101 protein-coding genes are annotated in these 104,306 nt (G+C 61.0%); 58 read left to right on the top strand and 43 right to left on the bottom strand.

Translation table 11 applies throughout. The annotated features are described in order from the left end of the window. Nucleotides 1-421: 421 nt before the first annotated feature. Nucleotides 422-3,169, bottom strand: a complete 2,748-nt coding sequence (polA, locus tag ACK59Z_RS01805) for a DNA polymerase I (protein ID WP_064615130.1) — start codon at nt 3,167-3,169, stop codon at nt 422-424. A 75-nt stretch (nt 3,170-3,244) separates the two neighbouring features. On the opposite strand from polA, the gene ACK59Z_RS01800 reads away from it, so the two are divergent. Next, nucleotides 3,245-3,532 carry a DUF2782 domain-containing protein gene (locus ACK59Z_RS01800; RefSeq protein ID WP_003252997.1) on the top strand — a complete coding sequence of 96 codons (288 nt, stop codon included), beginning with the start codon at nt 3,245-3,247 and terminating at the stop codon, nt 3,530-3,532. A gap of 69 nt (nt 3,533-3,601) precedes the next feature. Continuing rightward, nucleotides 3,602-4,552 carry a homoserine kinase gene (locus ACK59Z_RS01795; protein WP_003252998.1) on the top strand — a complete coding sequence of 317 codons (951 nt, stop codon included), beginning with the start codon at nt 3,602-3,604 and terminating at the stop codon, nt 4,550-4,552. Nucleotides 4,553-4,663: 111 nt separating this feature from the next. Here the strand turns inward: ACK59Z_RS01795 and ACK59Z_RS01790 are convergent, their stop codons facing one another. Next, nucleotides 4,664-5,572, bottom strand: a complete 909-nt coding sequence (locus ACK59Z_RS01790) for a zinc ABC transporter substrate-binding protein (protein ID WP_003253000.1) — start codon at nt 5,570-5,572, stop codon at nt 4,664-4,666. A gap of 66 nt (nt 5,573-5,638) precedes the next feature. Here ACK59Z_RS01790 and zur point away from each other — a divergent pair, with 66 nt between their 5' ends. The 4 genes from zur (at nt 5,639) to ACK59Z_RS01770 (ending at nt 8,503) form a co-directional block, all read left to right on the top strand. After that, a complete protein-coding gene (zur, locus tag ACK59Z_RS01785; RefSeq protein WP_004575253.1) occupies nt 5,639-6,124 on the top strand; it encodes a zinc uptake transcriptional repressor Zur in 486 nt (161 codons plus the stop codon). Further along, nucleotides 6,121-6,894, top strand: coding sequence for a zinc ABC transporter ATP-binding protein ZnuC (znuC, locus tag ACK59Z_RS01780; protein ID WP_003253004.1), 774 nt, complete (start codon nt 6,121-6,123; stop codon nt 6,892-6,894). The genes zur and znuC overlap by 4 nt, the downstream gene beginning before the upstream one ends. Beyond that, complete coding sequence (gene znuB / locus ACK59Z_RS01775; RefSeq protein WP_004575255.1) at nt 6,887-7,669, top strand: zinc ABC transporter permease subunit ZnuB; 783 nt, start codon at nt 6,887-6,889, stop codon at nt 7,667-7,669. Before znuC ends, znuB begins: the two co-directional genes overlap by 8 nt. 126 nt (nt 7,670-7,795) lie before the next feature. Continuing rightward, nucleotides 7,796-8,503 carry a PA5502 family lipoprotein gene (locus ACK59Z_RS01770; protein WP_011953148.1) on the top strand — a complete coding sequence of 236 codons (708 nt, stop codon included), beginning with the start codon at nt 7,796-7,798 and terminating at the stop codon, nt 8,501-8,503. Nucleotides 8,504-8,563: 60 nt separating this feature from the next. On the opposite strand, the gene katE is transcribed toward ACK59Z_RS01770, so the two are convergent. Beyond that, nucleotides 8,564-10,699 carry a catalase HPII gene (gene katE / locus ACK59Z_RS01765; RefSeq protein ID WP_088512659.1) on the bottom strand — a complete coding sequence of 712 codons (2,136 nt, stop codon included), beginning with the start codon at nt 10,697-10,699 and terminating at the stop codon, nt 8,564-8,566. Nucleotides 10,700-10,926: 227 nt separating this feature from the next. Here katE and ACK59Z_RS01760 point away from each other — a divergent pair, with 227 nt between their 5' ends. The 3 genes from ACK59Z_RS01760 (at nt 10,927) to ACK59Z_RS01750 (ending at nt 13,440) form a co-directional block, all read left to right on the top strand. Further along, the gene (locus ACK59Z_RS01760) at nt 10,927-11,934 is read left to right on the top strand and encodes a methionine ABC transporter ATP-binding protein (RefSeq protein ID WP_409292156.1); all 1,008 of its coding nucleotides are present in this window, start codon (nt 10,927-10,929) and stop codon (nt 11,932-11,934) included. Then, on the top strand, nt 11,934-12,605 hold the full coding sequence (locus tag ACK59Z_RS01755; protein ID WP_003253016.1) for a methionine ABC transporter permease: 672 nt from the start codon (nt 11,934-11,936) through the stop codon (nt 12,603-12,605). The genes ACK59Z_RS01760 and ACK59Z_RS01755 overlap by 1 nt, the downstream gene beginning before the upstream one ends. A gap of 64 nt (nt 12,606-12,669) precedes the next feature. Then, nucleotides 12,670-13,440, top strand: a complete 771-nt coding sequence (locus ACK59Z_RS01750) for a MetQ/NlpA family ABC transporter substrate-binding protein (RefSeq protein ID WP_003253017.1) — start codon at nt 12,670-12,672, stop codon at nt 13,438-13,440. A gap of 93 nt (nt 13,441-13,533) precedes the next feature. On the opposite strand, the gene ACK59Z_RS01745 is transcribed toward ACK59Z_RS01750, so the two are convergent. Genes ACK59Z_RS01745 through ACK59Z_RS01725 form a run of 5 tightly spaced genes read right to left on the bottom strand, consistent with a single transcriptional unit; the run spans nt 13,534 to nt 17,417 of the window. Then, nucleotides 13,534-14,166 (bottom strand): SCO family protein, encoded by a 633-nt coding sequence (locus ACK59Z_RS01745; protein ID WP_108192121.1) that lies wholly within the window; start codon nt 14,164-14,166, stop codon nt 13,534-13,536. Next, complete coding sequence (cyoE, locus tag ACK59Z_RS01740; protein ID WP_108192120.1) at nt 14,163-15,056, bottom strand: heme o synthase; 894 nt, start codon at nt 15,054-15,056, stop codon at nt 14,163-14,165. The genes ACK59Z_RS01745 and cyoE overlap by 4 nt, the downstream gene beginning before the upstream one ends. Beyond that, nucleotides 15,041-16,120: a heme A synthase gene (locus ACK59Z_RS01735; RefSeq protein ID WP_108192119.1), complete on the bottom strand. Its 1,080-nt coding sequence runs from the start codon at nt 16,118-16,120 to the stop codon at nt 15,041-15,043. The genes cyoE and ACK59Z_RS01735 overlap by 16 nt, the downstream gene beginning before the upstream one ends. 9 nt (nt 16,121-16,129) lie before the next feature. After that, a complete protein-coding gene (locus ACK59Z_RS01730; protein ID WP_003253026.1) occupies nt 16,130-16,711 on the bottom strand; it encodes a hypothetical protein in 582 nt (193 codons plus the stop codon). Beyond that, complete coding sequence (locus ACK59Z_RS01725) at nt 16,680-17,417, bottom strand: SURF1 family protein (RefSeq protein ID WP_098089579.1); 738 nt, start codon at nt 17,415-17,417, stop codon at nt 16,680-16,682. Before ACK59Z_RS01725 ends, ACK59Z_RS01730 begins: the two co-directional genes overlap by 32 nt. A 52-nt stretch (nt 17,418-17,469) precedes the next feature. Between ACK59Z_RS01725 and ACK59Z_RS01720 the strand changes: the two genes are divergently transcribed. Further along, on the top strand, nt 17,470-17,673 hold the full coding sequence (locus tag ACK59Z_RS01720) for a twin transmembrane helix small protein (RefSeq protein ID WP_003253030.1): 204 nt from the start codon (nt 17,470-17,472) through the stop codon (nt 17,671-17,673). 31 nt (nt 17,674-17,704) lie between these two features. On the opposite strand, the gene ACK59Z_RS01715 is transcribed toward ACK59Z_RS01720, so the two are convergent. From ACK59Z_RS01715 to coxB, 4 genes are read right to left on the bottom strand one after another with little or no spacing between them, the layout of a single operon-like run. Then, nucleotides 17,705-18,592, bottom strand: coding sequence for a cytochrome c oxidase subunit 3 (locus ACK59Z_RS01715; protein ID WP_003253033.1), 888 nt, complete (start codon nt 18,590-18,592; stop codon nt 17,705-17,707). Between the two features lie 16 nt (nt 18,593-18,608). Next, nucleotides 18,609-19,175, bottom strand: a complete 567-nt coding sequence (locus tag ACK59Z_RS01710; protein WP_003253035.1) for a cytochrome c oxidase assembly protein — start codon at nt 19,173-19,175, stop codon at nt 18,609-18,611. A gap of 9 nt (nt 19,176-19,184) precedes the next feature. Further along, on the bottom strand, nt 19,185-20,774 hold the full coding sequence (gene ctaD / locus ACK59Z_RS01705; RefSeq protein ID WP_003253037.1) for a cytochrome c oxidase subunit I: 1,590 nt from the start codon (nt 20,772-20,774) through the stop codon (nt 19,185-19,187). A 43-nt stretch (nt 20,775-20,817) separates the two neighbouring features. Continuing rightward, nucleotides 20,818-21,945: a cytochrome c oxidase subunit II gene (gene coxB / locus ACK59Z_RS01700; protein WP_003253039.1), complete on the bottom strand. Its 1,128-nt coding sequence runs from the start codon at nt 21,943-21,945 to the stop codon at nt 20,818-20,820. A gap of 369 nt (nt 21,946-22,314) precedes the next feature. On the opposite strand from coxB, the gene ACK59Z_RS01695 reads away from it, so the two are divergent. After that, entirely contained in the window at nt 22,315-22,956 is a 642-nt protein-coding gene (locus ACK59Z_RS01695) for a hypothetical protein (protein WP_003253042.1), read from the top strand. Between the two features lie 417 nt (nt 22,957-23,373). Here the strand turns inward: ACK59Z_RS01695 and ACK59Z_RS01690 are convergent, their stop codons facing one another. The 6 genes from ACK59Z_RS01690 to prlC all read right to left on the bottom strand — a co-directional run bounded on the left by ACK59Z_RS01690 (nt 23,374) and on the right by prlC (nt 31,735). Next, nucleotides 23,374-24,906, bottom strand: a complete 1,533-nt coding sequence (locus ACK59Z_RS01690) for a SulP family inorganic anion transporter (RefSeq protein WP_004575261.1) — start codon at nt 24,904-24,906, stop codon at nt 23,374-23,376. Between the two features lie 192 nt (nt 24,907-25,098). Then, the gene (locus ACK59Z_RS01685) at nt 25,099-25,818 is read right to left on the bottom strand and encodes a carbonic anhydrase (RefSeq protein WP_003253046.1); all 720 of its coding nucleotides are present in this window, start codon (nt 25,816-25,818) and stop codon (nt 25,099-25,101) included. A gap of 303 nt (nt 25,819-26,121) precedes the next feature. Then, nucleotides 26,122-27,180, bottom strand: a complete 1,059-nt coding sequence (locus ACK59Z_RS01680; RefSeq protein WP_003253048.1) for a PA0069 family radical SAM protein — start codon at nt 27,178-27,180, stop codon at nt 26,122-26,124. Between the two features lie 70 nt (nt 27,181-27,250). Beyond that, entirely contained in the window at nt 27,251-29,245 is a 1,995-nt protein-coding gene (locus ACK59Z_RS01675) for a M3 family metallopeptidase (RefSeq protein ID WP_409292152.1), read from the bottom strand. Nucleotides 29,246-29,369: 124 nt separating this feature from the next. Then, the gene (locus ACK59Z_RS01670) at nt 29,370-29,651 is read right to left on the bottom strand and encodes a YheV family putative zinc ribbon protein (protein ID WP_003253053.1); all 282 of its coding nucleotides are present in this window, start codon (nt 29,649-29,651) and stop codon (nt 29,370-29,372) included. Continuing rightward, nucleotides 29,648-31,735, bottom strand: a complete 2,088-nt coding sequence (gene prlC / locus ACK59Z_RS01665; RefSeq protein ID WP_409292149.1) for an oligopeptidase A — start codon at nt 31,733-31,735, stop codon at nt 29,648-29,650. Before prlC ends, ACK59Z_RS01670 begins: the two co-directional genes overlap by 4 nt. Before the next feature lie 66 nt (nt 31,736-31,801). Between prlC and ACK59Z_RS01660 the strand changes: the two genes are divergently transcribed. Further along, nucleotides 31,802-32,350, top strand: a complete 549-nt coding sequence (locus tag ACK59Z_RS01660) for a gamma carbonic anhydrase family protein (protein WP_004575263.1) — start codon at nt 31,802-31,804, stop codon at nt 32,348-32,350. Between the two features lie 59 nt (nt 32,351-32,409). Further along, complete coding sequence (locus tag ACK59Z_RS01655; protein WP_004575264.1) at nt 32,410-33,060, top strand: HAD family hydrolase; 651 nt, start codon at nt 32,410-32,412, stop codon at nt 33,058-33,060. Between the two features lie 104 nt (nt 33,061-33,164). Here the strand turns inward: ACK59Z_RS01655 and ACK59Z_RS01650 are convergent, their stop codons facing one another. Beyond that, complete coding sequence (locus ACK59Z_RS01650) at nt 33,165-34,238, bottom strand: aminopeptidase (RefSeq protein WP_108192116.1); 1,074 nt, start codon at nt 34,236-34,238, stop codon at nt 33,165-33,167. Nucleotides 34,239-34,323: 85 nt separating this feature from the next. Here ACK59Z_RS01650 and ACK59Z_RS01645 point away from each other — a divergent pair, with 85 nt between their 5' ends. Further along, the gene (locus ACK59Z_RS01645) at nt 34,324-34,737 is read left to right on the top strand and encodes a hypothetical protein (RefSeq protein WP_108192115.1); all 414 of its coding nucleotides are present in this window, start codon (nt 34,324-34,326) and stop codon (nt 34,735-34,737) included. 55 nt (nt 34,738-34,792) lie between these two features. Beyond that, nucleotides 34,793-35,206 carry a hypothetical protein gene (locus ACK59Z_RS01640; RefSeq protein WP_014859486.1) on the top strand — a complete coding sequence of 138 codons (414 nt, stop codon included), beginning with the start codon at nt 34,793-34,795 and terminating at the stop codon, nt 35,204-35,206. A 35-nt stretch (nt 35,207-35,241) separates the two neighbouring features. Here ACK59Z_RS01640 and ACK59Z_RS01635 read toward each other — a convergent pair whose 3' ends face one another. Continuing rightward, the gene (locus tag ACK59Z_RS01635; RefSeq protein ID WP_003253067.1) at nt 35,242-35,475 is read right to left on the bottom strand and encodes a DUF1161 domain-containing protein; all 234 of its coding nucleotides are present in this window, start codon (nt 35,473-35,475) and stop codon (nt 35,242-35,244) included. Between the two features lie 75 nt (nt 35,476-35,550). After that, nucleotides 35,551-35,976 carry an OsmC family protein gene (locus ACK59Z_RS01630; RefSeq protein ID WP_003253070.1) on the bottom strand — a complete coding sequence of 142 codons (426 nt, stop codon included), beginning with the start codon at nt 35,974-35,976 and terminating at the stop codon, nt 35,551-35,553. A gap of 152 nt (nt 35,977-36,128) precedes the next feature. Here ACK59Z_RS01630 and ACK59Z_RS01625 point away from each other — a divergent pair, with 152 nt between their 5' ends. Beyond that, a complete protein-coding gene (locus tag ACK59Z_RS01625; protein WP_392491275.1) occupies nt 36,129-37,133 on the top strand; it encodes an LLM class flavin-dependent oxidoreductase in 1,005 nt (334 codons plus the stop codon). 72 nt (nt 37,134-37,205) lie between these two features. Here the strand turns inward: ACK59Z_RS01625 and ACK59Z_RS01620 are convergent, their stop codons facing one another. Next, entirely contained in the window at nt 37,206-37,427 is a 222-nt protein-coding gene (locus tag ACK59Z_RS01620) for a DUF1161 domain-containing protein (RefSeq protein ID WP_003253075.1), read from the bottom strand. Nucleotides 37,428-37,527: 100 nt separating this feature from the next. After that, entirely contained in the window at nt 37,528-37,743 is a 216-nt protein-coding gene (locus ACK59Z_RS01615) for a dodecin (RefSeq protein WP_003253076.1), read from the bottom strand. Between the two features lie 150 nt (nt 37,744-37,893). Between ACK59Z_RS01615 and ACK59Z_RS01610 the strand changes: the two genes are divergently transcribed. Further along, nucleotides 37,894-38,217: a YqjD family protein gene (locus ACK59Z_RS01610; protein WP_003253078.1), complete on the top strand. Its 324-nt coding sequence runs from the start codon at nt 37,894-37,896 to the stop codon at nt 38,215-38,217. Here the strand turns inward: ACK59Z_RS01610 and ACK59Z_RS01605 are convergent. Then, nucleotides 38,214-39,110, bottom strand: a complete 897-nt coding sequence (locus ACK59Z_RS01605; RefSeq protein ID WP_108192113.1) for a LysR family transcriptional regulator — start codon at nt 39,108-39,110, stop codon at nt 38,214-38,216. The genes ACK59Z_RS01610 and ACK59Z_RS01605 overlap by 4 nt on opposite strands. Nucleotides 39,111-39,220: 110 nt before the next feature. Between ACK59Z_RS01605 and trpB the strand changes: the two genes are divergently transcribed. Together trpB and trpA are read left to right on the top strand one after the other, a co-directional pair. After that, a complete protein-coding gene (trpB, locus tag ACK59Z_RS01600) occupies nt 39,221-40,438 on the top strand; it encodes a tryptophan synthase subunit beta (RefSeq protein WP_108192112.1) in 1,218 nt (405 codons plus the stop codon). Beyond that, nucleotides 40,435-41,244 carry a tryptophan synthase subunit alpha gene (trpA, locus tag ACK59Z_RS01595; RefSeq protein ID WP_014859484.1) on the top strand — a complete coding sequence of 270 codons (810 nt, stop codon included), beginning with the start codon at nt 40,435-40,437 and terminating at the stop codon, nt 41,242-41,244. Before trpB ends, trpA begins: the two co-directional genes overlap by 4 nt. 120 nt (nt 41,245-41,364) lie before the next feature. Here the strand turns inward: trpA and ACK59Z_RS01590 are convergent, their stop codons facing one another. Next, on the bottom strand, nt 41,365-41,697 hold the full coding sequence (locus tag ACK59Z_RS01590) for a DOPA 4,5-dioxygenase family protein (RefSeq protein WP_003253084.1): 333 nt from the start codon (nt 41,695-41,697) through the stop codon (nt 41,365-41,367). Between the two features lie 52 nt (nt 41,698-41,749). On the opposite strand from ACK59Z_RS01590, the gene ACK59Z_RS01585 reads away from it, so the two are divergent. Next, nucleotides 41,750-42,367, top strand: coding sequence for an NAD(P)-dependent oxidoreductase (locus ACK59Z_RS01585; RefSeq protein WP_409292145.1), 618 nt, complete (start codon nt 41,750-41,752; stop codon nt 42,365-42,367). Between the two features lie 31 nt (nt 42,368-42,398). Here ACK59Z_RS01585 and ACK59Z_RS01580 read toward each other — a convergent pair whose 3' ends face one another. After that, nucleotides 42,399-43,298, bottom strand: a complete 900-nt coding sequence (locus ACK59Z_RS01580) for a choline sulfate utilization transcriptional regulator (RefSeq protein ID WP_409292143.1) — start codon at nt 43,296-43,298, stop codon at nt 42,399-42,401. Nucleotides 43,299-43,406: 108 nt separating this feature from the next. On the opposite strand from ACK59Z_RS01580, the gene betC reads away from it, so the two are divergent. The 3 genes from betC to ACK59Z_RS01565 all read left to right on the top strand — a co-directional run bounded on the left by betC (nt 43,407) and on the right by ACK59Z_RS01565 (nt 47,572). Next, nucleotides 43,407-44,924, top strand: a complete 1,518-nt coding sequence (gene betC, locus ACK59Z_RS01575; RefSeq protein ID WP_017147851.1) for a choline-sulfatase — start codon at nt 43,407-43,409, stop codon at nt 44,922-44,924. A 14-nt stretch (nt 44,925-44,938) separates the two neighbouring features. After that, a complete protein-coding gene (choX, locus tag ACK59Z_RS01570; RefSeq protein ID WP_108192110.1) occupies nt 44,939-45,862 on the top strand; it encodes a choline ABC transporter substrate-binding protein in 924 nt (307 codons plus the stop codon). A 144-nt stretch (nt 45,863-46,006) separates the two neighbouring features. Then, the gene (locus ACK59Z_RS01565; protein ID WP_108192109.1) at nt 46,007-47,572 is read left to right on the top strand and encodes a SulP family inorganic anion transporter; all 1,566 of its coding nucleotides are present in this window, start codon (nt 46,007-46,009) and stop codon (nt 47,570-47,572) included. Between the two features lie 128 nt (nt 47,573-47,700). On the opposite strand, the gene aroE is transcribed toward ACK59Z_RS01565, so the two are convergent. Continuing rightward, nucleotides 47,701-48,525: a shikimate dehydrogenase gene (gene aroE, locus ACK59Z_RS01560; protein WP_003253098.1), complete on the bottom strand. Its 825-nt coding sequence runs from the start codon at nt 48,523-48,525 to the stop codon at nt 47,701-47,703. A gap of 25 nt (nt 48,526-48,550) precedes the next feature. Next, nucleotides 48,551-49,462, bottom strand: a complete 912-nt coding sequence (gene hemF / locus ACK59Z_RS01555; protein ID WP_409292139.1) for an oxygen-dependent coproporphyrinogen oxidase — start codon at nt 49,460-49,462, stop codon at nt 48,551-48,553. 134 nt (nt 49,463-49,596) lie between these two features. Between hemF and ACK59Z_RS01550 the strand changes: the two genes are divergently transcribed. Beyond that, nucleotides 49,597-50,574 carry an NADPH:quinone reductase gene (locus ACK59Z_RS01550; RefSeq protein ID WP_108192108.1) on the top strand — a complete coding sequence of 326 codons (978 nt, stop codon included), beginning with the start codon at nt 49,597-49,599 and terminating at the stop codon, nt 50,572-50,574. A gap of 127 nt (nt 50,575-50,701) precedes the next feature. On the opposite strand, the gene ACK59Z_RS01545 is transcribed toward ACK59Z_RS01550, so the two are convergent. From ACK59Z_RS01545 to dprA, 3 genes are all read right to left on the bottom strand, one after another. Continuing rightward, a complete protein-coding gene (locus tag ACK59Z_RS01545) occupies nt 50,702-51,019 on the bottom strand; it encodes a hypothetical protein (protein ID WP_014859479.1) in 318 nt (105 codons plus the stop codon). Nucleotides 51,020-51,398: 379 nt separating this feature from the next. Continuing rightward, nucleotides 51,399-51,956: an L-threonylcarbamoyladenylate synthase gene (locus tag ACK59Z_RS01540; RefSeq protein WP_003253107.1), complete on the bottom strand. Its 558-nt coding sequence runs from the start codon at nt 51,954-51,956 to the stop codon at nt 51,399-51,401. A 42-nt stretch (nt 51,957-51,998) separates the two neighbouring features. Then, nucleotides 51,999-53,096, bottom strand: a complete 1,098-nt coding sequence (gene dprA / locus ACK59Z_RS01535; RefSeq protein ID WP_019750121.1) for a DNA-processing protein DprA — start codon at nt 53,094-53,096, stop codon at nt 51,999-52,001. A gap of 206 nt (nt 53,097-53,302) precedes the next feature. On the opposite strand from dprA, the gene def reads away from it, so the two are divergent. From def to ACK59Z_RS01510, 5 genes are read left to right on the top strand one after another with little or no spacing between them, the layout of a single operon-like run. Continuing rightward, the gene (gene def / locus ACK59Z_RS01530; protein WP_003253111.1) at nt 53,303-53,809 is read left to right on the top strand and encodes a peptide deformylase; all 507 of its coding nucleotides are present in this window, start codon (nt 53,303-53,305) and stop codon (nt 53,807-53,809) included. 60 nt (nt 53,810-53,869) lie between these two features. Continuing rightward, a complete protein-coding gene (fmt, locus tag ACK59Z_RS01525) occupies nt 53,870-54,802 on the top strand; it encodes a methionyl-tRNA formyltransferase (RefSeq protein WP_003253113.1) in 933 nt (310 codons plus the stop codon). Further along, nucleotides 54,799-56,109, top strand: coding sequence for a 16S rRNA (cytosine(967)-C(5))-methyltransferase RsmB (gene rsmB / locus ACK59Z_RS01520; protein ID WP_409292136.1), 1,311 nt, complete (start codon nt 54,799-54,801; stop codon nt 56,107-56,109). Before fmt ends, rsmB begins: the two co-directional genes overlap by 4 nt. Nucleotides 56,110-56,132: 23 nt before the next feature. After that, nucleotides 56,133-57,506 (top strand): Trk system potassium transporter TrkA, encoded by a 1,374-nt coding sequence (gene trkA, locus ACK59Z_RS01515; protein WP_010951472.1) that lies wholly within the window; start codon nt 56,133-56,135, stop codon nt 57,504-57,506. Nucleotides 57,507-57,517: 11 nt separating this feature from the next. Further along, the gene (locus tag ACK59Z_RS01510) at nt 57,518-57,832 is read left to right on the top strand and encodes a tetratricopeptide repeat protein (protein WP_060538151.1); all 315 of its coding nucleotides are present in this window, start codon (nt 57,518-57,520) and stop codon (nt 57,830-57,832) included. A gap of 98 nt (nt 57,833-57,930) precedes the next feature. Here the strand turns inward: ACK59Z_RS01510 and ACK59Z_RS01505 are convergent, their stop codons facing one another. Continuing rightward, a complete protein-coding gene (locus tag ACK59Z_RS01505; protein ID WP_003253121.1) occupies nt 57,931-58,818 on the bottom strand; it encodes a lysophospholipid acyltransferase in 888 nt (295 codons plus the stop codon). A 41-nt stretch (nt 58,819-58,859) separates the two neighbouring features. Continuing rightward, a complete protein-coding gene (locus ACK59Z_RS01500) occupies nt 58,860-59,411 on the bottom strand; it encodes a DNA-3-methyladenine glycosylase I (protein WP_108192107.1) in 552 nt (183 codons plus the stop codon). Nucleotides 59,412-59,494: 83 nt separating this feature from the next. Here ACK59Z_RS01500 and glyQ point away from each other — a divergent pair, with 83 nt between their 5' ends. The 4 genes from glyQ to ACK59Z_RS01480 are packed head-to-tail and all read left to right on the top strand — an operon-like array spanning nt 59,495 to nt 63,857. Continuing rightward, on the top strand, nt 59,495-60,442 hold the full coding sequence (gene glyQ, locus ACK59Z_RS01495; protein ID WP_003253126.1) for a glycine--tRNA ligase subunit alpha: 948 nt from the start codon (nt 59,495-59,497) through the stop codon (nt 60,440-60,442). Further along, nucleotides 60,439-62,493 (top strand): glycine--tRNA ligase subunit beta, encoded by a 2,055-nt coding sequence (gene glyS / locus ACK59Z_RS01490; RefSeq protein WP_108078761.1) that lies wholly within the window; start codon nt 60,439-60,441, stop codon nt 62,491-62,493. The genes glyQ and glyS overlap by 4 nt, the downstream gene beginning before the upstream one ends. Before the next feature lie 3 nt (nt 62,494-62,496). Further along, nucleotides 62,497-63,024, top strand: coding sequence for a D-glycero-beta-D-manno-heptose 1,7-bisphosphate 7-phosphatase (gene gmhB, locus ACK59Z_RS01485; RefSeq protein WP_003253129.1), 528 nt, complete (start codon nt 62,497-62,499; stop codon nt 63,022-63,024). A 47-nt stretch (nt 63,025-63,071) separates the two neighbouring features. After that, nucleotides 63,072-63,857 (top strand): 1-acyl-sn-glycerol-3-phosphate acyltransferase, encoded by a 786-nt coding sequence (locus tag ACK59Z_RS01480; protein ID WP_010951467.1) that lies wholly within the window; start codon nt 63,072-63,074, stop codon nt 63,855-63,857. Between the two features lie 173 nt (nt 63,858-64,030). Here ACK59Z_RS01480 and ACK59Z_RS01475 read toward each other — a convergent pair whose 3' ends face one another. Together ACK59Z_RS01475 and ACK59Z_RS01470 are read right to left on the bottom strand one after the other, a co-directional pair. After that, the gene (locus ACK59Z_RS01475; protein ID WP_010951466.1) at nt 64,031-65,650 is read right to left on the bottom strand and encodes an MFS transporter; all 1,620 of its coding nucleotides are present in this window, start codon (nt 65,648-65,650) and stop codon (nt 64,031-64,033) included. A 97-nt stretch (nt 65,651-65,747) separates the two neighbouring features. Next, entirely contained in the window at nt 65,748-67,394 is a 1,647-nt protein-coding gene (locus ACK59Z_RS01470) for a GMC family oxidoreductase (protein ID WP_108192106.1), read from the bottom strand. A gap of 234 nt (nt 67,395-67,628) precedes the next feature. Here ACK59Z_RS01470 and ACK59Z_RS01465 point away from each other — a divergent pair, with 234 nt between their 5' ends. Beyond that, a complete protein-coding gene (locus ACK59Z_RS01465) occupies nt 67,629-68,516 on the top strand; it encodes a LysR family transcriptional regulator (protein WP_003253138.1) in 888 nt (295 codons plus the stop codon). Here the strand turns inward: ACK59Z_RS01465 and ACK59Z_RS01460 are convergent. Genes ACK59Z_RS01460 through ACK59Z_RS01450 form a run of 3 tightly spaced genes read right to left on the bottom strand, consistent with a single transcriptional unit; the run spans nt 68,505 to nt 71,513 of the window. Next, nucleotides 68,505-69,323, bottom strand: coding sequence for a sulfite exporter TauE/SafE family protein (locus ACK59Z_RS01460; protein WP_011953116.1), 819 nt, complete (start codon nt 69,321-69,323; stop codon nt 68,505-68,507). The two genes, ACK59Z_RS01465 and ACK59Z_RS01460, sit on opposite strands and share 12 nt — an antisense overlap. After that, nucleotides 69,320-70,588 (bottom strand): FAD/NAD(P)-binding oxidoreductase, encoded by a 1,269-nt coding sequence (locus ACK59Z_RS01455; RefSeq protein ID WP_108192105.1) that lies wholly within the window; start codon nt 70,586-70,588, stop codon nt 69,320-69,322. Before ACK59Z_RS01455 ends, ACK59Z_RS01460 begins: the two co-directional genes overlap by 4 nt. Nucleotides 70,589-70,628: 40 nt before the next feature. Further along, a complete protein-coding gene (locus tag ACK59Z_RS01450) occupies nt 70,629-71,513 on the bottom strand; it encodes an MBL fold metallo-hydrolase (protein ID WP_003253146.1) in 885 nt (294 codons plus the stop codon). A 222-nt stretch (nt 71,514-71,735) separates the two neighbouring features. On the opposite strand from ACK59Z_RS01450, the gene ACK59Z_RS01445 reads away from it, so the two are divergent. Both ACK59Z_RS01445 and ACK59Z_RS01440 read left to right on the top strand, forming a co-directional pair. Beyond that, the gene (locus tag ACK59Z_RS01445; protein WP_108192104.1) at nt 71,736-73,028 is read left to right on the top strand and encodes a sigma-54-dependent Fis family transcriptional regulator; all 1,293 of its coding nucleotides are present in this window, start codon (nt 71,736-71,738) and stop codon (nt 73,026-73,028) included. A 131-nt stretch (nt 73,029-73,159) separates the two neighbouring features. Beyond that, complete coding sequence (locus ACK59Z_RS01440; RefSeq protein ID WP_409292132.1) at nt 73,160-73,567, top strand: RcnB family protein; 408 nt, start codon at nt 73,160-73,162, stop codon at nt 73,565-73,567. Between the two features lie 64 nt (nt 73,568-73,631). Here ACK59Z_RS01440 and gyrB read toward each other — a convergent pair whose 3' ends face one another. From gyrB to dnaA, 4 genes are read right to left on the bottom strand one after another with little or no spacing between them, the layout of a single operon-like run. Beyond that, nucleotides 73,632-76,052 (bottom strand): DNA topoisomerase (ATP-hydrolyzing) subunit B, encoded by a 2,421-nt coding sequence (gene gyrB, locus ACK59Z_RS01435; RefSeq protein WP_003253152.1) that lies wholly within the window; start codon nt 76,050-76,052, stop codon nt 73,632-73,634. Nucleotides 76,053-76,056: 4 nt separating this feature from the next. Further along, complete coding sequence (gene recF, locus ACK59Z_RS01430; protein WP_003253154.1) at nt 76,057-77,160, bottom strand: DNA replication/repair protein RecF; 1,104 nt, start codon at nt 77,158-77,160, stop codon at nt 76,057-76,059. A gap of 15 nt (nt 77,161-77,175) precedes the next feature. Further along, the gene (dnaN, locus tag ACK59Z_RS01425) at nt 77,176-78,279 is read right to left on the bottom strand and encodes a DNA polymerase III subunit beta (protein ID WP_003253156.1); all 1,104 of its coding nucleotides are present in this window, start codon (nt 78,277-78,279) and stop codon (nt 77,176-77,178) included. Nucleotides 78,280-78,319: 40 nt separating this feature from the next. Next, on the bottom strand, nt 78,320-79,837 hold the full coding sequence (dnaA, locus tag ACK59Z_RS01420) for a chromosomal replication initiator protein DnaA (protein ID WP_003253158.1): 1,518 nt from the start codon (nt 79,835-79,837) through the stop codon (nt 78,320-78,322). Nucleotides 79,838-80,432: 595 nt separating this feature from the next. Here dnaA and rpmH point away from each other — a divergent pair. The 22 genes from rpmH (at nt 80,433) to ACK59Z_RS01310 (ending at nt 102,240) form a co-directional block, all read left to right on the top strand. After that, the gene (rpmH, locus tag ACK59Z_RS01415) at nt 80,433-80,567 is read left to right on the top strand and encodes a 50S ribosomal protein L34 (protein ID WP_003253163.1); all 135 of its coding nucleotides are present in this window, start codon (nt 80,433-80,435) and stop codon (nt 80,565-80,567) included. 13 nt (nt 80,568-80,580) lie between these two features. Beyond that, on the top strand, nt 80,581-80,985 hold the full coding sequence (gene rnpA, locus ACK59Z_RS01410; protein WP_003253166.1) for a ribonuclease P protein component: 405 nt from the start codon (nt 80,581-80,583) through the stop codon (nt 80,983-80,985). Further along, on the top strand, nt 80,978-81,223 hold the full coding sequence (gene yidD / locus ACK59Z_RS01405; RefSeq protein ID WP_003253169.1) for a membrane protein insertion efficiency factor YidD: 246 nt from the start codon (nt 80,978-80,980) through the stop codon (nt 81,221-81,223). Before rnpA ends, yidD begins: the two co-directional genes overlap by 8 nt. Nucleotides 81,224-81,225: 2 nt before the next feature. Then, nucleotides 81,226-82,908: a membrane protein insertase YidC gene (gene yidC, locus ACK59Z_RS01400; RefSeq protein ID WP_003253171.1), complete on the top strand. Its 1,683-nt coding sequence runs from the start codon at nt 81,226-81,228 to the stop codon at nt 82,906-82,908. A gap of 88 nt (nt 82,909-82,996) precedes the next feature. After that, a complete protein-coding gene (gene mnmE, locus ACK59Z_RS01395) occupies nt 82,997-84,367 on the top strand; it encodes a tRNA uridine-5-carboxymethylaminomethyl(34) synthesis GTPase MnmE (protein ID WP_003253174.1) in 1,371 nt (456 codons plus the stop codon). 633 nt (nt 84,368-85,000) lie between these two features. Further along, nucleotides 85,001-86,893, top strand: a complete 1,893-nt coding sequence (gene mnmG, locus ACK59Z_RS01390) for a tRNA uridine-5-carboxymethylaminomethyl(34) synthesis enzyme MnmG (protein ID WP_003253177.1) — start codon at nt 85,001-85,003, stop codon at nt 86,891-86,893. Continuing rightward, nucleotides 86,890-87,540 (top strand): 16S rRNA (guanine(527)-N(7))-methyltransferase RsmG, encoded by a 651-nt coding sequence (gene rsmG, locus ACK59Z_RS01385; RefSeq protein ID WP_003253179.1) that lies wholly within the window; start codon nt 86,890-86,892, stop codon nt 87,538-87,540. Before mnmG ends, rsmG begins: the two co-directional genes overlap by 4 nt. An 18-nt stretch (nt 87,541-87,558) precedes the next feature. Further along, nucleotides 87,559-88,350, top strand: a complete 792-nt coding sequence (locus ACK59Z_RS01380) for a ParA family protein (protein WP_003253182.1) — start codon at nt 87,559-87,561, stop codon at nt 88,348-88,350. 9 nt (nt 88,351-88,359) lie between these two features. Then, nucleotides 88,360-89,232, top strand: coding sequence for a ParB/RepB/Spo0J family partition protein (locus ACK59Z_RS01375; protein ID WP_003253185.1), 873 nt, complete (start codon nt 88,360-88,362; stop codon nt 89,230-89,232). A 149-nt stretch (nt 89,233-89,381) separates the two neighbouring features. Beyond that, nucleotides 89,382-89,789 (top strand): F0F1 ATP synthase subunit I, encoded by a 408-nt coding sequence (locus tag ACK59Z_RS01370; protein ID WP_003253187.1) that lies wholly within the window; start codon nt 89,382-89,384, stop codon nt 89,787-89,789. A 16-nt stretch (nt 89,790-89,805) separates the two neighbouring features. Beyond that, complete coding sequence (gene atpB, locus ACK59Z_RS01365; RefSeq protein WP_003253188.1) at nt 89,806-90,675, top strand: F0F1 ATP synthase subunit A; 870 nt, start codon at nt 89,806-89,808, stop codon at nt 90,673-90,675. 144 nt (nt 90,676-90,819) lie between these two features. Further along, nucleotides 90,820-91,077 (top strand): F0F1 ATP synthase subunit C, encoded by a 258-nt coding sequence (gene atpE / locus ACK59Z_RS01360; RefSeq protein ID WP_003097235.1) that lies wholly within the window; start codon nt 90,820-90,822, stop codon nt 91,075-91,077. A 56-nt stretch (nt 91,078-91,133) separates the two neighbouring features. Then, nucleotides 91,134-91,604 (top strand): F0F1 ATP synthase subunit B, encoded by a 471-nt coding sequence (locus ACK59Z_RS01355; RefSeq protein ID WP_003253189.1) that lies wholly within the window; start codon nt 91,134-91,136, stop codon nt 91,602-91,604. Between the two features lie 12 nt (nt 91,605-91,616). Continuing rightward, nucleotides 91,617-92,153, top strand: coding sequence for a F0F1 ATP synthase subunit delta (locus ACK59Z_RS01350; RefSeq protein ID WP_003253191.1), 537 nt, complete (start codon nt 91,617-91,619; stop codon nt 92,151-92,153). 21 nt (nt 92,154-92,174) lie between these two features. After that, entirely contained in the window at nt 92,175-93,719 is a 1,545-nt protein-coding gene (gene atpA, locus ACK59Z_RS01345) for a F0F1 ATP synthase subunit alpha (RefSeq protein WP_003253193.1), read from the top strand. A 48-nt stretch (nt 93,720-93,767) separates the two neighbouring features. Beyond that, a complete protein-coding gene (gene atpG, locus ACK59Z_RS01340) occupies nt 93,768-94,628 on the top strand; it encodes a F0F1 ATP synthase subunit gamma (protein ID WP_003253195.1) in 861 nt (286 codons plus the stop codon). A gap of 27 nt (nt 94,629-94,655) precedes the next feature. Continuing rightward, nucleotides 94,656-96,032 carry a F0F1 ATP synthase subunit beta gene (atpD, locus tag ACK59Z_RS01335; RefSeq protein WP_003253197.1) on the top strand — a complete coding sequence of 459 codons (1,377 nt, stop codon included), beginning with the start codon at nt 94,656-94,658 and terminating at the stop codon, nt 96,030-96,032. Between the two features lie 43 nt (nt 96,033-96,075). Then, entirely contained in the window at nt 96,076-96,495 is a 420-nt protein-coding gene (locus ACK59Z_RS01330) for a F0F1 ATP synthase subunit epsilon (protein ID WP_003253199.1), read from the top strand. 119 nt (nt 96,496-96,614) lie between these two features. Further along, entirely contained in the window at nt 96,615-97,982 is a 1,368-nt protein-coding gene (gene glmU / locus ACK59Z_RS01325; protein ID WP_409292129.1) for a bifunctional UDP-N-acetylglucosamine diphosphorylase/glucosamine-1-phosphate N-acetyltransferase GlmU, read from the top strand. A 189-nt stretch (nt 97,983-98,171) separates the two neighbouring features. Then, nucleotides 98,172-98,948, top strand: coding sequence for a DeoR/GlpR family DNA-binding transcription regulator (locus ACK59Z_RS01320; protein ID WP_003253204.1), 777 nt, complete (start codon nt 98,172-98,174; stop codon nt 98,946-98,948). Nucleotides 98,949-98,951: 3 nt separating this feature from the next. Further along, complete coding sequence (gene glmS, locus ACK59Z_RS01315; RefSeq protein WP_004575180.1) at nt 98,952-100,787, top strand: glutamine--fructose-6-phosphate transaminase (isomerizing); 1,836 nt, start codon at nt 98,952-98,954, stop codon at nt 100,785-100,787. Nucleotides 100,788-101,331: 544 nt separating this feature from the next. Then, the gene (locus ACK59Z_RS01310; protein WP_003253225.1) at nt 101,332-102,240 is read left to right on the top strand and encodes a LysR substrate-binding domain-containing protein; all 909 of its coding nucleotides are present in this window, start codon (nt 101,332-101,334) and stop codon (nt 102,238-102,240) included. Between the two features lie 66 nt (nt 102,241-102,306). Here the strand turns inward: ACK59Z_RS01310 and ACK59Z_RS01305 are convergent, their stop codons facing one another. After that, nucleotides 102,307-104,010 (bottom strand): BCCT family transporter, encoded by a 1,704-nt coding sequence (locus ACK59Z_RS01305; protein WP_108192101.1) that lies wholly within the window; start codon nt 104,008-104,010, stop codon nt 102,307-102,309. Nucleotides 104,011-104,306 lie beyond the last annotated feature (296 nt).

Genomic DNA, 104,306 nt, shown 5'->3' with positions numbered 1-104,306 from the left:
GGTGGGCGACTTTTTGGTAATTGGGGGTGGGCCTTGGAGGGCGGGGGTTTCCCCGGGAAGGCGGGGGGGAATTGAACAGGGCAGCGGGGGATAACCCCGCGCCTACGGAGGCTCACTACAAGCCATCCGGCAAATTCCGGGCAAAAAAAACCCCGGACTTCGTATGGGGAGGGGGAAGTTCGGGGTCCAAGTCCGGACCGCTAGGGCGGGGTCCAGATATCTGCCAACACTTAACACAACATAGGAGCATCGAAGGGCTTCACCAGCCATTCAGTTACTCTGAGTTCCGCTTCACCGGTTTAGTTCCGAAGCCCACAAAACTATTTGCGATAGTTTCATGAAACGTAAGCACCCACAGCACTGAGCGATGCTCGGATCCGCGTCACTACGCCGCAGATCCTACACAGTTTTACCTGCTCAATCAGTGAGCTTCGTCCCAATTCGCACCAACGCCTGCTTCAACAAGCAGCGGCACATCCAGCTGCGCGGCCTGGCTCATGTGCTGGCGAATTTCATCTTTCACCTGCTCCACCAGGTCTTCGCGTACCTCAAGCACCAGTTCGTCGTGCACCTGAAGGATCACCCGGGCATCCAGCCCGCTCTCGCTCAACCAGTTATCTACCTTGACCATGGCCCGCTTGATGATGTCGGCAGCAGTACCCTGCATCGGGGCGTTGATGGCCGTGCGCTCGGCGCCCTTGCGCAGGGCAGGGTTCTTGGCATTGATGTCTGGCAAGTACAGCCGGCGGCCAAACAGGGTTTCGACAAAGCCTTGCTCGGCCGCCTGGGCGCGGGTGCGCTCCATATAGGCCAGCACGCCCGGGTAGCGGGCAAAATAACGGTCGATGTAGTCCTGTGACTGCTTGCGGTCGACGCCTATCTGCTTGGCCAGGCCAAAGGCGCTCATGCCGTAAATCAGGCCGAAGTTGATGGCCTTGGCGCTGCGGCGCTGGTCGGTGGTCACGTCTTCCAGGGCCACACCGAACACTTCGGCTGCCGTGGCGCGGTGCACGTCCAGGTCATTGCGGAAGGCATGCAGCAAGCCTTCGTCCTTGGCCAGGTGGGCCATGATGCGCAGCTCGATCTGTGAATAGTCCGCCGCCAGAAGCTTGTAACCCGGACTGGCGACGAACGCCTGGCGAATACGCCGCCCTTCAGCGGTGCGGATCGGAATGTTCTGCAGGTTCGGGTCGCTCGACGACAACCGGCCGGTGGCCGCCACCGCCTGCTGGTAGGACGTGTGGATGCGCCCGGTGCGCGGGTTGATCTGCCCCGGTAACTTGTCGGTGTAAGTGCTCTTGAGCTTACTCAGGCTGCGGTACTGCATCAGCACCTCTGGCAGCGGGTACCCTTGTTCGGCCAGTTCGTCGAGCACTGCTTCGGCGGTGGATGGCTGGCCCTTGGCGGTCTTGCTCAGCACCGGCATGCCCAGCTTGTCGTAAAGAATCGTGCCCAGCTGCTTAGGCGAGCCGAGGTTGAACGTCTCACCGGCGAGCTCGTAGGCACGCAGCTCCAGCTCAGCCATCTTCACGCCCAGCTCACCGCTCTGTACCTTCAACAGCTCGGCATCGACCAGCGCACCCTGGCGCTCGATCCTGGCCAGCACCGGCACCAGCGGCATCTCGATATCCGTCAGCACCGGTTGCACGCTCGGCGTCTGTGCCAGGCGGGCCTGCAATGCATGGTGCAGGCGCAGCGTGATGTCGGCGTCTTCGGCGGCGTAGGGGCCGGCCTTGTCCAGGGTGATCTGGTTGAAGGTTAGCTGTTTGGCACCCTTACCGGCGATGTCCTCGAAGGCGATCGTGGTGTGGTCGAGGTACTTCTGCGCCAGGCTGTCCATGTCATGACGGGTGGCCGTGGAGTTCAGCACGTACGACTCGAGCATGGTGTCATAGGCCACGCCGCGCATCTCGATGGCGGGGGAGCCATTGGCGAGGATGTTGATGTCGTACTTGGCGTTCTGCCCGACCTTGGCCTTGGCCGGGTCCTCCAGCAAGGGCTTCAGCGCCAACAGCACGGCCTCGCGATCCAGCTGGACCGGCGCGCCTTCATAATCGTGGGCCAGCGGCACATAGGCCGCTTCGTGCGGCTCGACAGCGAAGGACAGGCCGACCAATTGCGCCTGCTGGGCGTCCAGGCCGGTAGTCTCGGTGTCGAAGGCGAACAGCGGTGCCTGGCGCAGCTTCTCCAGCCAGGCGTCGAAACGGGCCTGGTCGAGAATGGTTTCGTATTTGGGCTCGACCTTGGCCGCAGGCTCCACGGCCGGGGCAACATCATCACCGGCCTTGGCGGCATCGCGCTGCACTTCGGCGACCCAGCTCTTGAACTCCATCTCGGTGTACAACGCCAGCAACGCCTCGCGGTCAGGTTCACCGCACACCAGCGCCTCGACCTCGACATCCAGCGGCACGTCAACCTTGATGGTGGCCAGCTCGTAGGACAGGAATGCCGCGTCGCGGTGCTCCTCCAGTTTGGCCGGCAAGGTCTTGGCGCCGCGAATGGCCAGCGTTGGCACCTTGTCCAGGTTGGCGTAAAGGTCGCTGAGACCGCCGCCGATGCCGGTCAGCAGCCCCACTGCCGTTTTTTCGCCCACGCCCGGCACGCCCGGGATGTTGTCGACCTTGTCACCCATCAGGGCCAGGAAGTCGATGATGTGTTCCGGGCCGACGCCGAACTTCTCGTGCACGCCAGCCACGTCCAGCACGCTTCCGGTCATGGTGTTGACCAAGGTAATGTGCCCGTCCACCAGCTGCGCCATGTCCTTGTCACCGGTCGAGATGATCACCGGGCGACCCAGGGCGGCGCTGCTGCGCGCCAAGGTGCCGATCACGTCGTCAGCCTCGACACCCTCCACGCACAGCAGCGGGTAGCCCAGCGCCTTGACGCTGGCGTGCAGCGGTTCGATCTGTACCCGCAGGTCATCCGGCATGCTGGGGCGGTTGGCCTTGTACTCAGCGAACATGGCATCGCGGAAAGTGCCGCCCTTGGCGTCGAACACCACGGCGAACAGGCTGTCGGGATATTGCTTGCGCAGGCTCTTGAGCATGTTCAGCACACCCTTCACCGCACCGGTCGGCATGCCCTTGGACGTGGTCAGCGGTGGCAGCGCGTGGAAGGCGCGATAAAGGTAGGAGGAACCGTCCACCAGGACGAGGGGCGCTTGGCTCATGAGCAGAATCAACCTTTTCGACGGGTCCGGCGCTAGAATAGCCAGAATCATTGACGACAAAGGGACTAGGTTATCATGCGCACACTCAATCGCCTGTTACTGCTCGGCCTGTTGGCAACCACGCCTGTCGTCACCCTGGCGGCGGACGACGCCCCCTCGGCCGATCCCGAGGTGACCATTCGCACGGAAGGCGACAAAACCATCCAGGAATACCGGCAAAACGGCTTCCTGTATGCGATCAAGATCACGCCGAAAAACGGCAAGCCTTACTTCCTGGTACGCGCTGATGGCACTGATGCCAATTTCATTCGATCCGACCAGCCGGACATGCTGATTCCGTCCTGGAAGATCTTCGAGTGGTAAGCTGACGCGCACCGTTCACATCAACCCGGCACTTCCCGGCGGAAGTGCCCGTATGGGCAATTTTTCATCATGTCAGTCTTCACCCCCGTGACCCGGCCTGAGCTGGAAACCTTTCTGGCGCCGTACGAGCTGGGCCGTCTGCTCGACTTCCAGGGCATTGCCGCCGGTACCGAGAACAGCAATTTCTTCGTCAGCCTCGAACAGGGGGAGTTCGTCCTGACGCTGATCGAGCGTGGGCCCAGCGAGGACATGCCGTTCTTCATCGAGCTGCTCGATACCCTGCACGGTGCCGACATGCCGGTGCCCTATGCCATTCGTGATCGCGACGGCAACGGCCTGCGCGAGCTGTGCGGCAAGCCGGCATTGCTGCAGCCCAGGCTGTCGGGCAAACACATCAAGGCACCCAACAACCAGCACTGCGCCCAGGTCGGCGAGCTACTGGCACACATTCACCTGGCCACCCGAGAGCACATCATCGAGCGCCGCACTGACCGCGGCCTGGACTGGATGCTGGCCTCGGGTGCCGAGCTACTGCCACGCCTGACTGCGGAGCAAGCCGCATTGCTGCAGCCGGCGCTGGACGAAATCAGCGCACATAAGGCGCAGATCCTGGCCTTGCCGCGGGCCAACCTGCATGCCGACCTGTTCCGCGACAACGTGATGTTCGAAGGCACCCATTTGACCGGTGTGATCGACTTCTACAATGCCTGCTCCGGGCCGATGCTGTATGACATCGCCATCACCGTGAACGACTGGTGCCTGGATGAGCAGGGAGCGGTGGATGTGCCACGCGCCCAGGCACTGCTGGCAGCCTACGCGGCGCTGCGGCCGTTCACTGCAGCCGAAGCCGAGCTGTGGCCGGAAATGTTGAGGGTAGGCTGCGTACGTTTCTGGCTGTCGCGCCTGATTGCCGCCGAATCGTTTGCCGGGATGGATGTGATGATCCACGATCCGAGCGAGTTTGAAGTACGTCTGGCGCAGCGCCAGCAGGTGGCTTTGCACCTGCCGTTCGCGCTGTAGACCACGTCTGCTTCTTCGCGGGTGAACCCGCTCCCACAGGGATAGCGACAGCCTTGAGGCCTGCGCAGTACCTGTGGGCACGGATTCACCCGCGAAGGGGCCGGTACAGGCTTACAACTGTTCCAGGCAGCCTGCCAGGTCACCGCCCAGCTTCTCCAGCAAGCGCTCATACCCTTTGCCATCCACCGGATCGGTGCCACCCAAGGCATCCAGCTCGGCAAGGCGTACCGGCAACCCGGCAGTCAGGGTCTCGGCCAATCGCGGCCGCAGTGGCGGCTCGCTGAACACGCAGGTCTTGCCCACTTCCTGAAGACGCTTGCGCATGGCCGCCACATGTTGCGCCCCAGGCTGCACCTCGGATGCCACGCTGAACACGCCCGCGTGCTTCAAGCCATATTCAGCTTCAAAATAGTCGAAGGCTTCGTGGAAGACGAAGTACGGCTTGCCGGCAATACCGGCCACGCGCGCCTTGATACGCCCATCCAACGCATCCAGGCGTTCATCGAAGGCCTTCAGGTTGCTCTGATAGCGAGCCGCATTAGCCGGGTCGACCTGGGCCAGGTCAGCTGCCATTTTTGCCGCGATTACTCGCGCATTGACCGACGATAGCCACAAATGCGCATCCAGGCTGCCTGGGCGGTGATCGTGGTCATGATCGTCATGGTCTGCTTCCTCATGGGAATGGCTGTCCTCGCCAAAGTGGCGCAGCTTCATGCCCGGCAGCGACTGCACAGCCACTGTGGCCTTGCTGCGGCTTCCCAGCACACGCGGAAGGAAATTCTCCATGTCAGGGCCGATCCAGTAAAGCAGGTCGGCATCGCCTACCCGCCGCACGTCCGAGGGGCGCAGCGCATAGTGGTGGGGTGAAGCGCCGGGCGGCAGCAGCACGTCAGGGCTGCCAACACCCTCCTGCACGGCAGCGGCAATCTGCTGCAGTGGCTTGATACTGGTGAGCACACGCACGTCGGCCTGCGCGGATAATGCGATGAAAGCGACAAACAGAGCCAGGAATCGGGACACGGTGGATACTCGAATCTTCAGAAACAGGTAACATAATAACGTCTCTGTCCAGAACCGTCGCTGCCCATGTCCATCACACCGCTGGCCAACCGTCCTCACGACCACTCCCATTGCGTACACAGCGCACTGGCTGAAGCCGACGCCTTGTGCACCCGCCAGGGCCTGCGCCTGACAGCCCTGCGCCGCCGTGTGCTGGAGCTGGTGTGGCAGAGCCACAAGCCACTGGGCGCCTACGACATCCTCGCTGTGCTCAGTGAGCAGGACGGCCGCCGCGCCGCGCCGCCCACGGTGTACCGTGCGCTGGACTTCCTGCTGGAAAACGGCCTGGTACATCGCATCGCATCGCTCAACGCCTTCATCGGCTGCAGCCACCCCGAGCACGTGCACCAAGGCCAGTTCCTGATCTGTCGGGCCTGCCATGTGGCCATCGAGCTCGAGCAGAGCAGCATCAGCGAGGCCATCATCAACAGCGCCAAAGGCGTGAGTTTCACGGTCGAGACCCAGACCGTGGAAGTGGTCGGCCTGTGCGGTAACTGCCGGAGCGCGGCATGAGCGACGCCCTGATTCGCCTGGAGCAGGTCGGCGTCACCTTTGGCGGTGAGGCGGTGCTCGACAGCATCGACCTGTCGGTCGCCCCAGGCCAGATCGTCACCCTGATTGGCCCCAACGGGGCGGGTAAGACGACCTTGGTGCGGGCCGTACTTGGCCTGCTCAAGCCACATCGCGGCAAGGTATGGCGCAAACCCAAGCTGCGCATTGGCTACATGCCGCAGAAAATTCAGGTTGATGCCACGCTGCCGCTGTCGGTGCTGCGCTTCTTGCGCCTGGTGCCCGGCGTAGACCGCGCGGCAGCCTTGTCGGCGCTGCAGGAAGTGGGCGCCGAGCAGGTCATCGACAGCCCGATCCAGACTATTTCCGGCGGCGAAATGCAACGCGTGCTGCTGGCCCGCGCCTTGCTGCGCGAACCCCAGTTGCTGGTGCTCGACGAACCGGTACAAGGTGTGGACGTGGTCGGCCAGACCGAGCTTTACAACCTCATCACCCGCCTGCGCGACCGCCACGGCTGCGGCGTACTGATGGTATCCCATGACCTGCACCTGGTCATGAGCGCCACCGACCAGGTGGTGTGCCTGAACCGCCACGTGTGCTGCTCGGGTCACCCTGAGCAAGTCAGCGGTGATCCGGCGTTCGTCGAGCTGTTCGGCAAGACCGCACCGAGCCTGGCCATCTACCACCACCATCACGACCACAGCCACGACCTGCATGGCTCGGTGGTCGCCCCTGGCACCCATGTTCACGGAGAGCACTGCAAGCATGGCTGATTTTCTTCTCTACGCCTTGCTTGCCGGCTTGTCCCTGGCACTGGTTGCAGGCCCACTGGGCTCCTTCGTGGTATGGCGGCGCATGGCCTATTTTGGCGACACCCTGTCTCACGCCGCGCTGCTCGGTGTGGCCCTGGGCTTTGCCCTGGATGTCAGCCCGGCGCTGGCGGTAACCGTGGGCTGCCTGTTGCTGGCGATCCTGCTGGTGACATTGCAGCAACGCCAGCCGCTGGCCTCCGACACCCTCCTGGGTATCCTGGCCCCCAGCACCTTGTCGCTGGGCTTGGTGGTGCTGAGCTTCATGCACGATGTGCGCATCGACCTGATGGCTTACCTGTTCGGCGATCTGCTGGCCATTAGCACCACCGACCTGGCCTGGATCCTCGGTGGCAGTGCACTGGTCCTGCTGCTGCTCGCTGTGCTGTGGCGGCCGCTGCTGGCGGTTACCGTGCACGAAGAACTGGCCATGGTAGAAGGCCTGCCCGTGGCCGGCTTGCGCATGGCGCTGATGCTGCTGATCGCGGTGGTGATTGCGGTTGCCATGAAAATCGTTGGCGTGTTGCTGATTACCTCACTGCTGATCATTCCTGCCGCTGCGGCACAGCGTCACGCCCGCTCACCAGAGCAGATGGCCCTGGGTGCCAGCCTGCTGGGTGTTACCGCAGTGTGCGGCGGCCTGGCCATGTCCTGGTTCAAGGACACCCCCGCCGGGCCCTCGATCGTGGTCTGCGCCGCGGTGCTATTCTTGCTGAGCCTGGCTCTGCCAAAACGCTGAAAAGCAAGGCGTGTGCAGGCACGCCTTGCAACCTTCGGCCCGTAAAGGGTCTGTAAGGCCTATTTTCGAGCGTGCGCACCTGGGTGTAGACTTGCTCGCTTTTTGCGCAAATAGAGAGTCGCAGGAATGAAGCCGTTCGCCTCCCGTTATCTGCTTGTTGCCGCGTTTTCCCTGATCCTGGCTGCCTGTTCCAATGCGCCGGTCGAACAGGCCACCGCACCTGCTCAAGCAGATGCCTGGCAGCAGTTGCAACAGAACATCGCCAGCAATGAGCTGGCTACCGCCGAAGACCAGCTTGCTGCACTGCAGGCCCAGTCGCCGGATGATGCACGCCTGGAGCAATACCAGCGCCAACTGGCCGAAGCTTACCTGCAACGTAGCCAGATCGTTCTGCAGAAGGGCGATGTAAACGCGGCAGCTACCGCGCTGGCCCGTGCCCGGGCACTGATGCCGCAGGCGCCAGCGGTGACCGGCGGGGATGCCGTGACCCAGGCCCGCAAGGCCGAACTGGAAAAGGCTGAAGCTGCGCTGAAAGCCGCCGAAGCCAAGCCCAAGGCACGCATCATCGACCCGACAGCGCCCAGTACCGTGGTGGCCTTGAAGACCACTGACAGCCGCGCGCTGCGCCGCCAACTGGACGACATTGCCGCCGATGTGGTGAGTTACCAGTGCGAAGTGGTATTCCAGGTACCGCGCACCGAGGATGCACCTTGGCTGAAGACCTTGCTGGAAAAGCGCGTGCGCAAGATTGACAGTGGGTTCGAGCTGAAGCAGAAGCATCAGATCCAGCGCTCGCTGCCGGCACAGGTGGTGCTGGTCCCGCATCAGCAGTAAACGCTTCGCGGGTAAACCCGCTCCTACATCAGGAGCGGGTTTACCCGCAAAAAGGCCTTATCAGGCAGGAACAGCTTCAGCTGCCGCCTCCCGCTCCCACACTCGGTGGCCTTCAACCGCTTTGACAAAGGCATCCACTGCCTTCTGCTCATCCCCGAGCAACAGCCCCTTGTCCTCCTTGAGCCCCAACGCTTTCGCCAATTCCTTGGTCAGCACCAGCGCCTTCAGGTGCTTGTAGCCCTCCAGCACGAAGTGCTTGGCCAATCCGCTAGCCGCCAGCGCATCCGTAGAGGCCTTGCCCGCAGGCACGACAATCCCGTCGAACATGATCGAAGGCATCCCCTCCATCGACGCCGCTACCGGCAGTTGTTTGCCATCCGCCGCCTTCACCGGCGCCGAGGTCGGCCCCAGCAGCATCGGCCGGGCACTGTGCGCTTCCAGGGCCTTGACCAGTTTGTCCACGCTGGCAGCGTCCACGCCATCTGCCACCAGCACAGCAATCTTGCGCCCCTTGATACCCACCGAACCTGGGTGGTTCATCTGGCTCAACGCAGGCGATTGCGTCAGCTGGCTACCCTTCACCTTCACCGTACCCGCTTTCGGCGCAGGAAGGCCCAGGTTGGCCGCAACCGCCGCCGCCAGCTTCAGGTCGATGTTGGCGAGAATTTCATTCACTTCGCGGGCGCGGATATGTTCACGCTCCACTTTGCCCAACTCGAAGCTGTAAGCCTTGATGATGTGCTGTTGCTCGGTCGGGCTCATGCTCTGGAAGAACAGCCGAGCCTGCGAGAAGTGATCGCCGAACGACTCACTGCGCTGGCGAATCTTGTGCGCATCGATACGCTCCTGATAGCTCTCGAAGCCGCCGTCCTGCGCCGCAGGCGGGGTTTCCTTCGGCCAGCCGCCATCAATCGAGTTGGGCTCGTAGGAAGCCCGGCCCTTGTGCACGACGTGCTGGTGCAGGGCATCACGCTGGTTGTTGTGGTTCGGCGCTACCGGCCGGTTGATCGGGATCTGGTGGAAGTTCGGCCCACCCAGGCGGCTGATCTGGGTATCGGTGTACGAGAACAGCCGGCCCTGCAGCAGCGGGTCGTTGGTAAAGTCGATACCTGGCACGATATGGCCTGGGCAGAACGCCACCTGTTCGACCTCGGCAAAGAAATTGTCCGGGTTGCGGTTGAGCACCATCTTGCCCAGCGGCGTGACGGGTACCAGTTCCTCCGGGATGATCTTGGTCGGGTCCAACAGGTCGAAGTCGAATTTGTGTTCGTCAGCCTCAGGCACAATTTGCACGCCCAGTTCCCATTCCGGGTAGTCACCGGTTTCGATGGCTTCCCATAGGTCACGGCGCTGGAAGTCGGTGTCCTTGCCCGCCAGCTTCTGGGCTTCGTCCCACAGCAGGGAATGCACGCCCTGGCGTGGTTTCCAATGAAACTTTACGAAGCTGGCCACGCCCTCGGCATTGATCAGGCGGAAGGTATGCACGCCAAAGCCTTCCATCATTCGAAGGCTGCGCGGGATGGCGCGGTCAGACATGGCCCACATGACCATATGGGCCGACTCCGGCACCAGCGAGACGAAATCCCAAAAGGTGTCGTGAGCCGAACCGCCGGTCGGTATCTCGTTGTGGGGCTCTGGCTTCACCGCGTGGACAAAATCGGGGAACTTGATGGCATCCTGGATGAAAAACACCGGCATGTTGTTGCCGACCAAGTCGAAATTGCCTTCATCTGTATAGAACTTGACGGCAAAGCCCCGTACATCTCGCACCGTGTCACCAGACCCGCGTGGGCCCTGAACCGTCGAGAAGCGGACAAAAACCGGGGTGATCTTTTCCGGATCTTGCAGGAAGCCCGCCTTGGTCAGCTCAGCGTGGTTGCCGTAGCTCTGGAAGAACCCGTGTGCCCCGGTACCGCGTGCGTGCACGATGCGCTCGGGGATACGCTCATGGTCGAAGTGGGTGATTTTCTCGCGCATGATGAAGTCTTCAAGCAGCGAAGGCCCGCGATCACCCGCCTTGAGGGAGTTCTGGTTGTCAGCAATGCGCACGCCTTGGTTGGTCCGCAGCGCATGCCCGGTCGCATCGCTACGGTCGGCCTCCAGGCTCTGCAGCTTGGCATTGGTGTTGGCCCTGTCGGGGGTCTGGGTACCGGCGGCCTCGCTGTGCTTGGGCGCATCCGTTTTCTTGCTGGGCATGATCGGCTCTCCTCATCAGTCTTAAGGCGTGCCCGTTCAGGGCTTGTGCAAGTAGTGACTGGAGGGCGTTGCCGAGCGTTCAATCAGGATTACCGGTTGTCGCGATATGCCCGATGGATTGGTGCATGACGAAATAAATGCTAAGAACAGCTATGGGAAAAGGCTAAAATGCGCGACCCCAGCTAACCGCTGACCCAAATTTCAATGCGCCCCACAAGGTTCGCTACGTGATCGAGTTCCAACAGGTACATAAAACCTACCGCGTTGCCGGTAGGGAAATCCCCGCACTGAATCCGACCAGCCTGACCATCGAAGATGGCCAGGTGTTCGGCCTGATCGGCCATTCCGGCGCTGGCAAAAGCACCATGCTGCGCCTGATCAACCGCCTGGAGGAGCCCTCCGGCGGCACGATCATCGTCGACGACGAAGATGTCACCGCGTTCAACGCCAGCCAGTTGCGCGGCTTCCGCCAGCAGGTCGGGATGATTTTCCAGCACTTCAACCTGCTGGCTTCCAAGACCGTCGCCGACAACGTCGCCCTGCCACTGGCCCTGGCCGGTGAGCTGTCGCGCAGCGAAATCGACAAGCGTGTCACCGAGCTACTGGCTCGCGTTGGCCTGTCGGACCACGCCAAGAAGTACCCGGCGCAGCTGTCCGGCGGCCAGAAGCAGCGCGTCGGCATCGCCCGCGCCCTGTCCACCAACCCGAAGATTCTGCTGTGCGACGAGGCCACCAGTGCCCTCGACCCGCAAACCACGGCCTCGGTCCTGCAACTGCTGGCCGAGATCAACCGTGAATTGAAGCTGACCATCGTGCTGATTACCCACGAGATGGACGTGATCCGCCGTGTCTGCGACCGCGTGGCCGTGATGGACGCCGGTCAGATCGTCGAACAAGGCTCGGTGGCCGAGGTGTTTCTGCACCCGCAGCACCCCACCACCAAGCGCTTCGTCCAGGAAGACGAGCAGGTCGACGAAGGCGAGCAGCGCGACGACTTTGCCCACGTGCCAGGCCGCATCGTACGCCTGACCTTCCAGGGCGACGCCACCTACGCGCCGCTGCTGGGCACCGTGGCCCGCGAAACCGGTGTCGACTACAGCATCCTCGCCGGGCGTATCGACCGCATCAAGGATGTCCCCTATGGCCAGCTCACTCTCGCCCTGATCGGCGGAGACATGGAAGCGGCGTTCGCCCGCTTCAAGGCAGCTGACGTACATATGGAGGTACTGCGTTGATGGACGCCCTGAATTTCTTTGCCAACGTCGACTGGGCCGAAATCTGGCTGGCCACCGTCGATACCATGATCATGCTGTTCGGCTCGCTGTTCTTCACCGTGCTGCTGGGCCTGCCACTGGGCGTGTTGCTGTTCCTCTGCGGGCCAAAGCAGATGTTCGAACAGAAAGGCGTCTATGCGCTGCTGTCGCTGGTGGTCAACATCCTGCGCTCGCTGCCATTCATCATTTTGCTGATCGTGATGATCCCGTTCACCGTGCTGATCACCGGTACCTCGCTGGGCGTTGCAGGCGCCATCCCGCCGCTGGTAGTGGGTGCCACGCCGTTCTTTGCGCGCCTGGTTGAAACCGCCTTGCGTGAAGTGGACCGCGGCATCATCGAAGCCACCCAGTCGATGGGCGCCACCACCCGCCAGATCATCACCAGTGCGCTGCTGCCGGAAGCCCGTCCGGGCATCTTCGCGGCCATTACCGTAACCGCCATCACCCTGGTTTCTTACACCGCCATGGCCGGAGTGGTGGGTGCCGGTGGCCTTGGTGACCTGGCTATCCGCTTCGGTTACCAGCGTTTCCAGACCGATGTGATGGTAGTGACTGTGGTACTGCTGCTGATACTGGTTCAAGTACTGCAGAGCGTGGGCGACAAACTGGTCGTGCATTTTTCCCGTAAATAACCCCAATGGGGTCGGCCAGGCCGACCCGTTCGGGGGCCGTCGCGGCCCTCACAAGGAGTGATCAATGAAGAAGCTGCTTGCTGTCGCTGCCGCTGTCGCGGCCTTCTCGGCCCAGGCCGATACCCTTACCGTCGCCGCCACCCCGGTGCCGCACGCCGAGATCCTCAACTTCGTCAAACCACAACTGGCGAAAGAAGGCGTAGAGCTGAAGGTCAAGGAATTCACCGACTACATCCAGCCGAACGTGCAGGTGGCCGAAAAGCGCCTGGACGCCAACTTCTTCCAGCACCAGCCTTACCTGGATGAGTTCAACAAGGCCAAGGGTACCCAGCTGGTGAGCGTGGCAGGCGTGCACATCGAGCCACTGGGCGTGTATTCGTCCAAGATCAAGAAGCTGGACGAGCTGTCCTCCGGCGCCACCGTGGTCATCCCCAACGACGCCACCAACGGCGGCCGCGCCTTGCTGCTGCTGGACAAGGCTGGCGTGATCAAGCTCAAGGACAACAAGAACATCCTGTCGACCGTGAAGGATGTTGCCGAGAACCCGAAAAACGTGAAGTTCCGTGAGCTGGAAGCCGCCACCATCCCGCGTGTGCTGACCCAGGTAGATGCCGCCCTGATCAACACCAACTACGCGCTGGAAGCCAAGCTGAACCCGGAAAAAGACGCGCTGGCCATCGAGGGCAGCGACTCGCCTTACGTGAACATCCTGGTTGCCCGCCCGGACAACAAGGACTCGGACGACATGAAGAAACTGGCGGCTGCACTGCACTCGCCTGAGGTGAAGCAGTTCATCATCGAGAAGTACAAAGGCGCTGTGGTTCCGGCGTTCTGATCCGACCTATCACGCTCTATTCTTCGCGGGTAAACCCGCCCCTACACACATCGTTGTAGGAGCGGGTTTACCCGCGAAGCTTTTGGGGCTGACTCAATCCCGCTTGACCAGCCCCGGCAACTGCGCCCCCAGCTTCTGGTTGTTGAACGGCGCCCGAATGAACCCACGCTGTCGCCCATCCGGCCCGACAATCGCCAGGTTACCGCTGTGATCCACGGTATACCCCGGCTTGCTGGTATCCGCCGGAATGAACGGAATGCTCAAGGCATTGGCCAGCTTCTGGGTATCCTCGATCGACCCCGCCACGCCGACAAATTCCTTGTCGAAATAGCCCAGATACTGCTTCAGCTGGTTCGGCGTGTCGCGGTTAGGGTCCACGCTCACCAACACCACCTGCAGCCGGTCGACGGCATCCTTGGACAGCTCGCTCTTCACCTGGCGCAGCTGGGCCAGGGTGGTCGGGCAGATGTCCGGGCAGTAGGTGTAGCCAAAGAACAGCAGCGACCATTTGCCCTTGAGGTCATCCATCTGCACCGGCTGGCCGTCCTGATTGGTCATGGTGACATCAGCCACGGCGCGGCTCTGCGGCAGCAGGATGATGCCCGCATCAATCAGCTCGGCAGGGTTGGGCTGGTCACGACCATTAAGCACCTTGTTGACGGTCAGGCCCAGGATCAACGCGACCAGGGCAACGAGGATGAAGACGGTTTTCTGGGTTCGGGTCATAGGCTCAGCAACAGGTAGTGGTCAAGAAGCAACGCGATGAACAGCGCGAACAGGTAGCCGATAGAGTACTTGAAGGTGCCGATCGCCGCGTGCGGCCGGCTGCTACGGTACAACACCCAGGCCCAATGCAGGAAGCGCAGGCCCAAGCCCAGGGCACAGGCCAGGTACAGTGGGCCACTCATGTGGATGGCATACGGGAGCAGGCTCACCGCCAGCAGGATCAGGGTGTACAGCAGGATATGCAGTTTGGTGTAGCGCTCGCCGTGGGTCACCGGCAACATCGGGATATCGGCCTTGGCGTATTCCTCCTTGCGGTGGATGGCCAGCGCCCAGAAATGCGGCGGGGTCCAGGCGAAAATGATCAGCACAAGCAGCAAGGGTTCGGCGCTGACATGGCCGCTTACCGCCACCCAGCCGAGCAACGGCGGAGCGGCACCGGCCAGGCCACCGATGACGATGTTCTGTGGCGTGGCGCGCTTGAGAAAGCCGGTGTAGAGCACCGCATAACCGAGTAATGAGGCCAGGGTCAGCCAGGCGGTGAGGGCGTTGGTGAACACCAGCAGCAGGACCATGCCCAACAGCGCCAGGGCCAAAGCGAACAACAGCGCCGGCAGGGGCTCGACTCGGCCTTGGGCCAAAGGCCGTTTGTGGGTGCGTGCCATCAGCGCATCGATGCGCCGATCCACCACATGATTGACCACCGCTGCGCCACCCGCGCACAGGCCGATGCCCAGGTTGCCGAACAACAGCACGCTCCAGCTGACGCCCGCCCGGGTGGCCAGGAACATGCCCGCCAGCGAGGTGATCAGCATCAGCACCACCACCTTGGGCTTGGTCAGCTCAAAGTAATCGCGCCAGCGGGCCCGTTGTACGCTTAGAAGCGTCGCCACGAGTCGTTCCTCATGTGATGGGAAATGCCCACCCCGACCACCGGCCGCAGACGCCAACCATGGCCGACACCCATACGAACCTTGTCGACCACTCGAATGCGGTAGTTCACCAGCACCATGCTCAGCAGCAGCATCGCCCCGCCGGCATTGTGCGCAACAGCCACCGCCAGCGGCAGGTGGAACACCACGTTGCTGATGCCCAGGCCCACTTGCAAGGCCAGCGCCAGCAGCACCAGCCGCGCCAGGCCGGGGAGACCACAGCGGTACAGCTTCCAGCTGAGCATCAACAGCACACAGATCACCAGCAGCGCGCCCAACCTGTGGCTGATGTGGATGGCCGTGCGCGCATCACTGTCCAACTGCCCGCCAAGGTAATTGGGGCCGACGTGCTGGGTCAGGTGGAAGCCGTTGCTGAAGTCCGCCGCTGGCCACCACTGGCCATGGCAGGTCGGCAGGTCGATGCAGGCCACGGCTGCGTAGTTAGCGCTGACCCAACCGCCCAGGGCAATCTGGCCAATTACCACCAGCAGCGCCAGTGCAGCGATCCGGCGCAGGCTCAGCGGCAGTTTCGGCAAGGGCGCAAAAGCCCGGGACAGACGCAGAGACAACAGGAACAGCAAGCTCAACGTGGTAAAGCCACCCAGCAAGTGCGCCGTGACCACCTGCGGCCACAGCTTCAGGGTGACCGTCCACATTCCGAAGGCTGCTTGGGCCAACACCACACCCAGTAGCAGCATCGGCAGGCGATAAGGCTGCCCATCGCGTGCATGCCGGCGCATTGCCTGGAACGCGAGCAGGGCGATCACCACGGCCAGGCTACCGGCAAAGTAGCGGTGGACCATCTCCGCCCAGCCCTTGGCAGCTTCCACCGGGTGCTCCGGAAAGTGCAGCTCGGCATGGGCCAACTGCGCGTCAGTCTTGGGCACGCTGATAAAGCCATAGCACCCCGGCCAGTCGGGGCAACCGAGGCCGGCGTGGGTCAGGCGGGTATAGGCACCAAGCAGGACGACCAGCAGTGCCAGCAGGGTGGCGAACACAGCAAGGCGAAATCCAGGTCTGGCCATGGCAGGCTCCTAGCCGATGTTGGACAGCTTGAGCAGGTGGCGCAGGTCATCCAGCACGTGCTTGCCGTTGACCTTGCCGTCGTAGCGCAGCACCAGGTTGCCGTGCGGGTCGACGATCCACAGCTGCGGGCCGGGCTCGACAACCTTCTGCTGATAACGTTGCGCATCCAGCGGGTAGCGCTGCAACTGCGGGTACTCGCGGCCAAGCAGTGCCTGATAGTCGGCGCTCAGCGGCTGGGCGGCGGCCAGCGCATGGCTGGCGCGGCTGGCATCACGCCCCAGCCCGACCTGAATCTGCCGAGCCAGGTACACCAGGCGCTGACAGTCTTCGGTGCAGGCCTGGGGCGCGCTGACCAGCAACTGCCAGCGCTCGTCCTGGCCTGCCACGCCGAGATCGGCACGGCTTTCCCCGTTGCCAATCATGGCGCCATGGTAGCTGCGGCCTTCCGGCACCCAGAATTTGAGCTTGTACATGCTGGTGGCCAGAACCATCGGCCCAAGCACCACCAGCAGGATCAGTAACAGCTGCAAACGCCCACGGGCTCTGGGCTTGCTACGTTCAGGCACGTCCAGTGGAGTGGCGGTGGCCATGGCGTTTCTCCTTGTTTTGGTGCCAGCCGAAGTAGAGGTAGAGCAGAACCAGAGCGGTAGCCAGGGCAAACCACTGCACGGCGTAGCCCACGTGCTTTTCGGGGCTCATGGCCACAACCGGCCAGTCCAGGCGATAGCTCGCAGGGCCCGGCTCCAGTCGCAATTCCTGGGCGAAGCCTTCGCGATCAAGCTGTTGCCATAGCAGCGCAGCATCGATAGCGGTCAACAGATGCGGCCATTGCCCACCGATGGGGTCCGGGTGCAGCTGGAAGGTGCTACCGGGCGCGACATACACAGAGGCATCCAGCGCCAAGGCCTGGGCAGGGGTTTCGAAGTGCACCGGCACCCGGCGGTCTAGCCATGGCAGCCAGCCACGATTGATCAGCAACCACAGGCCGCTGGCTTGGTCGTGGAAGGGCTGCAGCAGCTCGACACCGGCTTTGCCGTCGCGCATGCGGTTGTCCAGCAGCACGCTGTGCTCGGCGTCGAAGCGGCCATACAGGTGCACACGGCGGAAGGCGTTGTCTTCTTTCGAGAGGAGCTGGGCGGTGGCGATCGGCGCTTCAACCCGCCGTTCCGCATAGGTGGCCAGCAGCACGCGCTTTTCCTCGGCGCGGCCGAGTTGCCAGCAACCAAGCGCAATCAACCCTGGCAGCAGTGCAAGCACCACAAGCGTCGGTACCCAGCCTGGGCGAAACGGCCTCACGGGCGCCTCGCTATACTTATCCACATCACCGCATCCCCCCCGGAGTAACGCCATGCTCAAGGCCGCGATTGTCCTGATGCTGTTGGCCACGATTGCCAGTCTGTTCAGTGGCCTGGTGTTTCTGGTCAAGGATGATGAAAACTCGACCCGCCTGCTCAAGGCCCTGACCGTACGGGTCACCCTGGCAGCCTTGACCATAGGCCTGGTCGCCTGGGGCTTGATCAGCGGTCAACTGGTCTCCCACGCCCCTTTCTGAAGCGCTCACCCACCCCTACAGGGTTTCGTATTCACAACACATAGACAAAGATGAACAACCCCACCCACACCACATCGACGAAGTGCCAGTACCAACTGGCTGCCTCGAAGCCGAAGTGTTTTTCTGGGTTGAAATGCCCACGCAGAATACGCACGAACATCACAATCAGAATGATCGTGCCCAATGTCACGTGGGCACCGTGAAACCCGGTAAGCATGAAGAACGTCGCACCGTAGATCCCTGAGCCCAGTGTCAGCCCCAGCTTGGTATAGGCCTCGTGGTACTCGAAGGCCTGCAGCGCGATAAAGCTGATGCCCAGGACAATGGTCAGCGCCATCCAGAATTTCAGCGGCCCGCGGTGGTCACGGCGCAAGGCGTGGTGGGCAATGGTGATTGTCACACTGGAACTGACCAGCAGGATGGTGTTGATCAGCGGCAGATGCCACGGGTCGATCACTTCCTTGGGCGGCGGGAACAGCTTGGGGTCGGGGGTGTGCAGTAGCGGCCAGGTGAATTCGAACGTTGGCCACAGCATGTGCGCAACACCTTTGGCCCCTTCGCCTCCCAGCCACGGCCCCGCCAGTACGCGGACATAGAACAGCGCGCCGAAGAACGCCAGGAAGAACATCACTTCAGAGAAGATGAACCAGCTCATGCCCCAGCGGAACGAGCGATCCAGCTGCGGGCTGTACAACCCGGCGCGGCTCTCCTTGACCACTGACCCAAACCAGCCGAACAGCATGTAGGCCAGAAACAACGCACCCACGAAGAAGATCAGCGGCCCGTGCGAATCCGGGTGGCCCGCCTTCATGTCGTTGAACCAGGTGCCCAAGCCGAATACCGTGATGAACATGCCGATGGTGGCGATGATCGGCCATTTGCTCTGCGCAGGAACGTAGTAGTGCTCATGACTTGCCATTGCTGTTCTCCTTCCCTTAACGGGCGCCCTGGACGTCCTGCGCCGCAACGTGCGCGACCGGCGGGTGGCGAGCGGTGATGTCGAACAAGGTGTAGGCCAGTGTCAGGTGCTTCACGCTGGCCGGCAGGTCGCGGTCGACGATGAAGCGCACCGGCATCTCGATGCGTTCGCCGGGCTGCAGCACCTGCTGGGTAAAGCAGAAGCACTCGGTCTTGTGGAAGTAGGCCGCGGCCTCGGCCGGGGTAATGCTGGGTATTGCCTGCGCACTCATCGGCCGGTCGGTCGGGTTGTGGGCAATGAAGATCATCTGGTTCACCGCCCCCGGGTTGACCTCCAGCTGGTCGGCAGTGGAGTAGAAGTCCCAGACCATGTCGCTGGCATTGGTCGACATGAACTGCACCCGCACAGCACGCGTCGGGTCACTGACCTGGCTACCTTCGTATTGGCCGCCGGTCTTGCCGTTGATACCGAACGCTTTGCACATGACGTCGTAGATCGGCACCAGCGCGAAGCCGAAGGCGAACATCACCACCGTCAGCATCAACAGGCGCGTTACCAGGCGTTTCACCGACAGGCCGTTCATGGCGGGTTCCTATTTCACTTCCGGGGGTGTCTGGAAGGTGTGGTAGGGCGCAGGCGAGGGTATCGACCACTCAAGGCCCTCGGCGCCATCCCAGGGTTTGGCCGGTGCCGGCGCGCCACCGCGGATGCACTTGATGACAATGAACAGGAAGAAGATCTGCGTGGCGCCGAACATGAACGCGCCGATCGACGACACCATGTTGAAATCGGCGAACTGCAGGTTGTAGTCGGGGATGCGCCGTGGCATGCCGGCCAAGCCTACGAAGTGCATGGGGAAGAAGGCCATGTTCATGCCGATGAACGACAGCCAGAAGTGCAGTTTGCCGAGGGTTTCGTCGTACATGTGGCCGGTCCATTTCGGCAGCCAGTAGTAGGCCGAGGCAAAGATGCCGAAAATTGCACCAGGCACCAGTACGTAATGGAAATGCGCCACTACGAAGTAAGTGTCGTGGTACTGGAAGTCCGCCGGTGCAATCGCCAGCATCAGCCCGGAGAAGCCACCAATGGTGAACAGGATGACAAAGGCGATGGCGAACAGCATCGGCGTTTCGAAGGTGAGCGAGCCTTCCCACATGGTGCTGACCCAGTTGAACACCTTCACCCCGGTGGGCACGGCAATCAGCATGGTGGCGTACATGAAGAACAACTCGCCGACCACCGGGATGCCGACCACGAACATATGGTGCGCCCAGACGATGAATGACAGGAAGGCAATGGCGCCGGTGGCATACACCATCGAGGTATAACCGAACAGCGGCTTGCGCGAGAACGCCGGGATGATCGAGCTGACCGCACCGAAGGCGGGCAGGATCATGATGTAAACCTCAGGGTGACCGAAGAACCAGAACACATGCTGGAACAGCACCGGGTCACCGCCACCTGCGGCACTGAAAAAGCTGGTACCGAAGTGGATATCCATCAGCATCATGGTTACCACGCCGGCCAGTACTGGCATCACCGCAATCAGCAGGAACGCGGTAATCAGCCAGGTCCAGACGAACAGCGGCATTTTCATCAGCGTCATGCCGGGGGCACGCAGGTTGAGGATGGTGGCAATCACGTTGATCGCCCCCATGATCGAGCTGATACCCATCAGGTGGATGGCGAAGATGAAGAAGGTGACACTGGCTGGCGCATAGGTGGTGGAAAGCGGTGCGTAGAACGTCCAGCCAAAGTTCGGCCCTCCGCCCGGGCTGAACAGCGTCGAGACCAGCAGCAGGAAGGCCGCCGGCAGCAGCCAGAAGCTGAAGTTGTTCATCCGTGGCAGGGCCATGTCAGGCGCGCCGATCATCAGCGGAATCATCCAGTTGGCCAGGCCGACGAAGGCCGGCATCACCGCGCCAAACACCATGATCAGGCCATGCATGGTGGTCATCTGGTTGAAGAACGCCGGCTCCACGATCTGCAAACCCGGCTGGAACAGCTCAGCGCGGATCACCATGGCAAACGAGCCACCGAGCAGGAACATGATGAAACTGAACCACAGGTACATCGTGCCGATGTCTTTATGGTTGGTGGTCAGCACCCAGCGCATCAGGCCCTTGGCCGGGCCGTGCGCATGGTCATGGCCGTGGGCGTGGTCGTCGATCACTGCACTCATGTCCTGTCTCCTGCAATTCATGGATTGCCGCGAGTAACCCGGTTCACTTGGCTTCTGCCTGCTTCAGCGCCAGCACGTCCTTCGGCGTCACCATGTCGCCTTTGTTGTTGCCCCAGGCATTGCGCTCGTAGGTGACCACAGCAGCGATATCGACTTCCGACAGCTGCTTGCCGAAAGCGGCCATGGCCGTGCCGGGCTTGCCATGGAAGACAATGCTCAGGTGGCCTTCCTTCGGCCCGGTGGCAATCTTCGAGCCTTTGAGCGCCGGGAACATTGGCGGCAGGCCCTGGCCTTCGGCCTGGTGACAGGCCACGCAGGTGGTGTGGTAGACCTTGTCGCCTCGCGCCACCAGCTCTTCCAGGGTCCATTCCTTGCTGGTCAGCTCCTTGAGCTTGGCGGCTTCAGCCTTGCGCTCGCCAAGCCAGGTGTCGTAATCGGCCTTGGACTTGACCTCGACCACCACCGGCATGAAACCGTGGTCTTTGCCGCACAGCTCGGTGCACTGGCCGCGGTAGATGCCTGGCTTTTCGATCCGGGTCCAGGCTTCGTTGACAAAGCCTGGGATGGCGTCGCGCTTGACCGCGAAGGCTGGCACCCACCAGGAGTGGATCACGTCGGCAGCAGTGACCAGAAAGCGCACTTTCGCGCCCACCGGCAGCACCAGCGGCTGGTCGACTTCCAGCAGGTAATGCTCATCCTTGGGCGCCTTGTTGTGGATCTGGTCGGTGGGGGTGGCCAGGTTGCTGAAGAACTCCACGTCCTGGCCCAGGTACTTGTAGTGCCATTTCCACTGGTACCCCGTGACCTGGATGTCGATGTCCGAATCGCTGGCATCGTAGATGTCGATCAGCGTCTTGGTGGCCGGGATGGCCATGGCCACCAGGATCAGGAAGGGAACTACCGTCCAGAGGATTTCCACCCAGGTGTGCTCGTGGAAATGCGCAGCCTGCTGGCCGGTGGAGCGGCGGTGGATGACCATTGACCAGAACATCGCGCCAAACACCACGATGCCAATGATCACGCAGATCCAGAAGATGGTCATGTGCAGGTCGAAGACGGCGTTGGAGACTTCCGTCGCCCCTGGGTGCATGTTCACGGTCCAGGCGGCGTTTGCCTGGCCAAAAACCGACCACAACAGGAGGCCCATCCAGACATGTGGATGTCGCATCATTGCGGGTTCCCCTTCTAATTCTTGTTGTCCCGGAGGCGTGGCCTGCGGCAAGAGGGAACGGCGGTCAAGACTGCATGGCTTCGACGACCGAGCCCCTGCTAAAAGCAGTCGGGCCTCATCAACGAATCACGTTCACCGGGAGTATAGACAGCGACCAATGGCACGCAATGAAGCCTGTGAAATGAACTTCACGAAATAGCCAGATAGCCTGAAAACCGCGCGCTTGAGAGGTCATGGCTAAATAATGGCATCTGGTTATGCCAGACATAGCACACGTTTGCGCGGTTTATAACAAATACGTCTTAGGTATTCTGTATACCGAGCTAATTTAGTGTCTTCCGTTTGAAACGTAATGTCCCTGGAGTTGTCATGAACATCGCTGCTGTACGCGAGCAGGTAAGCCAAGCCCATCAACATGAAGGCCAGACCGGCCAATTGAAACAGCGTCTCGAGCTGCAACTGCCCCATCTGCACCCCTCGATCCAACTGCCTGAGCAGGACGCCCAGGGTACTTTGGCGCGCTTCGTCAGCGCCTACATCGATCAGGTTCCGGAACTGCTGGAGGCCGCCCACGAGGTCGCCCGCGAAGCCGGGATCGAATCGCAGATCAAACCTGTACTGAAAATTGCCGAAGCCTACTTCCTGCAGCCGCCCAGCGTGATGCAAGGGCATGTAGGCCTGGACTGCCTGCTGGATGAAGCCTACCTGGCGCACCGCCTGGTGGAAGAGGTGAATGACTTGTACATTCGCCACTTCCAGCAGCCGTTGATTCCGGTCGACACCACGGTCGCCAACCTGATTGCCCACCAGTTGATTGGCGAAAGCTTTGCCAACCAGCTGGATGAAGTGGTGCACCACTCGGTCGACGAAATGCTCAATGACGAGAGCTTTGCGGTTGAATCGGTGGAGGCTTATCGAGAGAAGCTGAGCAGCCCGGCAACTGGCGAGGCGTGGAAGCGCTGGCCGTGCCTGTCGCGCCAACTGGGTGTCGAGCTGGGTCAGCCGGCCTGATAGACCTGTAACGGCCTAGGTGCATCGGTGGTTCGGCGCAGGCCGTCGTAGGAGCGGGTTCACCCGCGAAAGGGCCGGCCCTGCTGGCCTATCTCCACCCGCCGATCACCGTTTCCGCCGCTACCGTATTCGCGGGTAAATCCGCCCCTACACATGCATCGGTGGTTCGCCACAGGCCATCGTAGGAGCGGGTTCACCCGCGAAAGGGCCGGCCCTGCTGGCCTATCTCCACCCGCCGATCACCGTTGCCGCCGCTACCGTATTCGCAGGTAAACCCGCTCCTACGCACATGCATCGGTGGTTCGCCACAGGCCGTCGTAGGAGCGGGTTCACCCGCGAAAGGGCCGGCCCTGCTGGCCAATCTCCATCCGCGGATCACCGTTGCCGCCGCTACCGTATTCGCGGGTAAACCCGCTCCTACGCCCCAACCCCCGCTGTAGTCCGCAACCGCCCCTCGATCCGACGCTTCAGGCGCCGCTGCTCTATCAGCAACCGTGACCCATTGGCAGAATTGCTGCGGCTCCAGTCCTCCAGCAACTCAAGGCACGAGTGGTCGATATAGCTCAAGTTCCCCAGCGGCACATGCAGCGTGGTGCCCGCCGGTACGGTATCCAGCACCTGGGTCAGCGCCGGCACCTTCAGGAAGGTCGCCGCGCCACTGAGGCGCAGTTCCATGTGCCCATCCTTGGCCAGGCTCACCAGGTTGATCTTCAGCCGCGCCGCCTTGAACGCCAGCTTCAGCAAGGTCAGGGCAAAGCCCAGCAGCACACCGGTCAGCAGGTCGGTAAAGATGATCGCCAGCGCAGTCGCCGCGTAGGTGAACATCGGCATGCGCCCATAACGGCCCAGCCCGCGAAACGCCTTGAAGTCGACCAGTTTGACCCCGGTAAACACCAACACCCCCGCCAAGCTCGCCACCGGGATCTGCTGCAGCACGCTGCTCAGCGCCACCACGAAGGCCAGCAACCACAAGCCATGGAAGATTGCCGAGGCCCGGGTTTGCGCCCCGGCCTGGACGTTGGCCGAGCTGCGCACGATTACGCCGGTCATCGGCAGGGCACCCAGCACCCCGCACAGCATGTTGCCGATGCCCTGAGCCGACAGTTCGCGGTCGAAGTCCGAACGCTGGCCGCTGTGCATGCGGTCCACTGCTGCGGCCGACAGCAAGGTTTCGGCGCTGGCAATGAACGCCAGGGCAAAAGCGGCGACCAACAGGGCAGGGTCGGCCAGCTGCATCAGGTCCGCCGGACGAAGCCAGTCGATGGCCTCGGACAGGTCGGCCGGGACTTGCACGCGGTTCACCGGCAAGGCCAGCCACAGGCTGATAGCGGTCATGCTGGCCACGCCGAGTAATGCACCCGGCACGAAACGCAGCCGCTGCGGCCGCAAGCGCTCCCAGCCCCACATGATGGCGATGGTCCCCAGGCCCAGCGCCCCGGCCATCCAGCCGGCGCCGGTGCTCTCCTGTGGCAGGGCTGCCGACAACGTTGCCGGGAACGCCAGCAGGTTCTGCAGGCCCGACGGTTGCGGCGCGGTGTCGAACATCACATGCACCTGCGAAAGCACGATCAACACGCCAATCCCGGCGAGCATGCCGTAAACCACCGCCGGCGCGGTCACGCGGAACCAGCAGCCCAGGCGCAAGCGACCGGCCAGCAACTGCAACAGGCCGGCCAGCAACAGGATTGGCCCGAGCATGGCCATGCCGTGCTGGCGTACCAGCTCGAACACCAGTACCGCCAGACCGGCAGCGGGGCCGCTGACCTGTAGCGGCGACCCAGCAAGGAAACCGACGACAATGCCGCCGATAATCCCAGTAATCAGGCCTTTTGCCGGCGGCATGCCAGAAGCGATCGCAATACCCATGCACAACGGCAGGGCCACCAGGAAGACCACCACCGACGCCAGCAACTCACGCGGCAGGGCCGCTTTCAACTGTGTAATGTTCACCGTGTTTCTCCTTTCTCTAGTCGCACGGCCATTCCCCTGGCCGTGGGCACGTTTGCCCCTGACAAGCGCGCAGGCGCGGGCCGCCAGCGAGCACGCCGGCAGGGCAGTCAGGGAATTCAAGGCAGCCGAATGCCGTGCCACACCCCTGCAGGGTGCAGCCGGCTATCAAGGTTCTAGCGGCGGACGGGTCGCTTAGTAGCGGCCTCTCGGAGTGGCGCAGGGAACGGGTTCACCCGCGGCCAAGGGCAGGAAGCTGTCGCTGGCGGCGTCGTAGGCTTCGATCTTGCTGGTCTCGATGTCGTACACCCAACCATGAATGAACAGCTCACCGGCTGCCAGGCGCGAAGCCACCGAAGGATGGGTGCGCAAGTGATGCAGCTGGGCGATGACGTTCTCTTTGGTCAGCACTTGCATCGTCTCGTGTTCGCTGCCGCAGGAGCAGTTGTTCTCGACCACGGTGCGGGCCACTTCAGCGTGGCGCAACCAGGCGCCAACGGTAGGCATCTTGGTCAGCGACTGCGGGTTGAGTACCGCACGCATGGCGCCACAGTCGGAGTGGCCACAGATGATGATGTGGTGAACTTTAAGCGCCATTACGGCGTACTCGATGGCGCTGGAAACGCCGCCGTTCATCTGGCCATAAGGCGGTACCACGTTACCCACGTTACGGGTCACGAACAGGTCGCCTGGCGAGCTCTGGGTGATCAGCTCGGGAACGATGCGCGAATCGGCACAGGTGATGAACATGGCGCGTGGTGTTTGCGCGGTGGCGAGCTTCTTGAACAGCTCTTGCTGATCTGGGAAAACATCATGGTGAAAGCGCAGGAAGCCGTCGACGATGTGCTTAAGGGCAGCATCGGCGCTTTCCGCGGGGACCTGCGGTACGACCTTGGATGGGTCCTTGACGGGCATGATTCATCCTCTTGACGGTGTGTAGGTAAATCCATTTTACCGGTGAAAGATTCAGGCTATGCAGGGTTTTAGATGACACGCACGGGCCATAGATCACAGTCGCTGTGGACTTATTACCTACGCTAGCGGGGAAAACTTAACTGAAACTTAATTCGAAGGCTCTAGAACGGGCGTTCCAGATGAAAAAGGCGGGAACTGGATAATAGCAAAAAAACATCAGCTGCCAATATGTATTAGCGCAATTATTGGTTGTTATTAGTTGCGTTGTGAGCAATGCGCAGCCCTTGGTGGGGCGGGTTCATGTCAGAACAGCGCCATCTGCCCACCCGGCGGGCAGAACGCCGAGCAATCCAGCGCCTGCGCCTCGCGCCCTTCGAAGTCCAGCCGTTTCATTGCCTTGGCAAAGCGCTGCGCCAGCAACTCGGCAAACACCCCTTCACCACGCATGCGCACACCGAACCGGCTGTCATACAGCTCGCCACCACGGCTCTGGCGGATCAGGCTCAACACATGCGCTGCCCGCTGCGGGTAATGGTCCTGCAACCACTGCTCAAACAACGGCGCCACCTCCAGCGGCAGGCGCAGCATCATGTACGCCGCACTTTGCGCACCGGCCTCCTTGGCAGCCTCCAACAGGCGTTCCAGCTCACTGTCGTTGATCATCGGAATCATCGGCGAACACAAAACACCCACCGGTACGCCCGCTTCACGCAATACCCGGATGGCCCTCAACCTCGCACCGGGTGAGGCCGCTCGGGGTTCGAGCACGCGCTTGAGGCCGTCGTCCAGCGTGGTCAGGCTGATCATCACTCGTGCCAGGCGCTGGCGGGCCATCTCGGCCAGCAGGTCAAGGTCGCGCAGCACCAGTGAACCCTTGGTGACAATGGTCACCGGGTGACGAAAACGCAGTAACACTTCGAGCAAGCGCCGGGTCAGTAACTGTTCCCGCTCAATCGGCTGGTACGGGTCGGTGTTGGAGCCCAGATTGATCGGCGCGCACACGTAGCCCGGTTTGCTCAATTGCTGTGCCAGCACCTCGGCGGCGTTGGTCTTGGCAATCAGTTTGGTCTCGAAATCCAGGCCGGGAGAAAGGTCCCAGTAGGCGTGTGAGGGGCGGGCATAGCAGTAGATACAGCCATGTTCGCAGCCACGGTAGGGGTTGATGGAGCGATCGAAAGGGAGGTCGGGTGAAGTGTTGCGGCTGATCACCGACTTGGCTGTCTCGATCCGCACCTCGGTACCCTGGGTTTGCGGCACTTCCTGGTACCAGCCATCATCTTCCGCCACCGAATGACCAGGGGCAAAGCGGTTGTGTGGGTTGTGCGCCGTGCCACGGCCCTTTTGCGGTGCTGGAGGAATCATGGCTCACCTGAATACTGTATTTATATACAGTATCGCGCATGCCGGGATCTTTCCAGCACCTCTGGTCTGACTACTTCAGGCCATGCCAGCTGAGATACGCTGCCTGGCTCGATTGCCGCCCAAGAAACGCCTCGATGCCTTCACGCAATGGGCGCGATGCCCCTGGGGCGAACAGTGCTTCCTGCAGTGCCCGCCCCGTGGCTCCGTTCAACAGGCCCTCGGCTTCGAAGCGGGTGAACACATCGAAGGCATGCACATCCGCCCACAGGTAGGCGTAGTAACCCGCATCGTAGCCGTTCACAAGGTGGTCGAAGGCATGCGCCGGATGTTCAAAATCAGCGAGCGGCCAGTAACCACAACGCGCGCGGGCATCACCCAGTCGCTGTTCAAAGGTCCTGCCATCGTTTGGTGTGCCATGCAGGTCCATGTCGAACAGCGCCAGGCATAGATCACCCGCGATCTCCTCCACGCCCTGCTGCCGTAGCTGCCGCAGGCACTCATCGGCTTGCTTGCGGGATAGTTGGCGACCGTCGTGCGTGCGCGCCGAGATCGCCACCAGGTAGTCCGCGTCCCAGACCCAACGTTCGAACAGCTTGCCGAACAACTCCACACCATCGGTGCCCAGCTCGGTCACATTGGACATGACGTGGTTCGTCGTACGTACCAGCAGGTGGTGCAGGGCATGGCCGAATTCATGGAACAGCTTGCGCAGTGACAAATGATCGAGCAACGGCTGCGAACCTGACAGCGCTTGCGGCACATCACTGAACACCACCACCGAGGCTGCCTGGCAGATACCCTCTGCATCGACCCGGCGATTCCTTACATAGGTGGTGAACACCGCGTCTGGCTGCTTGCCTGCGTGTTGCACGGCATCCAGATACAGAAAGCCAATGAAAGCGCTGTCCTGCCACACCTCGAACGGCTGCACGCTGTCATCCCAGACAGGCAGCGCTTTGGGCTGCAGCACTGCACCAAACAACGTCTGCGCCAATTGCTGCAACGCACTGACAACGGTATTCAGCGGGAAGTAATCGCGCAGCGCTTCGGCAGGAAACTCGCTGCGCGAAGCACACCGCAGGTACTCGAAATCCCAGGGTTGGGGTTTGCCCAGGCCCTGCTCGGCAGCCCAACACTCCACCTGCGAACGCCACCGCAACATGGCAGGTCGCACATGATCGGCCAGATCGTGGAGAAAGCCGCGCACCTGGGCTACCGAACCCGCACTCTTCACCTGCAGGCTCTGCTCCAGATGGCCGGAATAACCGAGCAGGAGGGCCTTCTCCTCAAGCAATTGCGCCTGTTGCTGCAGATACGTGCGGTTGTCCTGTTGCCGATCATGGCTGACGCCACGGGCGTGAAAAGCCCGGTACACACGCTCACGGAGCTGGCGGTTGGCAGCATGTTTGAGCACCTCACGCGTAGTCACCGTGTCACACGCAATCAACCACCCCTGCTTACCTGCTTGCTGTGCGCTTGCAGCCAATTCGTCACGTACCCGCTGTGGGATGCCGCTCAGCTCCGCTTCATCGGTGATGTTCAACCCAGGCCGGTCGATGTTGCTGCGGAACGCCTCGCGTGCAGTGCCAATCTGCGTTTGAAGGTCTGCCAGATGCGCTTTGCCTGCGGTGTCGAGTAACGCCCCGCTAGCGGCGAACTTGTCCAGGTGCCAACGCAAAGTGGCACGCTTCCCGACATCCAGTTGCTTGCCGATGTCACTGCCGGCCAAGCGTGCATACAGATCATGCAAAACCGTGTTGGCGAATTTTTGCTCGAAGCGCGCCGTCACTTTCCCGTAGAAATCAATGATGGCGTTGGCCCACGCCGTATCCCGGCCGACCAGTGGTGAGGCGGCATACAACACTGCCAGCAGCCGGCTATCCAGCCCATCCAACGCCAGCACCATGTCATCCCAGGTGGGCATGGCCCGCTGGTCCAGGATGATGCGTTCGACACCTTGCTCGTGCGCCAACAGCACGGCAGCGAACGCCGCCTGCATGTTTTCGAGGGTGATGGAAGAGTAATCGACGGGGATATGGCTATCTTGCAGAAGAGGGTTGTCCATGGTGCATCACCTTGCTGATAGAAATGAGCAAGAGAGCTTGCATGGCCCGCGTGCGCCAGGTGGCCTGACTATCTAACACCTGTCCATGCCTGCCCGGGCATTGCACCCGGGCGGCACGACAGGATTACTCAGCCGGCTTTTTCAGCTTCGGATTTGGGAAGAACTGCACGGTCTGCACCTTGGCCGGCGCCGCTTTCGGCGCCAGGTGGTTGACCCGGGTGCCGAGTTCCTTCGGCACCGACAAGCCCTGCTCGTTGAGGGTGTCGGTAAAGCCGCAAGCCACGCACTCGCGGTGCGGTACGCCGTCGTCGTTCCACATCATCAGCTTGTCGGGCTCGCTGCACGCCGGGCACACGGCACCGGCAATGAAGCGCTTCTTGGTCTTGTTCACAGCTACCTCACTCATGCTGCAGCGTCCTCGGTGAGACCACTGTGGCGCAGCAATGCATCGATGGAAGGCTCACGGCCACGGAAGTCGACGAACAGCTCCATCGGCTCGCGCGAACCACCACGGGCCAGGATCGCCTCGCGGAAGGCGCGGCCGGTCTCGGCGTTCAGCACGCCTTCTTCCTCGAAGCGCGAGAAGGCGTCAGCCGACAGCACTTCGGCCCACTTGTAGCTGTAGTAGCCCGCCGCGTAACCGCCCGCGAAAATGTGCGCAAAGCTGTTGGGGAAGCGGTTGTAAGCCGGCGGGCGCATGACCGACACCTCGTCACGCACACCTTCGAGCACCTGCAATACGCTGCGGCCGTCGCCATGGCTGGCGTGCAGCTCGAAATCGAACAGCGAGAACTCCAGCTGGCGCACCATCATCATGCCCGACTGGAAGTTTTTCGCGGCCAGCATCTTGTCCAGCAGGTCCTGGGGCAGGGCGGCGCCGGTTTCGTAGTGACCAGAAATCAGTGCCAGGCCTTCCGGCTCCCAGCACCAGTTTTCCATGAACTGGCTTGGCAGCTCGACCGCATCCCAGGCCACGCCGTTGATGCCGGACACGCCGGCATGCTCGATGCGGGTCAGCATGTGGTGCAGGCCGTGACCGAATTCGTGGAACAGGGTGGTGACTTCATCATGGGTCAGCAAGGCGGGCTTGCCGGGCGCGGCCGGGGTGAAGTTGCACACCAGGTTGGCCACCGGGCTCTGCAGCTGGCCACCGGCAGTGCGGCGACGGTCACGGGCGCCGTCCATCCAGGCGCCGCCACGCTTGTTGGCGCGGGCGTACAGGTCGAAGAAGAAACGGCCAACGTGCTGACCATTTTCCTTGATCTCGAACAGGCGTACGTCCGGGTGCCAGCTGTCGAAGCCCTTGAGCTCGGCGATTTCGATGCCGTACAGGCGCTGCACGATGCTGAACAGGCCGCCCAGCACCTTGTCGATCGGGAAGTAGGCGCGCAGGGCTTCCTGCGACACACTGTAGCGCTGCTCGCGCAGCTTCTCGCCAAAGTAGCCGGCATCCCAGCTGGCCAGCTCGGGGCAGCCTTGTTCGGCAGCGTAGGCCTTGAGCTGTTGCAGGTCCTGGGCGGCGAACGGCTTGGAACGCTTGGCCAAGTCACGCAGGAAGCTCAGCACCTGGTCGCTGGACTCGGCCATCTTGGTGGCCAGGCTCAGCTCGGCGTAGTTCTTGTAGCCCAGCAGTTCGGCCAGCTCCTGGCGCAGGTCGAGGATTTCGCGCATCACCGGGCCATTGTCGAACTGGCCGGCATTCGGGCCCTGGTCGGAGGCGCGGGTGCAGTAGGCGGCGTATAGCTCTTCGCGCAGGGCGCGGTCGCTGGCGTAGGTCATCACCGCATAGTAGCTGGGGAACTCGAGGGTGATCAGCCAGCCGTCCAGGCCCTTGGCCTGGGCTGCAGCGGCCATCTGCGCCTTGGCCGATTCGGTCAGGCCGGCCAGCGCAGCTTCGTCGGTAACATGCTTGGTCCAGGCCTGGGTGGCGTCGAGCAGCTGATTGGAGAAACGGCTGCACAGCTCGCTGAGCTTGCTCTGCACTTCGGCGTAACGCTGCTGCTTGTCCGCCGGCAGGTCGATACCCGACAAGCGGAAGTCACGCAAGGCGTGCTCGAGGATAGTCTTTTGCGCCACGTCGAAGCCGGCAGCCTCAGGGCTGTTGATCAGCGCCTGGTAGGCTTCGAACAGCGCGCGGTTCTGGCCCAGTTCGGTAGAGTAGGCGCTCAGGGCTGGCAGGCAAGACTCGTAAGCCTCGCGCAGCTCGGCGCTGTTGCACACCGCATTGAGGTGGCTGACCGGGCTCCAGGCGGCGCCCAGGCGGTCGTTCAGTTCGTCCATGGCCAGCACCAGGCCGGCCCATGTAGGGTTCTTGCCCTGCTTTTCGAGGATCTCGGCAATGGCTTTACGGTTGTCGGCCAGGATCGCTTCGATCGCCGGCAACACGTGTTCGGCACGAATTTGCGAGAAGGGCGGCAGATCGTGGGATTGCAGAAGCGGGTTGTTCGCAGTCACGGTTTGGATACCTTGGCAGAAGAAACACTGCCACATCTTAATTACAATCGACGCCGACCGCAGCAGGCAGCCTGCCTATCGGCACAGATGAGAGACGCTATCATGGCCATTCGCAGCTTCCAGCAACACACTCCGAAAGTTGGGCCCAGGGCCTTCGTCGACCGTTCGGCGGTGGTGCTGGGCGACGTGGAGATCGGTGAAGACAGTTCGGTCTGGCCGTTGACCGTGGTGCGCGGCGACATGCACCGCATCCGCATTGGCGCGCGCACCAGCGTGCAGGACGGCAGCGTGCTGCACATTACCCACGCCGGGCCTTTCAACCCGGACGGTTTCCCGCTGATCATCGGCGACGAAGTGACCATCGGGCACAAGGTGATGCTGCATGGCTGCACTCTGGGCAACCGTATCCTGGTGGGTATGGGCAGCACCATCATGGATGGTGCCATCGTCGAGGACGAAGTGATCATTGGCGCCGGCAGCCTGGTGCCGCCGGGCAAACGTCTGGTCAGTGGCTACCTGTACATGGGCAGCCCGGTGAAACAGGCCCGGCTGCTGAACGACAAGGAGCGCGCATTTTTCTCCTACAGCGCCGGCAACTACGTGAAGCTCAAGGACCAGCACCTGGCCGAGGGCTACGATCAACCTGAATGACCGCATTCGCGGGCATGCCCGCGAAGAAGGCCACGCAGCACTCAAGTGGAACCCTGTACATGCACCAGCAAAACATCCTCTTCGACCTCGACGGCACCCTGACCGACCCACGCCTGGGCATCACTCGCTCGATCCAGTACGCCCTGGCCAAGCTGGGCATCGACGAACCGGACCTGGCCCGCCTCGAACACTTCATCGGCCCACCACTGCTGCAGGCTTTCATGCAGTTCTACAGCTTCGACGAAGCCAAGGCCTGGGATGCGGTGAACTTCTACCGCGAGCGCTTCCGCGTGACCGGTCTTTACGAAAACCTCGTGTTCGAAGGTGTGCCGGAGTTGCTTGAGGCCCTGAACGGGCAGGGCCGCACGCTGTACATTGCCACCTCCAAACCATGGGAGTTCGCCCGCGAAATTGCTCGGCACTTTGCTTTCGATCATCACTTCAAGGTGATCTACGGCAGTGAGCTGGACGGCACGCGCACCAACAAGGTCGAGCTGATTCGCCATTTGCTGGATGAAGAAGGGCTGGACCCGGCGCACACCCTGATGATCGGGGACCGCAAGCATGACCTGATCGGCGCGCGCAGCAACGGGCTGCAGGCCGTCGCGGTGGGGTACGGGTTTGGCAGCCGGGAAGAGCTGATGGCAGAAGAACCCGCTTTCCACTTCGCCACGGTAGCCGATTTGCACCAGGCTTTTAGCAAGGCTTGAGGGCCAGCAGGGCTGCTTTGCAGCCGGCCCTCCACATCGATCGGCGTCCGCAGGGCCTTTGTGGGCCTAGTGGCGCGAGGGGCCGCAAAAGCGGCCCCAAAATCTCAACGGCTAACCATCAGACGCTGCAGCGCCGCTTTCCTTGCTTCAATCGGCAACCGCCCCAAATGCTCGACCCGCGCGTAGAACCGAACCCAATTTCCACCCACCTCACGAAACAACGCCGCAAACGCCGGCACCCACTGGTCATATAGCCCGAACGGCAACAACTTGGCATTACTCATCGGCCCATACATCCAGGCGTCATAGCGCTTGTCACCGCCCCACTGGCCATCACGCACCTGCCGGTATTCACGCCTCAAACGCTCAAACTCGGCCTGCTTGGCCCGGCGCTTGTGTGCATCATCCAACGGCCCCGCATAAATCGCCTGCAATCGCTCACGGCTGGCCAACACCAGGCGGATAAACTGGTCGCGCTGCTTTCCCTGATCCCCGCCAACCGCCGCCAGCCCACGCGCCGCACGCCATTGCCGCGTGCCTTCCTGCTCGACGAACGAGGCAAACGACTCATTGAACTCGGTATCGTCCTGCACATAGAAGCGCTGGTGGGCCAATTCATGAAAGATCAACGTAGCCAGGCGCTCATCGCCCCAGCCCACCATCGACGACAAAATCGGGTCATCGAACCAACCCAGGGTCGAATAAGCTTCCACGCCGCCCACGTACACATCCAGGCCATCCTGACGCATCAACGCCGCCGCGCCTCGCGCCGCGCCTTGCTGGTAGTAGCCGCGGTACGCCACGCACCCGGCAATCGGAAAGCAGTGCGTTACCGGTTGCAACGACAACTCGGGCGTGGCGAACACATTCCACACCACGTAGGGGCGTCCAAGGTCGGCGTATACCCGGTAGCTGCGGTTGTCTGGCAGTTTCAATTGCTGGCTGGCAAACAGCCGCGCCTGTTCGGCCTGTTGCAGGTGCGCGCGCAAGGGTGCAGGGGTAGCAGGGTCGGCCAATACCTGCGCTACAGGCTGCCGCGCCCGCAGCAACTGCCACTGGCCCTGCGCCAGCTGCCCGTAGTAGGCGGCATTGCTGCAACCGTTCAGCAGGAGCGCCGCAAGCAGCGGAACCAAACGGGTGAAAATGCGGTCGAGTGCCCCAAGGCCTGAGCGCTGCATAAGAAAAAGTCGAAGCATCCGGGACTGTCTGACTCGCTCAACACCATTTCGCTCCAAGACTATCTCGCCAAGGGGGAGTTTCGCCATGCGTGCATTGTTGGTCGCCAGCTCACTGTTGTTGATCTCTGCCTGTTCAACCTTGCCAGACCCAGACCCGAACCAGGCCTGGATCGACCTCACCCGTTACGACAATACGTCGCTGGACGCCGTGCAGGTAGATGAGCGTGACTGGGCTGACAGCCGCTATTTCGAGGTTCAACCCGGCAGCCACGAACTGACCGTGCGCTATCAGTTTCCGGTTAACCCCAGCAATATCGGCCCCGTCGAGGAGCCATTGTGGCGCGATTGCCAGGTCAAGCTGACCTTCAAGGACTTCAGCGCCGGGCAGCGTTATCAGCTGCAAGCCGGCAGCATTGGCTTCCGCCCTTGGATCAAACTCTACGACCACCAGCAAAAACTGCTGGGTCAAGGGCTGCCGGCGGGTTGTCAGCGCACCTGAACCGCACAAACGGCGCTATGCTTGTTACTTGTAAATCGCAAGTGGGAGTTTTGCCATGCGCCAGCCCATGATGCTGATCGCCCTCAGTGCACTGGGGGCTTGCGCCAGCCCCTTGCCGCCCGTCGACCCCAAGCAGGCCTGGGTCGATCTGTACACCATGACCCCCGGCCGGGTGATCATGGCCGACCGCCTCGACGGCAAGCGTCTGGACGATGGCCGATATTTTCAGGTGACGCCGGGCAAGCACGAACTGGTGGTGCGCTTCGATTATGAAATCTACTCGGGCGGCATCATGTCCGAGCCCAGGGACCGAACCTGCTACCTGACCGTACGCTTTGACAACTTCAAGGCCGGCGAACGCTATCGCCTGGAAGCGCGGGCGCCGGTAATGGAGCCGCAGGTGCTGCTGTATGACGCCGACCGCAAGGTGGTGGTGAACGAGCCTAGCGATGTGTTCTGCATACCGTGAACGTGGGGCTGCCTTGCAGCCCCGGGCCATAGTACTTATCGATCATTCTTTTGATAGATGATCTTCTTCGTCCCGCCATCGCAGGTCCCGACGACCATGTTCTGGTCCTTGACCTCGCTGTTGGGCACGATCTCCAGCGTATAGGACGAAACCCCTTGGGCCTGGATCTTGGCCTCGATCTCGGTTTTCAGCTCCTCGCAAGGCTTGACGGCCGCCAGCGCAGACGTGGCGACAAGGGAAGCCAACACAGCGATAGCTACGCGAATCATGGAACGGCTCCTGGAAAGGGCAGTGGCGCTGCCGACGTTCTTTAGACTACAGCAAACCACCACCGTTGCACCGTTTCACCCCACCAACGCCGCATCCAGGCTGATCTTCGCATTCAAAACCTTGGACACCGGGCAGCCTTCCTTCGCCTTGTTGGCAATCTCCAGGAATTGAGCCTCGCTGGCCCCCGGTACCTTGGCCCTGAGCACCAAGTGCACAGCGGTAATGGCAAAACCGTCAGCTTGCTTGTCGAGCGTCACCTCTGCAGCCGTGTCGATCCGCTCCGCAGTCAGCCCCGCCTCGCCGAGCATCATGGATAGCGCCATCGAGAAACAACCGGCATGGGCCGCGCCGATCAGTTCCTCCGGGTTGGTACCGGGCGTGCCCTCGAAACGTGTGTTGAAGCCATAAGGGTTCTGCTTGAGTGCGCCGCTTTCGGTAGAAAGCAGACCTTTTCCATCCTTCAGACCACCTTGCCAGATCGCCGATGCTGTCTTTTTCATGATGCCTCCTGGTGACTGGGTTGCTTACCTAGGGTTCAGAGGCCTGCCGCCTGCCGCAAGTTCAGAGCAATATGCTTGCAGGCATTGAATCCAACGAACGCGCCCATACAGAATCAAAAAGGCCTCTGGCCAATCACTTTTGCGGAGGCTCCATGACGCAGCTGCGTGACCTGAAGATTTCCACCCTGGACCTGGTGCCCGTACGCGCCGACGCTGGCCCCGCGCAATCGCTGCGCAACTCGCTGGACCTGGCGCAGCATGTCGAGCGCTTTGGCTATAACCGCTTCTGGGTGGCCGAGCACCACAACATGGACGGCATCGCCAGTTCGGCGACGTCGGTGCTGATCGGCTATCTGGCCGGTGGCACCTCACGTATTCGCGTGGGCTCTGGCGGGGTGATGCTGCCCAACCATGCGCCACTGGTGATCGCCGAGCAGTTCGGCACCTTGGCCAGCCTGTATCCGGGGCGTATCGACCTTGGTCTGGGCCGTGCGCCGGGTTCGGACCAGATGACGGCCTATGCCCTGCGACGCGACCGCGCTGGCGGCCCGGACGACTTCCCGGACGATGTCGAGGAGCTTTCGCGCTACCTCGGGCCACGCACTGATGATCAAAAAGTGATCGCCGTACCGGGGCACGACACCGACGTGCCGATGTGGTTGCTGGGATCCAGCCTGTTCAGTGCCCAGCTGGCGGGCATGCGCGGCATGCCCTATGCCTTCGCCTCGCATTTCGCGCCACGCTACATGCACGAGGCCATTCGCGTGTACCGCAACCACTTCAGGCCCTCGACCACGCTGGACAAGCCGTATGTGATGCTGGGCATCCCCATGGTGGTGGCGCAGACCGACGAGAAGGCCGAATACCTGGCCACCTCGGTTTACCAGCGCATCCTGGCGCTGATTCGCGGACAGAGCCTGATGCAGAAGCCACCCGTGGAAAGCATGGATGGGCTGTGGTTGCCCCATGAACGGGAGACGGTGGCCAGCTTCCTGGGGCTGGCCATGATCGGCAGCCCGCAGAAGGTAAAGGCCAAGGTAGAAGTGCTGCTGGAACAGACGGGTGCGGATGAGCTGATCTTTACCTGTGACCTGTATGAGCATGCGGACCGCATTCGGTCATATGAGCTGATGGCGCAGGCCCTCAAGACCGAGTGACCCTCGACACGGGCTCGCCCGCTCCCATAGGTTGACTGTGGAAGCGGGCAACTCCGCGAAAGGGCAAACGCATCAGCCGCGGCGGTAAACAATCTCCTTGGTCCCGGCCTCACAGCTACCAATGACCTTGCCCGCCGGGTCGCCTTTCTTGACGATCTCCAGCTTGTAGCCAGTGACGCCCTTGGCATCCAGCTTGGCCGCAATTTCCGCCTTCAGTTCCTCGCACGGTTTGCCCGCTGCCAGCGCACCACCGGCCAGGGTCATCAGGCCCAGCGCCAGAATCAGTTTGTTCATCACTCGCGTTCCTTGTGCAGATGAAATCAGAAGGGGCCCCACCAAGGCGCCCCTTTTCTGAATACCTCATCACGCCGGGATCATACAACCCAACGTTGTTTCAGCTATTGGCGATACGGAAGCCGACCTTCAGCGTGACCTGGAAGTGCGCCGCTTTGTTGTCGCGGATATGGCCGCGGGTATCGACCACTTCGAACCATTCCAGGTGCTTGATGCTTTTACCGGCTTCGGCCAGAGCATTGTTAATCGCCTCTTCGATACTGGTGGGCGAAGACCCGACCAGTTCGATTTTCTTGTAGGTGTGATGATCGGTCATGAGTGCTCTCCATGGTTGACAGTGAGATTCAGCCTAGCAGCGCAGGCCTGGTTTACCTGCGAGCGGTCACTGTCAGCGAAAGTTCGATCGCACTTTCACGCAGCCCAAGGGTCGCAATCCTTACAGCCCATACTGCAAAGGAGAGTCAACATGCACCGCAACTCGCTGCGTAAAACATCCCTGGAAAGCATGGAAGCGGAGATCGAGAGCCTTCTGAAAAGCTTGGAACACCTCAAGCATGATGCGTCGGAAGAGTCCCAGAAGTCGGTGAAGGCAATCCGCAGCAACGCTGAAAGCGCACTGCGTCATTCGCGCAGCCTACTGAGCGATGCGTACGAGGAAGTGAAGCAGCGCACCCGCCAGACCGGCATAGCCACCCGGGACTACGCCCAGGAGCACCCATACACCACCGCCGGTGTGGCCATTGGTGCGCTGGGCCTGCTGGCGGCTTACCTGATATGCAAGCGAAACTAAGCGCTCTGCCGCGCAAGTTCCGCCCGTAACCACTGCGCCAACTGCTCGGCGCGCCCGTCTGCGGCGCGCCGTGGCACCCACAATGCCAGCGCCGCCTGGGTAGGTGAAAAGCCCCAAGGCGCACTCAAACGGCCCGCCCGCAGGTCATCGGCGACCAGTGGCTGCGGTGCAATCGCCACGCCCAATCCGGCCACGGCAGCCTCCAGCAGGTAATACAGGTGCTCGAAAGCCTGACCATAGTGAATGGCCGTCGGGTTCAGGCCCTGTTGCACCGCCCAGGTAGGCCACGCTTGCGGGCGTGAAGTGGTGTGCAGCAAGGCTTCGCCCAACAATGCCTTGGCGGGCGCGCCCTGCAAGCGCTGGAAGCCTGCGAAATGCGGGCTGAGCACCGGCCCGATGCATTCCTCGGCCAGCACATGCACCTGCATGTCCGCCGGCCACGGTGGCTCGGCATACACCAGCAACGCATCCAGCCCAGGCCGCCGCGGGTCAAGGTCGCCCTCACCCGCCGACAGGTGCAAGCGCAGCTCAGGCAAATCCGCCTGCAACCGGCCCAGCCGCGGGATAAACCACCGCGCCAGCAGGCTGCCCGAGCAGCCCAGCACGAATGGCGCCTCGCTCACATCACGGCTGAGCTCGGAACACACGCTTCGCAGCCGGTCGAAGGCCTCACCGCTGGCATCGCGCAGACGCACACCGGCATCTGTGAGTTTGATGCCACGCCCGTCCTTGACGAACAGGGCTACGCCCAGATGCTCCTCAAGCACCTTGATCTGCCGGCTGACAGCGCCGTGGGTCACGTGCAGCGCTTCCGCCGCCTGGCTGACGCTGTTGAGCCTGGCTGTAGCCTCGAAGGCGCGCAGGGCATTGAGGGGAGGGAGGTCGTGGGCCATTTTACCTGTGAGTTTTTCTGACAAGTTTACGCAATCTTATCGGTTTTCAGCCGAGCTTGCCGTGGTTAGAGTAAAGCCCATCACTCATTCACTACGCCTTGGAGCGCCCCATGACCCAGTCCCAATACCGCCCCGGCCCCGACGCCAATGGCCTGTTCGGCTCGTTCGGCGGCCGCTACGTGGCCGAAACCCTGATGCCACTGGTGCTGGACCTGGCCCGCGAATACGAAGCGGCCAAGGCAGACCCCAAGTTCCTTGAAGAGCTGGCTTACTTTCAGCGCGACTACATCGGCCGCCCCAACCCGCTGTACTTCGCCGAGCGCCTGACCGAGCATTGCGGCGGGGCGAAGATTTTCTTCAAGCGTGAAGAGCTCAACCATACCGGCGCGCACAAGGTGAACAACTGTATCGGCCAAGTGCTGCTGGCCAAGCGCATGGGCAAAAAGCGCCTGATCGCCGAAACCGGCGCCGGCATGCACGGTGTCGCCACCGCCACTGTCGCCGCGCGCTTCGGCCTGCCTTGCGTGATCTACATGGGCGCCACCGACATCGAGCGCCAGCAGGCCAACGTGTTCCGCATGAAGCTGCTGGGCGCCGAGATCGTGCCGGTTACCGCCGGCACCGGCACCCTGAAAGACGCCATGAACGAAGCCCTGCGTGACTGGGTTACCAACGTCGAAGACACCTTCTACCTGATCGGCACCGTGGCTGGCCCACACCCGTACCCCGCCATGGTCCGCGATTTCCAGTCGATCATCGGCAAAGAGACCCGTGCCCAGTTGCAAGAGAAGGAAGGCCGTCTGCCAGACAGCCTGGTTGCCTGCGTCGGCGGTGGCTCCAATGCCATGGGCCTGTTCCATGAATTCCTCGAAGAACCGAGCGTGCAGATCATCGGCGTTGAAGCCGGTGGCCACGGCGTACACACCGACAAACATGCCGCCAGCCTGAACGGCGGCGTACCGGGCGTATTGCACGGCAACCGCACCTACCTGCTGCAGGACCAAGACGGCCAGATCACCGATGCCCACTCGATTTCCGCAGGCCTGGACTACCCGGGCATCGGCCCGGAGCACGCCTACCTGCATGAGGTGAAGCGCGTCGAGTACGTCAGCATCACCGATGACGAAGCATTGGATGCATTCCACGCAACCTGCCGTCTGGAAGGCATCATCCCAGCCCTGGAAAGCTCCCACGCCTTGGCCGAAGCGATCAAGCGCGCACCGAAGCTGTCCAAGGACCACCTGATGGTCGTGTGCCTGTCGGGCCGCGGCGACAAAGACATGCAAACCGTCATGAACCACATGGCCGCCCAGGAGAAACACGCATGAGCCGTCTTGAACAACGCTTCGCCGAGCTGAAGGCCGAAGGCCGCTCGGCACTGGTCACCTTCGTCACAGCTGGCGACCCGGGCTACGACGCCTCGTTGCAGATCCTCAAGGGCCTGCCGGCTGCTGGCGCCGACGTGATCGAGCTGGGCATGCCGTTCACCGACCCGATGGCCGATGGCGTGGCCATCCAGCTGGCCACCCTGCGCGCCCTTGAGGCTGGTCAGACCTTGGCCAAGACCCTGCAGATGGTTCGCGAATTCCGTGTGGATAACCAGACCACGCCGATCGTGCTGATGGGCTACTACAACCCTATCCACCGCTTTGGCGTGGACACGTTCGTGGCTCAAGCCAAGGCCGCGGGCGTCGATGGCCTGATCATCGTCGACCTTCCGCCAGAGCACGACGCCGAACTGGCTACCCCGGCCCAGGCTGCAGGCATCGACTTCATCCGCCTGACCACCCCGACCACCGACGACGCGCGCCTGCCGCGCGTGCTGGAGCGCAGCTCCGGGTTCGTCTACTACGTGTCGGTGGCTGGTGTGACCGGTGCAGGTTCGGCGACCACCGAGCATGTGACCGAAGCCATTGCCCGCCTGCGCCGGCATACCGATCTGCCGATCAGCGTTGGCTTCGGCATTCGCACGCCGGAACAGGCTGCGAACATTGCCCGCCTGGCCGATGGCGTGGTGGTGGGCTCGGCACTGGTCGACAAGATCGCCCAAGCCCAAAGCGCCGATCAGGCGGTGACCGATGTATTGAGCCTGTGCTCGGCATTGGCTGAAGGGGTGCGTGGCGCACGCCGCTAAACCGCGTCGTCTGCTTCGCGGGTAAACCCGCTCCTACGGGGCCAGCGCCACCCTCTGGCTCTGCGATATCGTTGTAGGAGCGGGTTCACCCGCGAAGAGGCCAGCACAGGCTACCCCCGCCTAGCCCCCAAAAATCGACAGATTCAAGGGCCGCACGGCCCCCATCCAGATCGCATGATCCCGGTGATCCGCCAGTTCATCCCCGGTTTCCGGATGCATGAATACCACCAGGCCCTTGCGGTACAGCGCCAACCAAGGCAACACCACCCCCACCACTTCGGGCCCGAACGCCAGCTGGCAACTCCAGTCCGGATGCGGCCCAACCGGTTTCTGGTGCATGCGCCCCATGGTCACGGGGAACAGCCGCGCCGCCTCCTCGCACAGTTCCCGGGCCTGCTCCATGGTGGCTGCGTCGTAATAAACGTGGGCGTGGTAACCCTTGATCCTCTGCACGATAACTCCTGATTGCGGTCCAACCATCACCACCTGCAACGGGAGTGATGCAGTGAAAAACGCCGAAACCCCAGTGTTCAAACTGGTCCTGTTCGGGCCTGAAAGCAGCCTGGGCAATGCCCTGATGGTCGAGCTGTTGTCGCGCCAGCACGAAGTCATCGCCGTGGTGGACGACCTCAACCGCCATTCGCCGCGCCCGGGCCTGCACTTCAAGATAGGGGGGCTGGGTGATGCCCACCAGGCGGAGCAGGGCGCAGCGGGCGGCTCGGCGGTGATCGCCCTGTTACCAGCGCTGGCGCCGGGTGACCTGCCGGGGCAGGCACGCTTGAGCGAGGCGCTGGTGGCGGGGCTTGCGCATACGACTATACGCCGGCTGCTGCTTGTGGGCGATTTCGATGTGCTGGATGAGCCGAGCAAGTACAGCGAGATGGAGCGGGATTGCGTGGCCCAAGTGGTTGATGAGTTGCAGCGCAGTGCATTGCACTGGACGCTGATCAATGCACCGCAGGAACTGGCCGGGTTGGGCATGGAGCATTTTCGCAATACCGAAGGGACGCTGGAGCCTGGGCTGGCTGAGCCGTTGCGGCGCTTGGCCAGGATCGCAGCGGGGATGGTGGACATGCTGGAGCTGGACTTGCACCGGGGCGAGCATCTGAACTTCGTGGTCTAGATTGCCGGGGCTGCTGCGCAGCCCCAAAATCTCAAAGGCTGCGCTCCTGCTCCAACCAATCCACGAACCGCTCGATCAACGCTCCCCGCCGCTTGCGCGGTGGCAAAACTGCGTAATAGCCGCGTTCCGAGCGCAAACTCCCCTCCAGCGGCCGACACAGCAACCCTTGCTCCACCAACCCATCCACCAGGTGCGCCCAGCCAATCGCCACCCCTTGCCCGGCAATCGCTGCCTGAATCAGCAAGGTATAGTTATCAAACCGCAGCTGCCCCGCCGGCGGTGGGCTGTCCACACCAAACCCACGAAATACCCCCGCCCAGTCAAACCAGCGGCTGGCCTGCTCGCCCTTCAGATGCAGCAGCGGCAATCGTTGCAAAGCCACAGCTGACAAGGCTTTGCCATGAATCAAATGGGGGCTGCACACCGGGAACACTTCCTCATCGAATAGCCAGCGGCTTTCTCCTTGGTGAAAGCGTCCATCGCCAAACAGCACCGCCACATCGATGTCCGGGCGCAACATGCCCTGGCTGCGCTCACCCGTCACCAGGCTCACATCCACCTGTGGATAAGCCTGATGAAAGCGCTGCAGCCTTGGCATCAGCCAGAACGCCGCAAAGGCAAAGTCGGTGGCGACCTGCAGCACTTCGCGCTGGCCGCGCCCGCTGGCCTGGGCAATACCGTCATCCATGGCCTGCAGCCCCTGATGCACCTGTTCGAACAGCACCTGGCCAGCCTCGGTCAGCTCGATGCCCCGGTAAATGCGGTCAAACAGGCGCGTACCCAACTGTGCCTCCAAGCGCTTCACCTGCTGGCTCACTGCCGGCTGCGTGGTACCCAACTCCAGCGCCGCAGCGGTAAAGCCACGCAGGCGTGCAGCAGCCTCGAATACGCGCAGGGTACCCAGCGACAATCCGGCAAGGTGGTCAAACATAAGCTTGGCTAATCCCAGTCATTGCCCGCCATGGGCTTTACCCATGTTATCCACAGTCGCATCTTTGTAGGCAAGCAGTTCGCATAACCCTCAACGATGGGAGCCACCATGACGCGTCCGAATATCCTGTTCATCATGGCCGACCAGATGGCCGCGCCCTTGCTGCCCATCTACGGCCCTTCGCCCATCAAGATGCCGCACCTCGGCCGCCTGGCCGAGCAAGCCGTGGTGTTCGACTCGGCCTACTGCAACAGCCCACTGTGCGCGCCATCACGCTTCACCCTGGTCAGCGGTCAGTTGCCCAGCCGCATTGGCGCCTACGATAACGCGGCCGACTTCCCTGCCGATGTGCCGACCTACGCCCATTACCTGCGTCGCCTGGGCTACCGCACCGCGCTGTCGGGCAAGATGCACTTCTGCGGCCCGGACCAGTTACACGGCTACGAAGAACGCCTGACCAGCGACATCTACCCGGCCGACTACGGTTGGGCAGTGAACTGGGACGAACCCGATGTGCGTCCAAGCTGGTACCACAACATGTCCTCGGTGCTGCAGGCCGGTCCTTGCGTGCGCACCAATCAGCTGGATTTCGACGAGGAGGTGGTGTTCAAGGCGCGCCAGTACCTGTACGACCATGTGCGCGAAAACGATGGCCGGCCATTTTGCCTGACCGTTTCGATGACGCATCCGCACGACCCCTACACCATTGCCAAACGCTACTGGGACCGCTATGAAGGTGTGGATATCCCCATGCCCCGTGCCGAGTTCAGCCAGGCAGCACTCGATCCGCACTCCCAGCGCCTGCTGAAAGTCTACGACCTGTGGAACAAGCCGCTGCCTGTGGACAAGGTCCGCGACGCCCGCCGCGCCTACTTCGGCGCTTGCAGCTATATCGATGACAATATTGGCCAATTGCTGCAGACCCTGGAGGAATGCAACCTGGCCGATGACACACTGATCGTGTTTTCCGGCGACCACGGCGACATGCTTGGCGAGCGTGGCCTCTGGTACAAAATGCATTGGTTCGAAATGTCGGCGCGGGTGCCGCTGCTGATCCATGCGCCGAAGCGCTTCGCAGCGGGCCGGGTCACTGCCTCGGTGTCGACCTGCGACCTGTTGCCAACCTTGGTCGAATTGGCTGGCGGCGCTGTGGATAAAGACCTGCATCTGGACGGCCGCTCACTGCTGGGCCACCTGCAAGGGCAGGGCGGTCACGACGAGGTGATCGGCGAGTATATGGCCGAAGGCACCGTCGGCCCGCTGATGATGATCCGCCGCGGGCCCTACAAGTTCGTGTACAGCGAAGACGACCCATGCCTACTCTATGACCTGAGCCGCGACCCGCACGAGCGGGAGAACCTCACCGGCAGCCCGGACCACCAGGTGCTGCTGCAGGCATTTGTCGATGAAGCACAACAGCGTTGGGACATCCCCAGCCTGCGCCAGCAGGTGCTGGCCAGCCAGCGCCGCCGCCGGCTGGTGGCCGAAGCGCTGGCCATCGGCAAGCTGAAAAGCTGGGATCACCAACCACTGGTGGACGCCAGCCAACAGTACATGCGCAACCACATCGATCTCGATGACCTCGAGCGCAAGGCACGTTATCCACAGCCCGCCCCCCTGGATTGAGAAGAGAGGCCGCCATGCACAAGTTCTCCGCCGCCGTGTTCGTCCTGGCCCTGAGCGCCACCACGGCCCACGCCGCAGACAGCGATGCGCAATGCAGTACCGTGAAAATGGCCGACCCCGGCTGGAGTGATATTGCCTCGACCAATGCCGTGGCACGCCTGTTACTGGAAAGCCTGGGTTACCAGGTGAAGATCGACAGCCTGGCCGTACCGATCATCTACGGCGGCCTCAAGGACGGCCAGGTCGACGCCTTCCTCGGCAACTGGATGCCGGCGCAGCAAGGCTTCCATGACAAGTTCATCGCCAACGGCGATGTGCAGCAGCTCTCGCGCAACCTGGAGGGAACCGAGTTCACCCTCGCAGTGCCCGACTATGTGTGGAATGCTGGGGTGAAGGACTTCGCTGACCTGCAAAAACACGCCGGGCAGTTCGACAAAAAGCTGTACGGAATCGGCTCCGGCGCCCCGGCCAACCTGTCACTCAAGACAATCATCGAAGAGAATGAATTCAACCTCGGCCAGTGGAAGCTGGTGGAGTCCAGCGAGCAGGCGATGCTGGCCCAGGTCGACCGGGCGGTGAAGAAGCAGCAATTCATCACCTTCCTTGGCTGGACCCCGCACCCGATGAACGTGAAACTGAAAATGCATTACCTGACCGGTGGGGAAAAATGGTTCGGCAGCGAGGGCGAGGTATACACGCTGACCCGCAAGGGTTATCCACAAGCCTGCCCGAATGCGGCGAAGCTGCTAGGTAACCTCAAGTTCACACTGGACATGGAAAACAGCATCATGGCAGAGGTTGTGGACAAGAAGATCAGCTTCGATGAAGCGGCCAAGGCCTGGGTGAAAGCGCATCCTGAACGGTTGGATGGGTGGTTGGCCGGTGTTACCACCAAGGCCGATGGTGATGCCCTGGAGGCCGTCAAAGCCAAACTGTAATCTCACAAAGCAACACACCAACCCTGTGGGAGCGGGCGCGCCCGCGAACACCGGCGAAGCCGGTGCCAAGCAACGCGTTGGCTTTTTCGCGGGCATGCCCGCTCCCACAGGGCTTGGCGACCCCTTAAGGATTGTGGATAACCCATGCATCGCCTCTCTTTACTGCTGCCCTTCCTCACCTGGCTTCCCCGCCAATCGGGCCGCAGCCTGCGCCAGGACCTGCTGGTAGGCCTGAGCGGCGCCATCCTCGCCCTGCCGCAATCCATCGCCTACGCCCTGATCGCCGGCCTGCCCGCCGAATACGGGCTTTACGCCGCCATCGTGCCGGTACTGATCGCCTGCCTGTGGGGCTCTTCCTGGCACCTGATCTGCGGCCCGACCGCTGCCATTTCCATCGTGCTCTACGCCAGCATCAGCCCGCTGGCCGTAGCCGGTAGCGCTGACTACATCACGCTGGTGTTGCTGCTGACCTTCCTTGGCGGCATTTTCCAGCTGCTGCTCGGGCTGTTACGCTTCGGCGCGCTGGTCAACTTCGTCTCCCATTCCGTGGTGCTCGGCTTCACGCTGGGTGCCGCCATCGTCATTGCCTTGGGCCAGCTACCCAACCTGCTGGGCATGGCCCTGCCCAGCCAGGCCACCGCGCTGAAGACCGTGCAAGACCTGGCCAGCCACGCAAGCGAGGTCGACCTGCCTTCCTTGCTGCTGGGCCTGGCCACCGTAGTGATCGGCGTGGCCTTCAAGCTCTGGCGCCCACGCTGGCCGAGCCTGTTGATAAGCCTGATCCTGGTCAGCTTGCTGGCCTGGCTGTTGCCGGGCTTCTTTGGCCATGTGCCGCGGGTGGCAGCGTTCACAGGGCAACTCCCGCCTTTCAGCCCGCTGCCTTTGCTAGACGTAGAGCTCATGCTGCGTTTGCTGCCCAGCGCCGTTGCGGTAGGCATGCTGGGGTTGGTCACCAGCCTGTCGATTGCCCGCTCGCTATCGGCACGTTCAGAACAGCTGATCGACCCGGACCAGGAAATACGCGCACAGGGCCTGTCGAACATTGCCGGTGCATTTTTCTCTGGTTACCTGTCTGCCGGCTCCTTCACCCGCTCGGGCATGAGCTACGAGGCGGGCGCCCGCTCACCGATGGCCGGGGTGTTTTCTGCGCTGTGGGTGGCGTTGTTCGCCGTGACCGGCGCCGGCCTGATCGCGCACCTGCCGATACCGGCCATGGCCGGCAGCATTTTGCTGATCTGCTGGGGGTTGGTGGACCACCGAGGGATCCGTGCATTGTTCCGGGTCAGCCGCTCGGAGTTTCTGGTGATGGCGCTGACGGCTGCAGCGACATTGCTGCTGGAGCTGCAGACGGCCATCTATGCCGGGGTGCTGGCTTCGCTGTTCTTCTATTTGAAGCGCACCTCACGACCACGGATCCAACAAAGCCGTGAAGGGGACGCGGATGTCTTGCGGGTAGGTGGGTCGATTTTCTTTGGTGCGGCGCATTACCTGCAGGTGCGCTTGCAGCGCTGCCAAGGGCCGCATGTAGTGATCGATGCCCGGCAGGTGAATTTCATCGATTACTCGGGTGTGGATATGTTGCACCGTGAGGCACGAAGGTTGCGGCGATTGGGGGGGAGTTTGACCTTGCACCGGGCCAGGCCCCAAGTGATCGAGGAGTTGCAGAAGCTGGAAGGGGTGGAGTTGTGCCCGATCCGGTTTGAGGAATGAGGTTGGGTCCTGGGGCTGCTTTGCAGCCCATCGCGACACGAGGCCGCTCCCACAGAGGATCGGCGTACGACTTACTTTGTGGGAGCGGCCTTGCGTCGCGATAGGGCCGCAAAGCGGCCCCGGCCATCTCAGCCCCGAGCGAGTTGCCGGCGCAGTTCAGCCAACACCGGCGCCGTATCCGGCCTCACGCCACGCCAGATAAAGAAGGCTTCAGCCGCCTGCTCAGCCAGCATCCCCAACCCATCCAGTACCTTGGCAGCCCCCAGCTTGGTAGCCCACTGGCAAAACGGCGTCGGCTCCTTGCCATACATCATGTCGTAGCAAACCGTACGACCCGCCTCGACCAAGCTGTCGGCAATCGGTGGTAATTCCCCGGCCAGGCTCGCCGAGGTGGCGTTGATGATTACATCCACAGGCTCCTGCAACCAGGCAAACCCGCTGGCAACCACCGGCCCCAGTTCATCGAACTCGCGCGCCAGCTGCTCGGCCTTTTCCACGGTACGGTTGGCAATCACCAGCGACTGCGGCTTGTGCGCCAGAATTGGCTCCAGCACGCCGCGCACGGCGCCACCGGCACCGAGGATGAGAATGCGCTTGCCCGCCAGCTCGACCCCGGCATTCACCGTCAGGTCGCGCACCAGGCCAGCGCCGTCGGTGTTGTCGCCCTGCAGGGTGCCATCAGCCAGCTTGCTCAGCGTGTTCACTGCGCCAGCGCGCCGGGCACGCGGGGTCAGGCTGTCGCACAGGCGGTAGGCCTCTTCCTTGAACGGCACGGTGACATTACCGCCACTGCCTTGCTTGAAGAAGCCACGCGCGCAGTCGCTGAACTCGTCCAGAGGCGCCAGCAGCGTGGCATATTCCAGGTCCTGACCGGTCTGCTCGGCGAACAGGCGGTGGATCAGCGGCGACTTGCTGTGGCCGATGGGGTTACCAAAAACGACGTACTGGTCCATGACGGCTCCTTGGTTATCCACAGGCTTACTGGCCGAGCCAGTCGCGGTCCTGCAGGAAATACTCGGTCAGGCGCGCTTCTTCGCTGCCGGGTGCAGCCTTCCAGTCGTAGCCCCAGCGCACCTGAGGCGGCAGCGACATGAGGATGGACTCGGTACGGCCACCGGATTGCAGGCCGAACAGGGTGCCACGGTCGTAGACCAGATTGAACTCCACGTAGCGGCCGCGGCGGTATTCCTGGAACTCGCGCTGTTGCGGGGTGTAAGGCGTGTCTTTGCGGCGCTGGACGATCGGCAAGTAGGCGTTGATGTAGGCATCGCCGATGGCGCGGATGAAGGCGAAGCACGTGTCGAAGTCCCACTCGTTCAGGTCATCGAAGAACAAGCCGCCGATACCACGTGGCTCACCACGGTGCTTGAGGTGGAAGTAGCGGTCGCACCAGGCCTTGTAGCGTGGGTACACATCGGCGCCAAACCGCGCGCAGGCCTGCTCGGCCACTCGGTGCCAGTGAACGCAGTCTTCTTCGTTGCCATAGTATGGCGTCAGGTCAAAGCCGCCGCCGAACCACCATACGGCCTCTTCACCTTCCTTTTCGGCGATGAAGAAGCGAACGTTGGCGTGGGAAGTAGGCACATGCGGGTTGTGCGGGTGGATCACCAGCGACACCCCCAGGGCCTCGAAGCCACGGCCCGCCAGTTCAGGGCGGTGGGCGCTGGCCGAGGGAGGCAGGCCGGCACCAAACACATGGGAGAAGTTGACCCCTCCTTTCTCGATCACCTTACCGTCGCCGATAACCCGCGTGCGGCCCCCGCCACCGGCTTCGCGCACCCAGGCGTCCTCGACGAAGCGGGCACCGCCGTCTTCTGTTTCGAGGGCAGAGCAGATGCGGTCTTGCAGGTCGAGCAGGTAGGCTTTCACGGCCTCGGTGCGGCTAGTCATCGGGTCACCAGGAACGGGCAGGGAAGAATTCGCCGCGTAGCATACCACCGCCAGCGCGCGCGCCGCAGTTGACGACGACCAAGCAAAGGCGTCCGATAGAAGGCCTTTCCCGATCCCGACTACAGGAGTGCGAGATGGCCAAGCGTATCCAGTTCAGCCAGCATGGCGGCCCGGAAGTGCTGCAGTTTGTGGAATTCGAACCCACCCCGCCCGGGCCACAGCAGGTGCGTGTGCGTAACCATGCGATCGGCCTGAACTTCATCGATACCTACTTCCGAAGCGGGCTGTATGCGCCGCCGTCCCTGCCTTCTGGCCTGGGTACCGAAGCGGCAGGTGTGGTAGAGGCCGTGGGCGAAGGCGTGTCCCGATTGAAGGTAGGAGACCGTGTCGCACATGCCGGTGGCCCGCTGGGCGCCTACAGCGAGGTGCATACGCTACCGGAAGCCAACCTGGTCAAGCTGCCGGACACCATCAGCTTCGAGCAGGCGGCAGCGGTGATGCTCAAGGGTTTGACCGTTCAGTACCTGCTGAAGCAGACCTATGAAGTGAAGGCGGGCGATGTGATCCTGTTCCATGCCGCAGCCGGTGGTGTAGGGTCGCTGGCCTGCCAATGGGCCAAGGCCCTGGGCGCCAAGCTGATCGGCACCGTGAGCTCTGCCGAGAAGGCCGAACGGGCCAAGGCGCTGGGGGCATGGGCGACCATCGACTACAGCCATGAAGATGTGGCCAAGCGCGTACTGGAGCTGACCGACGGCAAAAAATGCCCGGTGGTGTATGACGGCGTGGGTGCCGACACCTGGCTGACCTCGCTGGACTGCCTGCGCCCGCGTGGGTTGATGGTGAGCTTTGGCAACGCTTCCGGTGCAGTGAGCGGGGTGAACCTGGGGATCCTGGCGCAGAAGGGCTCGCTGTATGTCACCCGGCCGACCTTGGCCACCTATGCCAACAATGCCGAGAACACCCAGGCCATGGCCGATGACCTGTTTGCGATGATTGCGAGCGGGAAGCTGGTTGTGGATATCCATCAGCGGTATCCACTGAGCGAGGCGGCCAAGGCGCAGGCAGAGCTGTCGGCGCGGCGGACTGTAGGATCGACTGTACTAATCCCCTGAGCCACACACATTCCCTGTAGGAGCGGGTTTACCCGCGAAGAAGCCACCGCAATGGATGGCACCGGCTTTGCCGGTGTTCGCGGGCAAGCCCGCTCCCACAGGTACTGCGTCGGCCTCGATAGCAGCACTATGCCTTGGAGCCTGGGCGTGACGGCGATGGCGTCGACTCGATGCCATCGAGTATCGCCTCGATCACACCCTCTGCCATCTCAATCGCATGCAGGTTCGACCAGAACATGCCACGGCCTTCTTCACGCATGTAGTCCAAAGCTTTGTAGCCGGTTTCGTAAGCGCTGCGCAGGTACAGGGCTACGTGGACCAGAGCGTCCTCGGCAGAAATGTTTGGGTTGACGGTGAAGAGTGGATCGTGGCCGGCATCGCAGCGGCCGAAGGGGCGGGTGGAGGTGCATGGGAGAGGTGGATCGGGGACTATTTTCTTCATCATTGGAAAATGCTCCTCAAGGCCGCCAACCCTCACTACCACGTGAATGGGTGGCGACTGTACGCGAGGTGGTAGACCCGGGCATTTTCCAATCCAGGCAGGCTCGAAAGCCTCCCACGCACAGCCACCATAGACTGTCATGGAAAAAATGCGTCCGGGCTACCACACCCGATCGCCAAGTTATTCGGCGACGGATAGAGCCTAGAGGCAGAGGTTCCCACTTAGAAGGTGATGGAAGGAGACGCGGTTCGTAGGATATTTCCGAAGTGCCCAGCTGGACAGACATTTTGGTAAAAATCAGAAAACCCTGCGGTGGATTTGGCCCTAACCTGTGGGCATGCCCACAGGGGCCCGAGTCCCGAGCCAGGCCTGTGGATTGGTATCAACCCGGGCGAACGACTTCGCCGGTTGCCAGGTCGCGAATCACACTCGGGTTCTTCCGCCCGCCCAGCGCACCACCGAGCACCAGGTCCAACTGGCCATGGAAGTACTGCTCAACCCGCAAGCGGGTCTTCGCCGCTGGGCGCCCGCCGGGGTTGCACGAGGTGGAAATCAGCGGCCCCACCAGCGCGCACAGCTCACGCACCACCGGGTGATCACTGACCCGCAGCGCCACCGTGTCATGCTGCCCGGTCACCCATTCGGGCAACAGGTCCTGGTGCGGCACCAGCCAGGTGTTCGGCCCCGGCCAGGTGCTGCCCATGCGGTCGATCCAGTCCTCGGGGAAGTCCTCGAACAGGAAGTCGAACTGACGGATGTTGTCAGCGATCAGAATCAGCCCTTTATCCACAGGACGCGACTTCAGCGCCAGCAGGCGATACACCGCATCCTCGTTCCATGGGTCGCAGCCCAGGCCCCAGACCGCTTCCGTCGGGTAGGCGATTACTGCGCCCGCCCGGATCTCACGTGCGGCTTGTTGCACACGAAAACTGCTCACCATTGCTGTTTCTCCGCCTGAATACCTTGCTTGTGCGCAGTGTACTTAGCCCGCGCGGGCAAACCAACGCCCGGCTTCATTGCTGACCCGGCCTTCCAGCTCCAGCTCGGTCAACTGCGCCAGCACGTCGGCCAGCGGCTGCTCGCTGCAGTGGGCCAGGCTTTCACTGGTCTGGGGTGCGGCATGCAGCAGGGCGAGCAGGGGGTGGTCGAACCTGTCCACAACCGCAGGCGGCAGGTTCTGCCAACCCTGCAAGCTTTCCAGGATCTGCTCCACAGTTTCCACCAACAGCGCCCCATCACGAATCAGCTGGTGGCAGCCCTTGGCCCCCGGGTGATGAATGGAGCCCGGAATGGCGTACACCTCGCGGCCTTGCTCCGCGGCCAGGCGCGCCGTGATCAGCGAGCCGCTGGCGAGGCTCGCCTCAACCACCAGTACACCTAGCGACAGGCCACTGATGATGCGATTGCGCCGTGGGAAGTTGCCAGGCAGCGGCCCGGCATCCAAGGGATACTCGGAAACCAGCGCGCTGCCGTTGTCGATCATCGCCTGCGCAAGGTCCCGATGGCGCTGTGGATAAAGTTTTTGCAAGCCCGTACCGAGCACGGCAATCGTGCCGCCGCCAGCCTGCAACGCGGCCCGATGAGCGGCACCGTCGACACCTACCGCCAGCCCGCTGGTAATGGTGAAACCAGCCTGCGCGAGGTAGCGGGAAAATGCCCGGGCGGTGTCGAGCGCCGGGGGTGTGGCACGTCTGCTGCCCACGATCGCCAACTGAGGACGATCGAGCAAGGCAGGTTCGCCAGCGACAAAAAGTAGCGGCGGGGCATCGTCGATTTCTGCCAGCAAGGCTGGGTAGTCTGGGCCGTCCCACATCAGCAAATGCTGGCCAGGGCGCTCCAGCCAAGCCATTGCGGCCAGTGCGCCCTCGCGTACCTCGGCACTGCGCCGGGCATCGATGGTGGCTTGGGGGATGCCCAACGCTCGCCAAGCCGAACCGGGAGCGCTAAGCGCACTAGAGGCGCTGCCGAACGCATCCAGCAAGGTGCGAAAACGTCGCAATCCTGTCTCGGGCAAGCGATGCAGGCGTAATCGGGCCTCCAGTTCAGCAGGCGGGCAGAGCGACGAATGGTAACTGGGCATGGGGATCGTCCTTGATCGAAACAGGGCCATCTACGTGGCACAACCTGTGGATAACTCTGTGAGTAACACTTTGAAAAGCTGTCCATTGATTGGGGGCTATCAAGCCCATAGTCACCCTAGACGAGCTTGCCAGGTGCCGAAATCCCCGTTTCCCTTTATTATGTGTGCTCAGTTTTCAACCGAACGCACAGTGACTGCCTGACCTTATGGCCATCTTGAACATTCTCGAATTCCCGGACCCGCGCCTGCGCACCCTCGCCAAACCGGTGACGGAGTTCGACGACGCCCTGCGTCAGCTGATCGACGACATGTTTGAAACCATGTACGAAGCCCCTGGCATCGGCCTGGCCGCTACCCAGGTGAACGTGCACAAGCAGGTTGTGGTCATGGACCTCAGCGAAGACCGCAGCGAACCGCGCGTCTTCATCAACCCGTCGGTCGAAGAGCTGACCCATGACATGGGCCAGTACCAGGAGGGCTGCCTGTCGGTACCGGGCTTCTACGAGAACGTCGACCGTCCGCTGCGTGTCCGGGTCAAGGCCCAGGACCGCGACGGCAAGCCGTTCGAACTGGAATGCGAAGGCCTGCTGGCGGTGTGCGTACAGCACGAATTCGATCACCTCAACGGCAAGCTGTTCGTCGACTACCTGTCGCAGCTCAAGCGCGACCGGATCAAGAAGAAGCTGGAAAAGCAGCATCGCCAGCAAGCCTGATCCCCACCTTCCTGAAGGCTTGCTCCGGCAAGCCTTTTTCTTTTTTGAAGCGAGAACTCCATGCGCATCGTCTTTGCAGGCACTCCAGAGTTTGCCGCCGAACACCTCAAGGCCCTGCTCGACAGCCCCTACGAGATCGTGGCCGTCTACACCCAGCCCGACCGCCCGGCCGGCCGTGGCCAAAAGCTGATGCCAAGTGCGGTCAAGGCACTGGCCGTGGCCCATGACATCCCGGTGTTCCAGCCGCAGACCCTGCGCAATGCCGATGCCCAGGCCGAACTGGCCGCACTGAAACCAGACCTGATGGTAGTGGTCGCCTACGGCCTGATCCTGCCGCAGGTGGTGCTGGATATCCCGCGCCTGGGTTGCATCAACAGCCACGCGTCCCTGCTGCCACGCTGGCGCGGTGCCGCGCCGATCCAGCGTGCCGTGGAAGCCGGCGACGCCGAAAGCGGCGTGACCGTGATGCGCATGGAAGCCGGCCTGGACACCGGCCCGATGCTGCTCAAGGTCGTCACCCCGATCAGCGCCGAGGACACCGGCGGCACCTTGCACGATCGCCTGGCCGAAATGGGCCCGCCCGCAGTCGTTCAGGCCATCGCCGGCCTGGCTGACGGTTCGCTGCAAGGCGAAATACAGGACGATGCGCTGGCCACCTACGCGCACAAACTGAACAAGGACGAAGCGCGTATCGACTGGACCCGCCCGGCCGTCGAGCTGGAACGCCTGATCCGCGCCTTCAACCCATGGCCGGTGTGCCACAGCATGCTGGACGGTGAAAGCGTCAAGGTGCTGGCCGCCAACCTGTCCACAGGCCAAGGCGCCCCGGGCGAGATACTTTCCGCCAGCAAGGACGGCCTCGTAGTTGCGTGCGGTGACCAAGCCCTGAGCCTGACCCGCCTGCAACTGCCTGGCGGCAAGGCATTGAGCTTCAGTGACCTGTTCAACAGCCGCCGCGAGAAGTTCGCCGCCGGCAAGGTGCTGGGCCAATGAACCCACGCCTCGCCGCCGCCCGTGCGCTTGCTGCTGTGCTCAGCGGCAAGGCTTCGCTGAACAGCTCGCTGCCGGCGCAACTGGACAAGGTAGATGAACGCGACCGCGGCCTGACCCAAGACCTGGCGTTCGGCACCGCACGCTGGCAGCCACGCCTCGACCTGCTGGCCGCACAGCTGCTGCAAAAACCCTTCAAAGCAGCCGATGCCGATGTTCAGGCGCTGCTGCTGGTCGGCCTGTACCAGCTGTTCTACACGCGTATTCCGGCCCATGCCGCCATCGGCGAGACCGTGGGCTGTGCCGACAAACTGAAGAAGCCGTGGGCCAAGGGCCTGCTCAATGCCGTACTGCGCCGTGCACAGCGCGAAGGCGAGGAGCTGCTCGCCGGCATGGAGCGCGACCCGGTGGTGCGTACCGCGCACCCGCGCTGGCTGCAAAAAGCGCTGAAAGCTTTCTGGCCAGAGCAGTGGGAAGCCATCTGCGCCGCCAACAATGCCCACCCACCGATGATTCTGCGGGTCAATCGCCGTCACCATAGCCGCGATGCCTACCTGGCACTGCTGGCCGAAGCCGGCATTGGCGCCAGCGCATGCCAGTACAGCCGGGATGGCATCGTGCTGGCCGAAGCCTGCGACGTGCGCGGCCTGCCAGGCTTCGCCGAAGGCTGGGTGAGCGTGCAGGACGAAGCTGCGCAGCTATCTGCCGACCTGCTGGAACTGGCCCCCGGCCAACGCGTGCTCGATGCTTGCTGCGCACCGGGCGGCAAAACCTGCCACCTGCTGGAGGCCGAGGCTGGCCTGGCGCACATGGTGGCCATCGACCTCGAAGCCAAGCGACTGACCCGCGTGCGAGAAAACCTCGACCGCCTGCAGCTGGACGCCGAGCTGATCGCCTGCGATGCCCGCGACACTGCCAGCTGGTGGAACGGCAAGCCATTCCAGCGCATTCTGCTCGACGCGCCGTGCTCGGCCACCGGCGTGATTCGCCGCCACCCGGACATCAAGCTGACCCGCCAAGCCGACGACATCCCGGCTTTGGCCACGCTGCAAGGCGAGCTGCTCGATGCCCTGTGGCCGACCTTGGAAGTGGGCGGCATGCTGCTATACGCCACCTGCTCCAGCTTGCCGACCGAAAACACTGAAGTGATCAAAGCCTTCCTCGCCCGCACCCCGGGCGCCCGTGAGCTGGACCTGGCGACCGAAGCCGGCCTGCGCCAGCCCCACGGCCGTCAGCTGCTGGCCCAGGAAGGCGGCCACGACGGTTTCTACTATGCCAAGCTGATCAAGATCGCCGCCTCGCGCGGATAAGAACAAAGGATAGGGAGTAGCGCATGAAGATCATCATCCTCGGCGCAGGGCAGGTAGGCGGTACGCTGGCTGAACACCTGGCCAGCGAAGCCAACGACATTACCGTGGTCGACACCGACGGCGACCGCCTGCGCGACCTCGGCGACCGCCTGGACATCCGCACCGTCCAGGGCCGCGGCTCACTGCCGACGGTGCTGCGCCAGGCCGGTGCCGACGACGCCGACATGCTGGTGGCGGTAACCAACAGTGACGAGACCAACATGGTGGCCTGCCAGGTGGCCTATTCGCTGTTCCATACCCCGACCAAGATTGCACGGGTGCGCGAATCGTCCTACCTGACCCGCGAAGAGCTGTTCGACAACGACCATATCCCGGTCGACGTTCTGATCAGCCCCGAGCAGGTGGTGACCAATTACATCAAGCGCCTGATCGAACACCCAGGCTCGCTGCAGGTGATCGACTTCGCCGAGGGCAAGGCCCAGCTCGTGGCAGTGAAGGCCTACTATGGCGGCCCGCTGGTCGGCCAGCAATTGCGCCAGATCCGTGCGCATATGCCCAACGTCGACACCCGCGTGGCGGCCATCTTCCGCCGCGACCGGCCGATCACCCCGCGTGGCGACACGGTGATCGAAGCCGACGACGAGGTGTTCTTCATTGCCGCGAAGAAGGATATCCGTGCGGTGATGGGCGAACTGCGCCGCATCGACGAAACCAATAAACGCATTGTCATCGCCGGCGGCGGGCAGATCGGCGAGCGCCTGGCGGAAGCCATCGAAAGCCGATATCAGGTGAAGATCATCGAGATGAGCCCGGCGCGTTGTCGGCACCTCTCCGATACCCTCGAAAGCACGGTAGTGCTGCAGGGCAGCGCCTCGGACAAAGACCTGATGCTCGAAGAGAACATCGCCGACGCCGATATTTTCCTGGCCCTGACCAACGATGACGAAGCCAACATCATGTCGTCGCTGCTGGCCAAGCGCCTGGGCGCAGGCAAGGTGATGACCATCATCAACAACCCGGCTTATGTCGACCTGGTGCAGGGCGGCGATATCGACATTGCCATCAGCCCACAGCTCGCCACCATCGGCACCCTGCTGGCGCACGTCCGTCGCGGCGACATCGTCAGTGTGCACTCGCTGCGCCGTGGTGCAGCCGAGGCTATCGAGGCGGTGGCACACGGGGACTCGAAGTCGAGCAAGGTGGTCGGCAAGGCAATCGAGGACATCACGCTGCCACCGGGCACCACTATTGGTGCGATCATCCGTGATGAAGAGGTGATGATTGCCCATGACGACACCATGATCGAATCAGGTGACCATGTGATCCTCTTCGTTGTGGATAAAAAGCACATTCGTGATGTGGAGAAGCTGTTCCACGTCGGCTTGAGTTTCTTCTAGGAGAAGAAGGCATGCGCGAATCGCTGGAGAAGATGCTGGCCAAAGGTGTGGATAACCCGCTGCTGAGGTTTGGCCTGGGCAAGGCCTGGCTGGATGAAGGCAACGGCGCTGAAGCAGCGGTGCACCTGGCGCGCTGTGTAGAGCAGGATCCGAAATACTCGGCAGCGTGGAAGCTGCTGGGCAAGGCCTATCAGTTGCAGGGCGACCTGGCGGCGGCGCGCAAGGCGTGGGAAGACGGGATCGTGGCGGCGCAGGCCCATGGTGACAAGCAGGCCGAAAAAGAAATGACCGTTTTTCTCAAGAAGCTGAACAAGACATCGGCTTGACGCGGTCCCTGTAGGAGCGAGTTTACCCGCGAATGCGTCGGTGAATCCAACATCGCATTCGCGGGTAAACCCGCTCCTACCAGAGGGCGGTGGATGGCTTAATACCAGCGCGGCTCGCCAGCCGGGCGCTTCTTGAAGCGCTTCATGCTCCACATGTACTGGCTGGGGTACTCGCGCACATAGCGCTCGACCACCTTGCTCATCGCCGCCGCCGACACATTCACGTCGGTGCTGTACATCTCCTCTGGCGCCGCCTCCAGGAACACCTTGAAGCCCGAGCCATCCGGCAACCGCAGCGCATGCAGGAACACACCTACCGCCTTGCCACCGGCCAGCATGTTCGGCACGAACTTGCTGGTCAGCGCCTGGGTGCCGAGGAACGGCACGAACACGCCCGCCGATTCCGCCGGCTCCGGGTCGGCAGGAATACCCACCTGGCCACCACGGCGCACTTCCTTGATCACGCTGAGGATGCCTTCCTTGGTCGACGGTGCCACGCGATTGCCCATCTGCACGCGCTGCTCGCGCAGCAAATCATCCACCGCCTTCAGCTTCGGCGGGCGGTAGAAGATGATCGGTTTGCACTGGTTGCAGTAGAAGTGGTTCAAAACTTCCCAGTTGCCCAGGTGGCTGGTGATGCCGACCACCCCTTTACCTGAGGCCAAAGCCTGCTCCAGCACTTCCAGGCCATGCACTTCCTTGACCAGCTCCAGCGAGCGTTGTGGCGGCCAGATCCAGGCACAGGCACTTTCGACAAAGGATTTACCGATATCCCGCAGCGCCTGGCCCACCAGTTGCTCACGGGCAACCGGGTCCATCTCCGGGAAGCACTTGGCCAGGTTGATCCGTACCACGTTGCGCGAACTGTTGGGGATTTTCCACATCAGCCAGCCAATACCGGCGCCGACACGCTGCACAGCGCCCCAGGGCAGCTTGGCAAACAGGCGCAGCACCCCGACCATCAGGGCGCCCTTGAACTTTTCCACAGGCGAATTCCTTATTTCAGCAAGGCGCGCATTGTAACCCCTCAGCGCAACAAGGCGGCGTAGCGATCGCAGTCGGTGGTGTGGTCCATGACCATGCCGGTGGCCTGCATGAAGGCGTAGCAGATGGTCGGACCGACGAACGTGAAGCCAGCTTTCTGCAAGGCCTTGCTCATTGCCTTGGCTTCATCGGTAACAGCTGGCACGTCGCTGCGCGCCTTGAAGTGGTTGATCTTCGGCGAGCCGCCGACGAACGACCACAGCCATTCGGCGGGGTTATCCACAGCCAGCCAGGCCTGGGCGTTGCGCCGCGCAGCCTTGAGCTTGAGGCGATTGCGGATGATGCCTGCATCCTGCATCAACTCTTCGATGCGTTCGTCGCCCATGGCCGCCAGCTTTACGGGGTCGAAGCCGTACATCACCTGGCGATAACGCTCGCGTTTGCGCAAAACGGTAATCCATGAAAGCCCTGCCTGGAACCCTTCGAGCAAAAGCATCTCGAAGAGCAACGCCGGGTCGCGCTGTGGCATCCCCCATTCCTGGTCGTGGTAGGCCTGGTACAACGGATCGTCGGTACACCAAAAGCAGCGTGGCATAAGGCTCCAATGAGTAGAGGGCGAGGCGAATCAGGTTATACTCCCGCTCTTTACATCCGCATCCCCAGATACAGGTGAATTTCGTGAGCCAGCCTACGCCAGCCGTGCGTACCTTCCAAGACCTGATCCTTGCCCTGCAGAACTACTGGGCAGCTCAAGGTTGTGTGGTACTTCAGCCCTACGATATGGAAGTAGGCGCCGGCACTTTCCACACCGCTACATTCCTGCGCGCCGTGGGTCCAGAAACCTGGAACGCCGCCTATGTGCAGCCGAGCCGTCGTCCTGCCGACGGGCGGTATGGCGAAAACCCCAACCGCCTGCAGCACTACTACCAGTTCCAGGTGGTGCTCAAACCGAACCCGGCCAACTTCCAGGAGCTGTACCTCGGCTCGCTGAAAGCCATCGGCCTGGATCCGTTGGTGCACGACATTCGTTTCGTCGAAGACAACTGGGAATCGCCGACCCTCGGCGCCTGGGGTCTGGGCTGGGAAATCTGGCTCAACGGCATGGAAGTGACCCAGTTCACCTACTTCCAGCAGGTTGGCGGCATCGAGTGCTACCCGGTCACCGGTGAAATCACCTACGGCCTGGAGCGCCTGGCCATGTACATCCAGGGCGTCGATTCGGTGTACGACCTGGTGTGGGCCGACGGCCCGTTCGGCAAGGTCACCTATGGCGACGTGTTCCACCAGAACGAGGTGGAGCAGTCGACCTACAACTTTGAACATGCAAACGTCGACAAACTGTTCGAGCTGTTCGATTTCTACGAAAGCGAAGCCAACCGCCTGATCAAGCTGGAGCTGCCGCTGCCGACCTATGAAATGGTCCTGAAGGCATCGCATACCTTCAACCTGCTGGACGCCCGCCGCGCCATCTCGGTAACCGAGCGCCAGCGTTACATCCTGCGTGTACGTACCCTGGCCCGGGACGTGGCGCAAAGCTATCTGCAAGCCCGCGCACGCCTGGGCTTCCCGATGGCCACCCCTGAACTGCGTGACGAAGTGTTGGCTAAGCTGGAGGCTGCACAATGAGTGCTCAAGATTTTCTGGTAGAACTGGGCACCGAAGAGCTGCCACCCAAGGCCCTCGCCAGCCTCGGCGACGCCTTCCTGGCCGGTATCGAAAAAGGCCTGCAGGCTGCTGGCCTGAACTACACCGGCAAGCAGGTGTACGCCGCGCCGCGTCGTCTGGCCGTGCTGATTCGCCAGCTGGACGTGCAGCAGCCTGACCGCAGCATCAACATCGACGGCCCGCCCCTGCAGGCTGCCTTCAACGCCGAAGGCGAGCCGACCCAGGCTGCGCTGGGCTTCGCCAAGAAGTGCGGTGTGGAACTGGCCGAAATCGACCAGAGCGGCCCCAAGCTGCGCTTCTCCCAGCACATCCCGGGCAAGGCCACCACTGACCTGCTGCCGACCATCGTCGAAGATTCGCTGAACGACCTGCCGATCCCCAAGCGCATGCGCTGGGCGGCCAGCCGTGAAGAGTTCGTACGCCCAACCCAATGGCTGGTAATGCTGCTGGGCGACCAGGTGGTCGACTGCACCATTCTGTCGCAGAAGGCCGGCCGTGAATCCCGTGGCCACCGCTTCCATCATCCGGAAACCGTGGTCATCACTACCCCGGCCAACTATGTCGAAGACCTGCGTAAAGCTCACGTGCTGGCCGACTTCGCCGAACGCCGCGAGCTGATCAGCAAGCGTACCGCCGAGCTTGCCATGCAGCAGGAAGGCACGGCCATCGTGCCGCCGGCGCTGCTGGACGAAGTGACTGCTCTGGTCGAATGGCCAGTGCCGCTGGTGTGCTCGTTCGAAGAGCGTTTCCTTGAGGTGCCGCAAGAAGCCCTGATCACCACCATGCAGGACAACCAGAAGTACTTCTGCCTGCTGGACAGCGAAGGCAAGCTGCTGCCGCGCTTCATTACCGTGGCCAACGTCGAAAGCCGCGACCCGAAGCAGATCGTGCAAGGCAACGAAAAAGTCGTGCGCCCGCGCCTGACCGACGCCGAGTTCTTCTTCAAGCAGGACAAGAAGCAGCCACTGGAAACCTTCAACGAGCGCCTCAAGAACGTGGTGTTCCAGGCTCAGCTCGGCACCGTGTACGACAAGGCCGAACGTGTTTCCAGGCTGGCCGCCTTCATTGCTCCGCTGATCGGCGGCGACGCCCAGCGCGCTGGCCGTGCCGGCCTGCTGTCGAAGTGCGACCTGGCCACCGAGATGGTCGGCGAATTCCCTGAAATGCAGGGTGTTGCCGGTTACTACTACGCGCTCAACGACGGTGAGCCGGAAGACGTAGCCCTGGCCCTGAACGAGCAGTACATGCCGCGCGGTGCTGGTGCCGAGCTGCCGCAGACCCTGACCGGTGCTGCAGTGGCCATCGCCGACAAGCTCGACACCCTGGTGGGTATCTTTGGCATCGGCATGCTGCCTACCGGCAGCAAGGACCCGTACGCCCTGCGCCGTGCGGCTCTGGGCGTGCTGCGTATCCTGATCGAGAAGCAACTGGACCTGGACCTGACCGGTGCAGTCGAGTTTGCGGTCAAGCAGTTCGGCGCCAAGGTCAAGGCCCCCGGCCTGGCCGAGCAAGTACTGGAGTTCATTTTCGACCGCCTGCGCGCGCGTTACGAAGACGAAGGCATCGACGTGGCCACGTACCTGTCGGTACGCGCACTGCAGCCAGGCTCCGCCCTGGACTTCGACCAGCGCGTACAAGCCGTGCAGGCGTTCCGCAAACTGCCGGAAGCCGAGGCCCTGGCCGCGGTGAACAAGCGCGTGTCGAACCTGCTGAGCAAGGCCGAAGGTGCCATCGCCGAGCAGGTCGAGCCGAAGTACTTCGACAATGCCAACGAGTTCTCCCTGTACTCGGCCATCCAGCAGGCCGACCAGGCCGTGCAACCGATGGCTGCGGCACGTCAGTACAGCGAATCGCTGGCCCGCCTGGCGGCCCTGCGTGACCCGGTCGATGCCTTCTTCGAGGCAGTCATGGTCAACGCCGAAGACGCCAAGGTACGTGCCAACCGTTATGCCCTGCTCAGCCGTCTGCGCGGCCTGTTCCTGGGCGTGGCTGACATTTCGCTGCTGGGGTAAGCCTTGAAACTGCTGATTCTCGACCGTGACGGGGTGATCAACTACGACTCCGATGCGTACATCAAGACGCTGGAAGAATGGGTGCCGATCCCCGGTTCGGTCGATGCGATCGCGCAGTTGAGCAAGGCGGGCTGGACGGTGGCCGTGGCCACCAACCAGTCCGGCATTGCCCGTGGCTACTACCCGCTGGCAACCCTTGAGGCCATGCATGCGCGCCTGCGCGCGCTGGTGGCCGAGCAGGGCGGTGAGGTGGGCCATATCGTATATTGCCCGCATGGGCCGGACGAAGGGTGCGATTGCCGCAAGCCCAAGCCCGGCATGCTGCGGGCGATCGCCGAGCATTACCAGATTGGCCTTGAAGGCGTCTGGTTCGTCGGCGACAGCAAAGGTGACCTGGAGGCCGCCCTGGCCGTCGGTGCACAACCCGTGCTGGTGAAGACCGGCAAGGGCGAGCGGACCCTGGAAAAAGGCGTCCCGGAAACTACACTGATTTTCGACGATCTGGCAGCTATCGCCAGAGAACTAATTTAAACAGTGCGCCTTCTGGCGCATTTTTCTTCAGGCGGGCATGCCCCGCAATGGTACAAGCCACTATGTCGATCCTGCAGGCGATCAGAATCTTTCTTTTTTACCTGCTGCTGGGCACCAGTTCGTTGCTGTGGTGCTCGCTGAGCTTCTTCGTCGCGCCGTTCCTGTCGTTCCCCAAGCGCTACAAGTTCATCAACGTGTACTGGTGCCGCTGCGCGCTGTTTCTGGTGCGCACCATCCTGGGCATCGACTACAAGATCACTGGCGCCGAGAACGTGCCAGCTGAGCCTTGCGTGATTCTGTCCAATCACCAGAGCACCTGGGAAACCTTCTTCCTGTCCCAGTACTTCTCGCCGCTTAGCCAGGTGCTCAAGCGCGAGCTGCTGTATGTACCGTTCTTCGGCTGGGCCATGGCCATGCTGCGGCCCATCGCGATCAACCGCGACAACCCCAAGGAAGCGTTGCGCCAGGTGGCGAGCAAGGGTGACGAACTGCTCAAGCAGAAGACGTGGGTGCTGATTTTCCCAGAAGGCACCCGTGTACCGTTCGGCACCATCGGCAAGTTCTCGCGCGGCGGTACCGCCCTGGCCGTGAATGCCGGGCTACCGGTGCTGCCGATTGCCCACAACGCTGGGAAGTTCTGGCCCAAGACCGGTTGGGGCAAGCGTGCCGGTACAATCGAAGTGGTAATTGGTGAGCCGATGTACGCCAACGGCACGGGGCCACGTGCCATTGCCGAACTCAACGACCGCGCTGCAGCTTGGAACGAAGCGACCCAGCGGGCCATGGGATCGCTGCCGCCAGCTGCGGAAAAACCTCAGGAGCAGATGGCTTGACCTTCTGTGGATAACTTGTGTGCAGTTTTTGGATTAAATGCTTTAATTGATACCTAAGTGTATGAATTTTCTAGTTATTTCTTTGTATGAATTTTTTCTGAAAATCGTGCATAAGTTTTTTGAAGCATAAGAAAACCGGCTTTTACAGCCGGTTTTTTTATGGCATGTGGACATCAGACTTTGTCGATATCTACATCCTTGGTTTCTCTCAGACAGAAGATCCCAACCACCAGGCTGATCCCGGTCACCAGCACCGGGTACCACAGCCCGTAGAAGATATCCCCGGTATAGACCACCAGCGCGAACGATACGGTAGGCAGGAAACCACCGAACCAGCCATTACCAATGTGGTAGGGCAGCGACATCGAGGTGTAGCGGATGCGGGTCGGGAACAGCTCGACCATCACCGCCGCCAACGGACCATAGGTCATGGTCGCGATCAGGATCATCGCCACGATCAGCACCACCACCATTACCTGGTTAACCTGCGCAGGGTCGGCCTTGGCCGGGTAACCAGCCTGCTCGATTGCAGCACGCATGGCGGTTTCGTCAAAGCCGTTGATGGTCTTGTCACCGATGTTCACCACCACTTCACTGCCGGCCACGCTTACCGAGCTGTACGGCAGGCCCTGCTTGACCAGGAACGTCTTGACCTTGTCGCACGGGCTGTCAAAACGAGCCTTGCCCACTGGGTCGAACTGGAATGTGCAGCCTTGCGGGTCGGCGGTGACCACGATCGGCGCCTGACGGCTGGCAGCGTCGATCTGCGGGTTGGCGTAGTGGCTCAGCGCCTTGAACAGTGGGAAGTACAGTACCGTGGCCAGCAACAGGCCGAGCATCAGGATCGGCTTGCGGCCGATACGGTCGGACAACCAGCCAAAAAACACGAAGAACGGCGCGCCAATCACAACGCTGATGATGAGCAGGGTGTTGGCCTGAGCCGAGTCCATTTTCAGCATCTGTGTCATGAAGAACAGAACGTAGAACTGCGCCGTGTAGAAGGTCACAGCCTGCCCCGCGTTGATGCTGAACAGGGCGGTAAGCACCACTTTCAGGTTTGGCCAGGAGGTGAATGACTCACGGATGGGCGACTTGCTGACCTTGCCCTGAGCCTTCATTTTCACAAAGGCCGGCGACTCGTGCATGCTCATGCGAATCCAGGTGGAGATCGCCAGCAGCACAATCGACAGCAGGAACGGCAAGCGCCAGCCCCAGGTTTCGAACTGGTCGCCACTGATATACCGGCTACCCAGCACCACCAAGAGCGACAACAACAGGCCCAGCGTTGCGGTGGACTGGATGAAACCAGTGTGTAAGCCACGCTTGCCGGGCGGCGCATGCTCGGCCACGTAAGTGGCTGCACCGCCATACTCGCCGCCCAGCGCCAGCCCCTGAAGCATGCGCAGGATCACCAGGATGATCGGTGCGGCGATGCCGATGCTGGCGTAGGTGGGCAACAACCCCACAGCGAAAGTGGACAGGCCCATCAGCACGATGGTGACCAAGAAGGTGTACTTGCGCCCGATCATGTCACCCAGGCGGCCGAACACCAGCGCGCCAAACGGCCGCACCAGAAAGCCCGCAGCAAAGGCCATCAGGGCGAAGATGAAAGCGGTGGTATCGTTCACGCCAGCGAAGAACTGCTTGCTGATGACCGCTGCCAGCGCACCATAGAGAAAAAAGTCATACCACTCGAAAACCGTCCCGAGGGATGACGCGAAAATGATCTTGCGTTCTTCACGGCGGCTGGAGCTGCTGGCCGCCGCACCCTGCTCTTGGATGTAATCCGACATCGTTGCTGTCCTCGGCCCTTAGGCCACAGTGATTATTCTTGTTGTTCCACTGTCGGCGACTTCTGACCGCAAGCCGCCGGTACTGCACGCACCCGGGTCAGGGCGTCGGTAACGCGTCTTCGTTCAGGTAGGTCTGGGTAGCAGCTCCTTTGAGGATCAGTTGCGCCGCCTTTTCGGCGATCATCAGGGTGGGGGAACAGGTATTGCCGGACGTTATCTGCGGCATGATCGAAGCATCAGCCACACGAAGACCGGGGATGCCATGCACGCGCAGCTGGTTATCCACAACGTCCATGGCACCGTTGCCCATGCGACAAGTACCGACCGGGTGGAAGATGGTGGTGCCGATCTTGCCAGCGGCCTCGAACAGTTCTTCCTCGCTTTGCAGCGCTGGGCCCGGCAAATATTCCTTGGGCTCGAAAGCGGCGAGGGCAGGGGCCTGGACGATGCGCCGGGTAAGGCGAATGGCATCGGCAGCAACCCGCAAGTCCTGCGGAGCACTGAGGTAATTGGGGTCGATCAGCGGCGTGCTGTTCATGTCGGTGCTGCAGATGTCGATGCGCCCGCGGCTGGCCGGGCGCAGGTTGCACACCGAAGCCGTAAAGGCCGGGAACTGATGCAACGGCTCACCGAAGCGTTCCAGTGACAGCGGCTGCACGTGATACTGAAGGTTGGCGGTGGCCTGTTCAGGGCTTGAACGCACGAACGCGCCTAACTGGCTCGGCGCCATGGCCAGCGGCCCGCTACGGTCGTAGAGGTAACGCAGGCCCATGCCCATCTTGCCCCACAGGCTGTTGGCCATCTGGTTCAAGGTACGGGTGTTGCGGATCTGGTAAATCAGGCGCAGTTGCAGGTGGTCCTGCAAGTTGCCACCAACGCCTGGCATATCGTGGCGAACACCAATACCCAAGCTTTCCAGCAACTGACGCGGGCCGATGCCGGAGCGCTGGAGGATGCCCGGAGAACCAACCGCCCCAGCACAGAGAATGATCTCGCGGCGCGCCGCAAACTCATGCCAGGTCCCTTGCCAGAGCGCCTTCACCGCCCGTGCGCGGGTGTTGTCGAGCAGTACTTGGTCAACCTGCACGCCGGTCAGCACAGTGAGGTTGGCGCGATCCTTGATCGGCCGCAGGAAAGCTTTGGAAGCGTTCCAGCGCACACCACTGCGCTGGTTGACCTGAAAATATCCACAACCCTGGTTGTCGCCAGTGTTGAAATCGTCGACCTTGCCAATACCACTCTGCTCGGCGGCATCACGGAAAGCATCAAGGATCGGCCAGCTGTAGCGTTGGCGCTCGACCCGCCATTCGCCCTCCGCGCCATGGTGCTCGCTGGCGCCGGCAAAGTGGTTTTCGCTGGCCTTGAACAGGGGTAACACATCTTTCCACGCCCAGCCGTCGTTGCCTTGCGCGGCCCAATGGTCATAGTCGGCGGCTTGGCCCCGCATGTAGATCATGCCGTTGATCGACGAACAGCCACCTAGCACCTTGCCCCTTGGATAACCCAAAGCGCGACCGCCGAGGCCAGGCTGTGCCTCGGTTTTGAAGCACCAGTCTGTGCGCGGGTTGCCGATGCAGTAGAGGTAACCGACGGGGATGTGGATCCAGGGATAATTGTCGCGGCCACCCGCCTCCAGCAGCAGCACGCGGCAGGAAGGGTCGGCGGACAAACGATTGGCCAGCAGGCATCCGGCGGGACCGGCCCCTACGACCACGTAGTCGAAGACAGAATCGGCTGATGGCATGTGCAACCTCGCGCCTGTTTTTTATTCTTGTCCCGATCCATCTTAGTGAGTAATTTCGTGGATGAAACACGAGATTTCGCGCAGCCGCTGTGCGTTTTAGCACAGTGGCAAGCCTGTACCGACCTTTTCGCGGGCTCGCCCGCACCTCAGGGATCACGTTACCTTCAGGGTGTTCACCGCACCTGTGGAGCATGCCCGTGAAGAGGCCGGAACGAACTGCCATAAAGGACAAGCATGTTCGACTGGAATGATCTGCGGTTTTTCCTCGAGTTGCAGCGCAGCGGCCGCCTGCTGACCGCCGCCAAGCGCCTGAACACTACCCACAGCACCGTGGCCCGGCATATCGAGAGCATCGAGCAGAGCCTGGGGACCGCGCTGTTCGTGCAGCATGCCCAGGGCTACGAGCTGACCCCCTCGGGCCAAGCCCTGCTCAAGCATGCCGAAGCCATGGAGAACGTCGCCTTGCTGGCACAGGAGGAAATCACCCAGGCCATCACCCCGCTGGGCAAGATTCGCCTGGGGGTAACCGAAGGCATCGGCATCATGTTCTTCACCCCACGCATGAACGCGTTGTTCGAGCGCTACCCCGGCCTGGAGGTGGAACTGGTAGCGGTGCCGCGTTTCGTCAGCATCCTCAACCGCGAGGCAGAAATCAGCATCCATCTGGAGCGACCCAACGCCGATCTGCTGATCACCCGCAAACTCACCGACTACCGCTTGGCACTGTACGCCAGCCAGGACTACCTGGACCGCGCACCGCCACTGCGTAACCGCGAAGACTTGGCCCGGCACAGCTGGATCGGCTACGTCGACGATTTGCTGTTCAGCCAGGAACTGCTGTTTCTCAACAGTTTCTGCCGAGCACCCAACGTGGTGTTTCGCAGTACGAGCGTGATCGCCCAGCAAGCTGCCGCCCGCGCCGGGCTCGGCATCGCCGTGCTGCCCAACTACATGGCCCGCCACGACCCGACACTGGTGCGCGTGCTGCCGGGAGAAACCATCCAGCGCAGCTACTGGATCTGCACCCGCCGTGAGCTGCACAAGTCTGTGCGCCTGCGGGTGGTGTGGGACTACCTGCTGGCGTTGTGCGCGGCCGAACAAAGCGAGTTGCTAGCCGAGTAGTGCCTTGCCGGCCAACAACAGGGCAGCGGCCCAACCTGCCACGGCAAACATCTGCTGCAGACGCGGCCCGGCCAACCTGGCTGCCAAGGGTCGCGACAGCAGCAGGCCAAGCACCGCGCCGACGGCAAACGGGGCGCCAACCTGCCAGTGCATGACGCCCGCAAGGCTGGCGCTGACCACACTGCCGGTAGAGACCAAGGCAATCACCGCCAGCGAAGTGGAAACGATGCTGGCCATGCGCAGGTTGGTGTAGCGGTTCAGGGCAGGGATGATGACGAACCCCCCACCCACGCCCAGCAAGCCGGACAACAACCCGGACAAGGCACCCGTGAATGCCAGTGCGCGCGCGCAGGGCAGGGTCCAGCGCAAACGACCCTGCAGCGGGTTCAGCACACACGGCTCGATAAAGCGATGAGCGTCATTGGCTTCGCCACGCAGCTCTTTGGCCGCCTTGCGCCATATGCGCAGGCAGGCATAAACCAGCACGCCGGCGAATACCACCTGCAACGGTGCATTCGGCAGGCGGTGCGCCAGCATCAGCCCGAACGGCGCTGCTGCCACACCAACCAACGCAATGAACAGCGCAGCCCGATAACGCACCAGCCCTTGGCGCAAGCCCAGCACGGCACCAACCGCTGCCGCCAAACCTACAGCCAACAGGCCCACCGGTGCCGCTTCAACCATCGATAACCCCAGGCCGAACACCAGTAAGGGTACAGCGAGAATGCCACCGCCTGCGCCGGTCAGCGCCAGCACAGCGCCGATGATTGCGCCAAGGCCCGCCCCTAACAGTTGATGCTCGATCACTGCCCACCCTCGGCTACCAGCTGCGGGCGTGCCAACCACTCGCGCCCCTTGAGCATGCCTTGCCAGTACAACGGTGGCAGCGCCTGTGCCTTGAGCAGCCAGGCCAGGCGTGTCGGCTTGCGACCATCGAGTAACCAGTTGGGGAAGCTCGGTGCCAGCTTGCCGCCATAGGTGAATTCGGCCAGGACGATCTTGCCGCGCTCGACGGTAAGCGGGCACGAGCCATAGCCGTCGTACTGAGCCAGGGTCGCCAGCCTGCCCAGCGCCACCAGCACATTGTTGGCGACCACCGGTGCCTGCTTGCGCGCCGCAGCGGCGGTCTTGGCATTGCTGGTGTTAGCCACGTCACCCAAGGCATGAACGTTGGTGTATTTGCGATGGCGCAGGGTATGCGGATCGACGTCAACCCAGCCGGAGCTATCAGCCAAGGGGCTTTCGCGAATGAAGTCTGGCGCCACCTGTGGCGGTACCACGTGCAGCATGTCGAAGGCCTCGATGCGCGTTTCGCTGCTGCCATCGGGCAGGGTACGCAAGAATGTAGCGCGCTTTCCCGGGCCGTCTACGGCAACCAACCTGTGGGAGAAGTTGAGGTCGACGGCGTATTTTTCGATGTACTTCATCAGCGCGGGCACGTAATCCGCGACACCGAACAGTACGGCACCCGCATTGTAGAAGCTGGCTTTCACCGCCCCCAAATGGCCATGGCGCAGCCAGTGGTCGCAAGACAGATACAGCGCCTTCTGTGGTGCACCGGCGCACTTGATCGGCATGGGCGGCTGGCTGAACAACGCGCGTCCTTGCTTGAGCTTTTGCACCAGTTCCCAGGTATAGGGTGCCAGGTCGTAGCGGTAGTTGGAGGTGACACCGTTGCGGCCCAGGGTCTCGCTGAGCCCATCGATGGCCGCCCAGTCTAGCTTGAGGCCGGGGCAGACGATCAGCTGTTCATAGCTGATGGCGCGACCATCATCGAGGATGACCAACTGGGCCAATGGGTCGAATCCCTTTACCCGCGCCTTGACCCAGCGCACACCGCGAGGAATGGTCGACGCCATGGTGCGGGCAGTGCTGGGTGCCTTGAACACACCGGCACCGACCATGGTCCAGCCGGGTTGGTAGTAGTGCACTTCGGCAGGGTCGATCAAGACCACGTCCAACGATGGGTCGCGGCTGATCAGGCTGGAAGCAGTGGCGATACCGGCGGCACCGGCACCGACGATGACCACCTTGTGGTGGTCGGTATTGGCAGGGGACAACAAGGCAGGCATGGCGGCAAATCCTGGAAATCTGATTATGGGGGCAGGGCGGTTACAGCTTGTTCAGCGGGATCTTCAGATAGCTCACTCCGTTCGCCTCCGGAGGGGGTAGCTGGCCGCTACGCATGTTCACCTGCACCGAAGGCAGGATCAGTACGGGCATTTCGAGCGTCTTGTCACGGGCTTCGCGCATGGCAACGAAGCTGTCCTCATCGATACCCTGATGGATGTGAATGTTGCTGGCGCGCTGCTCGGCGACAGTTGTGACGTACTGCATGTCGCGGCCACCCGGCAGGTAGTCGTGGCACATGAACAACCGAGTCTGGTCGGGGAAAGCCAGCAGGCGACGGATTGAGCGGTACAAGGTGCGGGCATCGGCCCCGGGGAAGTCGCAGCGGGCGGTGCCGTAATCGGGCATGAACAAGGTGTCTCCAACGAACACCGCGATCTCGCCGGCATCTTCGATCATGAAACTCATGCACGCGGGAGTGTGCCCAGGCGTGTGCAACGCACGGGCCTGCAGGTTGCCAATACGGAAACCCTCCTCATCTTCCAGCAGCACATCGAACTGGCTGCCATCACGGGCGAAGCCGGGCTCTGCGTTGAACAAGGCGCCAAACACTTTCTGCACCTGGGTAATGTGCGCGCCAATTGCGGTATGGCCGCCCAGCTTTTCTTTCAGGTAGGCAGCCGCTGAAAGGTGGTCAGCGTGCACATGGGTTTCCAACACCCACCGCACGCTGGCATTCAGTTCATTCACACGCTCAACCAAGCGATCAGCCGAAGCGCTACAGGTGCGCCCGGACTTGGGGTCGTAATCCAGCACGCTGTCGATCAATGCGCATTGTCGGGTTTCACGGTCCATGACCAGATAGCTGATGGTCGAGGTCGCCTCGTCGTAGAAGGCGTCCACGTGAAGGTTGTTGCCGATGATCATCACGTTCTCCAATTTATCCGCCCCGCCTTGTACAGGCGTAGGCAGTGACAGGAGCTTTATCAAGATGCATGCCAGGCTTTTTGCCACTCACTGGCCAGTAAAACCGGCCAGTTGCAGACCGCTGCGGGCAAAACTGGCAGCCCAGGTGGCAGTCGACTGACAGCCAATGGCAGTGTTTGGCAGTCCTTGTTACCCTGCGTCGGTCATCCATACGGTGCCGTCATGCCTGAAGCCCATCCTCTCATCCTAGCTCTGGTTTCCTACCTCGAGCACGATGCCCTTCCGACCATCGTGTTGGACACCAACTACAACATCCTCGCCGCCAATGCGGCCTATCGCCGTCAGTTTGGCCGGCATGATCAGGCCCCACTGGGCGAGAAGTGCCACAGGGTTTCGCATCACTACGCTGTGCCGTGCGACCAGGCTGGCGAACATTGCCCGATGCGCAAGGCGTGGGACAGCAAGGTACCGGAGCGGGTATTGCACATTCATCACACACCACGCGGCCCGGAGCATGTGGATGTGGAGTTGCGGCCGATCCTGGATGAGCGGGGCAAGGTAGTTGCCTTTGTCGAACGCCTCACCACCATCACCCTCGCTTCGGCGCAGCCACAGGAGCAAGGGTTGGTCGGCCGCGCGCCAACCTTCAAGGCCGCGCTGGCCAGCCTGCAGCGTGCGGCACCGGCGCAGATCCCGGTGTTGCTGCAGGGGGAGTCGGGGACCGGCAAGGAGCTGTTCGCCCGTGCAGTGCACATGGGCAGCCCCAGGGCCAACGGCCCACTGGTGGTGGTGGACTGCACCGGTCTGACCGAGTCGTTGTTCGAGAGTGAACTGTTCGGCTATGAGAAGGGTGCGTTCACCGGGGCGAATCAGCGCAAGATCGGCTTGGCCGAGGCGGCGCATGGCGGCACCCTGTTCCTCGATGAAATTGGTGAAGTGCCGCTGGCGATGCAGGTGAAGTTGCTGCGCCTGATAGAGTCCGGGAGTTTCCGTCCCGTGGGCAGCCTGCGTACTGTGCATTCGGATTTCCGCCTGATATCGGCCACCCATAAACCACTTAAACAAATGGTCGCGGATGGCTCCTTCCGTGAAGACCTGTATTACCGCATCAGCGGCTTCCCGATTCGTCTGCCTGCATTGCGCGAACGGGTGGAAGATCTGCCACTGCTCGCACAGAGCCTGCTGCAGCGCATGGCCGGCCAGCCGACGCCCAGGCTGAGTGAAGACGCCTTGCAGCAACTTGCGTTGCATCCGTTTCCGGGCAATATCCGCGAACTGCGCAACATTCTGGAACGCGCGCGTTTGTTTGCCGATGACGGTGTGATCAGGCCAGAGCATTTACCGGAAGACACTGGACTGACTGGCGCGGCTAAAGGAAGCGGCCGTCGCAATGACCTGGGTGAGCTGGCGCAGGCGCTGGAGCAGTTCAAAGGCTCGCGCAGTGAACTGGCCAGTCATCTTGGCCTGAGTGAACGCACACTGTATCGCCGCTTGAAAGCGCTCGGACTGAACTGAAAGAACGCCAGACTTTACCGGACCTTTACCTGCGCCCTGACATTGAAAGGGAAAAATCGTGGTCTGATCAGTTAACCGAACCTGGCAATCAATACTTGCCAGGCGATTAACAGGCAGAGGACCGCATCAAAATGAAGAAAACCCTAACCGTGATCTGCGCCGCGCTCATGCTCAGCACACCGCTGGCAAGCTTCGCGCAACCGGGCCCGCCTGATCGGCACGATGGCGACCCATCGCACCAAGGCAACCCGCCACAGGGTCAACCACAGCACCAGGGCCGACATGACAATGGCCGCGGTCCTGCTTACCGTGATCCAAACTTCCGCCCACAACAAGGCATGCCGATACCTCATAAGCAGTGGCAGCGTGGTCATGCCGTTGATCCACCTTACCGTGGTGACCGTTACTGGGTAACTGACTGGAAAGCGCGCCACCTGTATGCGCCACCTCGTGATCATCGTTGGCTGTATGTGAATGGCGACTATGTGCTGGTGGCCATTGCCAGCGGTGTGATCGTGAACATTCTCACCGGCTACTGATTTTTTGCAGGCACTAAAAAGCCCGCATCAGCGGGCTTCTTAGTGTCTGGCGAATTACACCTGATCAGAAGTCCAGGTTCGACACCGACAGCGCGTTACTTTCGATGAAGTCACGACGCGGCTCGACCGCATCACCCATCAGGGTGTTGAAGATCTGGTCAGCGGCGATGGCATCTTCGATAGTGACCTTGAGCATACGGCGAACGGTCGGGTCCATGGTGGTTTCCCACAGCTGGTCCGGGTTCATCTCACCCAGCCCTTTGTATCGCTGAATCGTATGGCGCTTGGTGGTCTCGTTCATCAGCCAATCCAGGCCCTCTTTGAACTCGACGATTGCCTTGCGGCGTTCACCGCGCTGCACGTACGCACCTTCACCCAACAGGCTCGAAAGCTTGGCACCAATGTTGACTACGGTACGGTAGTCATTGCTGCCGAAGAAATCGCGGTTGAAGGTGATGTAGCTGGCCAGACCGTGAGAGGTAATTTCCACTTCAGGCAGCCACACGTTGCGCTCTTTGTCTTCACGCAGGCTGGCGTTGTAAGCCAGGCCAGACTTCTGGCTGGAGTTCAGACGCGCCTGGAACTGGGCCAGCCAGGCCTGCATCACTGCGTGGTCACCCAACTGCTCCAGGGTCACCTCAGGCAGGTAGACGAAGTGCTCAGTCAGCTCTTCAGGGTACAAGCGCGACAGGCGCTTGAGAGTCTTCATGACACTACGGAACTCATTCACCAGCGCTTCCAGCTGCACACCGGAAACTGCTGGCGCCGATTCGTCCAGGTGCAGACTGGCATCTTCCAGAGCCGACTGGGTCATGTACTCTTCCATGGCCTCATCGTCCTTGATGTACTGCTCCTGCTTGCCTCGTTTCACCTTGTACAGCGGCGGCTGGGCAATATAGATGTAGCCACGCTCGACCAGCTCCGGCAGCTGACGGAAGAAGAAGGTCAGCAGCAGCGTACGGATGTGCGAACCGTCAACGTCAGCATCGGTCATGATGATGATGTTGTGATAACGCAGTTTGTCGATGTTGTACTCTTCGCGGCCGATGCCACAGCCCAGCGCAGTGATCAGCGTGCCCACTTCCTGGGACGAAATCATCTTGTCGAAGCGCGCTTTCTCGACGTTGAGGATTTTACCCTTCAGCGGCAAGATCGCCTGGGTACGACGGTTGCGGCCTTGCTTGGCCGAGCCACCCGCAGAGTCACCCTCCACCAGGTACAGTTCGGAGAGAGCAGGATCCTTCTCTTGGCAGTCGGCCAGTTTGCCCGGCAGACCCGCGATATCCAGCGCACCTTTACGGCGGGTCATTTCACGGGCTTTACGGGCGGCTTCACGGGCGCGAGCCGCGTCGATCATCTTGCCAACGACGGCCTTCGCCTCGTTCGGGTTTTCCAAGAGGAAATCGGCGAAGTACTTGTTCATCTCCTGTTCCACGGCGGTTTTCACCTCCGAGGAGACCAGCTTGTCCTTGGTCTGCGAGCTGAACTTCGGGTCCGGTACCTTCACCGAGATGATTGCGGTCAGGCCTTCACGGGCGTCGTCGCCAGTGGTTGCCACCTTGTTCTTCTTGGCCAGGCCTTCCTGCTCGATGTAGCTGTTAAGGCTACGGGTCAGCGAGGAACGGAAGCCCACCAGGTGGGTACCGCCATCACGCTGCGGAATATTGTTGGTAAAGCACAGCAGGTTTTCGTTGAAGCTGTCGTTCCATTGCAGGGCGACTTCAACACCCACGCCATCGTCACGCTGAACGTTGAAGTGGAACACCTGGGAGTTGACCGGCGTCTTGTTGGTGTTCAAGTACTCGACGAACGCACGCAGACCGCCTTCGTACTTGAAGAACTCTTCCTTACCGCTGCGCTCGTCCTTCAGCAGAATGCCAACGCCCGAGTTGAGGAACGACAGCTCGCGGATGCGCTTGGCCAGGATGTCCCAGCTGAAGTGAATGTTCTTGAAGGTTTCAGCCGATGGCTTGAAGTGGATGTGGGTACCCGTGGTTTCACTGTCACCGACAACCGCCATAGGCGCTTGTGGAACACCGTGAACGTAAGTCTGTTCCCAGATCTTGCCGCTACGGCGAACGGTCAGAACCAGCTTCTCGGACAGGGCGTTCACAACCGACACACCTACACCGTGCAGACCGCCGGATACTTTGTAGGAGTTGTCGTCGAACTTACCGCCGGCGTGCAGCACAGTCATGATGACCTCGGCTGCGGAAACGCCTTCTTCCTTATGCACATCGACCGGAATGCCGCGACCGTTGTCGCGCACACTGATAGATTCGTCCGGGTGGATGATGACAGTGATGTCATCGCAGTGACCGGCGAGGGCTTCGTCGATCGAGTTGTCGACCACCTCGAAGACCATGTGGTGCAGGCCACTACCATCATCGGTGTCGCCAATGTACATGCCGGGACGCTTGCGTACGGCATCCAAACCTTTCAGCACCTTGATGCTGGAGGAGTCGTACGTTTGATTTTCGCTCATGCCTTCACTCCCGATGGTCGTGGGTCTGGGTGATACGGCCTTGTTCCACGTGGAACAAAGCAACTGGCGTTTCCGTCTGCCAGCCTTCCCTCAGTAATTCGTGATCTACACAGGTGATGAACACCTGGCAGCGTAATTCTTCAAGCAAGCGGCACAGTGCGCGGCGATGCTGGTCATCCAGTTCGGACGGCAAGTCATCCACGAGATAAATACAGTGACCGCGGCGAGCCTGACTAACGAGGTGGCCTTGGGCAATGCGCAATGCGCATACCACCAACTTTTGCTGACCACGCGACAGGATGTCGGCTGCGTTGTTGCCAGCCAACCGCAAACGCAGATCAGCACGCTGCGGACCGGCTTGGGTATGGCCCATCTGCTGATCGCGAAGGAGAGAGGAGGCGAGCACTTCTTGCAGTTCCCGGTCCTTGTCCCAGCCTCGGTAGTAGCTTAGGGTCAACCCGTCCAGCTCGACCAGTTCGCTCAGGGTTCGCTCGAAGACGGGCTTCAAGGCCTTGATGTAGTTGCGACGGTATTCATCTATTTCCGCGCTGGCCAGGCACAATTCCCGGTCCCAGGCGGCTTGCGAAGCTGGGTCAAGTGTACCATGACGCAACCATGAGTTCCGCTGCCGCAGCGCCTTCTGAAGGCGTTGCCAGGCTGGCAGAAAACGAGGTTCCACGTGGAACACCCCCCAGTCCAGAAACTGGCGGCGTATTTTGGGGGCGCCTTCAAGCAGCCGGAAACTGTCTGGGTTGATGAGCTGAAGCGGCAGTAACTCAGCCAATTGCGCGGCGCTGCGCGCATTTTGCCCATCGATGCGGATAGTAAACTCCCCTTGTCGCTCACGGGACACACCCAGGTTACTCGTACCACCCTCCGTCAGCTGAACCTCGCCGAACACAGTACAGGCAGCCTGTTCGTACTGAATAACCGGATTCAGGCGGGTGCTGCGAAATGAACGGGCCAGCCCGAGCAAATGCACGGCTTCTAGCACGCTGGTCTTGCCGCTGCCGTTGGCGCCGTAAAGGATATTGATGCGGGGGGAGGGTAAGAGTGTCACCGGGTGCAAGTTGCGCACCGCGGTGACCATGATACGTCGAAGGGACATTTCGCCTGCTACAGGTTACAGGCGCATCGGCATGACAACGTAGGAAGAATCGTCATTGCCAGCTTCCTGCAGCAGCGCACTGCTGTTTGAATCGGACAAGATCAGACGAACTTGCTCAGTAGTCATCACGCCCAGCACGTCCAGCAAGTAGCTGACGTTGAAACCAATCTCCAGCGAGCTACCTTCGTAGTCCACGCTGATTTCTTCTTCAGCTTCTTCCTGCTCAGGGTTGTTAGCCTGGATCTTCAGTTGACCGGCAGCCAGTTGCAGGCGAATTCCGCGGTACTTTTCGTTGGAAAGAATCGCAGTACGGCTGAAAGCTTCACGCAGCGCCTGGCGGTCTCCGACAACCAGCTTGTCACCGCCTTTGGGCAGTACGCGCTCGTAGTCCGGGAACTTGCCGTCCACCAGCTTGGAGGTAAAGGTGAACTCGCCAGTAGTGGCGCGGATGTGATGCTGGCCCAGCACGATGCTGACCATACCTTCAGGATCGGTCAGCAGGCGCGCCAACTCCAGGATACCTTTACGCGGCACGATGACCTGGTGTCGATCCTCCTGCTCGATCGGCGCGCTCATCGAGCAAAGCGCCAGGCGGTGACCGTCGGTGGATACGGCGCGCAACGTGTTGCGGGAAACCTCAAGCAGCATGCCGTTGAGGTAATAGCGCACATCCTGCTGGGCCATGGCGAAGCTGGTACGCTCGATCAGGCGGCGCAGCTTGCTCTGCTCCAGGTTGCAGGTCAGCGAACCCGGGCCTTCTTCCACAGTCGGGAAGTCGTTGGCAGGCAGGGTCGACAGGGTGAAGCGGCTGCGGCCGGCCTTTACCAACAATTTCTGCTCATCGACCTTGATATCGATCAGGGCGTCGTTAGGCAGGCTTTTGCAGATGTCCATCAGCTTGCGCGCCGGAACAGTGATCTCGCCAGGCTCGGCCGGCTCTTCCAGTTGCACGCGGCCTACCAGCTCGACTTCCAGGTCGGTACCGGTCAACGACAGTTGCTGGCCTTGTACGACCAGCAAGACGTTGGACAGGACCGGCAAGGTCTGACGGCGCTCGACGACACCGGCGACCAGTTGCAGGGGTTTCAACAGGGCTTCGCGTTGAATGGTGAAATGCATGGTCTAGTCCCTTGCCTTCAATTAGCTGCGCAGACGGCCATCAGGTCGTCAGCGTCCGCAGCAGGTTCTTGTAGTCCTCGCGGATGTCCGCGTCGGATTCCTTCAGTTCATTGATTTTGCGGCAGGCGTGCAGCACGGTCGTATGGTCGCGACCACCGAACATGTCGCCGATTTCCGGCAGACTGTGGTTGGTCAACTCCTTGGACAGGGCCATGGCTACCTGACGCGGGCGCGCGACAGAACGCGAACGACGCTTGGACAACAGATCGGAGATCTTGATCTTGTAGTACTCAGCGACAGTACGCTGAATGTTATCCACACTGACCAGTTTGTCTTGCAGCGCCAACAGATCCTTGAGCGATTCACGAATCAGCTCGATGGTGATGTCACGCCCCATGAAATGCGAGTGAGCGATAACCCGCTTCAGTGCACCTTCCAGCTCACGGACGTTGGATCGAATGCGCTGAGCGATGAAAAAGGCTGCGTCATGCGGGAGCTCGACTTTGGCCTGGTCGGCCTTCTTCATCAGGATCGCTACGCGGGTCTCCAGCTCTGGCGGCTCGACAGCCACCGTCAGGCCCCAACCAAAGCGCGACTTCAGACGCTCTTCCAGGCCTTCGATTTCCTTGGGATAGCGGTCAGAGGTAAGGATTACCTGCTGGCCGCCCTCAAGCAAGGCGTTGAAGGTGTGGAAAAACTCTTCTTGCGAGCGCTCTTTGCGAGCGAAGAACTGGATATCGTCGATCAGCAACGCGTCCACCGAGCGGTAGAAGCGCTTGAATTCGTTGATGGCGTTGAGTTGCAACGCTTTGACCATGTCCGCGACGAAGCGCTCCGAATGCAGGTACACCACCTTGGCGTTCGGATTCTTCTTCAGCAGATGGTTACCCACAGCATGCATAAGGTGGGTTTTACCCAAACCCACACCGCCATAAAGGAACAGTGGGTTGTAGCCATGCTTAGGGTTGTCCGCAACCTGCCAGGCAGCCGCGCGGGCGAGCTGGTTCGACTTACCTTCGACGAAGGTGTCAAAGGTAAAGGTCCGGTTCAGGTAACTGGTGTGCTTGAGCGCACCTTCAACCTGCACGGTGCGCTGTTCAGCCCGGCCACCACTGGGCGGCGCAGCAGCAGGCTCGGCCATGGCATCAAAGCTGTCACGCGAAGACGTCTCGACCAATACAGGCTCGGCCGCGGCCACGGCAACGGGCTCAACCGCAGCTGCCGGGGCCGTCTTGTGTGCCTGAGTCTGCGCCAGCGAAGCCGCAACGGCAGCGCTGACCGGCGCGTTGGGCGCAGCCCTTGGGGCCGAGCTGCGGCGGCTACCTATTAATAAGGAAAGGGCTGGTGCAATGCCGCTACCGTTCTCACCCAACAGCTCGAGCAAGCGACCCAGGTACTTTTCATTGACCCAATCGAGAACGAAACGGTTAGGCGCATAGACGCGCAACTCGTCGCCTTCGGCTTCGACCTGTAGCGGACGGATCCAGGTGTTGAATTGCTGGGCAGGCAGTTCATCGCGCAGAAGCTCCACGCACTGCTGCCAAAGTTCCACTGACACGGATATCCCCTGAGTTTGAAAGCCGGATGAGGCAAAAACAAACCGCCATTGTACCGGTCGAGCGTTCAGTTATCCACATGTGGACACGTTAGGAACCACGACAAAACAGCCATTTATCGACCAAAACGGCTTTTCGCCTCTGTGAATAAGCCCTGTGGATAAACGCCCATGAGGGCTATGCACAACCCCACCTCTTAGCCTGTTGATAACTCTGCTGTGGATAACGGGTGTTTTCATCCACAGCTTTCGCTCACGATGGGAACAAGCGCAGCACGGGTTCAGAACAAAGTTGTAAAACTCTGTACACCCCGTAATTCATGGGCTAGCGCAGGTTATCCACAGAAGGTTATCCACTTAAGAGTTATAAGTTCTTCAAAAAAGCTTTTTATATGTCTCTTCTTTTTTTTCATGTTGTCCCCGATCCGTGTGTCCGATCAAGCACCCCTTGGGCACTGATCAACAGGCACCGTCCATCACATGCTCTATATGGAAAGACTGGTTGGAAATTGACCTATGGGCTTGCTTTCTCTAGAATCGCCGGTCTCTTAAAAAGGGGGCCATCCCGGCCCGTCGTCGACAAACCAGGTAACACGCCATGAAACGTACTTTCCAACCAAGCACCATCAAGCGCGCCCGCACCCACGGTTTCCGTGCCCGTATGGCTACCAAGAACGGCCGTGCTGTTCTGTCGCGTCGTCGTGCCAAAGGCCGTAAGCGTCTGGCCATTTGATTTTTCGGCACAGGTGGTGAGTCAGGACTTCAGTCGGGAAAAGCGACTGCTTACACCCCGGCATTTCAAAGCGGTCTTCGACTCCCCAACCGGCAAGGTTCCAGGGAAAAACCTGCTGATCCTTGCTCGCGAGAACGGCCTCGATCACCCACGCCTTGGCTTGGTAATCGGCAAGAAGAGTGTCAAGCTCGCCGTTCAACGCAACCGCCTCAAGCGCTTGATGCGCGATTCCTTTCGTCTGAACCAGCAATTGCTTGCCGGCCTGGACATCGTGATCGTCGCGCGCAAGGGATTGGGTGAGATAGAAAACCCGGAATTGCACCAACACTTTGGCAAGCTCTGGAAACGCCTGGCGCGCAGCCGGCCGACACCAGCAGTCACCGCCAATTCCGCAGGGGTAGACAGCCAAGATGCGTAAACTGGCACTCGTTCCGATCCAGTTTTACCGTTACGCCATTAGTCCTCTGATGGCCAATCACTGTCGGTTTTTCCCCAGTTGCTCCTGTTACGCGTATGAAGCCATCGAAAACCATGGCATCTGGCGTGGTGGGTGGCTGGCCGTTCGTCGCCTGGGGCGTTGTCATCCGTGGAATGACGGCGGTTTCGACCCCGTTCCACCCGCTCCTTCCTCCCGAACTTCTTCGATAGCCGAGTAATCATGGATATTAAACGCACGATCCTGATCGCCGCGCTGGCAGTCGTGTCCTACGTCATGGTCCTGAAGTGGAACGATGACTACGGCCAGGCTGCCCTGCCGACTCAGAATACTGCTGCCAGCACTGTTGCTCCGGGCTTGCCCGATGGCGTGCCGGCCGGTAACAACGGTGCCAGCGCCGATGTACCGAGCGCCAACGCCGAATCGAGCCCTGCCGAACTGGCACCGGTCGCACTCAGCAAGGACCTGATCCGAGTCAAGACCGACGTTCTGGAACTGGCTATCGATCCGGTCGGTGGTGACATCGTCCAGCTGAACCTGCCGAAGTACCCACGCCGTCAAGACCACCCGAACATTCCATTCCAGTTGTTCGACAACGGTGGTGAGCGTGTTTACCTGGCACAAAGTGGTCTGACCGGCACCGATGGCCCGGATGCCCGCGCCAGCGGCCGTCCCCTGTATGCCGCCGAGCAGAAGAGCTACCAGCTGGCCGACGGCCAGGAACAACTGGTGGTAGACCTGAAGTTCAGTGACAACGGTGTCAACTACATCAAGCGTTTCAGCTTCAAGCGCGGTGAGTACGACCTGAATGTCAGCTACCTGATCGACAACCAGAGCGGCCAGGCCTGGAGCGGCAACATGTTTGCCCAGCTCAAGCGTGATGCCAGCGGCGATCCGTCCTCCAGTACTGCCACCGGCACCGCTACCTACCTGGGTGCGGCCCTGTGGACAGCTTCTGAGCCTTACAAAAAGGTCTCGATGAAGGACATCGACAAAGGTAGTTTGAAAGAAAATGTGTCCGGCGGTTGGGTTGCCTGGCTGCAGCACTACTTCGTGACCGCCTGGATTCCGGCCAAGTCGGACAACAACGTTGTCCAGACCCGCAAGGATAGCCAGGGCAACTACATCATCGGCTACACCGGCCCGGTTATCAGCGTACCGGCTGGCGGCAAGGTCGAAACCAGTGCCCTGCTGTACGCTGGTCCGAAGATCCAGTCCAAGCTGAAAGAGTTGTCCCCAGGCCTGGAATTGACCGTCGACTACGGCTTCCTGTGGTTCATCGCTCAGCCGATCTTCTGGCTGCTGCAACATATCCACAGCCTGCTGGGTAACTGGGGCTGGTCGATCATCGTGCTGACCATGTTGATCAAAGGCCTGTTCTTCCCACTGTCGGCTGCCAGCTACCGCTCCATGGCGCGTATGCGTGCCGTTGCACCTAAGCTCGCCGCACTCAAGGAACGCTTCGGTGACGATCGCCAGAAGATGTCCCAGGCGATGATGGAGCTTTACAAGAAAGAGAAGATCAACCCACTGGGCGGCTGCCTGCCGATTCTGGTGCAGATGCCGGTATTCCTGGCCCTGTACTGGGTATTGCTGGAAAGCGTGGAAATGCGCCAGGCCCCATGGATACTCTGGATTACCGACCTGTCGATCAAGGATCCGTTCTTCATCCTGCCGATCATCATGGGCGCCACCATGTTCATCCAGCAGCGCCTGAACCCGACACCGCCGGATCCGATGCAGGCCAAGGTGATGAAAATGATGCCAATCATCTTCACCTTCTTCTTCCTGTGGTTCCCTGCCGGTCTGGTGCTGTACTGGGTTGTGAACAACTGCCTGTCGATTTCGCAGCAGTGGTACATCACTCGCCGTATCGAAGCAGCTACCAAAAAAGCTGCTGCTTGACGGGCTAATACGCTAGCCTGTGAATAAAAAACGCCCCCTAGTGGGGCGTTTTTGCTATCTGTCGTTTTTGTCGTAGAGGCTTTCGAGCATGAACACTGTGCGTGAAACCATCGCCGCCATCGCCACGGCCCAGGGCCGGGGCGGTGTGGGAATTGTCAGGTTGTCCGGCCCTCTGGCTGCCAAGGCCGGCCTGTTGATCACTGGCCGCACCCTGACCCCGCGGCATGCCCATTACGGTCCGTTCCGCGACGATGAAGGGCTGGTGCTGGACGAAGGAATTGCTCTGTTCTTTCCAGGGCCTAATTCGTTCACTGGTGAGGACGTGCTTGAACTGCAGGGACACGGCGGCCCGGTGGTTTTGGACATGCTGCTGCAGCGCTGTGTACAAGTCGGCTGTCGTCTGGCTCGCCCGGGCGAGTTCAGCGAGCGCGCCTTCCTCAACGACAAGCTCGACCTGGCGCAGGCCGAAGCCATCGCGGACCTGATCGAGGCCAGTTCCAGCCAGGCAGCGCGCAACGCCCTGCGCTCGCTGCAAGGGGAATTCTCCAAGCGTGTGCACAGCCTCACCGAGGCGTTGATTGCCTTGCGTATTTACGTCGAGGCGGCGATCGACTTTCCTGAGGAAGAGATCGACTTCCTCGCCGATGGCCATGTGCTGTCGATGCTTGATGCCGTGCGCAGCGAGTTATCCACTGTGCAGCGCGAGGCCGGGCAGGGCGCCTTGCTGCGTGACGGCATGACGGTAGTCATTGCTGGCCGACCGAATGCCGGTAAATCGAGCTTGCTGAACCAGCTGGCCGGGCGGGAAGCAGCCATCGTCACTGACATCGCCGGCACCACGCGGGATATCCTGCGCGAACATATCCACATCGACGGCATGCCGCTGCACGTTGTCGATACTGCCGGCTTGCGCGATACCGATGACCATGTGGAAAAGATCGGTGTGGAACGCGCCCTGAAGGCCATTGGCGAGGCAGACCGTGTGCTGCTGGTGGTCGACTCCACTGCGCCCGAGGCCAGCGATCCGTTCGCTTTGTGGCCGGAGTTTCTCGCTCAGCGGCCGGACCCGGCCAAGGTCACGTTGATTCGCAACAAGGCCGACCTGAGTGGTGAGCGGGTAGCGCTGGAACAGTGCGATGACGGCCATGTGACCATTACCCTGAGCGCCAAGGGCGACGACACAGGGCTGCAACTGCTCCGCGACCATCTGAAGGGCTGTATGGGTTACGAGCAGACTGCAGAGAGTGGCTTCAGCGCCCGCCGGCGCCATCTGGATGCCTTGCGCCAGGCCAGCGAGCACCTCGAGCACGGCCGTGCCCAATTGACCTTGGCGGGCGCGGGAGAGCTTCTGGCTGAGGACTTACGCCAGGCACAGCATGCGCTGGGGGAGATCACAGGAGCATTCAGCTCGGATGACCTGCTTGGACGGATTTTCTCCAGCTTCTGCATCGGCAAGTAATCCACAGCCAGGCAAGGCCAAGCGCCGCTCCTTAGGGAGCGGCTTTTTTTTGCCTGAAATTCGTTGCAGAAGATGAATGCAGGCCGATGACCCAAACACCTGTGTGGGCGGGCGGGGCCGCGAAGAAGCCCTTACAAGCTCCAGATCCCTGTGGATGTACCGACCCTTTCGCGGGCTCGACCGCTCCAACCTGACCATGTCTGGCCACCAGCGCGATGAATTTTCCATGCTCGGCTTGAAAACTGTGCTCAGGAGCCCTGTGGAAAAGTCGCCTTCAGCTCAGTTGATAAGCGGGCTTTTTTTCTGAGGAAAAACCCGCCTGTGGGTAAACAGCCATTTAATCCACAGGCTAAAAGACGTTATCCATAGGCCTCATGGCACTCCAGACACAGGGTTTAATTTCTCTCTACATAGCGCCATTATTGGGATACAGGACTTTATCCACAGATATCGCTGTGCATAAGAATAAACATAAAAACAAAGCTTTTTAAATTTCTTCTCTTTGATTTCTGTTGTTTGCCACTCATCCACAGACTGGTCAAAATTTGCTCAGACGGTTTCTTTAGTGGGGGTGAAGTCCCTATACTTGTCCGCTTACCTTCTCTATTCGCAAAAACAGGCACGAGGTGCGTGGTGGATTTCCCTTCCCGTTTTGACGTGATCGTCATCGGCGGCGGCCATGCCGGTACCGAGGCTGCGCTTGCGTCTGCACGCATGGGTGTGAAAACCCTGCTGCTGACCCATAACGTGGAAACCCTCGGTCACATGAGCTGCAACCCCGCCATCGGCGGTATTGGCAAAAGCCATCTGGTCAAAGAGATCGATGCGCTCGGCGGCGCCATGGCGCTGGCCACCGACAAGAGCGGCATCCAGTTCCGCGTTCTGAACAACCGCAAGGGCCCGGCCGTACGTGCCACCCGTGCGCAAGCCGACCGCGCCATCTACAAGGCAGTGGTACGTGAAATCCTGGAAAACCAGCCAAACCTGTGGATATTCCAGCAGTCCTGCGACGACCTGATCGTCGAGCAGGACCAGGTCAAAGGCGTGGTGACCCAGATGGGCCTGCGTTTCTTTGCCGAATCGGTGGTGCTGACTACCGGTACCTTCCTCGGCGGCCTTATCCACATTGGTCTGCAAAACCATTCCGGTGGTCGCGCCGGTGATCCACCTTCGATTGCCCTGGCCCACCGCATGCGTGAACTGCCGCTGCGCGTCGGCCGCCTGAAAACCGGTACCCCGCCACGCATTGACGGCCGCTCGGTGGACTTCTCGGTAATGACCGAACAGCCAGGCGATACGCCGATCCCGGTGATGTCGTTCATGGGCAATGCCGAAATGCACCCGCGTCAGGTGAGTTGCTGGATTACCCACACCAACGCGCGCACCCACGAGATCATTGCGTCGAACCTGGACCGTTCACCGATGTACTCGGGTGTGATCGAAGGTGTCGGTCCGCGCTACTGTCCGTCGATCGAAGACAAGATCCACCGCTTCGCCGACAAGGAAAGCCACCAGGTGTTCATTGAGCCGGAAGGCTTGAACACCCATGAGTTGTATCCCAACGGTATTTCCACTTCGCTGCCGTTCGACGTGCAGCTGGAGCTGGTCCGTTCGATCCGCGGCATGGAAAACGCCCACATCGTGCGCCCGGGCTATGCCATCGAGTACGACTACTTCGATCCCCGTGACCTCAAGTACAGCCTCGAGACCAAAGTCATCGGCGGCCTGTTCTTCGCCGGGCAGATCAACGGCACCACCGGGTACGAAGAAGCCGGCGCCCAGGGCCTGCTGGCCGGGACTAACGCCGCACTGCGGGCGCAGGGCCGTGACAGCTGGTGCCCGCGCCGCGACGAGGCATACATCGGCGTACTGGTGGACGACCTGATTACCTTGGGTACTCAGGAGCCGTACCGCATGTTTACCTCGCGTGCCGAGTACCGGCTGATACTGCGCGAAGACAACGCCGACCTGCGCCTGACCGAAAAGGGCCGTGAACTGGGCCTGATCGATGACCAGCGCTGGGCCGCGTTCTGCGCCAAGCGCGACGGTATCGAGCGTGAGGAACAGCGCCTGAAATCGACATGGGTTCGGCCGAATACCGAGCAAGGCCAGGCCGTTGTGGATAAATTCGGCACTCCGCTGAGCCACGAGTACAGCTTGCTCAACCTGCTGGCGCGTCCCGAAATCGACTACGCCGGCCTGATCGAAGCGACTGGCGGTGAAGCAATCGATCCACAGGTTGCCGAGCAGGTCGAGATCCGCACCAAGTACGCCGGCTACATCGACCGTCAGCAGGATGAAATTGCCCGACTGCGCGCCAGCGAAGACACACGCCTGCCTGTGGATATCGACTACACGACGATTTCCGGCCTGTCCAAGGAGATACAGGGCAAGCTGAGCCAGACCCGTCCGGAGACGCTGGGCCAGGCTTCGCGTATCCCGGGTGTGACCCCGGCGGCGATTTCCCTGTTGCTGATTCACTTGAAAAAACGCGGCGCTGGCCGCGAATTGGAGCAAAGCGCTTGAGTTCCCTGGTCACCCCTCAACACGCTGAAGAGTTATCCACAGGTGCGCGCCAGCTTGGCGTCGAGCTGACTGCCGAGCAGCACGAGAAGCTGCTTGGCTACCTGGCTCTGTTGATCAAATGGAACAAAGCCTACAACCTGACTGCTGTGCGCGATCCGGACGAGATGGTTTCGCGTCACCTGCTCGACAGCCTTAGCGTCATGTCTTTTATCCACAACGATCGTGATAACTGGCTGGATGTTGGCAGCGGCGGTGGCATGCCCGGCATCCCGCTGGCTATCCTGCATCCACACAAGCGCGTCACCGTGCTGGACGCCAATGGCAAGAAAACCCGTTTCCTGACTCAGGTGAAAATGGAACTCAAGCTGGACAACCTCACGGTTATCCACAGCCGGGTCGAGGCCTTCCAGCCGGCACAACCGTTCGACGGAATCATCTCCCGCGCCTTCAGCAGCATGGAGAACTTCACCAACTGGACCCGCCACTTGGGCGACACCGGGACGCAATGGCTTGCAATGAAGGGGCTGCATCCTGCCGATGAACTGGTAGCATTGCCCGCAGACTTCACAGTGGAAAGCGAACAGGCCCTGACCGTTCCGGGTTGCCAGGGCCAGCGCCATCTGCTGATACTGCGCCGCAAGGCATGACTGGGAACACTCGCAACAATGGCTAAGGTATTCGCAATCGCGAACCAGAAAGGTGGTGTGGGCAAGACAACCACCTGTATCAATCTCGCCGCCTCGCTGGCTGCGACCAAGCGTCGTGTCCTGCTGATCGACCTCGATCCGCAGGGCAACGCCACCATGGGCAGCGGTGTGGACAAGCACGAGCTCGAGCATTCGGTCTACGACCTGCTGATCGGGGAGTGCGACTTGGCCCAGGCTATGCACTACTCCGAGCACGGAGGCTTCCAGTTGCTGCCGGCCAACCGTGACCTGACCGCCGCTGAGGTGGTGCTGCTGGAAATGCAGGTCAAGGAAAGCCGTCTGCGCAACGCCCTGGCGCCTATTCGCGATAACTACGACTACATCCTCATCGACTGCCCGCCGTCGCTGTCGATGCTCACGCTGAATGCTCTGGTCGCTTCCGATGGCGTGATTATCCCCATGCAGTGTGAGTACTACGCACTGGAAGGTCTCAGCGACCTTGTGGATAACATCAAGCGTATTGCCGCCCGGTTGAACCCGGAGTTGAAGATCGAGGGCCTGCTGCGGACCATGTACGATCCGCGTCTGAGCCTGAACAACGATGTTTCGGCACAGTTGAAGGAGCACTTTGGCCCTCAGCTGTACGACACGGTCATTCCGCGCAACATTCGCTTGGCCGAGGCCCCCAGCTTCGGCATGCCAGCCCTTGCTTACGACAAGCAATCGCGGGGCGCGCTGGCGTACCTGGCCCTGGCTGGGGAACTGGTACGCCGTCAACGCCGTCCATCACGCACTGCACAAACAACTTAAGGAATCCGTATGGCCGTCAAGAAACGGGGTCTCGGACGTGGGTTGGATGCACTGCTCAGTGGTCCTTCCGTCAGCGCGCTCGAAGAGCAGGCTGTGAAGATCGACCAGAAAGAACTGCAACACCTGCCGGTCGAGCTGGTCCAGCGCGGCAAGTATCAGCCTCGCCGGGACATGGACCCGGAGGCGCTGGAAGAGCTTGCGCACTCGATTCGCAACCATGGTGTGATGCAACCGATCGTGGTACGCCCGATTGGCGACAACCGATACGAGATCATCGCCGGTGAGCGCCGTTGGCGCGCTACCCAGCAGGCCGGCCTGGACACGATCCCGGCCATGGTCCGCGAAGTGCCCGACGAAGCCGCCATCGCCATGGCATTGATCGAGAACATCCAGCGCGAAGACCTCAACCCACTGGAAGAGGCCATGGCCCTGCAGCGCCTGCAACAGGAATTCGAGCTCACCCAGCAGCAGGTGGCTGACGCTGTGGGCAAGTCGCGGGTGACTGTGGCCAACCTGCTGCGCCTCATTACCTTGCCTGATGCGATCAAGACCATGCTCGCCCACGGTGATCTGGAGATGGGGCACGCCCGTGCATTGCTCGGCCTGGATGAAAATCGTCAGGAGGAGGGGGCGCGTCATGTTGTCGCACGTGGCCTCACCGTGCGCCAAACCGAGGCACTGGTCCGTCAGTGGCTCAGCGACAAGCCTGATCCGGTCGAACCGAGCAAACCTGATCCGGATATCGCACGCCTTGAACAGCGGCTCGCAGAGCGCCTGGGCTCGGCCGTGCAGATCCGTCATGGCAACAAGGGCAAAGGCCAGTTGGTTATTCGCTACAACTCGCTTGATGAGTTGCAAGGCGTGCTCGCTCACATCCGCTGAAACAATTCCTGTTGTAGCGCGAAGTCGGAAATCACTACCGAAGAGTTGAATAGGGGTTAATCCACCCCTATACTCTGCGCGCATTTTGTCGGCACAAATTATGCCAAGTCATAGCTGACTTGTTGGTCGACTTCCGAGGAGCAGTTGTGATGGAAATACGCACGCCAAACCGCCTGCCTTTCCATCGCTGGGCGGTTTTTCCGGTACTGCTGGCTCAATTTGTCGTACTGCTGCTGGCAACCTTGGTGGTGTGGCAGTGGAAAGGGTCGGTCAGTGGATATTCAGGCCTTTGCGGAGGTTTGATTGCCTGGCTGCCCAATGTGTATTTCGCCTGGAAGGCTTTTCGCTTCAGCGGGGCTCGGGCGGCACAAGCTATCGTCAAGTCGTTTTACGCTGGCGAGGCAGGCAAGATGATTTTGACGGCAGTGCTTTTTGCACTGACCTTTGCAGGAGTGAAGCCACTGGCGCCGCTAGCAGTATTCGGCGTCTTCGTGTTGACCCTTTTGGTCAGCTGGTTCGCGCCCCTGCTGATGAATAAAAGACTTTCGAGACCTTAGGGCGTTTGAGGCAACCATGGCAGCAGAAACCGCTTCGGGCTATATCCAGCACCACTTGCAGAACCTGACCTACGGTCAACTACCAGACGGCAGCTGGGGCTTCGCCCATTCGGCTGCAGAAGCCAAGGCAATGGGCTTCTGGGCGTTCCACCTGGACACCCTGGGTTGGTCCGTCGCGCTGGGTCTGATCTTCCTGTTGATCTTCCGCATGGCGGCCAAGAAGGCGACTTCCGGCCAACCTGGCGGTCTGCAGAACTTCGTTGAGGTGATGGTCGACTTCGTCAACGGCAGCGTGAAGGACTCCTTCCACGGCCGTAGCCCGGTAATCGCACCACTGGCGCTGACCATTTTCGTCTGGGTATTCCTGATGAACGCCGTCGACCTGGTACCGGTCGACTGGATTCCTCAGCTGGCCATCCTGATTTCCGGTGACCCGCACATTCCGTTCCGCGCCGTGTCGACCACCGACCCGAACGCGACCCTGGCCATGGCCTTCTGCGTCTTCGCCCTGATCATCTTCTACAGCATCAAGGTCAAGGGACTGGGCGGCTTCATCGGTGAGCTGACCCTGCACCCGTTTGGCAGCAAGAATATCTTCGTGCAGATCCTGCTGATTCCGGTCAACTTCCTGCTGGAATTCGTCACCCTGATCGCCAAACCGATCTCGCTGGCACTGCGTCTGTTCGGCAACATGTATGCTGGCGAGCTGGTGTTCATCCTGATCGCTGTAATGTTCGGCTCCGGCCTGCTGTGGCTCAGCGGCCTGGGTGTGGTGCTGCAATGGGCGTGGGCTGTGTTCCACATCCTGATCATCACCCTGCAAGCTTTCATCTTCATGATGCTGACCATCGTCTACCTGTCGATGGCTCACGAAGATAACCATTAAGACCGCCTGGCGTGTCTGATAGCCTTCCCTGCCTGTACGGGGGGAGGGCTTAAAAAGTCCGCAAGGGCATGCTGTACCAAACGATTTGTTTTACCGCTTCAAACTAAAAACCTAACCAATACGACGTAAAAGTCGGGAGGAAAGATGGAAACTGTAGTTGGTCTGACCGCTATCGCTGTTGCTCTGCTGATCGGCCTGGGTGCTCTGGGTACCGCCATTGGTTTCGGCCTGCTGGGTGGCAAATTCCTGGAAGGCGCTGCTCGTCAGCCAGAAATGGTTCCGATGCTGCAGGTCAAAATGTTCATCGTTGCCGGTCTGCTCGACGCCGTAACCATGATCGGTGTTGGTATCGCTCTGTTCTTCACCTTCGCGAATCCGTTCGTTGGTCAGATCGCCGGCTAATCACTCGTCACCACGAGTTGATGGCTGTATGAATTAAGACCGAGCGAGGTGTTGGCGTGAACATTAATGCAACCCTGATTGGCCAATCCGTTGCTTTCCTGATTTTTGTACTCTTCTGCATGAAGTATGTATGGCCTCCGGTCATCACTGCTCTGCAAGAGCGCCAAAAGAAGATTGCCGACGGCTTGGACGCTGCCAACCGCGCAGCTCGCGACCTGGAGCTGGCCCAAGAGAAAGCGGGTCAGCAACTGCGTGAAGCTAAAGCACAAGCAGCCGAAATCATCGAGCAAAGCAAGAAACGCGCTGCTCAGCTTGTCGAGGAAGCCCGTGAACAGGCCCGCGTCGAAGCTGACCGTGTGAAGGCTCAGGCTCTGGCCGAGATCGAACAGGAACTGAACAGCGCTAAAGACGCCCTGCGTGCCCAAGTGGGTGCTCTGGCCGTTGGTGGTGCTGAAAAGATCCTTGGCGCCACAATCGATCAAAACGCGCATGCGGAGCTGGTTAACAAACTGGCCGCTGAAATTTAAGCGAGGGCGATCATGGCAGAACTGACCACGTTGGCCCGACCTTACGCTAAGGCTGCCTTTGAGCATGCCCAGGCCCATCAGCAACTGGCCAATTGGTCAGCCATGCTCGGCCTGGCTGCTGCGGTGTCGCAAGACGACACCATGCAGCGCCTGCTCAAGGCCCCGCGACTGACGAGCGCAGAAAAGGCCGCCACGTTCATTGACGTGTGCGGTGACAAGTTCAATGCACAGGCACAGAATTTCATTCATGTTGCCGCGGAAAACGACCGTCTCCTGCTTCTGCCGGAGATTGCCGCCCTGTTCGACCTGTACAAGGCCGAGCAAGAGAAATCCGTGGACGTGGAAGTCACCAGTGCCTTCGCGTTGAACCAAGAACAGCAAGACAAACTCGCCAAGGTTCTCAGTGCACGGTTAGGCCAGGAAGTGCGCCTGCACGCGTCGGAGGATGCCAGCCTGATTGGCGGCGTCGTCATCCGCGCCGGTGACCTGGTAATCGATGGCTCTGTTCGCGGCAAAATCGCGAAACTGGCCGAAGCATTGAAATCTTGAGTTTGAAGGGGCAGCAGAGCAATGCAGCAACTCAATCCTTCCGAAATTAGTGAAATCATCAAGGGCCGCATCGATAACCTCGATGTGAGCTCCCAAGCCCGTAACGAAGGTACCGTCGTTTCGGTATCCGACGGTATCGTGCGGATCCACGGTCTGGCCGACGTTATGTACGGCGAAATGATCGAGTTCCCTGGCGGCGTCTACGGCATGGCCCTGAACCTGGAGCAAGACTCCGTAGGTGCAGTGATCCTGGGTGCATACGACACCCTCGCCGAAGGCATGAGCGCCAAGTGCACCGGCCGCATCCTGGAAGTTCCGGTTGGTAAGGAACTGCTGGGTCGCGTCGTCGACGCACTGGGCAACCCGATCGACGGCAAAGGTCCTCTGGGCAACACCCAGACCGACGCAGTCGAGAAAGTGGCTCCAGGCGTGATCTGGCGTAAGTCGGTAGACCAGCCTGTACAGACTGGTTACAAATCCGTCGACGCCATGATCCCTGTCGGCCGTGGCCAGCGTGAGCTGATCATTGGCGACCGTCAGATCGGCAAGACCGCCATGGCCATCGACGCCATCATCAACCAGAAAGACTCCGGTATTTTCTGCGTTTATGTTGCTGTCGGCCAGAAGCGTTCCACCGTTGCCAACATCGTTCGCAAGCTGGAAGAAAACGGCGCCCTGGCCAACACCATCGTGGTTGTTGCCAGTGCTTCGGAATCCGCCGCACTGCAGTTCCTGGCGCCATACGCCGGTTGCACCATGGGCGAGTTCTTCCGCGACCGCGGTGAAGACGCACTGATCGTTTACGATGACCTGTCCAAGCAGGCCGTTGCCTACCGTCAGATCTCCCTGCTGCTGCGCCGTCCACCAGGACGCGAAGCATACCCAGGCGACGTGTTCTATCTCCACTCCCGTCTGCTGGAGCGTGCATCGCGCGTTTCGGAAGAGTACGTCGAGAAGTTCACCAACGGTGCTGTCACTGGCAAAACCGGTTCCCTGACCGCTCTGCCGATCATCGAAACCCAGGCTGGCGACGTTTCTGCGTTCGTTCCGACCAACGTGATTTCCATCACCGACGGTCAGATCTTCCTGGAATCGGCCATGTTCAACTCGGGCATCCGCCCTGCAGTGAACGCCGGTGTTTCGGTATCCCGCGTAGGTGGTGCCGCTCAGACCAAGATCATCAAGAAGCTGTCCGGTGGTATTCGTACCGCTCTGGCTCAGTACCGTGAACTGGCTGCATTCGCCCAGTTCGCGTCCGATCTGGACGAAGCGACCCGCAAGCAGCTGGAGCATGGTCAGCGCGTTACCGAGCTGATGAAGCAGAAGCAGTACGCGCCGATGTCCATCGCGGACATGGCTCTGTCGCTGTACGCCGCTGAGCGTGGCTTCCTGATCGACGTAGAAGTCTCCAAGATCGGCAGCTTCGAGCAAGCTCTGATCGCCTTCTTCAACCGTGATCACGCTGAACTGATGGCGAAGATCAACGTGAAGGGTGACTTCAACGACGAAATCGACGCAGGCCTGAAAGCCGGTATCGAGAAGTTCAAGGCCACCCAGACCTGGTAAGCCGCAGCGGGGGCTCAGGCCCCCGCTTGCTAACCTGATAGGTGATACATGGCAGGCGCAAAAGAGATTCGCAGTAAGATTGCGAGCATCAAAAGCACGCAAAAAATTACCAGCGCCATGGAGAAAGTGGCGGTCAGCAAGATGCGCAAGGCACAAATGCGCATGGCTGCTAGCCGTCCTTACGCGGAACGTATCCGCCAGGTGATCGGTCATCTGGCCAACGCCAACCCGGAATACCGCCACCCGTTCATGATCGAGCGCCCTGTAAAGCGCGCTGGTTATATCGTGGTGAGCAGTGACCGTGGTCTGTGCGGTGGCTTGAACACCAACCTGTTCAAGGCCCTGGTCAAGGACATGAGCGCAAACCGCGAACAGGGCGTGGAAATCGACCTGTGCGTGATCGGCAGCAAGGGTGCGACTTTCTTCCGCATCTTTGGCGGCAACGTCGTAGCAGCGATCAGCCACTTGGGCGAAGAGCCATCGATCAACGATCTGATCGGCTCCGTCAAAGTGATGCTGGACGCCTACCTGGACGGCCGTATCGATCGCCTCTCGGTGGTTTCGAACAAGTTCATCAATACCATGACCCAGAAGCCGACGGTCGAGCAATTGGTACCGTTGGTGGCAACCCCGGATCAGGATCTCAAGCATCACTGGGACTACCTGTACGAACCCGACGCAAAAGAGCTGCTGGACGGCTTGATGGTGCGCTACGTGGAGTCGCAGGTATACCAGGCGGTGGTCGAGAACAACGCTGCTGAACAAGCGGCCCGGATGATCGCCATGAAGAACGCCACAGACAACGCCGGTGATTTGATCAAAGAGCTTCAGTTGATCTACAACAAGGCGCGTCAGGCTGCGATCACCCAGGAGATCTCGGAAATCGTCGGCGGCGCTGCCGCGGTTTAACGGTTCACATATTCAGAGGATCCAGCTATGAGTAGCGGACGTATCGTTCAAATCATCGGCGCCGTCATCGACGTGGAATTCCCACGTGACGTCGTGCCGAGTGTATACAACGCGCTTAAAGTACAAGGCGCGGAAACCACCCTGGAAGTTCAGCAGCAGCTGGGCGACGGCGTGGTTCGTACCATTGCGATGGGCTCGACCGAAGGCCTGAAGCGCGGTCTGGATGTCGTCGACACCGGCGCTGCCATTTCCGTTCCAGTTGGTAAGGCCACCCTGGGCCGTATCATGGACGTACTGGGCAACCCGATCGACGAAGCCGGCCCGATCGGCGAAGAAGAGCGTCGCGGTATCCACCAGCCAGCGCCTTCGTTCGCTGACCAGGCAGGCGGCAACGACCTGCTGGAAACCGGCATCAAGGTTATCGACCTGGTTTGCCCGTTCGCCAAGGGTGGTAAGGTTGGTCTGTTCGGTGGTGCCGGTGTCGGCAAGACCGTAAACATGATGGAACTGATCCGTAACATCGCCATGGAACACAGCGGTTACTCCGTGTTCGCTGGTGTGGGTGAGCGTACTCGTGAGGGTAACGACTTCTACCACGAGATGAAGGACTCCAACGTTCTCGACAAAGTAGCGCTGGTCTACGGTCAGATGAACGAGCCACCAGGAAACCGTCTGCGTGTAGCGCTGACCGGCCTGACCATGGCCGAGAAGTTCCGTGACGAAGGTAACGACGTTCTGCTGTTCGTCGACAACATCTATCGTTACACCCTGGCCGGTACCGAAGTATCTGCACTGCTGGGCCGTATGCCTTCGGCAGTAGGTTACCAGCCGACCCTGGCTGAAGAGATGGGCGTTCTGCAAGAGCGCATCACCTCCACCAAGGAAGGTTCGATCACCTCCGTACAGGCCGTATATGTACCTGCGGACGACTTGACCGACCCGTCGCCAGCGACCACCTTCGCCCACTTGGACGCCACCGTCGTTCTGTCCCGTGACATCGCCTCCCTGGGTATCTACCCAGCGGTCGACCCACTGGACTCGACTTCGCGCCAGCTGGACCCGAACGTGATCGGCAACGAGCACTACGAGACCGCTCGTGGCGTTCAGTATGTTCTGCAGCGCTACAAAGAGCTGAAGGACATCATTGCGATCCTGGGTATGGACGAACTGTCCGAAGCCGACAAGCAACTGGTAGCCCGCGCTCGTAAGATCCAGCGCTTCCTGTCGCAGCCGTTCTTCGTGGCAGAAGTCTTCACCGGTTCGCCAGGTAAGTACGTTTCCCTGAAAGACACCATCGCTGGCTTCAGCGGCATCCTCAAAGGTGACTACGACCACCTGCCAGAACAAGCGTTCTACATGGTCGGCAGCATCGACGAAGCGATCGAGAAAGCCAAGAAACTGTAATTCCTGCGCCCCGCAAGGGGCGCTATCAGGTTGAGGCAAGCAGATGGCTATGACAGTCCATTGCGATATCGTCAGCGCGGAAGGAGAGATCTTCTCCGGCCTGGTCGAGATGGTGGTTGCGCACGGTAACCTGGGTGATCTTGGTATCGCTCCAGGCCATGCGCCGCTGATCACCAATCTCAAGCCTGGTCCGATCACGCTGACCAAGCAGGGTGGCGCACAAGAGGTGTTCTACATCTCTGGTGGTTTCCTCGAGGTTCAGCCGAACATGGTCAAGGTGCTTGCCGATACCGTGCAACGTGCTACAGACCTGGATGAAGCTCAGGCTCAGGAGGCCCTCAAGGCTGCCGAGAACGCCCTGAATCTGAAAGGCGCGGACTTCGACTACAGTGCCGCCGCCGCACGTCTGGCCGAGGCCGCAGCCCAGCTGCGTACCGTCCAGCAAATGCGCAAAGGCAAGTAATCGGCCCCGGCTGATAACTTCTGTTGCGATTGAGTAAAAGGGTAGCCTCGGCTACCCTTTTTCTTTTTCTGTTTTCTCCCCCCGGTCTTTCACTGACCGCCCAGGATTGGTAGCCAGTAATGTCACTCGATATCGTTATTCTCGCCGCCGGCCAAGGCACCCGCATGCGCTCGGCGCTGCCCAAAGTGTTGCACCCGGTAGCTGGCAATTCCATGCTCGGCCATGTTATCCACAGCGCGCGCCAACTTCAGCCGCAAGGTATTCATGTGGTCATTGGCCATGGTGCCGAGCTGGTTCGCGAGCGCCTGGCCGCTGACGACCTGAATTTCGTCATGCAGGATAAACAGCTGGGTACCGGTCATGCTGTTGCCCAGGCACTGCCAGCGCTGACCGCTGATACCGTGCTGGTGTTGTACGGCGACGTGCCGTTGATCGAAGTGGAGACCCTGCAGCGTCTGTTGGCGAAGGCCAACGATCAGCAGCTGGGACTGCTGACAGTCACCCTCGACGATCCGACCGGCTATGGCCGGATCGTGCGTGACGAGCAGGGCCAGGTAACTGCCATCGTTGAGCACAAGGACGCCAACGACGCGCAAAAAGCGATCAAGGAAGGCAACACCGGAATCCTGGCGCTGCCAGCCGCGCGTCTGGCTGACTGGATGGGCCGGCTGTCGAACAACAACGCCCAGGGCGAGTATTACCTGACCGACGTAATTGCCATGGCAGTGGCCGATGGCTTGGTGGTGGCAACTGAACAGCCACACGACCCCATGGAAGTGCAGGGCGCCAACGACCGCCGCCAGCTCTCCGAGCTGGAGCGTCACTACCAGTTGCGTGAAGGCCGCCGTCTGATGGCTCAGGGGGTTACCCTGCGTGACCCGGCACGCTTCGATGTTCGTGGTGAAGTCAGCGTTGGTCGTGACGTGCTGATCGACATCAACGTGATTCTCGAAGGCAAGGTGGTCATCGAAGACGATGTGCAGATCGGCCCTAACTGCGTGATCAAGAACACGACCCTGCGCAAAGGCGCGGTGGTCAAGGCCAACAGCCACCTCGAAGGCGCTGTGATGGGAGAAGGCAGCGATGCTGGCCCGTTCGCCCGCCTGCGTCCGGGCAGCGTACTGGACGCCAAGGCCCATGTGGGTAACTTCGTCGAACTGAAAAACGCCCACCTGGGTGAAGGGGCCAAGGCTGGTCACCTGACCTACCTGGGGGATGCCGAAATCGGTGCGCGCACCAATATCGGCGCCGGCACCATCACCTGCAACTACGATGGCGCCAACAAGTTCAAGACCGTGATGGGTGAAGACGTGTTCATCGGTTCGAACAACTCGTTGGTGGCGCCTGTGGAAATCAAGGCCGGCGCGACCACCGCAGCCGGCTCGACCATCACCCAGGCTGTAGAAGCGGGTGACCTGGCTGTTGCCCGTGCACGCCAGCGCAACATTTCGGGCTGGAAGCGCCCAGAGAAGATCAAGAAGAGCTGAGTTATTCACAGCCGTTTCGATCGAAAGCCGACTTATGTGAATAAGTCGGCTTTTTTATTGGCGCTGCCGCGCCTAAAGGACCGCGTCAAAGCAGAGGCAACCAATCCACAGGTCAGCGACAGCTTGACGAATCGCTCGTCTTAGGTTTTGATTGCAACCATTAACTTTCGAATCGAAACTTAAACGCACATGTCGAAACGAAACACACCACAACGGCGACACAATATTCTGGCTCTGCTCAGCGAGCAGGGTGAGGTAAGTGTGGACGCGTTGGCCAAGCGTTTCGCCACCTCGGAAGTGACCATTCGCAAAGACCTCGCCGCCTTGGAAACCAACGGCTTGTTGTTACGCCGCTATGGCGGGGCGGTGCCGGTGCCGCAAGAGTTGCTCGGTGAACCGGCGCAACCCGTCTCTTCTTATAAAAAGGCCATTGCGCGTGCCGCCGTGGGGCGTATCCGCGAACATGCGCGCATTATCATCGACAGCGGCAGCACCACGGCGGCAATGATCCCCGAACTGGGGCGCCAGCCAGGCCTGGTGGTGATGACCAATTCGCTCAATGTGGCCCGTGCAATCTGCGACCTCGAACACGAGCCGGTGCTGCTGATGACCGGTGGCACCTGGGACCCGCATTCCGAATCGTTCCAGGGCCAGGTCGCGGAGCAGGTACTGCGCTCCTACGATTTCGACCAATTATTCATCGGTGCCGACGGCATCGACCTCGGCCGGGGTACCACTACCTTCAACGAGCTGCTTGGGCTGAGCCGGGTCATGGCCGAAGTTGCCCGTGAAGTGATCGTGATGGTCGAGTCGGACAAGGTGGGGCGCAAGATCCCGAACCTCGAGCTGCCCTGGGGCAGCGTGCACACCCTTATTACAGATGAACGCCTGCCAGCAGCAGCGCGCGAACAAATTCAAGCCCGCGGCATCAACCTGATCTGCGCCGCGATCAGCCAGGAGCAATAAAACATGTGTGGAATCGTTGGTGCTGTCGCCGAGCGTAATATCACAGCCATCCTGATCGAAGGCCTCAAGCGTCTTGAATACCGCGGTTACGACAGCGCCGGTTTGGCTGTACTCACCCAGAACGGTGAACTGCAGCGCCGCCGGCGCATCGGTAAGGTCAGTGAGCTGGAGGTTGCTGTTGCTGATGACCCACTGGCAGGCCAGCTGGGTATTGCCCACACCCGCTGGGCTACCCACGGCGCGCCGACTGAAGGCAACGCCCACCCGCACTTCTCGGGCAATGACGTGGCCGTGGTGCACAACGGCATCATCGAGAACCACGAGGAGCTGCGCGAAGAGCTGAAGGGCCTGGGCTATGTCTTCACTTCGCAGACCGATACCGAAGTCATCGTCCACCTGATCCACCACACCCTGAAGAGCATTCCAGACCTGACCGACGCCCTTAAGGCGGCGGTGAAGCGCCTGCACGGCGCTTACGGCCTCGCGCTGATCAGTGCCAAGCAGCCGGACCGCCTGGTGGCCGCGCGCAGTGGTAGCCCGCTGGTTATCGGCCTGGGCCTTGGCGAGAACTTCCTGGCGTCCGACCAGCTGGCGCTGCGTCAGGTTACTGACCGCTTCATGTACCTGGAAGAAGGCGACATCGCTGAAATCCGCCGTGATCAGGTCTCTATCTGGGACCAGCAGGGCAACAAGGTCCAGCGCGAAACCGTGCAATATCACGAAGGTGCCGAGGCTGCCGACAAGGGCGCTTACCGCCACTTCATGCTCAAGGAAATTCACGAGCAGCCAAGCGTTGTTCAGCGCACGCTTGAAGGCCGCCTGGGCAAGGACAACGTGCTGGTCCAGGCCTTTGGCCCGCAAGCTGCCGACCTGTTTGCCAAGGTGCGCAACGTGCAGATCGTTGCCTGTGGCACCAGCTACCACGCCGGTATGGTTGCGCGTTACTGGCTGGAAAGCCTGGCCGGCATCCCTTGCCAGGTGGAAGTGGCCAGCGAGTTCCGTTACCGCAAGGTGGTGGTGCAGGCGGACACGCTGTTCGTTTCCATCTCGCAGTCCGGCGAAACCGCCGATACCTTGGCCGCACTGCGCAACGCCAAGGAGTTGGGTTTCCTTGGCAGCCTGGCGATCTGCAACGTGGGTATCAGCTCGCTGGTACGCGAGTCGGACTTGACCCTGCTGACCTTGGCCGGCCCTGAAATCGGCGTGGCTTCGACCAAAGCGTTCACCACCCAGCTGGTTTCGCTGATGCTGCTGACCCTGGCCCTTGGTCAGGTGCGCGGTACGCTGGAAGCCGGTGTCGAAGCTGAGCTGGTTGAAGAGCTGCGTCGACTGCCTACCCGTCTGGGCGAAGCCCTGGCCATGGATGCCACCGTCGAGAAAATTGCCGAGCTGTTCGCCGACAAGCACCATACCCTGTTCCTCGGCCGCGGCGCGCAGTACCCGGTGGCGATGGAAGGTGCTCTCAAGCTTAAGGAAATCTCCTACATCCACGCCGAAGCGTACCCTGCAGGCGAGTTGAAGCACGGCCCGCTGGCGTTGGTGGACAACGACATGCCGGTGGTTACCGTTGCACCCAACAACGAACTGCTGGAGAAGCTGAAGTCCAACCTGCAGGAAGTGCGTGCCCGTGGTGGCGAGTTGGTAGTGTTCGCCGACGAGCACGCTGGCATGACCAATGGCGAAGGCACCCACGTGATCAAGGTGCCGCACATTGCCGATGCCCTGGCGCCAATCCTGTACACCATTCCGCTGCAGTTGCTGTCTTATTACGTGGCCGTGCTAAAGGGGACCGACGTTGACCAGCCGCGTAATCTGGCCAAGTCGGTGACTGTCGAGTAACGGGTAGTCAGGTGTTGATCAACTTGGTTTCGTTGAATTAAAACAGTCGTCGAACAATTAAAACTGTCGCCGGTAGAGGGGAAGCGCTCGTTTCCCTTCATCGGACGGTTTCAACCGTCTCCCTCGCGTCCCGTCTCCCCCTTGGTTTGGCGTTCGCTTATGCCCCTTCCAATTCAGACTTATGAACCTTTTCTGTCATTACATGAGAAGGAATTTGCTGCTCTCCTGGGTTGATCCCAAGGCAGCAACCTTCGAAATCCTGGCCCCAAGCCATGTGATCAAGAGCTCCGAGTTCCGCATGTTCGCTGCTGAATTCGGGTGACCAGGGTGCTATGGCTTCAATCGGCTTATTCACTGTCACACAATGCACGCCGCGTTCAATGTCATTAAAAGTGATTGGGATATTGCCTATTCAGGGAACGAATATCTTTCTGCGAATGTGCAGTATAGTAAACCGATTGCTTCGTTCTGCCCTGAATGCGTTAGGGAGGAAACCGCCACTCCAGTGAGCGGATGATAATAAAAATGAGTGGAACCCCTGCCTGTGAAAATCCAGCCTCTTCCGCCGCTCAACAGTCTTCATGCGTTTGAGTCTGCGGCACGCCACTTGAGCTTTACCCTTGCCGCCAAGGAATTGAATGTTACCCAGGGTGCAATTAGCCGTCAGGTTCGCCTTCTTGAGGACTACCTGGGCAAGGCACTATTCACCCGTACCACCCGTAGCATGTCCCTGACCCCCACCGGCGCGCAGTATTACGAAACGGTGCGTGAATGCATGCTTCACCTGGCCCGCGCCACCGGCGATATACGCCAGTGGCAAGGCAACCAACAAGTCACCGTTGCCACCAGTACCGCCATGGCGTCGCTGTGGTTACTGCCCAAGGTGTCGGAATTCCAGAGTGCCCATGAAAACATCGACCTGCGGATCATCGCCCACGATCATGTGAAGGATTACGCCAGGCTCGACAGCGACCTGGCGCTTTACTACTGCAACCCACCGCCCAAGGACATGGCTGTCACGCCGCTGTTCTCGGAAGAAATCTTCCTGGTGTGCAGCCCGACCTATCTGGCCAGGCATCCGCAACTGAGCAGCATCGAAGGGTTGTCGTCGTGTACTTGGCTCTGGCTTGAAGACTCCCAGCGCGACTGGGTAGGTTGGCCCGAATGGTTCAAGCGCCTGGGATACGAGCCCATGACCCCCAAGCATCGCGTCAATATCAACAGCTACGGTATGCTGATCCAGTCGGCGATCAGTGGCCAGGGCGTGGCCCTGGCCTGGGGCAACCTGGTGGACGATGCGTTGAGCACCGGTGCGCTGGTAAAGCCCAACGATGTGGTACTCCAGACCGACGCCAAGTTCTGCCTGCTGGAGTCGTCTACCGAGCGTGGTCCTCGTGAAAGCGTGCGGCTGTTCCGGGACTGGTTGATGGCCCTGCCTTCGGTGCAGAAATAGCCTGCCCAAAACACAAGACCGACAGCTGATGGCTATCGGTCTTGTGTCTTCCAGGGTGGCTTTAGGTTAGCTGGCTTTCTTCGCTGTCAGCCCCATATCAAGCCCCTCGCAGGCCAAGGGCCCAGCCACCGGCGTGATGCCTTGCGGGTGAATCCCAGGTATAGGCAGGCGCCCACCCGGCGGCGTATCAAGCAGGCCGTCAGCCATCTCCTGGCGCAAGCTGCGCATCAGGGTGTAACTAATCAGCAGGATGAACCCCGCAATCGGCAATCCCGCCGCAATGCTCGCCATCTGGATCGCCTTGAGCCCCCCCGCCATCAGCAGAGCTATGGCTATAGCACCTTCCAGGATGCACCAGAGCAGGCGGATACTCTGCGGCGGGTTGGCGCTGCCCATGGAGTTCAACGTACACAGCACCTGGGTGCCGGAGTCGGCCGAGGTGATGAAGTACGTCGCCAGCAGGATACAGACCAGCACGCTCAGCACCTTGCCCAACGTACCGGCGTCGATCTTGTGCAGCAGGGTGAACATGGCAGCGGTGGTTTCCTGCTTGGTCGCCAGCAATACCGTGCCACCTTCGAACTTGGCCTTGTCGCCCTGCAGCTCACCACTGGCAACCAGTTCTGCGTGCTGCTGACGATCGAGCTGCTCAGCCTTGAGCGCGGTACCACCGAACACCGACATCCAGATGATCGTCACCAGGGTGGGTACCAACAGCGCGCCGGCGATCAGTTCACGGATGCTGCGGCCTTTGGAAATTCGCGCAATGAACAGACCGACAAACGGGCCCCAGGTCATCCACCACGGCCAGTAGAACGCCGTCCACCAGTTCTGCCAGCCGCTGTCCTTCTGGGTATCGCTCCAAAAGCTCAGACCCACTACATGGCTGGCGTAGTCGCCGGTGCTCTCCAACATCAGGTTGATGATGTAGCGGGTTGGCCCCAGCAGCAGGATCAACACTACCAGCACCACCGACAACAGCATATTCCATTCCGAAAGGCGCTTCATGCCACGCGACACGCCGGCCATCACCGATACGGTAGTAACCAGGGTAATGAGCACGATCAGGGTGATCTGCACCCCCAGGCTGATGGGCAGGTCAAACACCTGGCTCAGCCCGGTGTTCATTTGCACCACGCCCAGGCCCAGCGACTGGGATACACCGAACGCGGTAATCACCACGGCAAGGATGTCCACCACATGTCCGATGGGCCCATAGATGCGCTCACCAATCAGCGGGTAAAGGATCGAGCGCATGCTCAGCGGCAAGCCCTTGCGATAGGCAAAGTAAGCAAGGCCCAGGCCAACGATGGTGAAAATAGCCCAGGGATGCAGGCCCCAGTGGAATAGGGTAATTCGCATAGCTGTGGTGGCGGCTTCGTCGGTGAGGCCGGTGGCGAACGGGTTGCCCGCGTAATGCCACATGGGTTCGGCAACCGACCAGAAGATCAGTCCGATGCCCATGCCGCCACTGAACAACATGGCGATCCAGGAGCCGAAGCTGAACTCGGGTTTGTCGTCGTCTCGCCCAAGCTTCATAGACCCAAACTTGCTGCACATCAGATAGATCAGTAGCCCCAGCACACCCGTGACGGAAATCAGGTAGAACCATTTGAAATTCTGCAGGATGAAGTCGGATGCACGTTGAAAAACCGCTGCTGCATGTTCGGCAAACAGGGCACAAAACAGCACAAAGGCTACTACGGCCAGTAACGACCAGATCGTCACGGTGGGATTGAGGCCTTTGAGCAGGCCAGATTCGGCACGCATTGGTTATCCCCTATTGTTTTTGTTCAAGGGTTTGATGTCACGGTTTGGGTAGAGCCGCTGCCACAGGCAGGTGCCGGATCCCTGGCGGCGGTCTTCCCGCAGGCCCAAGGCGCGGTACGCTCTCTCGGGCCCTATCAAAATGGGAGAATTACCCGCTCTTCGACAAACCATTTCTAGTCATTAATTGATTACCAAAAGTCATTAATCTGAAAATTCCAGAGCCTGGCAGTTCATCAACGATTATCTACCACTACCGTCATCGACGAATAAATCATTAATGATAAAAACTGATAAAT

This window comes from Pseudomonas sp. KCJK9058 (genome assembly GCF_046230975.1).
Taxonomy (GTDB): domain Bacteria; phylum Pseudomonadota; class Gammaproteobacteria; order Pseudomonadales; family Pseudomonadaceae; genus Aquipseudomonas; species Aquipseudomonas alloputida.
This window is presented reverse-complemented; position numbering and strand designations above follow the sequence as displayed.

What these genes read in the sequence shown, in the direction of transcription:
- ACK59Z_RS01615 (WP_003253076.1), bottom strand. Translation starts at nt 37,743, where the DNA reads ATGACCGATCATCACACCTACAAGAAAATCGAACTGGTCGGGTCTTCG.
- hemF (WP_409292139.1), bottom strand. Translation starts at nt 49,462, where the DNA reads ATGACTAGCCGCACCGAGGCCGTGAAAGCCTACCTGCTCGACCTGCAA.
- ACK59Z_RS01695 (WP_003253042.1), top strand. Translation starts at nt 22,315, where the DNA reads ATGAACATCGCTGCTGTACGCGAGCAGGTAAGCCAAGCCCATCAACAT.
- fmt (WP_003253113.1), top strand. Translation starts at nt 53,870, where the DNA reads ATGCGCATCGTCTTTGCAGGCACTCCAGAGTTTGCCGCCGAACACCTC.
- ACK59Z_RS01380 (WP_003253182.1), top strand. Translation starts at nt 87,559, where the DNA reads ATGGCTAAGGTATTCGCAATCGCGAACCAGAAAGGTGGTGTGGGCAAG.
- ACK59Z_RS01645 (WP_108192115.1), top strand. Translation starts at nt 34,324, where the DNA reads ATGCGTGCATTGTTGGTCGCCAGCTCACTGTTGTTGATCTCTGCCTGT.
- coxB (WP_003253039.1), bottom strand. Translation starts at nt 21,945, where the DNA reads ATGATGCGACATCCACATGTCTGGATGGGCCTCCTGTTGTGGTCGGTT.
- ACK59Z_RS01605 (WP_108192113.1), bottom strand. Translation starts at nt 39,110, where the DNA reads ATGGCCCACGACCTCCCTCCCCTCAATGCCCTGCGCGCCTTCGAGGCT.
- recF (WP_003253154.1), bottom strand. Translation starts at nt 77,160, where the DNA reads ATGTCCCTTCGACGTATCATGGTCACCGCGGTGCGCAACTTGCACCCG.
- glyS (WP_108078761.1), top strand. Translation starts at nt 60,439, where the DNA reads ATGAGTGCTCAAGATTTTCTGGTAGAACTGGGCACCGAAGAGCTGCCA.
- atpD (WP_003253197.1), top strand. Translation starts at nt 94,656, where the DNA reads ATGAGTAGCGGACGTATCGTTCAAATCATCGGCGCCGTCATCGACGTG.
- ACK59Z_RS01715 (WP_003253033.1), bottom strand. Translation starts at nt 18,592, where the DNA reads ATGGCAAGTCATGAGCACTACTACGTTCCTGCGCAGAGCAAATGGCCG.
- ACK59Z_RS01730 (WP_003253026.1), bottom strand. Translation starts at nt 16,711, where the DNA reads ATGGCCACCGCCACTCCACTGGACGTGCCTGAACGTAGCAAGCCCAGA.
- ACK59Z_RS01610 (WP_003253078.1), top strand. Translation starts at nt 37,894, where the DNA reads ATGCACCGCAACTCGCTGCGTAAAACATCCCTGGAAAGCATGGAAGCG.
- ACK59Z_RS01770 (WP_011953148.1), top strand. Translation starts at nt 7,796, where the DNA reads ATGAAGCCGTTCGCCTCCCGTTATCTGCTTGTTGCCGCGTTTTCCCTG.
- ACK59Z_RS01470 (WP_108192106.1), bottom strand. Translation starts at nt 67,394, where the DNA reads ATGCCATCAGCCGATTCTGTCTTCGACTACGTGGTCGTAGGGGCCGGT.
- yidC (WP_003253171.1), top strand. Translation starts at nt 81,226, where the DNA reads ATGGATATTAAACGCACGATCCTGATCGCCGCGCTGGCAGTCGTGTCC.
- glmU (WP_409292129.1), top strand. Translation starts at nt 96,615, where the DNA reads ATGTCACTCGATATCGTTATTCTCGCCGCCGGCCAAGGCACCCGCATG.
- polA (WP_064615130.1), bottom strand. Translation starts at nt 3,169, where the DNA reads ATGAGCCAAGCGCCCCTCGTCCTGGTGGACGGTTCCTCCTACCTTTAT.
- ACK59Z_RS01465 (WP_003253138.1), top strand. Translation starts at nt 67,629, where the DNA reads ATGTTCGACTGGAATGATCTGCGGTTTTTCCTCGAGTTGCAGCGCAGC.
- ACK59Z_RS01510 (WP_060538151.1), top strand. Translation starts at nt 57,518, where the DNA reads ATGCGCGAATCGCTGGAGAAGATGCTGGCCAAAGGTGTGGATAACCCG.
- ACK59Z_RS01630 (WP_003253070.1), bottom strand. Translation starts at nt 35,976, where the DNA reads ATGAAAAAGACAGCATCGGCGATCTGGCAAGGTGGTCTGAAGGATGGA.
- ACK59Z_RS01445 (WP_108192104.1), top strand. Translation starts at nt 71,736, where the DNA reads ATGCCTGAAGCCCATCCTCTCATCCTAGCTCTGGTTTCCTACCTCGAG.
- ACK59Z_RS01305 (WP_108192101.1), bottom strand. Translation starts at nt 104,010, where the DNA reads ATGCGTGCCGAATCTGGCCTGCTCAAAGGCCTCAATCCCACCGTGACG.
- ACK59Z_RS01745 (WP_108192121.1), bottom strand. Translation starts at nt 14,166, where the DNA reads ATGACCCGAACCCAGAAAACCGTCTTCATCCTCGTTGCCCTGGTCGCG.
- ACK59Z_RS01675 (WP_409292152.1), bottom strand. Translation starts at nt 29,245, where the DNA reads ATGGACAACCCTCTTCTGCAAGATAGCCATATCCCCGTCGATTACTCT.
- atpG (WP_003253195.1), top strand. Translation starts at nt 93,768, where the DNA reads ATGGCAGGCGCAAAAGAGATTCGCAGTAAGATTGCGAGCATCAAAAGC.
- zur (WP_004575253.1), top strand. Translation starts at nt 5,639, where the DNA reads ATGTCCATCACACCGCTGGCCAACCGTCCTCACGACCACTCCCATTGC.
- ACK59Z_RS01350 (WP_003253191.1), top strand. Translation starts at nt 91,617, where the DNA reads ATGGCAGAACTGACCACGTTGGCCCGACCTTACGCTAAGGCTGCCTTT.
- ACK59Z_RS01640 (WP_014859486.1), top strand. Translation starts at nt 34,793, where the DNA reads ATGCGCCAGCCCATGATGCTGATCGCCCTCAGTGCACTGGGGGCTTGC.
- ACK59Z_RS01375 (WP_003253185.1), top strand. Translation starts at nt 88,360, where the DNA reads ATGGCCGTCAAGAAACGGGGTCTCGGACGTGGGTTGGATGCACTGCTC.
- atpB (WP_003253188.1), top strand. Translation starts at nt 89,806, where the DNA reads ATGGCAGCAGAAACCGCTTCGGGCTATATCCAGCACCACTTGCAGAAC.
- ACK59Z_RS01500 (WP_108192107.1), bottom strand. Translation starts at nt 59,411, where the DNA reads ATGCCACGCTGCTTTTGGTGTACCGACGATCCGTTGTACCAGGCCTAC.
- gyrB (WP_003253152.1), bottom strand. Translation starts at nt 76,052, where the DNA reads ATGAGCGAAAATCAAACGTACGACTCCTCCAGCATCAAGGTGCTGAAA.
- ACK59Z_RS01370 (WP_003253187.1), top strand. Translation starts at nt 89,382, where the DNA reads ATGGAAATACGCACGCCAAACCGCCTGCCTTTCCATCGCTGGGCGGTT.
- atpA (WP_003253193.1), top strand. Translation starts at nt 92,175, where the DNA reads ATGCAGCAACTCAATCCTTCCGAAATTAGTGAAATCATCAAGGGCCGC.
- choX (WP_108192110.1), top strand. Translation starts at nt 44,939, where the DNA reads ATGCACAAGTTCTCCGCCGCCGTGTTCGTCCTGGCCCTGAGCGCCACC.
- glmS (WP_004575180.1), top strand. Translation starts at nt 98,952, where the DNA reads ATGTGTGGAATCGTTGGTGCTGTCGCCGAGCGTAATATCACAGCCATC.
- ACK59Z_RS01475 (WP_010951466.1), bottom strand. Translation starts at nt 65,650, where the DNA reads ATGTCGGATTACATCCAAGAGCAGGGTGCGGCGGCCAGCAGCTCCAGC.
- yidD (WP_003253169.1), top strand. Translation starts at nt 80,978, where the DNA reads ATGCGTAAACTGGCACTCGTTCCGATCCAGTTTTACCGTTACGCCATT.
- ACK59Z_RS01800 (WP_003252997.1), top strand. Translation starts at nt 3,245, where the DNA reads ATGCGCACACTCAATCGCCTGTTACTGCTCGGCCTGTTGGCAACCACG.
- ACK59Z_RS01720 (WP_003253030.1), top strand. Translation starts at nt 17,470, where the DNA reads ATGCTCAAGGCCGCGATTGTCCTGATGCTGTTGGCCACGATTGCCAGT.
- ACK59Z_RS01655 (WP_004575264.1), top strand. Translation starts at nt 32,410, where the DNA reads ATGCACCAGCAAAACATCCTCTTCGACCTCGACGGCACCCTGACCGAC.
- rsmB (WP_409292136.1), top strand. Translation starts at nt 54,799, where the DNA reads ATGAACCCACGCCTCGCCGCCGCCCGTGCGCTTGCTGCTGTGCTCAGC.
- ACK59Z_RS01670 (WP_003253053.1), bottom strand. Translation starts at nt 29,651, where the DNA reads ATGAGTGAGGTAGCTGTGAACAAGACCAAGAAGCGCTTCATTGCCGGT.
- ACK59Z_RS01550 (WP_108192108.1), top strand. Translation starts at nt 49,597, where the DNA reads ATGGCCAAGCGTATCCAGTTCAGCCAGCATGGCGGCCCGGAAGTGCTG.
- rpmH (WP_003253163.1), top strand. Translation starts at nt 80,433, where the DNA reads ATGAAACGTACTTTCCAACCAAGCACCATCAAGCGCGCCCGCACCCAC.
- ACK59Z_RS01480 (WP_010951467.1), top strand. Translation starts at nt 63,072, where the DNA reads ATGGTACAAGCCACTATGTCGATCCTGCAGGCGATCAGAATCTTTCTT.
- ACK59Z_RS01660 (WP_004575263.1), top strand. Translation starts at nt 31,802, where the DNA reads ATGGCCATTCGCAGCTTCCAGCAACACACTCCGAAAGTTGGGCCCAGG.
- mnmE (WP_003253174.1), top strand. Translation starts at nt 82,997, where the DNA reads ATGAACACTGTGCGTGAAACCATCGCCGCCATCGCCACGGCCCAGGGC.
- trpB (WP_108192112.1), top strand. Translation starts at nt 39,221, where the DNA reads ATGACCCAGTCCCAATACCGCCCCGGCCCCGACGCCAATGGCCTGTTC.
- ACK59Z_RS01580 (WP_409292143.1), bottom strand. Translation starts at nt 43,298, where the DNA reads ATGTTTGACCACCTTGCCGGATTGTCGCTGGGTACCCTGCGCGTATTC.
- ctaD (WP_003253037.1), bottom strand. Translation starts at nt 20,774, where the DNA reads ATGAGTGCAGTGATCGACGACCACGCCCACGGCCATGACCATGCGCAC.
- ACK59Z_RS01320 (WP_003253204.1), top strand. Translation starts at nt 98,172, where the DNA reads ATGTCGAAACGAAACACACCACAACGGCGACACAATATTCTGGCTCTG.
- ACK59Z_RS01620 (WP_003253075.1), bottom strand. Translation starts at nt 37,427, where the DNA reads ATGAACAAACTGATTCTGGCGCTGGGCCTGATGACCCTGGCCGGTGGT.
- ACK59Z_RS01635 (WP_003253067.1), bottom strand. Translation starts at nt 35,475, where the DNA reads ATGATTCGCGTAGCTATCGCTGTGTTGGCTTCCCTTGTCGCCACGTCT.
- trpA (WP_014859484.1), top strand. Translation starts at nt 40,435, where the DNA reads ATGAGCCGTCTTGAACAACGCTTCGCCGAGCTGAAGGCCGAAGGCCGC.
- znuB (WP_004575255.1), top strand. Translation starts at nt 6,887, where the DNA reads ATGGCTGATTTTCTTCTCTACGCCTTGCTTGCCGGCTTGTCCCTGGCA.
- ACK59Z_RS01735 (WP_108192119.1), bottom strand. Translation starts at nt 16,120, where the DNA reads ATGGCCAGACCTGGATTTCGCCTTGCTGTGTTCGCCACCCTGCTGGCA.
- ACK59Z_RS01685 (WP_003253046.1), bottom strand. Translation starts at nt 25,818, where the DNA reads ATGCCCGTCAAGGACCCATCCAAGGTCGTACCGCAGGTCCCCGCGGAA.
- ACK59Z_RS01330 (WP_003253199.1), top strand. Translation starts at nt 96,076, where the DNA reads ATGGCTATGACAGTCCATTGCGATATCGTCAGCGCGGAAGGAGAGATC.
- ACK59Z_RS01540 (WP_003253107.1), bottom strand. Translation starts at nt 51,956, where the DNA reads ATGGTGAGCAGTTTTCGTGTGCAACAAGCCGCACGTGAGATCCGGGCG.
- ACK59Z_RS01625 (WP_392491275.1), top strand. Translation starts at nt 36,129, where the DNA reads ATGACGCAGCTGCGTGACCTGAAGATTTCCACCCTGGACCTGGTGCCC.
- def (WP_003253111.1), top strand. Translation starts at nt 53,303, where the DNA reads ATGGCCATCTTGAACATTCTCGAATTCCCGGACCCGCGCCTGCGCACC.
- ACK59Z_RS01710 (WP_003253035.1), bottom strand. Translation starts at nt 19,175, where the DNA reads ATGAACGGCCTGTCGGTGAAACGCCTGGTAACGCGCCTGTTGATGCTG.
- ACK59Z_RS01545 (WP_014859479.1), bottom strand. Translation starts at nt 51,019, where the DNA reads ATGATGAAGAAAATAGTCCCCGATCCACCTCTCCCATGCACCTCCACC.
- ACK59Z_RS01450 (WP_003253146.1), bottom strand. Translation starts at nt 71,513, where the DNA reads ATGATCATCGGCAACAACCTTCACGTGGACGCCTTCTACGACGAGGCG.
- prlC (WP_409292149.1), bottom strand. Translation starts at nt 31,735, where the DNA reads ATGTGGCAGTGTTTCTTCTGCCAAGGTATCCAAACCGTGACTGCGAAC.
- ACK59Z_RS01680 (WP_003253048.1), bottom strand. Translation starts at nt 27,180, where the DNA reads ATGATTCCTCCAGCACCGCAAAAGGGCCGTGGCACGGCGCACAACCCA.
- ACK59Z_RS01750 (WP_003253017.1), top strand. Translation starts at nt 12,670, where the DNA reads ATGAAGAAGCTGCTTGCTGTCGCTGCCGCTGTCGCGGCCTTCTCGGCC.
- atpE (WP_003097235.1), top strand. Translation starts at nt 90,820, where the DNA reads ATGGAAACTGTAGTTGGTCTGACCGCTATCGCTGTTGCTCTGCTGATC.
- katE (WP_088512659.1), bottom strand. Translation starts at nt 10,699, where the DNA reads ATGCCCAGCAAGAAAACGGATGCGCCCAAGCACAGCGAGGCCGCCGGT.
- ACK59Z_RS01455 (WP_108192105.1), bottom strand. Translation starts at nt 70,588, where the DNA reads ATGCCTGCCTTGTTGTCCCCTGCCAATACCGACCACCACAAGGTGGTC.
- ACK59Z_RS01755 (WP_003253016.1), top strand. Translation starts at nt 11,934, where the DNA reads ATGGACGCCCTGAATTTCTTTGCCAACGTCGACTGGGCCGAAATCTGG.
- dnaN (WP_003253156.1), bottom strand. Translation starts at nt 78,279, where the DNA reads ATGCATTTCACCATTCAACGCGAAGCCCTGTTGAAACCCCTGCAACTG.
- ACK59Z_RS01440 (WP_409292132.1), top strand. Translation starts at nt 73,160, where the DNA reads ATGAAGAAAACCCTAACCGTGATCTGCGCCGCGCTCATGCTCAGCACA.
- ACK59Z_RS01650 (WP_108192116.1), bottom strand. Translation starts at nt 34,238, where the DNA reads ATGCAGCGCTCAGGCCTTGGGGCACTCGACCGCATTTTCACCCGTTTG.
- ACK59Z_RS01565 (WP_108192109.1), top strand. Translation starts at nt 46,007, where the DNA reads ATGCATCGCCTCTCTTTACTGCTGCCCTTCCTCACCTGGCTTCCCCGC.
- znuC (WP_003253004.1), top strand. Translation starts at nt 6,121, where the DNA reads ATGAGCGACGCCCTGATTCGCCTGGAGCAGGTCGGCGTCACCTTTGGC.
- betC (WP_017147851.1), top strand. Translation starts at nt 43,407, where the DNA reads ATGACGCGTCCGAATATCCTGTTCATCATGGCCGACCAGATGGCCGCG.
- ACK59Z_RS01795 (WP_003252998.1), top strand. Translation starts at nt 3,602, where the DNA reads ATGTCAGTCTTCACCCCCGTGACCCGGCCTGAGCTGGAAACCTTTCTG.
- aroE (WP_003253098.1), bottom strand. Translation starts at nt 48,525, where the DNA reads ATGGACCAGTACGTCGTTTTTGGTAACCCCATCGGCCACAGCAAGTCG.
- dprA (WP_019750121.1), bottom strand. Translation starts at nt 53,096, where the DNA reads ATGCCCAGTTACCATTCGTCGCTCTGCCCGCCTGCTGAACTGGAGGCC.
- trkA (WP_010951472.1), top strand. Translation starts at nt 56,133, where the DNA reads ATGAAGATCATCATCCTCGGCGCAGGGCAGGTAGGCGGTACGCTGGCT.